Origin of the sequence: Variovorax cryoconiti (genome assembly GCF_051216395.1) — a bacterium.
Taxonomy (GTDB): Bacteria; Pseudomonadota; Gammaproteobacteria; order Burkholderiales; family Burkholderiaceae_C; genus Variovorax.
In genome coordinates, this window is record NZ_JBPJZI010000002.1 from 280,386 (window position 1) to 391,364 (window position 110,979).

The window sequence follows — 110,979 nt, forward strand, 5'->3', positions numbered from 1 at the left end:
CTCCACCGCAGCGACATGCTGTCGGACATGGTGGCTCACGGTGGTCAGCAATTCGTATTCGCCGCACACCAGGCGCCGGGTGGACCCGGGGGCGCCATCGGTCAGGTCCTGCGGGAAGGCGATGCTCCAATACGGCCAGTCGGCGGGAAGCAGGTCGATGTCATAGGCCTCCGCCAGGGCGTAGGCGGCGATGGCGGCGGCTTCGAGGAAGCCATGGTCGGGCTGCGCCGCCGGGACGTTGATGCGTTCCACGAAGGTCAGTGCGAAGACCACGCGCGCATCGAGATCCAGCCGCTGGTCGGCGATCTCCGCCTCCAGAAAGCGCGGCGCCGAGCGGTCGACGCCGGAGATGCGGTGACCGCAGATCGCATGCACCACCCCGTCCTCGCGCGCGACGAACAGTTTTTGCGGATGATGCCCGGGCGCCTTGGCATAGGCGTCCAGGACATCGCCGAGCCGACGGCGGCGGGCTGCGTCGCCGTAGAGCCGCGCCGGCGCATGGCCGAAGCGAAGCAGGGCCAGGTGCGCGGCGTCCTCGATCGACGTGGGGCCCTGATGGCGCGTGAGTTTCTTCAGGTCCGTGTCGACCGTGCGCAGCACGGCCTCGACGGCACTGAGCGGTTGCCCGGTGAGCGCCGCGAGGGCTGCGGCCACGGGGTGCGGTTCGCCGGGAACGTCACGGATGATGGGGTGAAGCGAGGGTGCGTTCATCGAGGTTTGGCAAGGGTCGGCGGCAGGTCGGCCCGCGAGTGGGAAGCACAGTCTCTTCGGTTTTCTTCTGTGCACCAAGGCTACCCCGAAGACCACCCGGTCAAACGCCCGAACAGACCGTGGATTCCGCCTGCGCAGGACCGATGGTTTGTCACCATCACGCGATGACGATCCGTCGCGCGGCCGACCCGAGCAACCGGTCCGTCCGCAAGGGCTGTCGCCGCAGCGGCTACACTCCGCGCCGCATGAGAGCCGGTCCCCGGCCCTGCCGCCATGGGCAACCTGGCGAATTCATCTCAGGAAATATTCAGTGAACCGTATCGAACTCGTCGAGAAAATCGCCTCCACCCACAACACCAGCAAGGCCGAAGCGGCTCGCATCCTGGAGACCATCACCGGCGCCATCGTCGGTGCGGTCAAGAAGGGCGACCCCGTGCAACTCGTCGGTTTCGGCACCTTCAAGCAGGTCGCACGCGCTGCACGCTCGGGCTTCAACCCACAAGCCGGCACCAAGATCAAGATCGCCGCACAGAAGGTGCCGAAGTTCGTTCCCGGTGCCGCGTTCAAGGCAGCCGTGGATCCGAAGGCCGCCAAGCGCAAGGCCGAGAAGGCCGCTGCAAAGCCGGTCGCCAAGAAGGCCGCTCCGGCCAAGAAGGCTGTGGCCAAGAAGTGAATGCGTGAATGATGCAGGCGGCAGGTCCGCCGGCATTCGAGAGACGGCCCTTCGGGGCCGTTTTTTTTGGGGTGGATGGGGTGCGAGCCGCTGTCGCATCCATGACCCGGTCTCCCAAGGGTTGCCGGCACCATCGGCCGCTTCGGATGCACGCGCGTCCCGACAAAGGAAGACCCGATGGATTTCAGCCTCACGCCTGCCCAGACCGAGCTGCAGGAGCGCACCCGCCGCTTCATCGCCGACGAGGTGATCCCGATGGAGAACGACCCGCGCCAGGACTCGCACGGGCCCAGCGAGGCGCTGCGCAACGACCTGGTGGCGCGTGCCCGGGCGCACGGCCTGCTCACGCCCCATGCATCGAAGGACCACGGCGGCCTCGGCCTGTCGCACGTCGACAAGGCGATCGTCTTCGAAGAGGCCGGCTATTCGCCGCTAGGCCCGGTGGCACTCAACATCCACGCGCCCGACGAGGGCAACATTCACCTGATGGAAGAGGTCGCCACGCCCTCGCAGAAGGCGCGCTGGCTGCAGCCGCTGATCGACGGCCACATCCGCTCCTGCTTCTGCATGACCGAGCCGCCGCCCGGCGCCGGCTCCGACCCGTCGATGATGCAGACGCTGGCGGTGCAGGACGGCGACCACTACGTCATCACCGGCCGCAAATGGTTCATCACCGGCGCCACCGGCGCGGGCTTCGCGATCGTCATGGCGCGCATGGAAGACGGCCGGGCGACGATGTTCCTGGCCGACATGGACCAGCCGGCCATCGTGGTGGAGCGCCAGATCGACGCCATGGACAGCTGCTTCACCGGCGGCCATGGCGTGGTGCGCTTCGACGGCCTGCGCGTGCCGGCCGACGCTGTGCTGGGCGCGGTCGGCGAAGGCTTCCGCTACGCGCAGGTGCGGCTCGCGCCCGCGCGCCTGACGCACTGCATGCGCTGGCTCGGCCAGGCGCGCCGCGCGCACGAGGTGGCGAGCAACTACGCCCGCCAGCGCCAGGCCTTCGGCCAGCCGCTGGTCGAGCACGAGGGCGTGGGCTTCATGCTGGCCGACAACGAGATGGACCTGCACACCGCGCGGCTCGCGATCTGGCATTGCGCGTGGGTGCTCGACCAGGGCGGCAAGGGCCGCCACGAATCGAGCATGACCAAGGTGATGTGCTCCGAGGCCGAGTGGCGCGTGGTCGACCGCTCGGTGCAGATCCTCGGTGCCAGCGGCGTGTCCGACGAGAGCATCGTCGCGCGCATCTTCAAGGACATGCGCGCCTTTCGCGTCTACGACGGTCCGTCGGAAGTGCACCGCTGGAGCATGGCGAAGCGGATCGCGCGGGGTTAGGCGACCCGTCGCGCGCCGACAATGCGTCCCATGAAAAAAACAGAGACAACCCCCGAATTCGACCCGGCCCGCCTGCGCGACTTTTTGCGCCGGGCCATCCCGGGCCTGGACGGCGAGATGCGCCTCGCGCGCATCGGCGGCGGCCAATCGAACCCCACCTTCTTCGTCGACTTCGACGCCCGCGCGCTGGTGCTGCGCAAGCAACCGCCGGGCGAACTGCTGCCCTCGGCGCACGCGGTCGACCGCGAGTTCCGCATCCTGCGCGCGCTGGCGGGCACCGACGTGCCGGTGCCCCAGGCGGTGCTGTACTGCGACGACCGCAGCGTCGTCGGCACCCCCTTCTACGTGATGGACAAGCTCGACGGCCGGGTGATGTCGCCGTACGCGCTGCCGCAGATCGCGCCGGCCGAGCGGCGCGGCTACTACTTCGCCATGGCCGAGACGCTGGCGAAGCTGCACCGGGTCGACCTGGCGGCCACCGGCCTGACCGACTACGGCAAGCCGGGCAACTTCTTCCAGCGCCAGATCACGCGCTGGATCCGCCAGTGGAACGCCTCGCGCACCCGCGAGGACACAAACATCGACCGCCTCATTGCCTGGCTGCCCGCGAACATTCCGCCGGGCGACCAGACCACCATCGCGCATGGCGACTTCCGCTTCGGCAACCTGATGTTCCACCCGACCGAGCCACGCGTGATCGCGGTGCTCGACTGGGAGTTGTCCACGCTGGGCCATCCGCTGGCCGACGTGGCCTACAGCTGTATGGCCTGGCACACCGGCGCCGACGAGTTCGAAGGTATGCGCGACATCGACCTGGCGGCCGAGGGCATCCCGACACAGGCCGAGTACGTTGCGCACTACCAGCGCAGCGGCGGCTGCGCCGAGCCGGTGATGAACTTCCACCTGGCCTTCTCGCTGTTCCGCTTCGCGGTCATCCTCGAAGGCATCGCGGCGCGTGCGAAGAGCGGCAGCGCGGCCGCCGACGATGCGGTGCAGGTCGGCGCGCAGGCGGCCGGCTTCGCGCGCCGTGCGGTCGCGCTGATCGACTGACGCATCCCGCGGGGGACGTCACGGCACCGGCCCGTCGGACGGTTCACTGACGGACGGCCTCGAACTCGATGAGGAGCTGGACGTCGTCGCCGACCCAGCCGTTGGCGACGCCGTAACGCATGCCATAGGCGCTGCGCTTGAAGCTGCCGCGCGCCGACACGCCCATCACGTACGAACCCTTGGCGATGGGGGACAGGCCGCTCTTGTTCCAGGTCGCCAGCAGCACCAGCGGCTGCGTGCGGCCCAGCAGCTCGAGCTGGCCGGCGATCTCGAAGCTGCGCTCGCCGGTGCGCCGCGCGCCCGTCGCGGTGAACACCATGCGCGGAAACTCCGCCGTGTTCAGGAACTCCGCACTCTGGAGGTGCCGGTCGCGTGCGGCGTGGTTGCTGAAGACGCTGCGCGTGTCGACCTCGATCCGTACCTCGCCCAGCGTGCCGGTGGTCTCGTCGAACTGGTAGCTGCCGCGTGCGGTGCGGAAGCTGCCCAGCACCTTCGCGTAGCCGATGTGCTCGACCAGGAAGCCAAGGCCGATGTGCTCGGGGTCGAGCATGTAGCGCGCAGGTTGTGCGGCGGCGGTCAGCGCGGCCAGCGACAGCGCGCCGAACAGCACGAGGCGCCGGCCAGCGCACGCGAAGGCGGTCATGCCGCGGCCTTCTGCGCGCTGCGATGGCGTCGCGCCAGCCCCACGATGTCAACCCCGAAGGAATAGACCAGCGCCGCCAGCCCGGCCCCGGCGATCACGCCGGCCCACCCGGGCGTGACAACCGGGCCGAGGCAGACGATGAGCGTCACGCTCTGCACCACGCACACCGTCTTGCGCCGCGCGCTCGGCGGCAGGGGCGCCGCGAGCCAGGGCCAGGCACCGGCCGCCAGCACGAAGGCATAGCGCATGGCGCCGGCCGCCAGCACCCAGGCGCCGGTCTTGTCGAGGGCCAGCACCAGCACGCTGAGCACGGCGATCAGCAGGGCATCGGTCTCCATGTCGAAGCGCGCGCCGAAATCACTGGCCTGGCCGCGTCGCCGGGCGATGGCACCGTCGGCCGCGTCGAGCAGCGCGCCGACGGTCGCCAGCACGACGAGGCACCAGGCCAGCATCGGCGTCTGCAACGCCGGCTCGCCGACGCCCGCGGCCAGGAGGGCGACGAGCGCGAGGCGCAAGAGGGTGATGCCGTTGGCGGCACCGAAGCGCCGATGCGGCCCATGCGTCGGCAGGGCGCGCCAGACGAGGGCCGATGCGACGCCGAACACGGCGATCGCCTTCGGCACGAACCACGCGCCCATCCCGGCCCACACCGTGACCCCGGCCGCCACGGCGACCAGGCCGAGGCCGGTGCATGCCAGCGAGAACGCCGCGTCACGCTGGAGCGCGTCGTGTTCGCCGGTTCGGCCCGGTCGCGGTGGGGCTGCGTGGGTGAGCATCGTCTTCACTAAGATCGGTCATCGCCGAATCGGCCAGCGTCCGGGTGCCGCCCTCGCGGCAACGAAATGAGCATGCCAGCAATTCATCCCCCTGTGGTGTCCGATGATTTCCGCGCCTGCTGGACCGAGGCGCCGGGCCGCGCCGCGGTCCGCAGCGGCACGCTCGCGCCGACCGCCGGTGACGACGTGCGGGTCCGCACCCTGCACAGCGCCGTGAGCCGCGGCACCGAGCTGCTGGTGTTCAACGGCGAGGTGCCCGAGAGCGAACACGCCCGCATGCGCGCCCCCTTCCAGGACGGCGATTTCCCCGCGCCGGTGAAGTACGGCTATGCCAGCGTCGGCGTCGTCGAAGCGGGGCCGCCCGCACTGCAGGGCCGGGCCGTGTTCTGCCTGTACCCGCACCAGACGCGCTACGTCGTGCCGCAGGGCGCCGTGCATCGGTTGCCCGACGGCCTGCCGCCCGCGCGTGCGGTGCTCGCCGCCAACATGGAAACGGCGGTCAATGCACTGTGGGACGCCGCACCGCGTGTCGGCGACCGCGTCGCGGTGGTCGGCGGCGGCGTGGTGGGCCTGCTGGTCGCCTGGCTGGCCTCGCGCATGCCGGGGGTGCAGGTGGAGCTCGTCGATGTTCGCGCCGAGCGGGCGCAGGTCGCCGCACGCCTGGGGCTGGTATTCGCCTTGCCGGCCGATGCAGCCACCGACGCCGACCTCGTCGTGCATGCCAGTGGACAGCCGGCCGGGCTGGTCACAGCGCTCGGGCTGGCGGGCTTCGAGGCCACCGTGCTCGAGCTGAGCTGGTACGGCCGCCGGGCCGTCGCGCTGCCGCTGGGCGAGGCTTTCCATGCCCGGCGGCTGACGCTGCGCAGTTCGCAGGTCGGGCATGTGGCCACCGCGCAGCGCAGCCGCTGGACGCACGCGCGGCGCATGGCGCTCGCGTTGTCGCTGCTGCGCGACCCGGTGTTCGACGCGCTGGTCACCGACGCCGCATCCTTCGACGATCTGCCGCAGGTGCTCGCGCGCCTGGCCGCCGGTGCGCCCGACACGCTGTGCCAGCGCATCGACTATTCCTGAACCTTCCTTCTCCGAAAGACCGCCGCCATGTACAGCGTCAACGTCCGCGACCATTTCATGATCGCCCACAGCTTTCGCGGCGAAGCCTTCGGTCCGGCGCAGCGGCTGCACGGCGCCACCTACGTGGTCGACGCCGAATTCCGCCGCCGCGCGCTCGATGCCGACGGCATGGTGGTCGACATCGCTCGTGCCACCGAGGTGCTGCGCCGTGTGCTGGGCGAACTGAACCTGCGCAACCTCGACGACGACCCGGCCTTCGCGGGGCAGAACACCACGACCGAGTTCATGGCGCGGGTCATCTTCGAGCGCATCGCCGCGGCGAGCGCCGCAGGGGAATTGGGCGCACACGCCGGCGGACTCGAATCGCTGCGTGTGCGGCTCAACGAATCGCACGTGGCCTGGGCGGCCTACGAAGGCCCGTTGAACGACGCACAGGCCCATTGAGTCGCACTGCACGCCGCATGTCACGCGACTGCATCTTCCTCGTGCCCGGCGACTGGGACAGCCGCACCGGCGGCTACCTGTACGACCGCCGCATCGTCGACGGCTTGCGCGCCGCCGGGTGGCGCGTCATCCGGTGCTCGCCGGGCGACGGCTTTCCGCAACCGGATGCCACCGCCCGCGAGCAGGCGCGTGGCGTGATCGACGCGTTGCCCGACGGTGCACTGGTGGTGGCCGATGGGCTCGGCTTCTCGGCCTTGCCCGAACTGGTTGAGCAGCATGCGCAGCGCCTGCGCTGGGTGGCCTTGGTACACCACCCGCTGGCCTTCGAGTCGGGGCTGTCGCCGCCCGAGCAGGCGCGGCTCTTCGACAGCGAGCGGCGTGCCCTGGCCTGCGCGCGCCATGTGGTCGTGACCAGCCCATCGACCGCGCAGGCGCTCGCCACCTTCGACGTGCCGTCCGAGGGCATCACGGTGGTGGAGCCAGGTACCGATCGCGCGCCCCAGGCGACCGGCGGCGGTGCGGGCGCCGGTGCCCTGTCGCTGCTGTGCGTGGCGACCGTCACGGCGCGCAAAGGCCACACGGTGCTCATCGAGGCGCTCGCGGGCCTGCCGGACCGGGCGTGGCAGCTGCACTGCGCCGGCAGCCTGGCGCGCGACGACGCGACGGTCGCTGCGGTGCGCGCCAGCGTCGCGCGCCATGGCCTGGCCGCGCGCGTCACCTGGCACGGTGAAGTCGATGGGCCGGCGCTCGAGGCGCTCTACGCCCAGGCCGACCTGTTCGTGCTGCCGTCCTTTCACGAGGGCTACGGCATGGCGCTGGCGGAAGCCTTGGCCCATGGCCTTCCGATCGTCAGCTGCGCGGCGGGCGCCATCGCCGACACGGTGCCGGCCAGCGCCGGCGTGCTGGTGCCGCCCGGCGATGCCGATGCCTTGCGCGATGCGCTGCGGCGCCTGATGGACGACACGGCCTGGCGCGCCACGCTGGCGGCCGGTGCCCGCGCGGCCGCCGAGCGCCTGCCCACGTGGGACGACGCCGGTGCGCGCTTCGCGGCCGTGCTCGATGCGGTGGCGCCATGACCGGCTTCAGCGCCGACTGGCTGGCGCAGCGCGAGCCCTTCGACCGCGCGGCGCGCGCGTCGGCCGCCGCCGCGTTCGACTGGAAGGCCCTCGCGACGCAGCTGCGTCGCGAACGCACCGGCGATGCCGCCATCACCGTGCTGGACCTCGGTTGCGGCACCGGCGCCAGCCTGCGCGAGGTCGCGCCGCGTCTGGGCGGGGTGCAGCGCTGGCGCCTGGTCGACCACGATGCGGCGCTGCTGGCCGCGGTGCCCGGGACGCTGACACGCTGGGCGCACACGCGAGGCTGGCGGGTCCGGGCGCACGGCGACGGGTTGCGCGTCGACGGTGATGGGCTCCAGCTCGACGTCGAATGCGTGCAGGCCGACCTGGCGGCGGATTTCGACGCCGTGCCTTTCGACGGCGCGCAGCTGGTCACCTGCGCCGCCTTGCTCGACCTCGTGTCACAGCCTTGGCTCGAGGCGCTGGTGGCGCGATGCACGGGCGTCGGCGCCGCGGTGTGCTGGGCGCTCAGTGTTGACGGCCGCCTCGCGTGGACCGAGGCGGATGCCGACGACGCACGAGTGCACGACGCCTTTCGCGCACACCAACGTCGCGACAAGGGCTTCGGCGCAGCGCTCGGCGACACTGCAGTTGGGGTGGCTCAGCGGTGCCTCACGGCCGCGGGCTATCGGCTCGACGCGACAGAGAGTGACTGGGTCATCGACGGCGCGCGCGCCGCCTCTGATGGCGCGATGCTGCGTGCCCTGATCGATGGCATGGCACAAGCCGCGATCGAGCAATCCCCGGCACACGCGGCGCACATTGACGCCTGGCGCGCGCGGCGCGTTGCCACCCGGGGCGCGACGCGCCTGCGCGTCGGCCACATCGATCTGCTGGGCTGGCGTTAAGTCCGCGCCGCGGCAACGCCGACCAGGTGCCGGTCGATGGCCTGCCGGACGGCAGCGACCAGTTCCTGTGTCCGGTTCTCGATGCGGAACATCGGCCCCGCGACCAGCACCGCGAACTGCCGGTGCGGCAGGCCCAGGGGCAGCGCCACGCCACCGAGGGCGGAGGTGAACTCCGCGTTGCCCTCGAACCAGCCCAGCTTCACCGAGCGGGCGATCTCCGCTTCGACCGCCTCGATGCTCATCAGCGTGGTGGCCGTGTAGCGCTCGAAGTCGGCCTTGCGCAGCACCACGCCGCGGTCGTCGGGGCTCATCTGCGACAGCAACGCGCGGCCGGTGGCCGTGACGTGCAGCGGCACGCGCTTGCCGGGCCGCGCGGCATAGCGGATCGCGTGCGGCGACTCGACTGCATCGACGAAGAGCGCGTGCGAGCCGCTCACGGCCGCCAGCACGGCGGTCTCGCCGGTCTCCGCCACGAGTTCTTCCAGCAAGCGATGCAGTTCCTGGGGGATGGGCTGCGCTTCCTCGATCTGCGCGATCAGGCTGGCCCAGATCGGCGCCGGGTAGTAGCCGCCGCGGGCGCGCGGCTCGTACAGGTAGCCGCGGCTCAGCAGCGTGCCCAGCAGGTTGAAGGTGCTCGAACGGGGCCAGTCGAAATGCTTGGCGATCTCCGCCAGCGTCGCCGGCCGGCGGTGGGCAGCGAAGAACTCGATCAGTTCCAGGACGTTCGCGGCTTGTTTGACGTTCACGGTGTGCGCTGACCGGTCGCGGTGCCCTGATGCGTGGGGTACCGCGACCTCCCTCGGAGGAAAAAAGTGGGCTGACTTTAACGCAGGGTCTCTGCGCGTCGACGCCTTCGGGATTTCCATGACTTGCGTAGATATTCTTGTGTGCGTACGATTTGTTCATGTATGGGAATGATTGAACAACGATCGGCCCCACAAAAACGGAGACAAGGCAAGACATGGCCGTGCTGCAAGGAATACGCGTGATCGACATGACGTCGGTGCTGATGGGGCCCTTCGCCTCGCAGGCGCTGGGCGACATGGGCGCCGACGTGGTCAAGGTCGAGGCGCCGCAGGGCGATCTGGTGCGCCAGATCGGGCCGGTGCGCCACGAGGGCATGGGCCCGGTCTTCCTCAACGCCAACCGCAACAAGCGCAGCGTGGTGCTCGACCTCAAGAACCCGGCCGGGCTGGCGGCGCTGCGGCGCCTGCTGGTCGACGCGGATGTGCTCATGTACAACGTGCGCCCCCAGGCCATGGCGCGCCTGGGCCTTGGCTACGAAGAGGTGTCGGCGATCAACCCGCGCATCGTCTACGCGGGCCTGTTCGGCTTCGGGCAGGACGGCCCGTACGCCGCCCGCCCGGCGTACGACGACCTCATCCAGGGCGCTTCGGGCCTGCCGCATTTGATCGCCCGTGCCTCGGGCGGCATCCCGCGCTACGTGCCGACCGCGATGGCCGACCGCATCGTCGGGCTCACGGCCGTCAGCGGCATCCTCGGCAGCCTGCTGGCGCGCGGGCGCACCGGGCGCGGCGATCGCGTCGACATCCCGATGTTCGAGACCATGGTGGGCTTCGTGCTGGGCGACCACCTCGGCGGCCTGACCTTCGAGCCACCGCTGGACGGCGGTGGCTACGCACGGCAGCTTTCGCCGGAGCGCCGCCCTTACCGAACGCGCGACGGCTACATCTGCGCGCTGGTCTACAACGACAAGCAGTGGCAAGGCTTCCTGCGCGAGATCGGGCGCGAGTCGCTGATGACGGACGACGACCGCTTCGCCAGCTATGGCGCGCGCTCGCGCCACATCGACCACGTGTACGGCGTGCTCGCGTCGATCTTCGAGGAGCGCACGACCGCCGAGTGGATGGCCCTGCTCGAGCGCGCCGACGTGCCCTTCATGCCGATGCACGACCTCCACAGCATCCTGGACGACCCGCACCTCGCGGCCACCGGCTTTTTCTCGCAGGTCGAGCACCCCAGCGAGGGCGCGATCCGCAGCATGCGCATGCCGATGACCTGGCAGCACAGCGCGCCGCCGCCGCAGCGCCCGGCGCCGCGCCAGGGCGAACACACCCGCGAAATCCTCCAGGACGCCGGCTATTCGAGCGCCGAGATCGACGACTTGGTCGCCGCCGGTGCGGCCGGCGAAGCGACGACCGCCGCCGCCGCGCTGTAGCCCATCGACCCTCCTGCCACCGCACGCATCACCATGATCCGCTCCCTTCTCTTCGCCCCCGCCAATCGCCCCGACCTGGTCGCCAAGCTGCATCGCTTTCGCGCCGACTGCAGCGTGATCGACCTGGAAGACGGCACGCCCGACGACGAGAAGGTCGCGGCACGCGGCGCGTTGCGCGACACCGTGCGGCAGGCCCGCGCGGCCGGGCTGAGCGGCATGCTGGCGGTGCGCGTGAACGTGCCGGCCTCGCCGCATTACCTGGCCGACCTCGAGGCCGCCTTCGCCTGCGACATCGATGCGGTCGTCATCCCGAAGCTGGAGCAGCCGCAGCAGGCCTTTCCGGCGATCCACTGGATCGAGCAGCTCGACGCGAGCCAGCCGCGCCGAGCACCGCGCACGATCATCGGCGGCATCGAGTCGGTGCGCGGCGTGCTCAACGCCGTGAAGATCTGCGACGAGACGCGCTGCCAGAGCGCGGTGTACTTCGGCGCCGAGGACTTCGCCGCTGACATCGGCGGGCGCCGCAGCCCGAAGGGCGACGAAGTCGCCACCGCCCGCGGCTGGGTCGTGATGGCGGCGCGCGCCGCCGGCCTCGTTGCCATCGACCAGGCGGTGCTCGACATCCGCGACGACGCGCTCTTCGGGCAGGACGCTTCGTTCGGCCGCGACATGGGCTACCAGGGCAAGATCTGCGTGGCGCCCGCGCAGGTCGCGCTGTCGCACGCGGCCTTCTCGCCGACACCCGAAGAGCGCGCGTATGCGCAGCGCCTGGTGGCGGCCTACGAGGCGGCCACGGCGCGCGGCATCGGCACCATCGACTTCGAAGGCCGGATGGTCGACGGCCCGCTGCTCAAGCGCTCGCAGGCGGTGCTGGCCTATCCGGTAGATGGTGCCTGACATGGCGCGCACGTCATCGCTCGCCGGCCTCGACCTGTCGGCGTACATCCGACCCGGCGACGGCATCGTCTTCAGCCAGGGCACCGGCGAACCGCTCGGCCTGACGGAGGCGCTGGTCGCGCAACGCGCCGGCTTCAGCGGTGCCGGGGTCTTCTTCGGCACCGGCTTCTCGCCGACCTTCCAGCCGGCGCATGCCGACCACCTGCGCTTCACGGGCTACGGCGCGATGGGCACGCACCGCCAGCTCGCGGCGGCGGGCGTGCTCGACTCCATTCCCTGCCACGTCTCCGCGATCGAAGGGCTGCTGACGTCCGGCCAGATCCGCGCCGATGTGGTGATGCTGCAGGTCAGCCCGGCCAACGCGCGCGGCGAGCACAGCTTCGGCCTGGTCAACGACTACCTGCGCGCCGCCATGTCGCGCGCGCGCGTGGTCATCGCCGAGGTGAACAGCCAGGTGCCCTGGACGCCCTGCGACGCGCCATTGCGCGCCGACGAGATAACGCTCGCCGTCGAGACCGATCGCGCGCCCATCGAACTGCCTGCCGCCAAGTTCGGCCCGCTCGAGCAGCAGATCGCGCAGCACGTGGCCGCGCTCATTCCCGACCGCGCGACGCTGCAGATGGGCATCGGCGCGGTGCCCGAGGCCATCGTCGCGATGCTCGGCGACCGCTGCGACCTGGGCGTGCATTCGGGCATGGTGGGCGATTCGGTGGTCGACCTGATGGAAAGCGGTGCGGTCACCAACGCGCACAAAGGCATCGACCCTGGCGTGACCGTCACCGGTGTGCTGTTCGGCACGCAGCGGCTCTACCGCTTCGCGCACGAGAACCCGCAGCTGCGGCTGTGCCACACGCGCTACACGCATGCCGCCGCCACGCTGGCCAAGGTGCGCGGGCTGGTGTCGATCAACGCCGCGCTGGAGGTCGACCTGACCGGCCAGGTCAACGCCGAAGCCATCGGCGCCGACTACATGGGCGCGGTCGGCGGTCAGGTCGACTACGTGCGCGCGGCGGTGCAGTCCGAAGGCGGGCTGTCGGTGGTCGCGCTCGGCGCGCTGGGCAAGAACGGCGCGAGCAAGCTGGTGTCGCAGCTGCACGGCCCGGTGACGACCGCGCGCAGTGACGTCGACGCGGTCGCCACCGAGTTCGGCGTGGCGCACCTGCGTGGCCGCACCATGCGCGAGCGCATCCGCGCGATGGTCGCCATCGCTGCGCCGCAACACCGCGACGAGCTGATGCGCGAAGCCCGCGCGATCTGGAAGAACGTCTGAGATGAGCGACAACACATGAGCGACGAAGTCCTCTTCGAAGTGATCGACGGCAGCATCGCCCTCGTCACCATCCACCGCCCCGCGCAGCGCAACGCCATCAACCGCGCAGTGATGGATGGCCTGCGTGACGCCTGGCAGCGCATCGAGCACGACGACGCGTTGCGCGTGGGCATCCTCACCGGCAGCGGCGACAAGGCCTTCTGCGCCGGCATGGACCTGAAGGAAGCCGCGGCCATGCAGCTCGCGGTGCCGCCGCGCGACATGCTGCCGGTGCTGGGCGATTCGGTGCAGATCTCCAAGCCGGTGATCGCCGCGGTCAACGGCGCCGCCTACGCGGGCGGCTGGCTGTTCGCGCAGATGTGCGACCTGTGCATCGCCGCCGACCATGCGGTCTTCGGCATCACCGAAGCCAAGTTCGGCCGCGGCATGCCGTGGGCCGCGCCGCTGGTGCGCATGCTGCCGCAGCGCGTGGTGATGGAGCTGCTGCTCACGGCACGGCCGATCACGGCGCAGCGCGCCTATGCGCTCGGCTACGTCAACGACGTGGTGCCGCAGGCCGAGCTGCGGGACCGCGCGCTCGACATGGCGCGCGCCATCGCCGCCAACGCGCCGCTCACCGTGAAGGCCGCACGCGAGCTGGTCTACCTGTCGTCCGAGATGGGCACCTCGGCCAGCCTGCGTGCCGCCCAGCATCTGTTCGAGCGCGTGTACCTGAGCGACGACGCGCAGGAAGGCCCGCGCGCCTTCGCCGAGAAACGCGCGCCGCGCTGGACCGGCCGCTGAGCCGGTCCGCCCCGTCATCCCTCATTCAGCCAAGGTCCATCCCATGAGTTTCGACTTGAGTCCCGAGCAGCAGTCCATCCAGGAAGCCGTGAAAGACCTGTGCAGCCACTTCCCGGAAAGCTACTGGCGCGAGCGCGACATCGACGGCGTCTTCCCGCACGACTTCTACCGCGCGATGGGCGATGCGGGCTGGCTCGGCCTGGCCATTCCGGAAGCCTATGGCGGCGCCGGGCTCGGCGTGCAGGAGGCCGCGCTGATGATGCAGACGGTGGCCGAATCGGGCGCCTGCCTCAGCGGCTGTTCGGCCATCCACATCAACATCTTCGGCCTGATGCCGATCGCCGTGTTCGGCACCGAGGAACAGAAGCGCCGCATGCTGCCGCCCATCGCCAGGGGCGAGGTCAAGGCCTGCTTCGCGGTGACCGAGCCCAACGCCGGCCTCAACACCACCAAGCTCAAGACGCGCGCGGTGCGCCAGGGCGACAAGTACGTGGTGAATGGGCAGAAGGTCTGGATCTCGACGGCGCAGGTGGCCGACAAGATGATGCTGCTGGCGCGCACCACGCCGCTGGAAGACCTGCCACCGGGCAAGTCGTCCGCGGGCCTGTCGCTGTTCTACACCGACCTCGACCGCAGCAAGGTCGACGTGCGCCTCATCGAGAAGATGGGCCGCAAGTGCGTGGACTCCAACGAGCTCTTCATCGACGGCCTGGAGATCCCGGTCGAAGACCGCATCGGCGAGGAAGGCCAGGGCTTCAAGTACATCCTGCACGGCATGAACCCGGAGCGCGTGCTGCTCGCCGCCGAGGCCGTGGGCGTGGGCCGCGTGGCGCTGGCCAAGGCGGCGGCCTATGCCCGCGAGCGGGTGGTGTTCGACCGGCCCATCGGCCAGAACCAGGCGATCCAGCATCCGCTGGCCGAGAACTGGGTCGAGCTCGAGGCGGCGCAGCTGCTCACGCGCAAGGCGGCCTGGCTCTACGACCACCAGCGCGACTGCGGCGCCGAGGCGAATGCGGCCAAGTACTTCGCGGCCGAGGCGGGCTACCGCGCCTGCGAGCGCGCCATCCTCACGCACGGCGGCATGGGCTACTCGAAGGAATTCCATGTCGAGCGCTACCTGCGCGAAATCATGATCCTGCGCATCGCACCGGTGAGCCGCGAGCTCATCCTCAGCCACATCGCCGAGCGCGTGCTCGGGTTGCCCAAGTCGTACTGAGAGACGACAGGCCCCTGACGCCGACCCCTTCAACAGGAGACAAAACCATGACCCAGAAGTTCGAATCGACACCCCCGCGGCGACCCGTTCCGCGCGGGCTTTTGCAGGGGCTTGTCGCCGCCTTGTCCATCACGGTGGTGCATTCCGTGCAGGCGCAAGCCTGGCCGTCCAAGCCGATCCGTCTGATCGTGCCCGCGGCGCCGGGCGGCAGTGCCGACCCACTGGCGCGGCTGGTGGCCGAAGAGTTGGGGCGGGTGCTGCAGCAGCCGCTCGTGGTCGAGAACCGACCCGGTGCCAACGGCAACCTCGGTTCAGCAATGGCCGTGAAGTCGCCCGCCGACGGCTACACGCTGCTCTTCGGCTGGGCCGGCACGGTGGTGTCGGCCGCCACGCTCTACGACTCCAAGCCCTACAACCCGCAGAAGGACCTGGACCCGATCGTCACGGTCGGCTCGGTGCCCAACATCATCGTGTTGAACCCGTCGATTCCGGCGCGTTCGCTGGCCGAGCTGACCGCCTACGCCAAGCAGAACCCGGGCAAGCTCAACTTCGGGTCGACCGGCAGCGGCAGCTCCTACCACCTGTCGGGTGAGCTCTACAAGAAGACGGTCGGCGTCTTCATGGTGCACGTGCCCTACAGCTCGCCCGGCGCGGTGCTGACCGATCTGGTGGGCGGGCGGCTGGAGCTCGCGTTCCCGGGTGTGACCGCTGCGGCACCCTTCGTGAAGGAGGGTCGCCTCAAGGCCGTCGCGCTGATGGCAGACAAGCGTTCCGACCTGCTGCCCGACGTGCCGACCACCGCCGAACTGGGTCAGCCCAGCCTGGTGTCGGATACCTGGTTCGGCCTGTTCGCGCCTGCGGGAACACCGCCGGAGATCAAGGCCAAGATCAACGAGACGATCAACGCCGCGCTGAAGACACCCGCCTTCCGCGCCCGCCTCGTGGCACTGGGCTACACGCCGCTCGGCGGCACGCCGCAACAGTTCGCCAAGACGCTGAGCGACGACATCCGCAAATGGGGCGAGGTGGTGAAATTCTCGGGCGCGAAGGTGGATTGAGCGCCCGCTTCCTGCACTGCGGGCACGAGCCCACCAGCACCTCTCAGGGCCGTCGCACCTCGAGCGCCTGCCGCGACCAGTACGGCCCGTTCAGCTTGTCCAGCCGCACGTCGCCCCCGCTCGACGGTGCATGCACGAACTGGCCGTTGCCGACGTAGATGCCGGCATGGGTGGGGCGCCCGCCGCCGAAGAGCACCAGGTCCCCGGTTTGCAGATCGCGGGTGTCGACGGGCTGGCCGAAGCCGGCGAGCTGCGCCACGGTGCGCGGCGGGGCCACGCCAGCGCTGCTGCGGTAGACGTAGTTGATGAGACCGCTGCAGTCGAAGCCGCCGTCGACCGTGTTGCCGCCGTAGCGGTAGGGCGTGCCGACCAGGCCGAGCGCGTGGATGGCGATGTCCTGTGCCTGTGTCGGCGTGAGGGCGCTGTAGGCGACGGGTGCGCGGCCCTTCGGTGCCGGGCCGCTCGCGCAACCCGCCAGGCAGCCCGCCAGGATGAGGCTGGCGCTGACGATGCCGACACGCAGGCGTGTGTCGAACAGGGCGTGCTTGACGTTCATGCGCGAATGGTACGGCGCCAGATCAGCCATCCGTCCCGTCACTTCCGCGGGAACTGCACCCGCGCTGCGCGCGTGATGGCGGCCACGCACGGGTGCGTGATGCGCCGCTCGACCGAGATGCCGAAGAATTCCTCCACGAGTTCGGAGGCGCGGCCCATCACCTCCACGCCGTATTGCGCACAGGTTTCGTCCTCGAGCACCGTGGGCGACATGAAGACGCCGCGGCCTTCGCCGCCGAAGGCCTTGAGCAAGGCGGCATCGTCGAATTCGCCGATCAGCCGGGGGCGCAGGGCGTGCTCGGCCAGCCACAGGTCCAGCCGTTGCCGCATGGCGGAGCCCGAGCCCTGGATGAGCATCGGCGCGCCGTCCAGGCACTCCGGGAAGGGTTGCGTCAGCGTGCGATGCAGGGTGGGCGCGGCGAAGAAGCTCATGCCGGTGATGCCCAGCGTGTGGTTGAAGGCCTTCACGCTGGTCTGCTTGCCCATCGGCTCGTTGGCGATCACCAGGTCGAGCCGCTGCACCGACAGTTGGCCGAGCAGGTCGCGGAAGTGGCCTTCGTGGCAGATGAGGCGCACGGGTTCCGACACGGAGAGCGCCGGCTCCAGCAGGCGGTAGGCCATGGCCTTGGGCACTGCGTCCGCGATGCCGACGCGAAAGTGCAGGGTGCGCCCACCGCCGCGCTTGTTGCCGACGGCCGCCTCGAGCTCGGCACCGAGCGTGAAGATCTGCTCCGCATAGCTCAGCGCGGTACGGCCCTCGGGGGTGAGTTCGACGCCGCGCCCGTGCTTCTGGAACAGGTGGCAGCCCATCGATTCCTCCAGAAGCTTGATCTGGGTCGACAGCGTCTGCGGCGTGATGTGCAACTGTTCGCCGGCGCGCACGATGCCGCCCGCCTTGGCGGCCGCCCAGAAGTAATAGAGGTGCTTGAAATTCATGGCTCGAGCCCAATACTAAGCTTTAAGCGAAGTAATGATGCCGAAAATTCGACTTTTCTCGAAGGCTCGATAGGCCTACAGTCCACCTCGACTCTTTCCCTTTTCCATCAAGGACATAACATGAACGAGACCCTCTCCAGCTACGGCGCCGCTGGCGCCCTGGCCACCCCGGCGCAGCGCAACCAGGTGCTGCGCAACACCTACTGGCTGCTCGCCCTGTCGATGGTGCCCACGGTGCTGGGCGCCTGGGTCGGCGTCGCCACCGGCATCACCCGCGCCATGTCGCCCGGCGTCGGCATGGTCGTCTTCCTGGTCGGCGCCTTCGGCCTCATGTTCGCCATCGAGAAGACGAAGAACTCGGCCGCCGGCGTGCCGGTGCTGCTGGCCTTCACCTTCTTTATGGGCCTGATGCTCTCGCGCCTGGTGGGCTCGGTGCTCGGCCTGGCCAACGGCGCCGGACTGATCATGACGGCCTTCGCCGGCACCGGCGCCGTGTTCCTGGGCATGGCCACGCTGTCGTCGGTGATCAAGCGCGACCTCTCGTCCATGGGCAAGTGGCTGTTCATCGGCGTCATCCTGCTGCTGGTCGCGGGCATCGCGAACTTCTTCATCCAGTCGAGCGCGCTGATGATCACGCTGTCGGTGCTGGCCATCGGCATCTTCTCGGCCTTCATCCTGCACGACCTCAAGCGCGTGAAGGACGGCTACGAAACCAACTACATCAGTGCCACGCTGGGCGTGTACCTGAGCCTCTACAACGTCTTCCAGTCGCTGCTGATACTGCTGGGCATCGGCGGCAGCCGCGAAGAGTAAGCCGCGCTTCCATTCATCGACCCCGCGCCAGAAAGGAACAACACCATGCGCCTCAGTACCAAGGGCCGCCTTGCGGTCGTTGCCATGATCGACGTCGCCCTGCATCGCAAGATGGGCCCGATCTCTCTGGCTGTCTTGAGCCGTCGTCAGCGCATTTCGCTGTCGTACCTCGAGCAGATGTTCGCCGACCTGCGGCGCCACGGACTGGTCGCGTCGACCCGGGGTCCGGGCGGCGGCTATGGCCTGGGCCGCGATGCGGCGTCCATCACCGTGGCCGACATCCTGTTCGCGGTCGATGGCCCGGCGGACGACGCCGGTGCCAAGAGCCGCACCAAGGCGGCGGACGACGCCCAGCGTTGCGCCACGCCCGAACTGTGGGATTCGCTCAGCCGCAAGGTGGTCGAGTTCCTGGACTCGGTGAACCTGCAGAAGCTGGTCGACGACCAGATCGCGCTCGGCGTGCAGCTGCACTCGCAGGAAGAGCCCGCGGCCAAGCGCCCCGAGCCGCTGCGCGCGGCCGTCAAGCCCTCGCGCCCCAATGCGCCCAACTCGGTGTTCGAGCTGGCGCGCTTCGGCATCGCCGGCTAGGCGCCGTTCGACACCGCGGTGCCGTGCCCGAGCAGGGCGCTGGCCGCCGCGGCTTCGCGCCGCACCGCTGCGGCGATCGGCCCGTCGGCCGACGGGTCGAAACCGCCGCTGGCCCCCAGGGCGGTGAGCACGGCGCAGACGCGGCCCGTGTAGTCGTAGACCGGCGCGGCCACCGCGCTGATGCCGCGCAGGTAGGTGTCCTGCACCGGCGCGCACCGGGCGGCCAGGATCTGCGAACGCAGCACGCCCAGCGGGTCCTCGGGATCGAGCTGGCGGCGCAGTTCGGCAGGTGCCGCCATCAGTTCCTCCTGTGCCATCGCACGCACGCGCGATTCGTCCAGGAAGCCCAGGAACGCCCGCCCCGTGGCCGACCACAGCATCGACAGCACCGACCCCACCCGCACGTTGACCGTCACCGGCAGGCCGGGCTCTTCGAAGCGCACGATGGTCGGCCCCTTGTTGCCCATCACGGCCACGAAGCAGGTCACCTCCAGCGCCTCGCGCAGGCGGATCAGCGCCGGCTCCGCCAGGCGGATCGGGTCGGCCTGTCGCATGGCGGCCAGACCGATCTGGATGGCCTCGGCGCCGAGGTGGTAGTGCTGTGAGCCACTGTCTTGCATGACGAGCGCCTCTTCCACCAGGCTCGCCAGGTAGCGGTGGACCTTGGCGGGGCTTTCGCCCACGTGGGCCGACAGCGCCGTGAGGCTGGCCCGCCCACCCAGACGCGCCAGGCCCTTGAGCACCGCCATGCCCATTTCGGCGGACTGCACCCGCTGGCGCCGTTCCCGATCACGCGTTGGTGCGGGGTCGGCGGAAAGAGGGATCGGTTTCTTGGAAGTCGGCATCGGATGAAGCGTCGGCATCAGGGTTGGCACGGAGACATGAATTACGCACTGCGTACTACGATTACGCAAGAGTTCTTCCCCCAAGACCGCACAACGCCGAAAGAGACACGATGAAGAAATACCTTGCCTGCGCCATGCTCGCCCTGCCACTGTGGGCCGCGACGAATGCCGCTGCCCAGCCTGCCACCTACCCCGCCAAACCGATCCGCTGGATCGTCCCGTACGCGGCCGGCGGCGGTTCCGACTTTCTCGCGCGCACCATCGGCCAGACGCTGTCGACGCAGGTCGGCCAGCCGGTGCTGGTGGACAACAAGCCGGGCGGCAACACGGCGCTGGCCGCGGCCGAAACGGCGCGCGCCCCGGCCGATGGCTACACCGTGCTGTCGGCCGACAACGGCACGATGGTGTTCAACCCCGCGCTCTACAAGTCGCTCAGCTACAGCCCGACGAAGGACCTCGCGCCGGTCACGCTGATGGGCCGCTTCCCGATGATCCTGGTGGTGGGCGCGAACAGCGGCATCGCCAGCGCGCAGGACTTCATCGCACAGGCGCGCGCCAAGCCCGGCAGCATGAACTACGCATCGGCCGGCGCGGGCAGCCCGCACCATCTGGCGATGGAACTGCTCAAGGTCCAGTCGAAGGTTTTCATGGTTCACGTGCCGTACCGCGGCGCAGCGCCCGCGCTGGCCGACGTAGCCGGCGGCCAGGTGCCGGCCATGATGGTCGACATGGCCGCGGGCGCCGGCTTCATCAAGGGCGGCAAGGTCAAGGCCCTCGCCGTGGCCAACGCCACGCGCCTGCCGCAGCTGCCCGACGTGCCGACCTTCGCCGAACTCGGCATCAAGAATGTCGAAGCGGCCGCGCTGGTCGGCATGGTCGTGCCGGCAGCCACGCCGCCGGACGTGATCAACGCGCTGAACAAGTCCGTGGTCGCCGCCATCAACGAGCCGGGCGTGCGCAAGCGCCTGGTCGACTTCGGCGTCGAGCCCGTGGGCAACACGCCGGCCCAGTTCGCCGAACTGCTGCGCAACGAGACGACGCGTTGGCAAAAGCTGATCACCGACCTGAAGATCACCCTGGACTGACGGAGCGAACGGCATGACGACGGCCACCGACCCGCGCGCGCCGGGGGCCACGGGCTGCCCCGTGGACCACCGCGCGCTGACCGCGCAGGCTGCGCCCAACGGTTGCCCCGTCAGCCCTCGGGCTGCCGCCTTCGACCCTTTCGAAGAGGGCTACCAGCAAGACCCGCCCGACTACGTGCGCTGGGCGCGCGAGCAGGAGCCGACCTTCTACAGCCCCAAGCTTGGCTACTGGGTCGTCACGCGGTACGAGAGCATCAAGGCGATCTTCCGCGACCACCACACCTTCAGCCCGTCGATCGCGCTGGAGAAGATCACGCCGACCGGCGCCGAAGCCAACGCGGTGCTCGCGTCGTACGGCTTCGCGCTCAACCGAACGCTGGTGAACGAGGACGAGCCGGCCCACATGCCGCGCCGCCGCGCGCTGATGGACCCGTTCACGCCCGCCGAGCTCGAGCACCACGAGCCGATGGTGCGCGCGCTGGCGCGCGAGTACGTCGACCGCTTCATCGACGACGGCCGCGCCGACCTGGTCGACCAGATGCTGTGGGAAGTGCCGCTCACCGTCGCGCTGCATTTCCTCGGCGTGCCCGAGGAAGACATGGACACGCTGCGCGAGTATTCGATCGCGCATACCGTCAACACCTGGGGCCGGCCCAAGCCGGAAGAGCAGGTCGCCGTGGCCCATGCCGTCGGCAACTTCTGGCAGTTCGCCGGGAAGGTGCTCGACAAGATGCGGAAGAACCCCGAAGCCGCAGGCTGGATGCAGTACGGCATCCGCAAGCAGCGGGAGCAACCCGAGGTGGTGACCGACTCGTACCTGCACTCGATGATGATGGCCGGCATCGTCGCCGCGCACGAGACCACCGCCAACGCCACCGCCAATGCGATGAAGCTGCTGCTGCAGCACCCGAGCGTGTGGCGCGAGATCTGCGAAGACCCGAGCCTCATTCCCAATGCGGTGGAAGAGTGCCTGCGCCACAACGGCTCGGTCGCGGCCTGGCGGCGCCTGGCGACGAAGGACGTGCAGATCGACGGCATCGACATCCCGGCCGGCTCGAAGCTGCTGATCGTCACGTCATCGGCCAACCATGACGACCGCCATTTCGCGGACGCCGACCTGTTCGACATCCGCCGCGACAACGCGAGCGACCACCTGACTTTCGGCTACGGCGCGCACCAGTGCATGGGCAAGAACCTGGCGCGCATGGAGATGCAGATCTTCCTTGAGGAGTTCACGCGCCGCCTGCCACACATGCGGCTGGCCGAGCAGCAGTTCAGCTACGTGCCGAACACGTCGTTTCGCGGGCCGGAGCATCTGTGGGTCGAGTGGGATCCGCAGCGCAACCCCGAACGGGCGCAGCCCGCATTGCGTCGGCCGGACGCGCCCCTGCCCGTGCGCATCGGCGAGCCGTCGAAGGGCGCGATCACGCGGCCGGTGGTCGTGGAAAGCGTGACCCCGGTGGCCGATGGCATCGTGAAGCTGCGCCTTGTCGCCCCCGATGGCCGCGCGCTGCCGCGCTGGGCGCCGGGCTCGCACATCGACATCGAATGCGGCTCGCCCGACCTCTCGCGCCAGTACTCGTTGTGCGGTGACCCGACCGATGCCGACGCCTTCGAGATCGCCGTGCTGCGCGAACCCGACGGCCGCGGCGGCTCGGCCTGGATCCACGCCAACGTGCGCGTCGGCGACCGGCTCAAGATCCGTGGCCCGCGCAACCACTTTCGCCTCGACGAGGAGCGCCGCCAGGTGATCTTCATCGCCGGCGGCATCGGCATCACGCCCATCAGTGCGATGGCGCGGCGCGCGCAGGCGCTGGGCATGGACTACGAACTGCACTACAGCGGCCGTCGGCGCTCGGCGATGCCCTTCGTCGACGAACTGGGCGCGGTGCACGGCGATCGGCTCCACCTGCACATCGGCGAGGAGGGCGGCCGCAACGATCTCTCCGCATTGCTCGCCACGCCGCAGGCCGGCACGCAGATCTATGCCTGCGGCCCGGTGCGCATGCTGCAGGCGCTCGAAGCGGGCTGCGCTCACTGGCCCGAAGACGCGCTGCGCGTCGAGCATTTCGAATCCACCCTCGGCGCGCTCGACCCGTCGAAGGAACATGCCTTCGAGGTCGAGCTAAAGGACTCGGGCATCGTCATCACGGTGCCGGCCGACCAGACCCTGCTGACCGCCCTGCGCGCCGCCAACATCGACGTGCAGAGCGATTGCGAAGAGGGCCTGTGCGGCTCCTGCGAAGTGCGGGTGCTGGCGGGTGAGGTCGACCACCGCGACGTGGTGCTCACGCGGGCCGAGCGCGACGCCAACCAGAAGATGATGACCTGCTGCTCGCGCGCCTGCGGCCAGCGGATCGTGCTCGAACTGTGAGCTTCGGCAACGGCGGCTGAACTTCGTGCGGCCGGGACGGTCACATCCGGCTTCGCGCTACGCTTGCCGCCCATGTTTCCGTTTCGACGTTCCTTCGCTCTCGGCGCTGCTGCGCTTTTCGTCGCTGGCGCCGTGTCCGCGCAGTCGCTGCCGCCCGGCGTGCAACTGGGCATGAGCCCCGCCGAACTGCAGGCCGCGCTGCCCGATGCGCAACGCGTGGCCCGGCCGCAGCGCCTGGCTGGTGGCCTGGCCGGCACCTGGCGCGGTGCGCCGACGGCCATTGCCGGACTCGGCTTCGAACCGACCTTCTACTTCGCCGGCGCCCAACTGCGCCGCGTCGAATGGGTGGCCGCGGCCGATGCGCAGCCGGACCGCGGTGCGGCTGCTTTCGATGAATTGCTCGCCTGGGGACGCGGCCGCTTCGGCAACGAACTGGCATCGCGCGACCCCGGCAGCCGCTATGCCGCCTGGGTCGCCGGCGACACCGATGTCTATGCGCAGCTGGTGGAGGGCGAACGCGGGGCCCTCGTGCGCCTGGTCTACAAGGCGCGCCAGCTCAAGGACGCGAGCGAACTCTGAATCGCCGCGCCGGCGCGCTCAGTCCTCTTGGAGCATCCCGCGTTCTTCGATGAAGGCCACGACCTCGGCCAGGCCGGTGTTGGTCTTCAGGTTGGTCATGACGTACGGGCGCTGCTTGCGCATGCGCTGCGTGTCGGCTTCCATCACGCCCAGGTCGGCGCCCACGTAGGGTGCGAGGTCGGTCTTGTTGATGATGAAGAGGTCGCTCTTGGTGATGCCGGGGCCGCCCTTGCGCGGGATCTTCTCGCCGGCGGCCACGTCGATCACGTAGATGGTGAGGTCGCTCAACTCGGGGCTGAAAGTCGCGGCCAGGTTGTCGCCGCCGCTTTCCACGAACACGATGTCGGCGTCGGGATATTCGACCAGCATGCGGTCGATGGCTTCGAGGTTGATCGAGCAGTCTTCGCGGATGGCGGTGTGCGGGCAACCGCCCGTCTCCACACCCATGATGCGCTCGGCCGGCAACGCGCCCGAGACGGTCAGCAGGCGCTGGTCTTCCTTGGTGTAGATGTCGTTGGTGATGGCGATCAGGTCGTATCGGTCGCGCATCGCTTTGCAGAGCATCTCCAGCAGCGTGGTCTTGCCGGAGCCGACCGGCCCGCCGATGCCCACGCGCAGGGGTGGCAGTTTCTTGGTGCGGTGGGCGATGTGGTGCAGGGGGGAGGCCATGGTGCGTCTCGTTCGAAAAAAGTCAGCTTCTGAAGAGCCGGGAATACTGGGTTTCATGTCGCGCCGAATGGATGGCGAGCATCGGTGAGAAGGCCTGGCGCTCGTCGTCGTCGAGCGCGATGGCGCAGTCGACGGCGGCTGGGATTTCGGCCGACAGGCGGCCCAGCATGCGCTGGCCCGCGCTCTGGCCGAGCGGTACCGACTTCACGGCGGCGCCGATCATGTTCTCGGCCCAGCCGAAGGCGAAGGCCAGGCAGCCGTCTCGCACGCTGGCCTGCGTGCGGCTGGCCGCGAAGGCGAAAGCCACCGGGTAGGTGATGGTGGTGGTCAGACCTTCGAACTGCGCGGCCACGTCGTCATGGTGCAGCTTCAGCCACTCGACGAAGGAGCGGCCCATCTGCTCGGTCTGCAGGAGGAATTCAGTGGACTCGCGCGTCTGCAGCACCCAGGCATTGAGCGCCGCGATGCGCTCGGCGTCGGCGCTGCGCCAGGCGGCGATCGATTGCGCCACCACCGGCAGGTCGCCGCGCGCGAGGCCCAGGTGCAGCTGGTCGACGATCCAGTCGGAGGCGCGCGGCTCGCTGTCGATCCCGCCCCACTCGACGCCGGCCTCGACGCCTTCGGAATAGGAGAAGCCGCCGATCGGCAGGGCCGGCGAGGCCAGCCAGATCAGCTGCAGAAGGCTGGCGGCGGGCATCGCGCCCGCGGTGTCGGTCATCAATGCGCGTGGTCGTGACCGTGCGAATGGTCATGGGAATGGTCGTGCGCACCGCCATAGGCGTCCGGGTGCAGCACCGGTCCGACCGGTGCGGTACCGTGTGAATGCCCATGGTCATGTGCGTGACCGTGGCCCGCGCCGTGCGCGCCATAGGCGCCGCCTTCCGGCTCGAAGGCCTCATCGGCTTCGCGCACGATCAGGTGCATCGAGCGCAGCATGGCGGCCAGCACGTGGTCGGGCTCGATCTTCAGGTGGTCGGGCTTCAACTCGATCGGTACATGCCGGTTGCCCAGGTGGTAGGCCGCGCGCGTCAGGTCGAAGGGTGTGCCGTGCTGCGTGCAGTGCGTGATGACCAGCACCGCCTGTGGCGCCGCGACGACCTTGATGAGCGAGCCGTCTTCCGCCACCAGCACGTCACCACCGCGCACGGCCGTGCCGCGCGGTAGGAACACGCCGATGCGGCGGCCCTGCGAATCGACGGTGTCGAAGCGGCTCTTCTGACGCACGTCCCAGTCGAGTTCGACGGTGGCGGCGCGCTTGAGCAGCACGGCGGCGAGGCCGCCGCCCTGGGGCATGAGTTTGTTGGCGTTGAGCATGGAAAATTTCAGATGGATGGTCGATCGTACGGTTCGCACCCGACCTGCGGTGCGCCGTCGGTCGCAGACCTTCAAAGCGCACGCGTCATGAAGCGGCTGTTCGGATCTTCGGTGTAGGCGCCAAAAGGCGCGCAGGCCTCGAAGCCATGTTTTTCGTACAGCGCATGCGCCGGTGCGAAGAAGGGTTGGCTGCCTGTTTCGAGGCTCAGCTGCGCATAGCCCAGCGCCCGCGCCTCGGCGACCACGTACGCCAACATCCGGCCCGCGATGCCCTGGCCACGCACCGAAGCCGCCGTGCGCATCGACTTGAGTTCGGCATGGCCGTCGTCGAGTCGCTTCAACGCTGCCGTTCCCACCAGCGATTCGCTGGCAGGTAGATCGATCCATGCGGTCCAGAACCGGATGTCTGGCCGGCGCAAACCGTCCAGGTCCAGCGCATGCACGCTCTCCGGTGGAGAAACCCGACGCATGTCTGTCAGGTGTTCCTCGAGAAACGCAGCGATGCGCGGGTCTTCCAGGTCGTCGAGGCGAATGCGCAGGTCTTTTGCCATTGTCAGAACAGGAAATACCGCTGCGTCATCGGCAGCGACGTCGCCGGCTCGCACACCAGCAGATGCCCGTCGGCGCGCACCGCGTAGGTCTGCGCATCGATCTCCATCTTGGGCGTGTAGCCGTTGTGCACCATGTGCTGCTTGCGCACGCCGCGGATGTTCTTCACCGCCGACAGCGTCTTGTGCAGGCCATAACGCTCGCCGATGCCGGCGTTCAGGCCCGCCTGCGAGACGAAGGTGAGCGAGCTGCGATGCAGCGAGCCGCCGTACGAACCGAACATCGGCCGGTAGTGCACCGGTTGCGGTGTGGGGATCGATGCGTTCGGGTCACCCATCGCGGCCATCGCGATGCTGCCGCCCTTGATGATGGTGAAGGGCTTCACGCCGAAGAAGGCCGGCTTCCACACCACCAGGTCGGCCCACTTGCCGACCTCGATGCTGCCCACGTCATGTGCGATGCCGTGCGCGATGGCCGGATTGATCGTGTACTTGGCGATGTAGCGCTTGGCGCGGAAGTTGTCGTTGCGCGCGCTGTCTTCGGGCAAGGTGCCACGCTGGCCCTTCATCTTGTGCGCCGTCTGCCAGGTGCGGATGATGACTTCGCCGACGCGGCCCATGGCCTGCGAGTCGGAGCTGAACATGCTGATCGCGCCCAGGTCGTGCAGGATGTCCTCGGCCGCGATGGTTTCCTTGCGGATGCGCGATTCGGCGAAGGCCAGGTCTTCCGCGATGCCGGCGTCCAGGTGGTGGCACACCATCAGCATGTCGACGTGCTCGTCGAGCGTGTTCACGGTGTAGGGCATCGTCGGGTTGGTCGACGAGGGCAGGAAGTTGTCCTCGCCCACCACGCGCAGGATGTCCGGTGCATGGCCGCCACCGGCGCCTTCAGTGTGGAAAGCGCAGATGCCACGTCCCTTGACGGCCGCGATGGTGTTCTCGACGAAGCCTGATTCGTTGAGCGTGTCGGAGTGGATCGCCACCTGCGTGTCGGTGGCGTCGGCCACGTCCAGGCAGTTGCTGATGGCCGCGGGCGTGGTGCCCCAGTCTTCATGCAGCTTGAGGCCGATCACGCCGGCGTCGATCTGTTCGTGCAGCGCAGCCGGCAGGCTGGCATTGCCTTTGCCGAGAAAGCCGAGGTTCATCGGAAAGGCGTCGGCCGCCTGCAGCATGCGCTCGATGTGCCAGGGGCCGGGCGTGCAGGTCGTGGCGAAGGTGCCGGTGGCGGGGCCCGTGCCGCCGCCCAGCATGGTCGTGATGCCGGAGGTCAGGGCCTCTTCGATCTGCTGCGGTGCGATGAAGTGGATGTGGCTGTCGATGCCCCCGGCCGTGACGATGTTGCCTTCACAGCTGATCACCTCGGTGCCCGGGCCGATGACGATGTCGACGCCCGGCTGCACGTCGGGGTTGCCGGCCTTGCCGATCGCGACGATGCGCCCGCCCTTCAAGCCGATGTCGGCCTTCACGATGCCCCAGTGGTCGAGGATCAGTGCGTTGGTCATCACCGTGTCGACGGCGCCTTCGGCGCGCATCCGCTGCGACTGCGCCATGCCGTCGCGGATCGTCTTGCCGCCGCCGAACTTCACCTCTTCACCATAGCCGCCGGCGCGCAGCGTGTAGTCGGCCTCGACCTCGATCAATAGGTCCGTGTCGGCCAGGCGCACACGGTCGCCCACGGTCGGGCCGAAGATTTCGGCGTAGGCACGCCTTCCGATGGTCGCCATGTCAGAGCTTTCCTTGAACGAGACCGCGGAAGCCGTACACCACGCGCTCGCCCGCGAAGTCGCAAAGTTCGACCGTGCGTTGCTGGCCGGGCTCGAAGCGTACGGCCGTGCCCGACGCGATGTTCAGCCGCATGCCGCGTGCCGCTTCGCGGTCGAAGCCGAGCGCGCCGTTGGTCTCGGCGAAGTGGTAGTGGGAGCCGACCTGGATCGGCCGGTCGGCGGTGTTCTGCACGACCAGCGTGAGCGTGCGGCGGCCGGGGTTGAGGGTGTGTTCGCCCTCGTCGGTGAAGAGTTCGCCGGGGATCATGGCGACGGCCTCAGGCCAGTGGCGCGAGCAAGGCTGCACCGAACAGCGCGACGGCCGCACCGGCCACGCGCGGCAGCCAGACGGTCCGCTGGCGCAGCGCCCAGCCGATCGCGATGCCACCCGCGTGCAGCAGTGCCGTCGCCAGCACCATGCCGGCGATGGCCAGCGGGGCGCCGTGGCCGCTGGCCAGTTCGTGGCCATGGGCCACGCCATGGAAGACGGCGAACACGCCGACCAGCGCCGCAGCGGCCGGGCCCGGCAGGCGCAGGCGCGTGACGACCAGCAGGCCGATCACCAGCAGCGACGCCGCGATCATCGGTTCGACAGCCGGCACCTGCACGCCCGCCAGGCCGACGAGCGCGCCGGCCAACAGCATCGCCGCGAACCCGACGGGTGCCCACAGCACGTCACGGTCGCTGCGCGCGATCAAGGCGCTCCACAGGCCGACCGCGACCATCGCGGCCAGGTGGTCCATTCCGGTGAACGGGTGCAGGAAACCCTGCGCGAAACCGATGTCGTGGTGTGCCGCGCCGTCCGCGCCGACATGGGCCGAGGCCAGCAGCGGCAGGGCGCCGAGGGCGGCAGCCGCCAGGGAGGGCAGCAGGGCTGCGAAAGAGGAACGCGTCAGGCGCATGGAGGTCTCCGCTCGGGAACAATGAAGAAGGGAATCAGACGATCGGCTGGTGCACCGTGACCAGCTTCGTGCCGTCGGGGAAGGTGGCCTCGATCTGGATGTCCGGGATCATCTCGGCCACGCCGTCCATCACGTCGGCGCGCGTGAGCACGCTGCGGCCTTCGCTCATCAGCGCGGCCACGCTCTTGCCGTCGCGCGCACCTTCCATCACGGCGGCGGAAATGAGCGCGATGGCTTCGGGGTAGTTGAGCTTCAGGCCACGCGCCTGGCGGCGTTCGGCCAGCAGGGCTGCCGTGAAGATCAGCAGCTTGTCTTTTTCGCGCGGTGTGAGTTCCATGGGCAGTCGGGTGTGCAGGCGGAATGACGATGAGGGGCCCGATTATGGGCAGCCGTCCCGCCGATGCAACACTCGTGCCGTGGCACAGAACCTGCACCGAAACGGTGTGAACGACGCCGCCATGCCCCCCCCGACCGATGACGCGCCGCAGCGCATCGTCAAGGTCCGGCGCGACTACAACAGCTGGGTGGCGCGCGAGACGCTGGAGGACTACGCCCTGCGCTACACGCCGCAGCGCTTCCGCAAGATGTCGGAATGGCGGGTGGCCAACACGGCCTTCGGCGGCGCGGCGTCCTTCCTCATCCTCGAGGCGGTGGGCGCCACGCTGCTGGTGCAGTACGGCTTCATCAACGCCTTCTGGGCAGTCCTGGTCACCGGCCTGATCATCTTCCTGGCCGGTCTGCCGATCAGCACCTACGCCGCGCGCTACGGCGTCGACATGGACCTGCTCACCCGCGGCGCGGGTTTCGGCTACATCGGCTCGACGCTCACCTCGCTGATCTACGCGTCCTTCACCTTCATCTTCTTCGCGCTCGAGGCGGCCGTGATGGCCTATGCGCTGGAGCTGGCGTTAGGCATTCCGCCGGCCTGGGGCTACCTCATCTGCGCGCTGGTGGTGATCCCGCTGGTGACGCATGGCGTGTCGGCCATCAGCCGGCTTCAGATGTGGACCCAGCCCATCTGGCTGCTGATGCTGGTCGTGCCCTTCGGCTATGTCTTGGTGCGCGACCCTGGTGCATTCGCGGGTCTGACGCACTACGACGGCGCCTCGGCGCGGTCGACCGGCTTCAATCTGCACCTGTTCGGTGCCGCGCTGACCGTTGGCATCGCGCTCATCACGCAGTTGGGCGAACAAGCCGACTACCTGCGCTTCATGCCCGCGCTCACCCCGGCAAACCGCAAGCGCTGGTGGGGCGGGGTGCTGATGGGCGGCCCGGGCTGGGTCGTGATGGGCGTGCTCAAGATGCTCGGCGGGATGATGCTGGCCTACCTCGCCATTGGCCACATGGTGCCGCCGGAGCGCGCGGTCGACCCGAACCAGATGTACCTGGCGGCCTTCGAGTACGTCTTTCCGGACTACGGCTGGGCGGTCGCGGCCACGGCGATCTTCGTCGTCATCTCGCAGCTGAAGATCAACGTCACCAACGCCTACGCCGGCTCGCTGGCCTGGAGCAATTTCTTCTCGCGCGTCACGCACAGCCACCCGGGCCGGGTGGTGTGGGTGGTGTTCAACGCCCTCATCGCCTTCATGCTGATGGAGATGAACGTGTTCGAGGCGCTGGGCGACGTGCTGGGCCTCTACGCCAACATCGCCATCGCCTGGATGATGGCCGTGGTGGCCGACCTGGTCATCAACAAGCCGCTGGGCCTGTCGCCGCCGGGCATCGAGTTCAAGCGCGCGCACCTGTGGGACATCAACCCGGTCGGCGTCGGCGCGATGGCGCTGGCGTCGGTGCTGTCGATCACGGCGCACCTGGGCGTGTTCGGGCCGCTGGCGCAGGCCTTCTCCGCGCTCATCGCCATGGGCACCGCATTGGTGGCTGCGCCGATCATCGCCTGGGCCACGCGCGGCAAGTACTACCTGGCGCGCGGCCCGGTGCAGCGCACGGCAGACGCGGGTGCGAAGGGCATCCACTGGATCCAGTTCGAACCCGACGCCGGCCCCTACCAGCGCCTGCAGGTGCAGCGCTGCGTGATCTGCGAGCGCGAGTACGAAGGCCCGGACATGGCGCACTGCCCCGCCTACCAGGGCGCGATCTGCTCGCTGTGCTGCACGCTCGACGCGCGCTGCGGCGACCTCTGCAAGCCACAGGCGAGCCTGTCGGTGCAATGGTCGGGCGCGCTGCGCTGGCTGCTGCCGCGCCGCGTATGGCCCTACCTCGACACGGGGCTGGGCCACTTCCTGCTGCTCACACTGGTCATCGTGCCGCTGCTGGCCACGGTGTTCGGCGTGCTCTACCAGCAAGAGCTGCGCGCGCTCGGCGAAAGCGCGCTGGGCCTGATGCCGGCTGGCGATGCCGCCACCGCGGTGATGAAGGCGCAGCACGCCTCGCTCAAATCCAGCTTCCTCAAGAGCTACATGGCGCTGCTGCTCATCGCCGGCATCGTGGCCTGGTGGCTGGTGCTGGCGCACCAGAGCCGCAAGGTGGCGCAGGAAGAATCGAACCGCCAGACGCGCCTGCTCATGCGCGAGATCGAGCTGCACAAAGAAACCGACCGCGCGCTGCAGGCCGCCAAGCAGAGCGCCGACATCGCGCGCGAGCAGGCCGACCATGCCAACCAGGCCAAGAGCCGCTACATCAGCGCCATCAGCCACGAGCTGCGCACGCCGCTCAATTCCATCCTCGGCTACGCGCAGCTGATGGGCGAGGACGCCACCGTGCCGCCGCACCGCCAGCAGGCGGTGGCGGTGATCAAGCGCGGCGGCGAGCACCTGCTGTCGCTGATCGAAGGCACGCTCGACATTGCGCACATCGAAGCCGGCAAGCTCACACTGCATGCGCGGCCGATGCACTTCGCCGAGGCCATGCGCGAGTTGGCCGACATGTTCGAACTGCAGGCGGCCGAGAAAGGGCTGGCGTTCCGCTTCGACGCGGCGGGCACCGTGCCCGAGGTGGTGCGGGCCGACGAGAAGCGGGTGCGGCAGATCCTCATCAACTTGCTGGGCAACGCCATCAAGTTCACCCGCGAAGGCGAGGTCACGCTGCGGCTGCGCTACGCGCGCGAGTTCGCCACGCTCGAGGTCGAGGACACCGGCCCCGGCATGTCGGCCGACGAGATCGACCGCATCTTCGAGCCCTTCGCGCGGGGCGATGCGGCGGGCGTGAGCGCGCGCGCAGCCACGCCGGGCGCAGGGCTGGGCCTGACCATCGCGAAGATGCTGACCGACCTGATGGGCGGCGAGATGTCGGTGCAGAGCACGCCCGGCGCGGGCTCGGTGTTCCGCGTTCGTCTGTTCCTGCCGCGCGTGCACGAGGCTGCGCTCGCGAACCGTGCGGTGGTGGTGCCCGCGGTGGTAGCGCGCCCGCGCCGCGGCTACCAGGGGCCGCGCCTGCGCGTGCTGGTGGTCGACAACGAAGAGGCAGACCGCGACCTGCTGGTCGACGTGCTGGCGCCGCTGGGCTTCGAGTTGCGCACGGCAGCCAGCGGCCACGATGCGCTGGACCTGGTCGCGGCCGGCTTCCGGCCCGACGCGATGTTCGTCGACCTGGCCATGCCGGGCATCGACGGCTGGGAGACCATCCGCCGTGCCCGCGGGTTCGACACGGCCCTGGCGCCGCGCTGCGTGGCGATCGTCTCGGCCAACGCCTTCGACAAGCGGCTGGAAAACGACGTGGGCATCGCACCGGAGGACTTCTTCGTCAAGCCGGTGCGGCACAGCGAACTGCTCGACTGGCTGGAGCGCCAACTGGCCATCCGCTGGACCGACACCGCCGCCGCGCCGGCCGAAGCGCCCGCGGCGCCCGCCACGCTCGTTCGCCCGTCGCCCGCGCATCTGCGCGCGCTGGAAGAAGCCGTCGGACTGGGTTACTTTCGCGGCATCATGAATCAGCTCGATGTCATCGACGCCGCCCAACCCGAATGCGCCGCCTGGACCGCCGCCCAGCGCGCGCTGGCGCGGCAGTTCCGCTTCGAGGCGATGGATTGCTCGGCATGAATGCTTCCACGCCGCCACCGACCCGCGAATTCGCCCGCAACGCCGACCTGGTGCTGATCGTCGACGACGTGCCCGACAACCTCGCGGTGCTGCACGATGCGCTCGATGAATCCGGCTACACCGTGCTGGTCGCGACCAGCGGCGAGGCCGCGCTGGCCCGTGCCGCGCAGGCCCGGCCCGACATCGTGCTGCTCGACGCGATGATGCCGGGCATGGACGGCTTCGAGGTCGCGCGCCGGCTGAAGGCCGATGCCGCCACCGCGCACATCCCGATCGTCTTCATGACCGGCCTGACCGAGACCGAGCACCTGGTCGCGGCGCTGGAGGCCGGCGGCGTCGACTACGTCACCAAGCCCATCAAGCCGAAGGAAGTGCTGGCGCGCATGAACGTGCACCTGCAGGGCGCCCGCCGCGCGCGGCAGGAGGCGCAGCAGGCCGGCCAGGCGCGCAATGCGCTCGACGCCTTCGGCTACGCCAGCATCACCGTGCGCCTGCCCGAGGGCCGCATCATCTGGCAGACCGCGCTGGCGCGCGAGATGCTGCAGCGCTACTGCGACACCGTCGCACCGGCCACGCCGCCGGCCGTGCTCGACTGGCTGCAGCGCCACCTGCCCGACGTGCAGCGCGCACAGACCGAGCCGCCGGCGCTGTCGATCGTGCAGGGCGCGCGCACGCTCACGCTGCGGCTGCACCAGCAGACCGGGCACGACGATGCGGGGGACGACTGGCTGATCATCATGCGCGAGGTGTCCGACACCTCCGTCATCGAGGCAATGAGCCTGAGCCTGAAGCTCACCGCGCGCGAGGCCGAGGTGCTGTACTGGGTGGTCAAGGGCAAGACCAACCGCGACATCGGCGAGATCCTCGGCAGCAGCCCGGCCACCGTGAAGAAGCACCTCGAGCGGGTCTACGTGAAGTTGGGCGTCGAGACCCGCACGGCGGCCGCCGGCGTCGCGACCAAGCGTATCCGGGAGCTGCAGCCGCAGTTCGAGATCTGAGTGCGGTGTCATCGGCCCGGCATGCCGCGGCCCTAAAGTCGGGGCATCCACGACCGATAACCCTGTATGAACTTCCGCTGCCGGGCCCCGCGATGGCCTGCTTTCGTCTGCGGCCTGCTCCTCGCCGCGGAGGCGGGCGCCGCTGGCCATTTCGACGTCGACGACCCCGGCACGCTCGACCCCGGTCAGTGTCAAATCGAGGCGTGGGCCGGCCGCCTGCGAAGCCCGGCGGGCCTGAACTTCCAGCATGTGGGCGGGGCCTGCGGCGTCGGCCCGGTAGAGCTGGGTTTCAACACCGACCGCGCCTCGCAGCCGGGCGCGGGCGCTGCCGTGTCGTCCGGTCCGCAGATCAAATGGAATTTCTGGGGCCGCGAGCCCGATGCGAGATGGAGCGCCGCCGCGTTGCTGGCCGCGAGCGTCGACCTGCGCCATGGCGGCCGCGCCGGAGGGCAGCTCCTCGTGCCGCTCGGCTGGCGTGCGAGCGATCACGTGAACGTGCTGGTCAATGCCGGCGTCGACTGGACCACCGGAACCGGTGCGGCCACGGCCCGCGGCGGTGCTGCGCTGGAGTGGGCTTTGACCGATCAGCTCACGCTGATCGTGGAGCGCAACCGCGCCTTCGATCTGTGGACATCGCGCCTGGGCGCGCGCCTCACGGTGGCGCCGTCGACGACGATCGAGCTCAGCGCCTCGCGCAGCGGTCGCACGGGCGACGGCCGCCTGCGGGGCGTGGTGATCGGGCTGAACCGCGAGTTCTCGCGGCACTGAGGCCTACTCGACCTTCACGCCCGCGTCGTTGACCACCTTGGTCCACTTCGGCACTTCCTTCTGCAGCAGCTGGCCGAAGGCCTCGGGCGTGCTGGCCACCACTTCCACACCCTGGTCGCGGAATTGCTTGACGACGTCCGGGTCCTTGAGGATCGCGACGATGTCCTGGTTGGCCCGGTCGACGATCGGCTTGGGCACGCCGGCCGGCATCTGCATGCCGAACCACACCACCACCTCGTAGCCTGGCACGCCGGCTTCCTGCACCGTCGGGGTGTCCGGCAGCAGGCCGGCGCGGCTGGTGCCGGTCACGGCGATGGGCTTGAGCTTGCCCGCCTTGACCTGCTGCATCAGGTTGGGCACGTTGTCGAACAGCACGTCGATCTCGCCGCCGAGCATCGCCATCACCGCCGGCGCGCTGCCCTTGTAGGGCACGTGCGTCATCTTCGTGCCGGTCATGCTCATGAAGAGCTCCATCGACAGGTGGTTGGACGAGCCCGAGCCGGTCGAGCCGTAGTTCAGCTTGCCCGGGTTCTTCTTGGCGTAGTCGATCAGTTCCTTCAGGTTGGTCACGCCCGGCAGGTCGGGGCGGATCACCAAGGCGTTCTGCGTGTAGCCGGCCCACACCAGCGGCTGGAAATCGGTCAGCGCGCTGTACGGCAGCTTGGCGCCGTAGAGGGCCGGCAGCGCCGAGAAGGGCAGCGGCGTGATCAGGATGGTGTAGCCGTCGGCCGGCGCCTTGGCCGCGATGTTGTTGCCCAGCACGGTGTTGCCGCCGGGGCGGTTGTCGACCACCACCGACTGCTTCCAGAGCTTGCCGAGCCGGTCGCCGACCGTGCGCGCCAGCGTGTCGTTGAAGCCGCCCGGGGTGTACGGCACGATGATGCGCACCGACTTGCTCGGGTAGTCGTCGGCCGCAGCCGACGTGGCGCCCAAGGCCAGGCCGAGGCACAGCGGCGCTGCGAGGCGGATGAGAGTTCGTTTCGTGAAAGGCATGTCTTGTCTCCGTTGGTTTTGTGGGGCGCCCGTCGGGGTGGGCTTTAGAACTTCACGACATAGCCGGGGCCGTCGACCATCGGGTATTTCTCGAAGATGGATTCGTCCACCTCGATGCCGAGGCCGTGGCCCTTCGGCGGTTCGACGCAGCCGTCCGCACCGATCTGGAAGGTGCTGCCGAACATGTCGCGGAAGGGGTTGAACTTCGACACGCAGGCCTCGAAGTAGCCGGCGTTCTCGGTGGCCGCCAGGAAGTGGAGCGTGGCCGCATGGTTGAGCCCGGTGGCCGAGCTGTGCGCATGCACGGGAATGCGGAAGGCCGAGGCCATGGCCGCGATGCGCACGCCCTCGGTGATGCCGCCGCTCTTGGACAGGTCGGGCTGCCACACCTGCACCGCGCCTGCGTCCAGCATCTGGCCGAATTCGAAGCGGGTGAAGTGGTTTTCGCCGGCGGCGATCGGCACCAGCGGCGTGATCTTCGCGGCCTCGCGGTACGACGCGAAGTCGTTGCAGGCGAAGGGCTCTTCCAGCCAGCCGGCGTGGATGTCGGCCAGCGCCGGCAGCACGCGGCGTACGTCGGCGATGGTGTAGGCGGTGTTGGCGTCGGTCAGGATGTCGATGTCCTCGCCCAGCACCTCACGCACCTTGCGCACGCGGGCGATGTCGTTCTTCACCGTGTCGCCGATGCGCAGCTTGACGGCCTTGTAGCCCTGCTCGACGTAGGACTGCGCTTCTTCGGCCATCGCCTCGGCCGGCTGGTAGCCCAATGCGATACCGCCCGCGTAGGCCGGGATGCGGCGGTGCGAGCCGCCCAGCAGTTCGTACAGCGGCATCTTGGCCGCCTTGCCGCGGATGTCCCACAGCGCCATGTCGATGCCCGACAGCGCCAGGCAGGTGCCGGCCCCCAGGCCGTGGCTTGACAGCTGCATGCGGTGCACGCGCTGCCACGCACCCACCACGTCGGTCGCGTTCATGCCGATCAGCAGCGGCTGCAGGGTGTTGTGCACCAGCGCCGTGATGGCGCCAGGGCTGCGACCGGGGTGTGCTTCACCGTAGCCGGTGATGCCTTCGGAGGTCTCGACGCGGATGATGATGCAGTCGCGCTTGAGCGTGCTGCCGATGCCCATGGTCACGGTCTTGCCTTCGGGCAGGCGGTAGGACAGCGGCACGGCGGTGATGCGGGTGATCTTCAAGGGATGTCTCCTGTGCGTTGAAAGAGAAAGCGGTCAGCCGCGCGGCGCGGGTGGCTTGGCGAAGACCTCGGGATTGACGATGTTGGGCGGCCGCTCGCCCCGCAGCAGCAGGGCTGCCAGCGTGTCGACGGCCAGCAGGCCCATGGCGCGCTCGGCCTCCTGCGTGAGGCCGGCCAGGTGCGGCGTGAGCAGCACGCCGGGGTGGCGTCGCAAGGCGCTGTCGTCCGGCAGCGGCTGGGTCTCGAACACGTCGAGCACCGCGCCAGCCAGGCGCCCCGCATCGAGAGCGGCCGCGAGGTCGTCCTCGCGCAGCACCGGTCCACGGCCGACGTTGACCAGCACCGCCGTCGGCTTCGCCTGCGCGAGCACGTCGGCATTGACCATGCCGCGCGTTCGCTCGGTGAGCGGGCAGGCGATCACGAGGAAGTCGCTGGCGGCGAACAACGCCTTGAGCGACAGCGTCGCGATGCCCGCCGGCACCTTCGACGGCGTGCCGGTGCACACGGCCAGCGTCATGCCGAAGCCGCGCTGCGCGATGCTGCCGATGCGCTGGCCGATGGCGCCGAAGCCGACCAGCCCCAGCGTGCGGCCGCGCAGCTCGAAGGTACGGGCGCCGGCCTGCGTGCGCGCCGCCCAGTCGCCGGTGCGCACGCTCATGTCGAAGGCGGCCAGCTGGCGGCTGTGCGCCAGCAGCGCCGCGAACACGTACTCGGCCACCGCATTGGCATTGACCGCCGGCGTGTTGCCCACCGGGATGCCGTTGGCCGTGGCGCGGTCCACCGGGATGAAGTCGAGCCCGACCCCTTGGCGCATCACCCCGCGCAGCGCGTGCTGGCGGTCGAACAGGTCGGGCGGCAGCAGGCGCCGCACGACCAGGCCCTCCGTGCGCGCCATGGCGTCGCGCAGCGCCGCGTCGCTCTCCGGGCGCGTGAGCCCGCCGGGCAGTTGCGACACGGCAGCCCATTCGGCGAGGCGCGCATGCGCATCGGGGTGCAGGGGGTCTGTCAGCAGAACACGAGGAAGGCGCATGGCGATGGATCGGTGGCCCGGCGACCCTGGACGCGAGCCCATGCGACGGCGGCAGGTGCCCGCCTGCCGTCGCTTGTCTCAGTCGTTCAAGGGTGCGTTGCCGATGAAGTTGTGTGATGAATCTATCACACAACTTTCGAAATGACGACCGGGTTTCTGCCGAGCGTCAGCGCTTGGGCGTTGCCGTGCCGCCGAGCTTGGCGCGCGCCACGCGCTGCGCCGCCGCGCGGCTGTCGCCGGTCCAGAAGTCCTTGCCGGCCTGTTCGATGCGCTGGCCGGTGTTGTGCATGTGCAGGAAGGCGGCGGTGCGCGCGGCGGCGGGGTCGCGTGCCTTGATGGCGGCGCAGATCGCTTCGTGCTCGGCCAGCACCTGGGCGGCGAGGTCGGCGCGCCGCGCCTCGTTGGCGCGCGTCAGGCGGATCGCGTCGTGCAGCGCCCGCGTGAGCATGCCCAGCAGCTCGGTGTAGTGCGGGTTGTGCGCGGCGCGCGAGATGGCGATGTGGAAAGCCAGGTCTTCGGCCACGCCGTCGCCGCCGTCTTTCACGGCGCGGGCGATGGCGCGCAGCGACTGCTGGATCAGGGTCATCTCGGCACCGGTGCGGCGCTCGGCCGCCAGCGCCGCCATCTCGGCCTCGATGCCGCGTCGCAGCTCGAGGATGCGCAGCACCCCCTCGGCCGGGTTCTCGTGCGGCTGGCCGAGGCGGAAGGCGTCCGACGCCTTCGGGTCGCGCACCACGGTGCCGCTGCCCTGGCGCGTCTCGACCAGCCCTTCGGACTTGAGCCGCGAGATGGCCTCGCGCACCACCGTGCGGCTCACGCCGTACTGCTCGGTCATCGATTGTTCCGTCGGCAGGCGCGTGTTCACCGGATAGACGCGGGCCCGGATGTCGGCCGCGATGAGCCCCGTCACCCGATCGGCCAGCGTGCCTTCCGTGGCGATGCGGGCGTTCGGTTCGTCGGTGGTGGAGAAGGCCATGGCGGTCGGTGGTGCGGGCGGTTCGGAAGGATCGAAGAATACCACCGACGCTCGCGCGCTTGACAAATTGATATGACGTATTTGTAATACGACCAGAGACAACGCGGCGCTTTCGGGCTGCGTGAAAACCCTGATCCCTCCGTCATGACCCTTTCGCCACGGCCCCGCGCCTTCCTGTGCCGCCGCTTCACGCCCGCCGTCGAATCCGCGCTGCGGGAACGCTTTGCACTGCAGGTGAACGACGACGACGCGATCCTGCCTTCAGCCGAGATCGCGCGCCGTGCCGAGGGTTGCGAACTGCTCTTCGTCAGCGCCACCGAAGCCGTCGACGCCGCCACCATCGCGCGGCTCGGGCCCACGCTGCGCGTGATCGCCACCCTGTCGGTCGGCTACGACCACATCGACATGGCCGCAGCGCGCGCTGCCGGCGTGCAGGTGCTGCACACGCCCGACGTCCTGAGCGATGCCTGCGCCGAGATCGCGATGATGCTGCTGCTCAACGCCTGTCGCCGTGGCTTCGAAGCCGATCGCCTGGTGCGTAGCGGCGCCTGGGCTGGCTGGGCGCCGACGCAGCTGCTGGGCACGGGGCTGGTCGGCCGCCGGCTCGGCATCTTCGGCATGGGCCGCATCGGCCGTGCCATCGCCGTGCGCGCCCGCGCCTTCGGCCTGGCCATCCACTATCACAACCGGTCACGGCTCGACGCGGCGCTGGAAGAGGGCGCGACCTACCACGACACGCTCGACGGCCTGCTCGCCGCAAGCGACATCCTGATGATCGCGGCGCCCGGTGCGCCGTCGCTGCGCGGCACCTTCGACGCCGAGCGGCTGGCGATGCTCCCCGCAGGCGCCGTCGTGGTGAACATCTCGCGCGGCGATCTGGTCGACGACGAGGCGCTGCTCGCTGCGCTCAAGAGCGGCCAGGTGCGTGGCGCCGGGCTCGACGTGTTCGCGAACGAGCCGCACCTGAACCCGGGCTATCGAACGATGGACAACGTCTTCCTCTCGCCCCACATCGGCAGCGCCACGCACGAGACGCGCGATGCGATGGGCTGGCTGCTGATCCACGGCGTCGAGGCCCTGGCGCGCGGCGAGACGCCCGACAACCTGCTTTCCTGATCCCCCTTGACTGATACACCAACGTCCTTTCCCATGAAACTCCAACATCCCGATCTGTTCCGTCAGCAATGCCACATCGACGGCCGCTGGGTCGATGCGTCCGACGGCGCGACCCTCGCCGTCACCAACCCGGCCGACGACAGCGTGCTCGGCACCGTGCCGCGCCTCACCGCGGGCGATGTGCGCAGCGCCATCGACGCGGCGAACAAGGCGCTGCCGGGCTGGCGCGACACCAGCGCCAAGGAGCGCTCGCGCCTGATGCGCCGCTGGTACGACCTCTGCATGGCGCACCAGGACGACCTCGGGATGCTGCTCACGCTCGAGCAGGGCAAGCCGCTGGCCGAGGCCAAGGGCGAGATCGCCTACGGATCGAGCTTCATCGAATGGTTCGCCGAAGAGGCCAAGCGCGTGTATGGCGACGTGATTCCGGCTGCGACGATGGACCGCCGCATCGTGGTGCTCAAGCAGCCGGTCGGCGTGGTCGCGGCGATCACGCCGTGGAACTTCCCCAACGCGATGATCACGCGCAAGGCGGGCGCCGCGCTGGCGGCCGGCTGCACCATCGTCATCAAGCCGGCGTCGGCCACGCCGTACTCGGCGCTGGCGCTGGCGCAGCTCGCGGCCGAGGCGGGCATCCCGGCCGGCGTGCTCAACGTGGTGACCGGCGCGGCATCGACCGTCGGCGGCGAACTCACCGGCAGCCCGATCGTGCGCAAGCTCTCGTTCACCGGCTCCACCGAGGTGGGCAAGAAGCTCATGGAACAGTGCGCCGGCACCGTGAAGAAGGTGTCGATGGAGCTCGGCGGCAACGCACCCTTCATCGTGTTCGACGACGCCGACCTCGACGCCGCCGTGGCCGGCGTGATGGCCTCGAAGTTCCGCAACGCGGGCCAGACCTGCGTGTGCGCCAACCGCATCTTCGTGCAGGCCGGCATCTACGACCGCTTCACCGAAAAGCTCAAGACCACGGTGGAGGCGCAGGTGGTCGGCAACGGCCTGGAGACCGGCGTCAACCTCGGCCCGCTGATCGACGACGCGGCCGTGGCCAAGGTGCGCGAGCACATCGCCGACGCCGTGTCGCTGGGCGCGCAGATCGTGACCGGCGGCAAGTCGCATGCGCTGGGCGGCCGCTTCTTCACGCCCACCATCCTGGCGGACGTGTCGCCCAAGTCGAAGCTGATGCAGGAAGAAACTTTCGGCCCGGTGGCGCCGCTGATCCGCTTCGACACCGACGAGCAGGCGGTGGCGATGGCCAACGACACGCCTTTCGGCCTGGCCGCGTATTTCTACACGCAGGACTACGCGCGGGCCTGGCGCGTGGCCGAGGCGCTGGAGGTTGGTATCGTCGGGCTCAACGAAGGGCTGATCTCGACCGAGCTCGCCCCCTTCGGCGGTATCAAGGAATCGGGTGTCGGGCGCGAAGGCTCCAAATACGGCATCGACGACTACCTCGAGATCAAGTATGTCTGCGCTGGCGGCCTTGGCCGTCCGATGCGGGTGTAGCCACAGCAGCTTTAGCAGGAGATAACGAATGGAAAATATCGGACTGGTCGGCGTCGGCCTCATGGGCCATGGCATCGCGAGCAACATCGTCAAGCACGGCCACCCGCTGTCGGTGCTCGAGCACCCGGGCAACCAGCCGCTCGACACGCTGAAGGCGGCGGGCGTGAAGACCTTCGCCACCGCGAGCGACCTTGCCGCCGCGGTCGACGTGGTGATCCTGTGTGTCACCGGCACGCCGCAGGTCGAGGCGGTGCTGCTCGGCGACACCGGCGTGCTCAAGGGCCTGCGGCCCGGCACGGTCGTCATCGACTGCTCGACCGCGCTACCCGATTCAACCGAGCGCCTGGCCAAGACCGTTGCCGACGCCGGCGGCCGCTTCATGGATGCCGCGATGACGCGCACGCCCAAGGAAGCCGCCGAAGGGCGCCTCAACCTGCTGGTCGGCGGTGACGCCGAGCTGTTTCGCGACTGCCGGCCGCTCCTGGCCTGCTTCGCCGAGAACATCACGCACGCCGGCCCGGTCGGTGCCGGCCACCGGATGAAGCTGCTGCACAACTACGTGTCGCTCGGCTCCGTCGCGCTGATCGCCGAGGCCGCCGCCTGCGCCGAGCGCGCCGGTGTCGACCCCGAAGTGTTTATCGACGTGCTGGTCAAGGGTGGCGGCGGCGGCACCGCGCTGGAGCGGCTGCGGCCCTTCCTGATGAACAAGGACCCGAGCGGCCTGCGCTTCGCGATGTCGAACGCGCAGAAGGACCTGGGCTACTACACGGCCATGGCCGAGGCCAGCCACTCGGCCCGCAGCATCGCCGAGGGCGTGCGCCGGACCTTCGACGAGGCGGTGCAGGCCGGCAACGGCGACGCGCTGCTGCCGGAACTGGTGGCCGTGCTGGCGAAGCGCGGCGACGCCTGAGCGCAGCAGCGGCCCTCCGCGGCCTCTACGCGCCTTCCGCCCCCTCGATCAGAAAGCGCACCCGCCGCACGCCCTGCCACTCGTCGGCGTCGAGCCGGAAGGCCAGCACCACCTTCGGCGGCAGCGGCTCGGTGTGGCCGAACCAGATGCCGTCGACCGGCTTGCCCTGGTGCTTGAGCCGCAGCGCCAGGTGCTTTTCGCCGACCAGGCGTTGCGAGATGACCTCGACCTCTTCGCTGAAGGTCGGCGGCGCGAAGCCCTGGCCCCACACCTCGCGGTGCAGGGTGTCGACCAGGTCGACGCGCATGTACTCGGCGGCGATCGGGCCGTCGGTGTCGATGCGGCGCGTGAGCGAGGCGGCGTCGAGCCATTCGAGTGCGACCTGCGCGAGGGCGCGCTCGAAGGTCGGGAACTGCTCGCGCGCCACCGTGCAGCCGGCCGCCATCGCATGGCCGCCGAAGCGCAGCAGCACGCCGGGGTGCCGCTTGGCGACCAGGTCGAGCGCATCGCGCAGGTGGAAGCCGGCAATCGATCGGCCGGAGCCCTTCAGCTCCTGTTCCTTGCCCGGCGCGCCGCTGGCGGCGAAGACAAAGGTGGGGCGGTGGAAGCGGTCTTTCAGCCGCGACGCGACGATGCCGACCACGCCTTCGTGGAAGGCCGCGTCGAACACGCTGATGGCCGCTGGCACCGATTCGCCGCCGGCGCTGTCGACGTCGAACAGCGACTCGGCCAGCAGCAGCGCCTGGTCACGCATGCCGCCCTCGATGTCGCGCCGCTCGCGGTTGATGCCGTCGAGCATTCGCGCCAGTTCGTCGGCGCGGCCCGCGTCGTCGGTCAGCAGGCATTCGATGCCCAGCGTCATGTCAGCGAGCCGGCCGGCCGCGTTGATGCGCGGGCCGAGGGCGAAGCCGAAGTCGAAGGTGGTGGCGACCGGTGCCTTGCGGCCGGCCGCGCTGAAGAGTGCCGCGATGCCCGCGGGCAGCGCGCCCGCGCGGATGCGGCGCAGGCCCTGGGCGACGAGGCGGCGGTTGTTGGCGTCAAGCTTGACGACGTCGGCCACGGTGCCCAAGGCGACCAGCGGCAGCAGTACATCCAATTTGGGTTGCGTCGCTGCATCGAACACGCCGCGCGCCCGCAGTTCGGACCGCAGCGCCAGCAGCACATAGAACATCACACCCACACCGGCGATGCTCTTGCTCTGGAACTCGCAGCCGGGCTGGTTCGGGTTCACCAGCACGTCGGCGTCGGGCAGTTGCGGGCCGGGCAGGTGGTGGTCGGTCACCAGCACCTGCAGGCCACGCGCCTTGGCGGCAGCGACGCCGTCGACGCTGGCGATGCCGTTGTCGACGGTGACGAGCACGTCGGCACCGCCATCGGCCACGCGCTCGGCGATCGGCGGCGTGAGGCCGTAGCCGTCGACCACGCGGTCGGGCACCAGGTAGGCGACCTGTTTCGCACCGAGCAGCTTCAGCCCGCGCACGGCCACCGCGCAGGCCGTGGCGCCGTCGCAGTCGTAGTCGGCCACGATGCACAGGCGCTTGTCGTCGCGGATCGCGTCGGCCAGCAGCACGGCGGCGTCGCGCGTGCCCTTGAGCGTGTCGGGCGGCAGCAGGCGTGCCAGGCCGTCGTCCAGCTCTTCCTTGCCGAGCACGCCGCGCGCCGCGTACAGCCTTGCCAGCAGCGGGTGCACGCCGGCCTGTTCCAGCGCCCAGACGCTGCGCGGCGGGATGTCGCGGGCGACGATCTTCACAGCGCGGCCAGCACCGTCGTGGCTTGCGTGCGGGTGAAGAGGTTCTTCACCCAGCCCAGGGCGCCGCGCGGCTGCGGCGCGAAGCGGCGCGCGGCGCGGTCGCCGCAGAGCGTGAGCTGCACCGCTTCGCCGCGGCGGTAGGCGGCCAGCAGTTCGGCGATCGGGCCGGCATCGAGCGCCTGCCAGGCCGCGGTCCAGGCGGCGGCATCGTCGTGCAGGGCCGGGGCGCGCAGCGTGTCGAGCACCGTCGGGGCCTCGGTGGCCGGAGGCGTCGTGGTCGACAGCACGCCCGTGCCGCTCAGCCAGAAGGAGTTGATCGGCTGCAGGCCGCGCGCGATGCGCTCGTCGTTCACCCGCTGCGTGTAGAGCAGCATCTGCATCTCGTTCTGCAGCTTGCGCACCGGCTTGAGCGCATCGGTCAGTGGTGCCCAGGCCGAGATCGGCCCGCCGGCGGCGCGGTCGAGCGATGCGGTGGCGAGGCCGCGGAACAATTCGCCGCGCGCCAGCCAGCGGCCGGGTGCGGTCGATCGGCGCAGCACGATGCCGTCCTCCTGGAAGAAGGGGCGGGCGGCTTCGAGCAGCGCCTGCGATTCGGCCGTATCGATCGCCATGCCGCTCGGGTCGTCGAGCACCACCTCGTCGATGGCGACTTCCCAGTGGCACAGCGTGAGCACCGCCCAGGGCTCGTCGGAGCCGGCACGCGAGAGGCCGGTCTGCTGCGCCTCGCACGCGCCCCAGGCGATGCAGCCGTCGGCCGCCTCGATGCCGAGGGCGCGGGCCAGCGCGCGCTCGTGCGGCGGCGTGAGGGTGGTGTCGGCCTGCGTGTCGTCATGGGCCACGGCCAATCGGGTGAGCAGGGTGTCGAGATTCGGAAGTTGCAGCGCGGCCAGCGCGGCGGAACAAGCGGAAGACCCGCGGCCGGCAAAGGGGATCAGGAGATGTGTCGGGGAGGGGGGAAGGGCCATGGGGCCTATTGTCGGGTCATGCCCGGCGCCCTCCGGCGGGATGCCACAATTCCGCTCCTATGCCCCTTCCCTACGAACTGCAACTCGGCTGGCGCTACACGCGTGCGGGCCGGGCGACGCGGCGCAACGGCTTCATCTCCTTCATCTCAGGTGTCTCGATGCTCGGCATCGCGCTGGGCGTGGCGGCGCTGATCATCGTGCTCTCGGTCATGAACGGCTTCCAGAAAGAGGTGCGCGACCGCATGCTCGGCGTGGTGTCGCACATCGAGATCTTCTCGCGCGACGGCCAGGCACTGCAGGACATCGGCCCGATCATGGATGCGGCGCGCAAGAACCCGGCGGTGATCGGCGTGGCCCCCTTCATCACCACCCAGGCGCTCATCGCGCGCGGCGAGGACATGAAGGGCGCGCTGGTGCGCGGCATCGAGCCCCAACTCGAACCCCAGGTGACCGACTTCGCCAGCACCGCGCAGAAGGGCGCGCTCGACAAGCTGGTGCCCGGCGAATTCGGCATCGTGCTCGGCGGCGAACTGGCGCGTTCGCTCTTCGTGCGGGTCGGTGACCAGGTCACGCTGGTGGCGCCCGGCGGCCAGGTGACGCCGGCCGGCGTGGTGCCGCGGCTCAAGCAGTTCACCGTGGTCGGCACCTTCGATTCCGGGCACTACGAATACGACTCGGCGCTGGCCATGATCCACGAGCAGGACGCGGCCCGCGTGTTCCGCCTCGAAGGGCCGAGCGGCGTTCGTCTGAAGCTCAAGGACCTGAATCAGGCGCGCCAGGTGGCCGACGAGCTGGCGGTGACGCTGCCCGGCTCTTTCCTCATCCGCGACTGGACCCGGCAGAACAAGACCTGGTTCGCCGCGGTGCAGGTCGAGAAACGCATGATGTTCATCATCCTCACGCTGATCGTCGCGGTGGCCGCCTTTAACCTGGTGTCGACGCTGGTCATGACCGTGACCGACAAGCGCGCCGACATCGCCATCCTGCGCACGCTGGGCGCCAGCCCGAAAAGCATCATGGGCATCTTCGTCGTGCAGGGCGCCATGGTCGGCGTGATCGGCACGCTCGGCGGGCTGCTGCTGGGGCTGGGCATCGCCTACAACATCGACGTGATCGTGCCGGCGCTGGAGCGGCTCTTCCACGCGAGCTTCCTGCCCAAGGACATCTACCTCATCAGCCGGATGCCGAGCGATCCGCAGCAGTCGGACATCATGCCCATCACCCTGATCTCGCTGGCCCTGGCCTTTGTCGCCACGCTGTACCCGAGCTGGCGCGCAAGCCGCGTCAACCCCGCGGAGGCCTTGCGATATGAATGAAGTCACTTCCGGCAAGGTCGTTCTCAAGGTCCGAGGCCTCACCAAGCGCTTCCACGAAGGCCGCATCGACCTCACCGTGCTGCACGGCGTCGATCTCGACGTGCATGCGGGCGAGACGCTGGCCATCGTCGGCGCCTCCGGTTCGGGCAAGAGCACCATGCTGCACCTGATGGGCGGGCTCGATGCGCCGACCGCGGGCAGCGTCGAACTGCACGGCAAGAACATCGCGCACGCCGATGCGGCCGCGCAGGGCCGGCTGCGCAACCGGCACCTCGGCTTCGTCTACCAGTTCCATCACCTCCTGCCGGAATTCAGCGCGCTCGACAACGTCGCGATGCCGCTGAAGATCCGGCGCGCGCCGCCCGCGGAACAGACCGAGGCCGCGACGCAGATGCTCAAGGCGGTCGGCCTCGGCGAGCGGCTGCAGCACCGCCCGGCCGAACTCTCGGGCGGAGAGCGCCAGCGCGTCGCCATCGCGCGCGCACTGGTCACGCAGCCCGATTGCGTGCTGGCCGACGAGCCCACCGGCAACCTCGATCGCAGCACGGCCGACGGCGTGTTCGCGCTGATGCTCGAACTGGCCCGCAAGCGCGGCACGGCTTTCGTCATGGTCACCCACGACGAGACCCTGGCGAGCCGCTGCGACCGCGTGTTGCGGCTGGTGGCCGGGCGCCTGGCCGACTGACGCGGCTACAGGGTCTTGACGTCGCCCGACACGGGCGGCCGCCCTTGACCCAGCAGGCGCGCGACCCATGTCTTCAGCGCGATGCGCAACGCCACGGCAACAGGCAGTTCGGCGTACTGGACGATCTCGGTGGGCGCCAGCGCCGCGATCTCGACCCAGCCGGTGCGGCTCACGCCGTGGGCCTGCCCGTCGGTGAGCGTGGCACGCGTCGTGAACAGGGTCTCGCCCAGCCAAGCCGGCGACTCGACCAGCATCACCTGGCCGTGGGCCACGACGATCTGCGTGCCGGCACGCAGGCGCGCGTGCAGTGTCTGACCCTCGCGCAGAGCGATGCGGGTGGTGGTGGGTGTGTGCGATGCGGTCATGCGGGTGCTCCTCTTCCGTGCGTTGGATGTCGTCATGCCGGGGCGGTGCCTCGACGGTGTTGCACGGTTGTCCCCGGTCGATGCAGGTGTCGCATCGCGCTCTTCGTTCGTGCGGGGCGGATTGTTCTGCGGCGCTGCAAACGGGTCTGTAGCTATCGCTAGCTACACCACTACGCCGAATGGCGCTACGCGATTTGTTCACAATCGCTCACAATCGCGGCCTCCGTCACTGCACGCGCCTCCGGGCGTCTCGCGCCCGCACGCCATGCCGCAGTCCCTGCTGTCCCCGGTGATCCAGGTGGCCCTGGTGGAGGACGATCCGTCCTTCGAACAGGCCTTTGCGACGGCGATCGAAGCGGCGCCCGACATGAGGCTGGCCGGTGTCGCCCGCAACTGCCGCCAGGCGCGTGAACTGCTGGAACGGCCGTCGGCGCAGGTGCTGCTGGTCGACCTCGGCCTGCCCGACGGGCCGGGCATCGACCTCATCCGCATGGCGCAGTACCGCTGGCCGACCTGCCACGTGATGGTCAGCACGGTCTTTGGCGACGAGGCGCACGTGATGCAGAGCCTGGAGGCCGGCGCCACCGGCTACCTGCTCAAGGACAGCGCACCCGAGCGCATCACCGACGGCATCCGCATCGTGCACGCCGGCGGCAGCCCGATCAGCCCGCTGATCGCCCGCCAGTTGCTCACGCGCTTTCGCCATGTACTGACGCGCGAGAACGAGGTGGCGCCGCCCTCACAGGCCGTGCAGGCTGCCCAGTCGCTGCTCTCGCCACGCGAGCGCCAGGTGCTCGAATACATCGCCAAGGGCTTCAGCTACGAAGAGATCGGCGGGCTGATGGGCGTGTCGCGCAACACGGTGCTGAGCTTCGTTCGCCGCATCTACGCCAAGCTCGAAGTGCGTTCGCAGCTCGAGGCGATCCATGAAGCCCGCAGCCAGGGCCTGCTGGCGCGCTAGCCTCGCGTTGGCCGCAGCGGCCGTGTTGGCCTGCGGCTGCGCGGCGTCCCGTGACGGCGAGGAAGCGTCGTCGCTGCACCTGGCCGAAGCCCGCGTGCTGGTGCAGCCCGGCGGCTCGCTCACGGTGCCGCAGCCGTCGCAGCTCGACGCCGACGTGCCGGTCGGCGACTGGCGGTCCGTGACGCTGCCGCACACCTGGCCGCGGGCGGTGATCCCGCAAGGCGGCGAGGCCGACCAGGCCACGCAGACGACCTGGGTCGCCTTCGACCTCGACCGGCATCTCGACCGTCACCTCGGCAGTGCCGGCACCGTGCCGCGCGGCGCCTACTTCTACCTGCCGCGCTGGCAGACCATCGGCCGCATCGCCGTGTACGCCGACGATCGCCTGATCTACCGCTCGACCGGCGACCTGGTGTGGAACGGCTTCAACCACCCGCTGTGGCTGCCGATCGATGCCGATGGTGGTGCGCCGCCGCACACGCTGCTGCTGCGCATCGACAGCGTGGCGAGCGCCGGCGGTGCGGTGTCGAGCGCCTGGGTTGGCCCGGCGGCCGCGCTGGAACCGCAGTTCCAGCTGCGGCGCCTGCTGCAGGCGCGCATTTCCGAGGTCATGAGCGTCGCCGTGATGGGCCTGGGCCTGTTCGCACTGGTGGTGTGGCTGCGGCGGCGGCACGAGCGCGTGTACCTGCTGTTCGCGCTCTACACGCTGTTCATGGTGCTGCGCGGGCTGCACTACCACATGGGCCTCGAGCCGCTGCCCATTCCCACCGCCTGGTTCGGCTGGATGACGGTCAACGCGGTCAACGCGCTGCTCGTGACCTGGTACTTCTTCGTTGCCACGCTGGTGCCGCAGGCGCCGCGCTGGCCGGGCCGCGCGCTGCTGGGCCTGATGCTGCTGGCCTGCCTCGTCACCTTGCCGGTGCTGTCGGCCTATCCGTGGATCGACGCGCTGGCGCCGCTGTCGTACCTCGTCACCATCCTGTCGGCGGTGCCGGCCGTGCTGATGATGGCGTGGGCCGCTTGGCGGAACGGCTCGCGCGAAGGTGTCCTCGCGTCCTGCGTCGGCGTGATCGACCTGCCGGTGGCGGTGCACGACTGGCTCATGCAGAACTACTGGGCCAGCCCGGAGGACCTGTACCTCTGGCCGGTCTCGACGACGGCGCGGCTGCTGGTCTTCATCTACATCATCCTGCAGCGCTATGTCGGCGCGGTCGAAGAGGTGGAGCGGGCCAATGTGCGGCTGGCGCACCGCCTGCGCGAGCGCGAAGCCGAGCTGGCCGTGAGCTATGGCCAGCTGCGCGAGGTACAGCAGCGCGAGACGCTCACGCGCGAGCGCCAGCGCCTGATGCAGGACATCCACGACGGCATGGGCTCGCAGCTGATGAGCGCGCTGAAGGTGGCGGAGTCGGGCCGCCTGAGCGAGTCGCAGATGACGGGGGTGCTGCGCGAGTGCATCGACGACCTGCGGCTGACCGTCGATTCGCTCGAACCGGTGGAGGCCGACCTGCTGCTCCTGCTGGCGACCCTGCGCTATCGCCTGACGCCGCGGCTCGAAGGCTCCGGCCTGGCCCTGCGCTGGGAGGTGGCCGACGTGCCGCCGCTCGAATGGCTCGACCCGCGCAGCGCGCTGCATGTGCTGCGCATCCTGCAGGAAGGCATCGCGAACGTGATCCGGCATGCGCGCGCGACCGAGTTGCGCGTGGGCACCGGCCTGGCGGAGGGCGGTGTGGTCGTGCATCTGCAGGACAACGGCCAGGGCTTCGCGTCGCCCCCCGACGGCGAGGCGGGCAAGGGGCTGTCGAACATGCGGCGCCGCGCGCGTGCGATCGGCGGCGAGGTGACATGGGAGGCGCTCGCCGGCGGCACGCGCTTCGTCCTGTGGCTCCCGCTGGTGCAGGGTGCGAGCCGGGAGGCACCTCGACCTCTTCAGGCCGCCGTCGATTAGCCACCGTCCCGTTCAGGCGCGTCAGAGGATCCGGTTGAACCAGAACAGCGACAGACCCGCGGACAGCAAGGCCAGCAGCGCGGCGCCCAGGGCGAAGAGCGCGGAGACCTCGGTCTCCTTCTTCTCGACCGTGAGGCGCGAGCTCAGCGTGTCATAGACCTTCTTCAGGTCGGCCGCGGTGCCGGCGTAGAAGTACTCGCCGGAGGTCTTGTTGGCCACGGCCTTCAACGTTTCTTCGTCGAGCCGCACGCGCATCGACCAGCCCTCGAAGCCGATGGTCTCGCCGTCGACCGTGCCGATGCCCACCGTGTACACGCGCACGCCGCGGTCGGCCGCCACCTTGGCCGCGTCGAGCGGGTCGACGCCGGTGGTGCGCTGGCCGTCGGTCAGCATGATGATCGCGGCCGAGGTGTACGAGCCCGGCGCCACCGGCGTGAACTCGGGCGCGGGCGCCTTGCCGGCCTGCTCGATCGGCACGCCGCGCTGGCGGCTCTGCGGGCCGAAGTTGGAGATGTCGATGCCGGCCTGCGGGAACAGCGTGGCGAGCGACACCACGATCGCGTTGCCCGTCGCCGTGGCGCGCTGCAGCTGGAAGGCGTCGATCGCGGTGACCAGGTCGTCGCGGTTGACGGTGGGCAATTGCGCCACCTGCGCGCTGCCGGCGAAGGCCACGATGCCGACCTTCACGGTGCGCGGCAGGTCCTTGATGAAGGCCTTGGCGGCCTCCTGCGCCGCGACCAGGCGGTTGGGCAGCACGTCGGTGGCGCGCATGCTGCCGGACACGTCCATCGCCAGGATGATGGTCTGCTGGTTCGACGGCAGCACCACCACCGCCATCGGCCGCGCGGCGGCGACGAGCATCGCCACCATCGCCAGCAGGAAGAGCAGGGGCGGGATGTGCCGCTTCATGCTTTGCCCGGCGCCCATCGCTTCGCGCACGATCGAGAGGCTCGCGTAGCGCAGCGCCAGCTTCTTCTTGCGCCGCATCAGCCACACGTACAGCAGCACCAGCAGGGGCACGGCGGTCAGCAGCCAGAGGAACTGGGGCCACAGGAAATTCATGGGGCGCTCCCGGATGTCGTCGCTGAGGTCATGCGGCCACCGCCTTTCGCTGCGCACCGCCGGTGCGGAACCGGCGCTTGCGCAGGTCGGCGAAGCGCAGGATGGCCGCGGCCAGGTCGTCGTCGGTGGAAAGTTCGAGCGTGTCGACGCCGGCCTTGGACAGCGTGGCGCGCAGCGTGGCTTCGCGCTCGGCGGCGATGCGCGCGAAGCGTTTGCGGAAGCCCGCGTCGTGCGTGTCGACCCACAGCTGCTCGCCGGTCTCGGCGTCGCGCAGCGGCACCAGGCCGAGGTCGGGCAGTTCGATCTCGAGCGGGTCGAACAGCCGCACCGCGATCACCTCGTGGCGCTGCGTCAACTGCGCCAGTGGTTTCTCCCAACCTGGCTCGGTGAGGAAGTCGGACACCACGAAGACGGTCGAGCGGCGCGGCATCAGCACCGCGGCGGACTTCAGCAGGTCGGACAGCCGGGTCATGCCCTGCGTCGGCTTGCCCTCGACCGACCGCTTGTCCATGGCGTGCAGCAGGCGCAGCACATGGGGCCGGCCGCTGCGCGGCGGGATCACCGCCTCGAGGTCGTTGCCGTAGACCAGCGCGCCGACACGGTTGCCGTGCCGCGTGAGCAGCCGTGCCAGCACGCCAACGAAGCCCTGGGAAATCTCGCGCTTGGCCTTCAGGCCCGAGCCGAAGTCCACCGAGCGGCTCAGGTCGAGCACGAACCAGGCGGCCATCTCGCGGTCTTCGGTGTAGACGCGCACGTGCGGCACCTGCAACCGTGCGGTCACGTTCCAGTCGATGTGGCGCACGTCGTCGTGGTGCTGGTACTCGCGCAGGTCGGCCAGGTCGAGCCCGGTGCCGCGCATCAGCGTGCGGTAGTCGCCCTGCAGCAGGCCGTCGAGCCGGCGGATGACGGTCCATTCGAGCCGGCGCAGCACGCGCTCGGCGGCACCCGCGGCCGTCTCCGCCACGGCAGCGACCTGCGCGTCGTTGGCGGCGCGCGCGCGCTTGCTAGGCCACCAGCTTTTCATGCTCGAGAGGTTTCGGAGGGGCGGGTATGGCCTTCATGATCTTCTCGATCAAGCCGTCGGCGGTGAGCCCTTCGGACAGGCCTTCGTACGACAGCGTCACGCGGTGGCGCAACACGTCGGGCACCAGCGCCGTCATGTCCTCCGGCAGCGCGTAGCTGCGGCCGCGCAGCAGAGCCAGTGCGCGGGCGCCTTCTGTCAGGTTGATGCTGGCGCGCGGGCTGGCGCCGAAGGTGATGAAGCGGCGCATGTCCTTCAGGCCGTGCTTCTCGGGCGTGCGCGTGGCCGACACCAGCTTCACCGCATACTGGATGAGGGAAGGGTCGACGTACACGCGCCGGGCCTCGGCCTGCAGCGCGGCGAGCTGGTCGGTGGTGGCCACCGTCGCCGCCTGCACTGGCGGGCCGATCACGCGCTGGACGATGACGAATTCCTCTTCGTCGGTCGGGTAGTCGACCAGCACCTTCATCATGAAGCGGTCGACCTGCGCCTCGGGCAGCGGGTAAGTGCCCTCGGTCTCGATCGGGTTCTGCGTCGCCATCACGAGGAAGGGGCGCGGCACCTTGTGCGTCTCGCCGGCGATGGTCACCTGGCGTTCCTGCATCACCTCGAGCAGCGCGCTCTGCACCTTGGCCGGCGCGCGGTTGATTTCGTCGGCCAGCAGCAGGTTGGCGAACACCGGACCGAGTGCGGTGGAGAAGTCGCCGGTTTTCTGGTTGTAGATGCGCGTGCCCACCAGGTCGGCCGGCACCAGGTCGGGCGTGAACTGGATGCGCTTGAACTGCCCGCTCACGGTGTCGGCCAGCGTCTTGATGGTGAGCGTCTTCGCGAGACCCGGCACGCCTTCGACCAGCAGGTGACCGCCGGCCAGCATGGCGACCATCACGCGTTCGAGGAAGCGGTCCTGGCCGACCACGACGCGCTTGACCTCATAGAGGATCTGCTCCATCAGCTCGGCCGTGGCGGGCGAATTCGTCGGCGGTGTCTCGAAGCTCATGGGCGTGCTTTCGTGAAGGAGGAGGAAGGGCCGTTGGTCGAAGGTCAGAACGGTGGCGAGCCCAGTGCCGAGGCGGCGTTCTCGATGGGCACGGCGAAGCCGATGCCGATGAAGGTGCGCTGTTGCGTGGGGTTGAGGATGGCCGTGACGATGCCGAGCACCTCGCCGTTCATGTTGACGAGCGGGCCGCCCGAATTGCCCGGGTTGGCTGCCGCGTCGAACTGGATCAGGTTGCCCAGCTCCTGCTTGCCTTCCGGCGAGCGGAACGAGCGCTTGAGGCCCGACACGACACCGGCCGACACGGAAGGGCCGATGCCGAAGGGGAAGCCGACCGCGGCGACCTGGTCGCCCGACTGCAGGTCGGCGGTGGAGGTCATGGTCGCGGCGATCAGGTCGTCTGGAATCTTCTTCGCCTGCAGCACGGCCAAGTCGTTCTCGGGCTGCACGCCGGTGATGGTGGCCACCGCCTCCAGCCCGTCGGAGAAGGTGACTCGGATGGTTTCCGAGCCGGCGACGACATGCAGGTTGGTGAGGATCACGCCCTTGTCGACGATCACCACGCCGGTGCCCACGCCGCGCTCCACCTCGGTGCCGGGCGGCGGATCCGCTTCGGGTGCCTTGCCGCGCGCCATGTTTCGCCCGCGCTTCTCGGTCTTGGCCTCGGGCGTCGCGCGCTCGGTACCATAGCCCACCACGCGCACCACGGAGGGCCGGATGATGGCGGCGGCCCGCGTGGCCTGGGAGGGAAGGACGTTGGTCTGCAGCGTGCGCAGCACGGCGGCGTCGATGTCCTTCTGGGTAAGTGCATGCCCGGCCTGCCGAGGCCAGAGCGCAGCGCCCCCACCGGCCAGGGCGAGCACCAGCACCAGCAGCCCCGCGAAGGACTTCCGACCAGGCTGCCACTTCGCTGGTGCGGTGCTTGGCACGTCCGGCGGCGCACCGGCGGCGGGCGCATCCCCCTCTCGGGGCTCGTCGGCGTCTTTCGACGCTTGCGGCGAGCGGCTGTAAATACCAGTCCTGCGCATCGGCACCTCCGGGCAAAGAGTGACGTGTCAAAGAATTCACGGTAGCACGCTTTGTGCCGCCTTGCATGGCTTCGGGCATCATGGCCCGATGACCGGTTTCATCGATACACACTGTCACCTGGATGCCCCGGAATTCGGCGATGAAAGGGCGGCCGTCCGATTGCGCGCAGACGCTGCCGGCGTCGCGCTCTGCGTGATCCCCGCAGTCGCTGTCTTCAACTTCGCGACGGTTCGCACGTTGGCGCAGGCGCAGGGCGACGCCTATGCGCTGGGCATTCATCCGCTGTGCACGGGCGAAGCGCAGGAGGAAGACCTGCAGACGCTCGATGCCGAGCTGACAGCGCGCCGCGACGACCCGCGCCTGGTGGCCGTGGGCGAGATCGGGCTGGACTACTTCGTGCCCGATCTCGACGGGCCGAAGCAGGCGCATTTCTTCCACACGCAGTTGCAGCTCGCCCGCGCGCACGACCTGCCGGTGATCATCCATGTGCGTCGTTCGGTCGACCAGGTGCTCAAGCACCTGCGCCAGGTCGGTGCGGGGCGTCCATGGCGGGGCATCGCGCACGCCTTCAACGGCAGCGAGCAACAGGCCAAGGCCTGCATCGACCTCGGGCTCAAGCTGGGCTTCGGCGGCACCGTGACCTTCGACCGAGCGCTGCAGGTGCGCCGGCTGGCCACGTCGCTGCCGCTCGATGCGATCGTCATGGAAACCGATGCGCCGGACATCCAGCCGCACTGGCTCTACCGCACGCAGGAGGAGCGCCAGGCGGGCGCGGCACAGGGCCGCAATGAGCCGGCCGAGCTGCCGCGCATCGCCGCCGTGCTGGCGAAATTGCGCGGCATCACGACGGAAGAACTGGCGCTCGCCAGCACCTGCAACGCACGGGAAGCACTGCCTCGCTTGTCGTCGTTGTTGTCGCCGTCAGGTCGTGGTCAGGCCGGCGTGTAGGCCGACATCCCGTCGTCGAAAAAAGCTGCGCACCCACGTGATCGCTGTCATCCGCGCCGTCGCATCAGCCGTTGTCCGATCAGTGCGGCATAACCGTAACTACAACGCAACAAGGAGCTTTCCATGACCTCGTCCCTCTTCCGTTCCATCCCCGCCGTTCTGGCGTTGGGCATCGCCTCCATCGGTTTCTCCGCCGCCGCGCAAACGCCGGCACCGGCTCCGGCCGTGGCCCCTGCCACCGCACCTGCGCCGACCGCGACCGAGAAGGTCAAGACCGGCACCAAGAAGGCGTACAACGCCACCAAGCGCACCGCCAAGAAGGCCGGTCACGCCACGGCCAATGGTGCTAAGAAGGCGGGCGGCGCGGTCGCCGGCGTTGGCCACAAGACGGCCGATGGCATGCGCAGCGCCGGCCACAAGATCGGTGAGAAGATCCCCGGCACCGCCGAGAATGAAGCCGCCAAGAAGCCCTGATCCTGCGACCGGCATCGACCGGGACGCACCCTCGAAGAACCCGCCGCGGCGGGTTTTTTCTCGTGTGCCTTCCGGTGCCGCGCTCCTCGAGGGCCTGGTGCCCATCGTTTCGACGCAGACGGTGGTGCTGGTGCTGGGCAGCTTCCCGAGCGAGCGCTCGCTGGCGGAGGGGCGCTACTATGCCCATCCGCAGAACCATTTCTGGAAGATCTTGCAAGCTCTCTGGCCCGCCCATCCCCTGCCGCCGGGCACCGCATCCGCCGAACGCGCCGACTGGTTGACGCAACGGGGCCTCGGCCTGTGGGACGTCTATGGCAGCTGCCAGCGCGAGGGCAGCCTCGACACGTCGATCCGCGACGCGGCGCTCAACGATTTCGCAACCCTCGATGTGCCGAGGCTCGCGGCCATCGCGCACAACGGCGCCGAGAGCTTCCGCCATGCGCCCCAGGTGATCGACGCCCTGCGCGACAGCGGCCACGGCGTGCTGCCGGCCTACAAGCTGCCGTCCACCAGCCCCGCGCATGCGGCGATGTCGTTCGATCGCAAGTGCGAGGCCTGGCATGACGTGTTCGCACGGCACGGGCTGGTCGCGTGATGGCGGCGCGCACGCCGGCCCTGCCCGAGGTCAACTTCTCCGACTGGGGCGACATCCGCTACCTGCACCTCGGCACGGAGTGGGTGCAGGGCTCGATGAAGCTCGACGCGCCCTTCGAGATCGAGCTGGAATACGTGCAGCGCATGATGGCCTGGCTGCTCTTCGTCGAGCCGTCGAGCGTCATGAACCGGCATGCGATGCAGCTGGGCCTGGGTGCGGCCACGCTCACCAAGTTCAGCCGCAAGCAACTGCGCATGCGCACGACGGCCGTCGAGCTCAACCCGCAGGTCGTCGTGGCCTGTCGCGGCTGGTTCAAGCTGCCGGCCGACGACGCCAAGCTGCGCGTGGTGCTGGCCGATGCCGGCACCGAGATCCGCAAAGCCGAGTGGCAAGCCACGGTCGATGCGCTGCAGGTTGACCTGTACGACCACGAGGCCGCCGCGCCGGTGCTCGACAGCGAGTCTTTCTACGCCGATTGCCGCGGGCTGCTGACCGAGGACGGCTGCATGACGGTCAACCTGTTCGGCCGCTCGTCGAGCTACGAACGCAGCTTGGAGAAGATCGCCGCCGCCTTCGGCACCGAGGCCGTCTGGGCCTTCAAGCCGACGCGCGAGGGCAACACCGTCGTGCTGGCGCAGCGCACGCCGACGAGGCCGAAGCGCGACGCACTTGCCGAGCGCGCGCAGACCATCCAGACTCGCTGGGGTCTGCCGGCCCCCAAATGGCTGCGCGTCTTCAAACCCCTGTCATGAGCGTCGTTTCGCCACCCGCTGCTGCGTCCCGCTACGAAGGCCCGCTCGATCTGCGCCTGCTGATCGAGTGGCTCGCCGCCGACGGCGTCATCTCGCCGCACGAGGCCAAGCGCACCATCGCGCGCTGCGCGCAGGCCGAGAGCCGGCAGGCGCCGCTGATCCGGCTGGCCAATGTGGCGATGACGCGCGAGCGGGACGGCAAGCCGCTCGACCTGGAGATGCTGACCGAATGGCTGGCCGGGCGCGCCGCGCTGCAGTACCTGCGCATCGACCCGCTGAAGGTCGACGTGGGCAAGGTGGCCGACACCATGAGCGCGGCCTACGCCGAGCGCCACAAGGTGCTGCCGGTGCAGGTGACGCCCAGCGAAGTGGTGGTGGCCACGGCCGAACCCTTCCTCACCGACTGGATCTCGGAGGTCGAGCGCCAGTCGCGCCGCGCGGTGCGCCGCGTGGTGGCCAACCCGGCCGACATTCAGCGCTACACGGCGGAGTTCTTCGCGCTGGCCAAGTCGGTGCGGGCGGCGCAGAAGGCCGGCGGCAACGCGGGCGGCGCGAGTTTCGAGCAGCTGGTCGAACTCGGCAAGAGCAACAAGCAGCTCGACGCCAACGACCAGAGCGTGGTGCAGGTGGTCGACTGGCTGTGGCAGTACGCCTTCGACCAGCGTGCCAGCGACATCCACCTCGAGCCGCGGCGTGAGCAGGGCGTGGTGCGTTTTCGCATCGACGGCGTGCTGCACCCGGCCTACCAGATGCCCATGGGCGTGATGAACGCGATGGTCGCGCGCATCAAGCTCTTGGGCCGCATGGACGTGGTCGAGAAGCGCCGGCCGCTCGACGGCCGCATCAAGACCCGCAACATGCGCGGCGACGAGGTCGAGATGCGCCTGTCGACGCTGCCCACCGCCTTCGGCGAGAAGATGGTGATGCGGATCTTCGACCCCGACACGGCGGTGAAGGACCTCGACGCGCTGGGCTTCGCGCAGCACGATGCCACGCGCTGGGAGCAGCTCGTCACACGGCCGCACGGCATCATTCTGGTGACCGGGCCGACCGGCTCGGGCAAGACAACGACGCTGTACTCCACGCTCAAGCGGGTGGCGACCGAGGAAGTCAACGTCAGCACCATCGAGGACCCGATCGAGATGATCGAGCCGTCCTTCAACCAGACGCAGGTGCAGCCGCAGCTGGACTTCGGCTTCACCGAGGGCCTGCGCGCGTTGATGCGGCAGGACCCGGACATCATCATGGTCGGCGAAATCCGCGACCTCGCCACCGCCGACATGGCGGTGCAGGCGGCGCTCACCGGCCACCTGGTGTTCAGCACGCTGCACACCAACGACGCACCCAGCGCCATCACGCGGCTGATGGAATTGGGCGTGCCGTCGTACCTGATCAACGCCGTGATGCTGGGCGTGCTGGCGCAGCGGCTGGTGCGCACGCTGTGCCCGCTGTGCAAGCAGCCCGACGAATCGGTCACGCGCGAGAAGCTCGCCGAATTCGTCGCGCCCTGGCAGATCACCGGCTCGGTGCGCGCCTACCGGCCGGTGGGTTGCGTGGACTGCCGCATGACCGGCTACATGGGGCGCATGGGCCTTTACGAACTGCTCAGCATCAGCGAGGAGTTCAAGGCGCGCGTGAACAAGGAGCCCAACCTCAGCGCCCTGCGCCGCCAGGCCGTCACCGACGGCATGCGCCCGCTGCGGCTCGCCGGCGCGCTGCGCGTGGCCGAAGGCGTGACGACCATCGAGGAAGTCCTGAGCGCCACGCCCCCTCTGGAGTAGTCGACCCGGGGGTAACCCTAAGCCTCCGCTAGGTGGAATCCACATCGACCTGACGGGACCCTGACCACACAATCGGCCGTTCGAATTTTTTCGAGGAGATTGTTCGTGAAAATCAAAAGTCAGAAGGACTTCTTTGCCGGGCTGATGTTCGCCATCGTCGGCATCGCCTTCGCATGGGGTGCGACGACCTACAACGTGGGCTCCGGTGCGCGCATGGGACCGGGCTACTTCCCGATGATGCTGGGCATCGTGCTGGCCGTCCTCGGCCTCGTGGTGATCTTCAGCGCGCTCACCATCGAGACGGTCGACGGCGACCCGATCGGCAAGATCGCCTGGAAGCCCCTGGGCTTCATCATCGGCGCCAACCTGATCTTCGGTGTGCTGCTCGGCGGCGTCGTGTCGTGGGGCCTGCCCGCCATGGGCCTGATCGCCGCGATCTACGCACTGGTGCTCATCGCCGGTCTGGCCGGGGAGCAGTACAGCTTCAAGGCCAGCCTGATCCTTGCCACGATCCTCGCGATCGGCAGCTACCTCGCCTTCGTGGTCGCACTCAAGCTGCAGTTCCAGGTCTGGCCCACCTTCATTTCGGGCTGAGACACACACATGGACCTGATCAACAACCTCTCCATCGGCTTCACCGCGGCGTTCACGCTGCAGAACCTGATCTACTGCTTCGTCGGCTGCCTCCTGGGCACGCTGATCGGCGTGCTGCCGGGCATCGGCCCGGTCGCGACCATCGCGATGCTGCTGCCCGCCACCTACGCGCTGCCACCGGTGGCCGCGCTCATCATGCTGGCCGGCATCTACTACGGCTCACAGTACGGTGGCTCGACCACCGCCATCCTGGTGAACCTGCCCGGGGAATCGTCCTCGGTGGTGACCGTGATCGACGGGCACCAGATGGCCAAACAGGGGAGAGCGGGCCCCGCGCTCGCTGCCGCCGGCCTGGGCTCCTTCTTCGCCGGTTGCGTCGGCACGCTGATCCTGGCCGCCTTCGCGCCGCCGCTGACGGAACTCGCGTTCAAGTTCGGCCCGGCCGAGTACTTCTCGCTCATGATCCTGGGCCTGATCGGCGCCGTGGTGCTGGCCTCGGGCTCGCTGCTCAAGGCCATCGCGATGATCGTGCTGGGCCTGCTCATCGGCCTGGTCGGCACCGACGTGAACTCGGGCGTCGCGCGCTTCAGCTTCGACATCCCCGAACTCACCGACGGCATCGGCTTCATCGTGATCGCCATGGGTGTGTTCGGCTACGGTGAAATCATCGCCAACCTGTCGCGCCCGGAAGAAGAACGCCAGGTCTTCACCGCCAAGGTGCACGGCCTGTGGCCCACCAAGGACGACTTCAAGAACATGCTGCCGGCCGTGCTGCGCGGCACGGCGCTCGGTTCTTCGCTGGGCATCCTGCCCGGTGGCGGCGCGCTGCTGTCGGCCTTCGCGGCCTACACGCTCGAGAAGAAGATGAAGCTCAAGCCCGGGGAAATTGCCTTCGGCAAGGGCAACATCCGCGGCGTGGCCGGCCCCGAGGCCGCCAACAACGCCGGTGCGCAGACCTCCTTCATCCCGCTGCTGACCTTGGGCATTCCGCCGAACCCGGTGATGGCGCTGATGGTGGGTGCGATGACCATCCACAACATCCAGCCCGGCCCGCAGGTGATGACCAGCAATCCGGAACTGTTCTGGGGCCTGATCGCCTCGATGTGGATCGGCAATGCGATGCTGATCGTGCTGAACCTGCCGCTCATCGGCATCTGGATCAAGCTGCTGTCGATCCCGTACCGCTGGCTGTTCCCGGCCATCGTGCTGTTCTGCGCGATCGGCGTGTACTCGACGAACAACAACGTGTTCGACATCTGGATGGTCGCCATCTTCGGCGTGGTGGGCTACACCTTCATCAAGCTCGGCTGCGAACCCGCGCCGCTGCTGCTGGGGCTGATCCTCGGGCCGATGATGGAAGAGAACCTGCGGCGCGCGCTGCTGCTGTCGCGCGGCGACTGGAGCGTCTTCCTCACGCGCCCGATCTCGGCCGGTCTGCTGGCGGCCGCGGTGCTGCTGCTGGTGATCGTGTTGCTGCCCTCGGTCAAGTCCAAACGCGAAGAAGCCTTCGTCGAGGACTGACGGGCTTCATCCGCCCTGCAACGGCGCCTTCGGGCGCCGTTTTTCATGGCAGCAAGGCCTTTGCCGAACCGTCAGAATCGACCCCCTATGAAAAGAAGCCGCTTCCTCCAGACCCTGGCGCTCGCGTTGGGCGCAGTCGCTCTGCCCACGGCGTGGGCCCAGAGCTATCCCACCAAGCCGATCCGGCTGGTCGTGCCTTTCCCGGCCGCCGGTGCCACCGATCTCTTCGCGCGCACGCTGTCGCAGAAGATGGGTGAGAAGCTCGGCACCACCATCGTCATCGACAACAAGCCCGGTGCCGGTGGCGCGATCGGCTCCGACCTGGCGGCGAAGGCGCCGGCCGATGGCTACACGCTGCTGCTGGCGACCACGAGCACGCACTCGATCGGCCCGGCCATCAACCCGCGCCTGCCTTACGACACGGTGCGCGACTTCACGCCGATCGCCCATGTCGGTGACGCGCCCAGCATCATGCTGGTGCCCAACAGCTCGCCCGCGAAAACGGTGCGCGAGTGGATCGAGCTGGCCAAGAAGAACCCCGGCAAGCTCAACTACGCATCGAGCGGCAACGGCACCATCGTCCAACTCACGGCGGAGCTCTTCAAGTCGCAGGCCGGCGTGTTCGTGACGCACATCCCGTACAAGGGCACCGCGCTGGCGATCCCCGATCTGATCAGTGCCAAGGTCGACGTGCTGTTCGACTCGCTGCCGACCGGCATGCCGCATGTGCGCGAAGGGCGTCTGCGCGCGCTCGGCGTGACCTCGCTCAAGCGAAGCCCGCTGGCGCCCGATGTGCCGCCGATCGCGGACGTGCTGCCCGGCTTCGAATCGAACACCTGGTTCGGCCTCTATGGCCCCAAGGGCCTGCCGCCGGAACTGGTGGCGCGCGTGAACACCGCGGCCAACCAGGCACTGACCGACCCTGAGGTCAAGGACAAGCTGTCGCGCCTGGGCATCGAGCCCACGACCAGCACGCCGGCGCAGTTCGCCAGCATGGTGGCGCAGGACGCCGGCAAGTGGAAAAAGATCATCACCGAACGCAAGATCATTGGCGACTGAACATGAACTTCGACTATTCCAACCCCTACCGCTCGACCCGGATTCCAGTCTTTGCGCGCAACGTCGTCTCGACCTCGCACCCGCTCGCCGCACAGGCCGGCGTGCGCATCCTGCAGCAGGGCGGCAATGCGGTCGATGCGGCGGTCGCGACGGCTGCGGTGATGACGCTGGTGGAGCCCGTCAGCAACGGCCTGGGCAGCGATGCCTTCTGCATCCTGTGGGACGGCAAGGAACTGCACGGCCTCAATGCCTCCGGCTGCGCGCCACAGGCCTGGACGCCCGACTACTTTCGCCGCAAGCACGGTGACGGTGCCGCCACGCCGCCGCAGCGCGGCATGGATTCGGTGACGGTGCCGGGTGCCGTTGGCGGCTGGATGGCGCTCTCGGAGCGCTTCGGCAAGCTGGCCTTCGAGGCGTTGATGGCGCCGGCCATCGAGATCGCCGAGCGCGGCTACCTGGTGCCGCCGGTGGTGCAGCAGAAGTGGGCCGCCGCGACACCGATCCTGCAGGGCCAGCCCGGCTTTGCGGAGAGCTTTCTGCCCTGGGGCCGCGCGCCGAACGTCGGCGAGCTGTTCCGCTTCCCGGCGGCGGCACGTGCGCTCAAGGCCATCGCCGCCACGCACGGCCAGGCCTTCTACAGCGGCGAGATCGCCGAGGTGCTGGAGGCCTTTTCCGACGCGAACGGCGGCAAGCTCAAGGTGCGCGACCTCGCCAACTGGAAGCCGGAGTGGGTCACGCCGACCGCGCAGGACTACCGCGGCCACACGCTGCACGAGATCCCGCCCAATGGCCAGGGCATCGCTGCGCAGATCGCGCTGGGCATCCTGCAGCACTTCGACATGGCGGGCATGCCGGTCGACAGCGTGGCGTTCCAGCATGTGCAGATCGAGGCGATGAAGCTGGCCTTCGCCGACACCTACCGCTACGTGTCGGAGCCGTCGTCGATGACGGTGACCCCGCTGCAAATGCTCGATGCCGACTACCTCGCATCGCGTGCCAAACTCATCGACATGACGAAGGCGCAGGATTTCAAGGCGGGCAACCCGGTCAAGGGCGGCACCATCTACCTCACGGCCGCGGACGAGAGCGGCATGATGGTGAGCTTCATCCAGAGCAACTACATGGGCTTCGGCTCGGGCTGCGTGGAGCCGAGCTTCGGCATCAGCCTGCAGAACCGCGGCCACGGCTTCAGCCTCGATGCCGCCAGCCCCAACGTGGTGGCGCCAGGTAAGCGGCCGTTCCACACCATCATCCCGGCCTTCCTCACGAAGGATGGCCAGCCGGTCATGAGCTTCGGCGTGATGGGCGGCAACATGCAGCCGCAGGGCCACATGCAGACGCTGGTGCGCATGCTCGACCACGGCCAGAACCCGCAGGCCGCCTGCGACGCGCCGCGCTGGCGCTTCAACAAGGGGCTGGAGATCAACGTCGAAGGCGCCATGGACCCGAAGACGGTCGAAGGCCTCGGCGCGCTCGGCCACCAGGTCGACGTCATCGAGGATTCGTACCAGGACTTCGGCGCCGGCCAGTTCATTTGGCGCGCGGGTGATCCGGCCGTCGAGGGCTACATCGCCGCCAGCGACCCGCGCCGCGACGGGTTGGCAGCAGGGTACTGACGCGTCCATGCCTTCAGAGTCAACTGCGCCGGCTCGAGCGGCGCATGAGAAGCCGCTCGCCGCTGGCCTGGCTTTGGCCACCTTCGGCGCCATCGCCTTCAGCGGCAAGGCGATCATCGTCAAGCTGGCCTACCGCTACGGCGTCGATGCGGTCACGCTCATCATGCTGCGCATGCTGTTCGCGCTGCCGCTCTTCGTGGGCATGGCGTGGTGGGCCGGGCGCGGCAAGCCGCCGCTGACGCGGCGCGACTGGATCGGCGTGCTGGGGCTGGGCTTCTCGGGCTATTACCTCGCGAGCTTTCTCGACTTCGCGGGGCTGGCGTACATCACCGCCAGCCTGGAGCGGCTCATCCTGTACCTCAACCCGACGCTGGTGCTGCTGTTCGGCTGGATCGTCTACCGCCGCCGCATCACGCGCTGGCAGTCGCTCGGCATGGCGATCAGCTATGCCGGCGTGCTGCTGGTGTTCGGGCACGAGGTGCAGCTGGGGCAGAGCGCCGCAGCGGCCTGGGGCACGCTCCTGGTCTTTCTGAGCGCGGTGAGCTATGCGGTGTACCTGGTCGCCAGCGGTGAGTTCGTCAAGCGCCTGGGCTCGCTGCGGCTGGTCGGCCTGGCCACCAGCGTGGCCTGCCTGCTGTGCATCGCGCAGTTCCTGGTGCTGCGGCCGGTGAATGGGGTGTTCGACCTGGCGCCGCAGGTCATCTGGTTGTCGGTGCTGAATGCGACCCTTTGCACCGCCGTGCCGGTGCTCTCGGTCATGATGGCGATCGAACGCATCGGCGCCCCCATGGCCGCACAGACCGGTATGGTCGGCCCGATGTCGACCATCCTGATGGGGGTGGTCATCCTCGGCGAGCCGTTCACCGCGTGGACCGCGGCCGGCACGGTGCTGGTGATCGCCGGAATTTTTGTCTTCACACGAACAGGGCGCTAGGCCCGAAGGAAACGCACATGGATCTCGGAATCGCGGGCCGCACGGCCCTGGTATGCGGTGGCAGCAAGGGCCTGGGCCTGGGCTGCGCCGAAGCGCTGGTGCGCGAAGGCGTGAACGTGGTGGTGGTCGCGCGCGGCGCCGACGCACTCAAGGCCGCGGCCCAACGGCTCGAAGCTGCCGCGGCCGGTTCGCCCAAGCCCTTCGTGAAGACGGTCGCCGCCGACATCACGACGCCCGAAGGCCGCGCCGCGGCCTTCGCCGCGCATGCCGATTACGACATCGTGGTGACCAACGCCGGCGGCCCGCCGCCCGGCGACTTCCGCGACTGGGACCGCGACGCCTGGATCAAGGCGGTCGACGCCAACATGCTCACGCCCATCGAACTCATCAAGGCCACGGTCGACGGCATGGCCGCGCGCGGCTACGGCCGCATCGTGAACATCACCTCGAGCTCGGTGAAGTCGCCGATCGACATCCTGGGCCTGTCCAACGGCGCGCGCAGCGGCCTCACGGGCTTCGTGGCCGGCGTGGCGCGCACGGCCATTGCGGCCAAGGGCGTGACCATCAACAACCTGCTGCCGGGCTCCTTCGACACCGATCGCCTGAAGGGCAACATGGCGGGCGCGGCGCAGAAGTCGGGCCTGGACGTCGACACCGTGCGCGCCAACCGCCAGAAGACGATTCCAGCCGGCCGCTTCGGCAACCCCGAGGAGTTCGGCGCCGTCTGCGCCTTCCTCTGCAGCCTGCAGGCGGGCTACATGACCGGCCAGAACGTGCTGACCGACGGCGGCGCCTACCCCGGCACCTACTGACCCCTGCGCTGACGACGCAAGGCTCAGTTGATCGCGAAGGCGAGCGCCACGGCGCCGATCGCCAGGCCAGCCAGCCCGAACAGGAACAGCAGCTCGGCCCGGCGTTCATGGCGGACGCCGGGCGGTCCCGCGCGGATCGACATGAACGACAGCACGGCGCTCGCCAGAAAGACCAGCGCGTCGACGGCCAGCAGCTTGTCGACCGCCAGCCGGGCGCTCGTCGTGTGGCCCAGATGGCCGATCGTCAGGACCGTCATGCAGGCCCCGATCATCGTGGCCGAGGTCGGCAGGATGTGCGCCGACAGGCCACGGGTGGGCGGGGTGTCCTGCATGGGCGTCGTCATGTGGGCGCGTGCATGGTCGATCGCGCGGTCGAGCCCGTGGAGGCTGCCATGTCGGTGTTCGCCGGCCACAGCAGCACGGCCTTGGCGGGCGCGCCCGGCAGCACCGTCAGGTCCTGCTTGAGCGTCTGCGCCGACAGGGTCGCTTCGACCTGGTAGCGGCCGGGCGCCAGGCGGGCCACCAGGAAGGGGCCGGCGGCCAGCACGTTGTCGAGCACGGCGTGCCCGTCCTGGGTGCGCACCGTGACGCGAACGTCGGCGGCGAAGTCGGCGCGCGTGTGGTCCTTGACGGCGAACTCGAGCGTCGCCGGCCAGCGCGGCGACACCGTCTCCATGAATTGCGCCTCGTCGCTGCCGATGCCGCCGCTCATGTACTCGACGCCGTGCGTCATGTGGATCGGCGGATTGGCGACCGCGTGGGCCGAGAGGGCGGCGAACAGCGCGCCGCTGCACAGAACGGCCGTCAGCGGCCGCAGCTTTCGAGAGACGTTCATCGGATGCTCCTTGCGTGGGTTGTTCCACGGGCGCACTGTGGTCGGCGGGACTTAAGCCGGTCTTAAGAAGCCGGCGCGGCCGTCAGCGCACCGACGTTCGGCGCGACGACAGCACGATGCCGCCCACGATCAGCGCGAAGGCCGCGCCGTGGTACCCGTGCGGCACGTCGCCCAGGAACAGGGCCGACAGCAGCGCCGCGAACAACGGCGTCAGGTTGAGGAAGAAGGCGGCCATCTTCGGGCCGGCGCGCTGCGCACCGGCACCCCAGCAGCGAAAGGCCAGGAGGGCAGGGCCCACCGCGATGAAGACCAGCGCGGCGGCCAGCCACCAGCTCCAGTGCACATACATCGCGCCTGCTGCCCATTCGCCGGCGGCGAACAGGCCCGACCACCCCAGGCCGAACACCATCTGCGCCATGAGGAAGGCCGACCAGTCCTGGCGCAGGCCCGCGGGCTCGGTGGTGCCCACGAGCATCCAGCTGTACACCGACCAGGCGAGCACGGCCAGCAGGATGTAGAGGTCACCCGGCACCAGCCGCAGCGCGGCCAGATGACGCCAGTCGCCCTGGCTCAGCACCAGCAGCACGCCGAGCATCGACACCACCGCGCCAGCGATCTCGAAACGCGTGGCGCGCTGGCCGAAGAAGAGCGTGCCCATCAGCAGCATCCAGAACGGTGCGCTGGAGGTGACCAGCGTCACGTTCAGCGGCGTCGAGGTCTGCAGCGCCAGGTACTGGAAGGCGTTGTAGATGCCCACGCCCAAGAGGCCGAGCACGCTGTAGCGCCGCCAGTGTCGCCACATCGGGTGGTCGCGCCGCAGCACCCCGTGTGCCAGCGGCAGCAGCACGGCGAAGGCCAGCACCCAGCGGATGAAGTTCAGCGTGAGCGGGGAGGCCACGTCCTTCAGCAGGCGGCCGAGCACCGCGTTGGCAGCCCACAGCAGCGGTGGCGTGGCGAGGAGGAGGATGGTGGCGGGGGTGAGGCGGGACGGCTGCATGGCGCGAGGAAAGGCGGACCGCCCGATTGTCCCCTCTGCACGCAACGCGCCTCACCGTGGCAGGATCGAGGGCTGTCGACCCCGACCTTTCTGCAGGAGACTTTTCCCATGAGCAAAGCCGTTCGCATCGACCGCCCCGGCGGTCCCGAAGAACTCAAGATCGTCGACGTCGAGGTCGGCGAGCCCGGCCCTGGCGAGATCCGCATCCGCCACAAGGCCGTCGGCCTCAACTTCATCGACACCTACCAGCGCAGCGGGCTCTATCCGTTCGCGATGCCGTTGCAGCTGGGCATGGAGGCCTCGGGCGTGGTCGAGGCGGTGGGTGAGGGCGTGGTGCACCTGCAACCCGGCGACCGTGCCGCCTATGCCAGCGGACCGCCCGGTGCCTACAGCGAGCTGCGCGTGATGCCGGCCAAGAACGTGTGCAAGCTGCCCGACGCCATCTCCTTCGAGACCGGCGCGGCGATGATGCTCAAGGGCCTGACGACGCAGTACTTGTTGAAGAAGACGCTGCCGGCCGAAGGCCTGCAAGCGGGCGACTTCATCGTGTTCCATGCCGCGGCCGGCGGCGTCGGCCTGATCGCCTGCCAGTGGGCCAAGGCGCTCGGCCTGCAGCTCATCGGCACGGCCGGTTCGGACGCCAAATGCCAACTCGCGCTCGAACACGGCGCGGCGCATGCGATCAACTACAGCACCGAGAACTTCGCCGAGCGCGTGAAGGCGATCACCGGCGGCAAGGGCGTGAAGGTGGTGTACGACTCGGTCGGCAAGGACACCTACGAAGGCTCGATCGACTGCCTGCGCCCATTCGGCCTGCTCGCGGTCTTCGGCAACGGTTCGGGCCCCACGCCGCCGATCAACCTCGGCCTGCTGGCCTCGAAAGGCTCGCTCTACGTCACGCGCCCGACGCTGTTCACCCACATCGCCACGCGCGAGGCCACGCAGGCCATGGCCGACGATCTGTTCGCGGTGGTCGCCAGTGGTGCGGTCAAGATTCCGATCGCGCAGCGCTATGCGCTGGAAGACGTGCAGCAGGCGCACCGCGACCTGGAAGCGCGCAAGACCACCGGCTGCACCATCCTCACGCTGTAGCCGCAGCCGTCTCGCGCACCAGCCGCCACACGCGCTGCGCCAGCGGCGACGGCGCGCGGTTGCGGCGATGCACCAGCATCACGCGGCGCTCGATGCGCGGCACCAGCGGCAGCGACACCAGCGTGCCGAGCCCGCCGGGCGGCACCGCCAGCGCCGGCATCACGCTGATGCCGATGCCCGCCTCGACCATGCGAAACACCGTGGTCGGGTGGCCCAGTTGCTGCGCCACCTCGGCCTGCACGCCATGGCTGGCCAGCGCGTCGTCGATCAGCCGGCGGCTGCCCGACGCATGATCGAGCAGCACCAGCGGATGGCCGGCCAGCGCCGACCAGCGCACCGTCTTGCGCGCGGCCAGCGCATGGCCCGCGGGCACCACCAGCACGAAGGGGTCGCTCAGGATCGTCTCGGCCGTGAGGTCTTCGGTCGACGAGGGCTCGATCACCACGCCAAAGTCGACCTCGCCGGTGCGCACGCTGTCGAGCGCGTCCTGCTGGATTCGGTCGAGCAGCACCAGCTGGATGTCGGGCTCCTGGCGCGCGCAGGCCGCGATGCAGGCCGGCATGAGCTGCGCAGACAGCGTCGGGCTGCTGGCCACGCGCACCTTGCCGCGGCGTGCGCTGGCCATGCCGCGCACATCGAGCAGCGTCTGGTCGAGCTCGTCGAGCACGCGCTCGAGCCGGGCCGCCAACGACTGGCCGGCGTCGGTCAGCACCACCTCGCGCGTGGTGCGGTCGAGCAGCTTCAGGCCGACCTGCGATTCGAGTTCGAGGATCGCGCGGCTCACGGCCGGCTGGGTCAACGCCACCGCGTCGCCCGCGCGGCTGAAGTTGCGCTCGGCCGCCACCGCAAGGAAGACCCGGAGCTGGCGCAGCGTGACATTCATGCGTTGGAATCATATATCTATCAGATAAATCCATTTCTCTTCTGGTCACGTCGAGAGCCCAATGCGCGCATGGCCCGTTCACGCTACCTCCCCGACAACTTCACCCTGGCCCTCGTCACGACGGTGGCGCTCGCCAGCCTGCTGCCCGCCTCGGGCAGCACGGCGCATTTCTTCGAGCGCCTCACCACCGTGGCGATCGGCCTGCTCTTCTTCCTGCATGGCGCCAAGCTTTCGCGCGAAGCGATCGTCCAGGGCGTCGGCCACTGGCGCCTGCACCTGCTGGTGCTGGCCTGCACCTTCGTGCTGTTCCCGGCGCTCGGGCTGGCGCTGCGACCGGTGCTGGAGCCCCTGGTGACGCCCGCGCTCTACACCGGCGTGCTCTACCTCTGCGTGCTGCCGGCCACGGTGCAATCGGCCATCGCCTTCACCTCGCTGGCCCGCGGCAACGTGCCGGCCGCCATCTGCAGCGCGTCGGCCTCGACGCTGCTCGGCGTGTTCGTCACGCCGCTGCTGGTGGGCCTGGTCGTGACGAGCGGCGGCGCCGCCTCGGCCTCGTTCGACGCCATCGGCCGCATCCTGCTGCAGCTGATGGCGCCCTTCGTGGTCGGCCACCTGCTCCGGCCGTGGATCGGCGCCTGGGTCAAGCGGCACGCGTCGACGCTCACGCTGGTCGACCGTGGCTCGATCCTGCTGGTGGTCTACACGGCGTTCAGCGCGGCGGTGATCGAAGGCCTGTGGAAGCAGGTCTCGCCCACCGCGCTGGCGGGCCTGCTGGTGGTGCTGGCCGTGCTGCTGGCGATCGCGCTGACCTCGACCACCTGGCTGGCCCGCAAGTTCGGCTTCGACAAGGCCGACGAGGTGACGATCGTGTTCTGCGGCTCCAAGAAGAGCCTAGCCAGCGGCGTGCCGATGGCGCATGTGCTGTTCGCCGCCAGCGCGGTGGGCACCGTCGTGCTGCCCGTCATGCTCTTCCACCAGATGCAGCTGATGGTCTGCGCGGTGCTGGCCCAGCGCTATGCGCGCCGCCCGTTGGACGCGGCACCTGCGGCCGTCGCCAAGCCGGCCTGACCGCCTGAGCGGTGCAGCTCCTCAGTCGCTCAGGGGTTGTCGAGCGGGTGCAGGCGTGATTCGCGCAGCCGGCTCGGGGCCAGCGCGCCGGCCGAGTCGAGGATCGGGTAGGCGATCGAGCAGATGTGCGAGTTGATGCGCTTCAGGTCGCTGATCAGGTCGATGTGCAGCGAGCTGGTCTCCATGCTCGGCGCGGTGCGGTCCATCAGCCGGCTCAGGTGGGTGGTGGCGTAGGCACGCTCCAGGTCGCGGAAACGCGCCTTTTCCTCCAGCAGCTTCTGCGCGTCGCGCACGTTGCCGTTGAGGAAGACGCTCATGCCCAGCCGCAGGTTGGCCACCAGCCGTTCGTGCAGTTCGACGATCTCGGCCATGCCAGCCGGCGAGAAGTTGCGCTGCGGCTTGATCTTCTTGTCCTCGATGTCGATGATCACGCGCTCGATGATGTCGCCCACCTGCTCCATGTTGATGGTGAAGCTGATGATGTCGGTCCAGCGCTTGCTCTCTTCCTCGCCCAGCGCCTCGCGCGAGATCTTCGTCAGGTAGTACTTGATGTCCGAGTAGAGCCGGTCGACCTGGTCGTCGAGCTTGCGCAGTTCCTCGGCCAGCTTCAGGTCGTTGTGGCGGATCACGTTGAGCATGCCGATCAGCATGGTCTCCACGATGTCGGCCTGGTGCAACGCCTCGCGCGCGGCGTTCGAGATGGCCAGCGTCGGCGTCGAGAGCGCCGACGGGTCCAGGTGCTGCGGTCGGGCCGTCGACGAGCCTTCCTTGGGCACCGGCAGCAGGCGCTTCACCAGCTCGGCCACCCAGCCGGTGAGGAAGATGAAGCCGATGCTCACCACCACGTTGAAGGCCAGGTGGTAGAGCACGACCAGCTGCGTCGCGTCCGTCACGTAGGGCCGCACGTAGCGCAGGTACATGCCGATGAAGGGCGCCGCCACTGCCACGCCGAGCAGCTTGAAGAGCAGGTTGCCGACCGTCACCTGCCGTACCGCAATGTCGGACTTGGCGGTCGTCAGCACCGCCAGTACGCCACTGCCCAGGTTGGCGCCCAGCACCAGGCCCAGTGCCACGTCGAGCGGCACGACCGCCGAGGTCGCCATGGCGGCCACCAGCAGCACCACGGCGAGGCTCGAGTACGCCACCACGGCCAGGGCGGCGCCGATGGTGATCTCCAGCAGCACGTCGCTGCTGATGGACACCAGCACCGCGCGCATGGCCGGCGAATCGAACAACGGGCCGGTGGCCTGAACCACCAGCTGTAGCGCCAGCAGCATCAGGCCCAGGCCGATCAGGATCCGGCCGAAACGCCCGGCGGGCGTGGCCGGCCGGGTGATCGACAGCACCACGCCGGTGAAGATGAAGAGCGGCGACAGCCACGACAGGTCGGTCGAGAACAGCACCGACATCAGCGCCGTGCCCACGTCGGCGCCGCGCATCACGGCCAGCGCCGCGGGCAGCGTGATGAGCCCCTGGCCGACGAAGGACGAGGTCATGAGGGAGGTCGCGGTGCTCGACTGCACCAGCGCCGTCACGCCGATGCCCGACAGCGCCGCGGTGAATCGGTTGCGCATGCTGCGCGCCAGAAACTTGCGCAGGTTGCCGCCGAACACGCGCAGGACGCCGGTGCGGACGAGGTGGGTACCCCAGACGAGGAGTGCGACTGCTGCCAGCAGGTTCAGCAGATGTTTCATCGGCGGCGAATGGCTTTCTCTTTTTTGTTATCCGGGCAGGCGCCGGACTCAGTCGATCAGAGCCCCATTCTCGTGGAAAGGATAAGGCCCCTCGAAATGGCCCGAGGCGACCAGGTGCGTGACCAGGCGCTGGCCGTCCCAGGCGTGCACCCGGAAGCCGGGCGGCTCGAGCATCCAGGCCGAGGGCGCCTGGGGGTCGAGGTCGAGCGCCACCTGGTGGCCCGGCGCTGGCGAGGTCGACGCGATGGTGCCGCCGAAGCGCACGTCGATGGCGCGGTGCAGGTGGCCGCAGATCACGCGCTCGACGTTCGGGTGGCGCGCGACCAGCACTTCGAGTTGGGGACCGCCTTCGCGCAGGCCGATGTCGTCCATGTGGCCGATCAGCGTGCGGAACGGCGGGTGGTGCATGGCGATGACGACCGGCTCGTGGCTGCACGCATCGAGCTGCGCGGCGAGCCAGTCGAGGCGTTCGGCATCGAGCGTGCCGTGGCTGTGGCCGGGCACGCAGGTGTCGAGCGTGAGCAGCCGGATCGCGCCGACCTTCACGCTGTATTGCACGAAGCTGCCGCTGTCGCCCAGGTAGGTGTGCGCAGGGAAGCTGCGGCGCAGCTGGTCGCGGTCGTCGTGGTTGCCGGGCATCAGGTAGATCGGCATCGTGAGCGGCGCCAGCAGCTCGGCCATGTGGGCGTATTCGGCGGCGCGGCCGAAGTCGCTCAGGTCGCCGGTGATCACGACCGCGTCGGGTGCCTGCCGCAGGCGCAGCACGCTCTGCACCGCGCGCTTCAGGTACGGCGCGGTGTCGATGCGGCCGTAGGCCAGGCGGCCCGGCTCGCGGATGTGGAGGTCGGTGAGTTGAACGAGAAAGCTAGTGGTCATGCGGCGACCTCCTCCTGCGAGGTCATGAAGCGGTCGGGTTCGGCGCGGATGCCGATGGTGTCGCCGGCCTGGAAGGGCGTGTCGCGCACGGCGTCGGCCAGCAGGCCGGCTTGGTCGGCCAGGCTCAGGCGCAGCTGCACGCGGTCGCCGAGGAAGGTGCGCTGTTCGACCCGGGCCGTCCCCCAGCCCGGCTCGCCCGCAGGGCCGATCCGGACGTCTTCGGGGCGCAGCAGCAGGGTCGGGTGGTTCATCCAGTCCGGTGGGCATGCAATGGCCATGCCGCCGAAGGGCACCACGCCCTGGGCGATGGCTTCCGGCGTGCGTTCGAGCCGGTTCACCCGGCCCAGGAACTCGGCCACGAAGGGATGGCTCGGCGCGCGGTACAGGTCTTCGCCGCGGCCGATCTGCACGATGCGGCCGGCCCGCATCACGGCCAGCCGGTCGGCGATGGCCATGGCTTCCTGCTGGTCGTGCGTGACGTGCACGGCCGTGATGTGCAGGCGGCGCAGCAGCTCGGCGAGCTCGTCGCGCAGCGACTCCTTGAGCTTGGCGTCGAGCGCGGCCAGCGGCTCGTCCAGCAGCAGCACGCGCGGGCGCACCGCCACGGCGCGCGCCAGGGCCACGCGCTGGCGCTGGCCACCGGAGAGCTCGCTGGGCCGCTTGTTCTCCAGCCCGGTGAGGCGCGTGAGGTCGACCAGCTCGCCGACCACGCGTTTCTCTTCGGACGCCGCGACACCGCGGATGCGCAGGCCGTAGCCGATGTTGGCCGCCACGCTCATCTGCGGGAACAGCGCGTAGCTCTGGAACACCATGCCCACGCCGCGCTGCTCGACCGGCTTGTGCGTCACGTCCTGGTCGCCGAAGCGGATGGTGCCGCCGTCGTCGAGCGTCTCCAGCCCGGCGATCAGCCGCAGCAGCGTGGTCTTGCCGCAGCCCGAGGGGCCGAGCAGTGCGAGCACTTCGCCCGGCTCCACGTGCAGGCTGGTCGGTTGCAGGCCGCGGGTGCCGTCGGCGTAGGTCTTGGCGACGTTGTGAATGTCGACCGGGATGCGTTCAAGTTCCATGGCGTTTCTGCAGGAGATGGGCGAGGGACTGCAAGCCCCACAGCACCGGGAGGATGACGATGAAGAAGACCAGCGTGTAGGCCGAGCCCACTTCCAGCCGCATCGAGGCGTAGCTGTCGGCCAGGCCGACGGGCAGCGTGCGGGTGAGCGGCGTGTGCAGCATCCAGGTCAGGTTGAATTCGCCGACCGAGAGCGTGAAGACCATCAGGCTGCCCGCCACGATGGCCGGGAACACGGCCGGCACCAGGATGCCCATGAAGCGCTGGCGGAAGCTCGCGCCCAGCGTGCGCGCTGCTTCTTCGAGCGCGATGAGGTCGTGGCGCTGGAAGGCCGAGGCCACGGTGCGCACCATGAAGGGCAGCGTGAAGATGATGTGCCCGACCAGGATGAAGGCGAAGCTCTGGCGGAAGGCGCTGATCTGCCCGTAGGCCAGGATCAGCGCCAGCGCGGTGGCCAGGCCCGGTACCGCGACCGGCAGCGTCAGCAGCTCTTCGAAGATGCGCGCGGCGCGCGAACGGCTGCGCGCCAGCGCATAGGCGCAGGGCACGCCGAGCACGATGGTGGCCGCGACGCAGATGAATGCCAGCGCCAGCGACCAGCCGACCGTACCGCCGTAGACCTCCCAGACTTCGCCGAGCCAGCGCGTCGTCAGGCCGCTTTTCAAGCCCACGCTGTAGTTGTTGACCAGGCCAGCCATCACCGACAGCAGCATCGGCGAGATCATGAAGAAGCTGACGAGCGCGGTCACTGCGAAGAGGAAGGGCGCCCGAGTGGTTATTTGTGTTCGCATGCGGCCTCCGTTCAGCGCACCGCGGGGCTACCGCCGAAGTGGCGAGCCAGGAACAGCACCAGCCACGTGACCACGCCCAGCGCGATCGACAGCGACGCGGCCAGCGCGAAGTTGGCGTAGTTGGTGAACTCGTTGTAGATGGTGATCGGGATCACCTCGAACTTGCTGGCCAAAGTGAAGGCCGTGCCGAACGCGCCCATCGAGGTCGCGAACAGGATCGCGCCGCAAGCCAGCGTGGTCGGCGCCAGCTCAGGCAGCCACACGTCGCGCACCACCCGCAGCCGCGAAGCGCCGAGCGAACGCGCAGCTTCCTCCAGCTGCAGGTTCATCGATTCGGCCGCCGCCGCATAGGTCGCGATGGCGCGCGGCAGCGAGAAGTACAGGTAGGCCAGGAACAGGCCGAGCAGGCCGTACGCGAAGGTGATGCGCTCGCCCACCAGCGCGTCGGACAGGTCGGCCACCAGGCCCTGGCGTCCGCCCAGCAGGATCACGAAGAAGCCGATGATCACGCCGGGGAAGGACAGCGGCAGCGTCAGCAGCGACAGCAGCACGCGCTTGCCGACGAAGTCGCGCCGCGCCAGGTACACGCCGACCGCACCGCCGAGGACCAGCGTGGTCAGTGTCACGCCCAGCGACAGCAGCACCGTGTTGAGCATGCTCTGCAGGTAGCGGCCGTCGGTGAGCACCGCGAAGTAGGTGGCCCAGCCTTTCTCTGCCGGCAGCGCCAGCAGGCGCAGCACCGGCAGCAGCCAGAACATCAGGAAGAAGGCGGCGGCCGGCGCTGCGCAGCCGAGCAGCAGCCAGCGCTGGCCGGATTTCAACGCACGTCCTTCAGGTAGCTGTCGGAGAAGGCGCGTTGCGCGGCGGCCATGCGGCCGTAGTCGACCGTCTTGGCGCGCTGGTACTCGGCAGCGGGCAGGAACTGCGCTTCGACGTCCTTGGGCATCGCGCCGGCGCGGACCGGGCGCAGGTAGGCCTTGGCCCAGATCGCCTGGCCTTCGTCGGACAGCACGAAGTCGAGCACCTTCTTGGCATCGGCCGCATGCGGCGCGTTGGCCACCATGCTCATCACGTAGGGCACGACGACCGTGCCTTCGGTCGGGATCACGAAGGCGACGTTGGCCTTGTCCTTGTACTTGGCGCGGTAGGCATTGAAGTCGTAGTCCAGCAGGATCGCGATCTCACCCGACAGCACGCGCGCGTACGAGGTCTGCTTGGGCACGATAGGTTCGTTCTTCTGCAGCGCCTTGAAGTAGTCGATGGCCGGGCCGAAGTTGTCGAGCGTGCCGCCGCGCGCTTCGTTGATGGCGACCGCGCCGACATAGCCGACGAAGGCCGAGGCCGGGTCGAGGTAGCCGATCAGGCCCTTGTATTCGGGCTTGAGCAGGTCGGCCCACGACTTCGGGATCGGCTTGCCCTTGAGCGCGTCGACGTTGACCATGAAGCCGAGCGTGCCCGAGTGGATGCTGAACCAGTGGCCGGCCGGGTCCTTCAGGCCATCGGGGATGTCCTTCCAGTTGGCGGGCTGGTAGGGGGCGACCACGCCGTCCTTCTGCGCCTGGATGGCGAAGGTGACGCCCAGGTAGGTCATGTCGGCGACGGGGCTGGCCTTCTCGGCGATGAGCTGGGCCAGCGACTGGCCGGAGTTCTTGTTGTCGGGCGGCACGGTGACGCCGGTCTTGGCCTTGATGGCGCGCAGCTGCGTGCCCCAGTCGGCCCATTCGGTCGGGCAGTTGTAGCAGATGGCGGTCTGCGCCATGGTGACGCTGGCGGCGGCGAGGCCGGCGGCCAGCACGCCGAGACGGGCGATGCGTTTCAGGGTGGGGGACATGGGAAAGCTCCTGGGTTGGAAGAGATCGTGGGGGAGAAAGGGACGGGGAAATTAGATGGGCGCCGCAGCGCACGACTCGCCTTCGCGGAAGGCATGCGGCAGCAGCAGGCTGGCATTGGCGCTGGGGACGACACCGTCGGCGAGCGCCTTCACCAGCAGCTCGACGCTGTGGCGGCCGATGTGGTGGTTGGGCTGCATCACGGTGCTCAGCGCGGGCGTCAGGTCCTGGCCGAGCGCGATGCCATCGAAGCCGACCACCGCCAGGTCCTGCGGCACGCGCAGGCCCTCGAGCGACGCGGCGCGGATGCTGCGGATGGCCAGCAGGTCGTTCGAGCAGAACAGGGCGGTCGGCCGCGGTGCCTGCGCGAGATAGTGGCGAAGCGCGTCGACCGCGGTCTCGACGAAGGGCACCTCGAGCACCGGCGGCGCGGCGAGGCTGGCGGCGTCCATACCCTGCAGGTAACCGCGGTAGCGCTGCTGTGCCCGGTCGGACGCGGCCATGGTGCCGGTGACCATCGCGATGCGCCGATGGCCCAGCCGCACCAGCCGCGCCACGACGTCGGCCGACGCGCCTTCGCTGTCGACCGACACGCAGGGGTGCGACGCGTGCTTGTTGTAGGCCAGCACATAGGGCACGGCGTTGGCACGCAGCCGCTCGAGTGCCTGCGAGGTCGTCGGGTTCGACACCACCAGGATCATCCCGTCGACGTTGCCGGCGAGCAGCTGGCTCACCGCACGCTCTTCCTCGGCGAGCTGGTAGTCGGTGGTCACCGGGATGATCGCGTAGCCGCCGGCCGCCGCGGCCTGGGCGATGCCCTGCAGGCATTCGGCGAAGGTCGGGTTCAGCAGCGTCGGCAGCACGACCCCCAACACGCGGCTGCGCTGGGTGCGCAGCGTGCGGGCGCTGGCGTTGGCGACATAGCCCAGTTCCGTGGCCACGCGCTCGACCAGCGCACGGGTGGCGGGCGCCACCTTGTCGGGAAAGTTGAAGGCGCGCGACACCGTGGCGACGGACACGCCGGCGCGTTGGGCAACGATCTGGATGTTCATCGAGGGCATCGGGGCGGCTTCATGTAATCGATTACATTGAAGCGCGCCAGTGTGACGCCGTGATGACCAACAAAAAACCGCACTAACCCGAGGTCAGTGCGGTTTCAGCGGCGAGAAACGAAGGGTGTCGCAGGCTCAGCGGCCGCGCCGCACGCGGCGCAACTCGTCGAGGATCAGGCAGATCGCGCCGATGGTGATGGCGCTGTCGGCCACGTTGAAGGCCGGGAAGTGGCTGTTGCCGAGATGGAAGTCGAGGAAGTCGACCACGTAGCCATGCATCATGCGGTCGACCACGTTGCCGACGGCGCCGCCCAGGATGCAGGCCATGGCGAAGCTGAACAGCTTCTGCCCCGGGTGCGACCTGAGCATCCAGACGATGAAGACCGCCGCCCCCACGCCGATGGCGGTGAACAGCCAGCGCTGCCAGCCCGAGTGGTCGGCCAGGAAGGAGAAGGCCGCGCCGGTGTTGTGGGCCCGCACGATGTTGAAAAAGCTCGTGACGTAGGTCGCGTCGCCGAGCCGGTAGTAGCCGAGGATCAGCGTCTTGGTGAACTGGTCGAGGATGAACAGCACCAGCGCCAGGCCCAGCCAGGGCCAGATGCCGGTGTTCGCCGACGACAGCTTGCGGGTGGTGGCGGTGCGGGCCATCAGGCGACGCTCCGCGCTTCGCCGGCGCCAAAAAGGTTGCTGGTGCAGCGGCCGCAGATCGTCGGGTGCGCCGGGTCGTGGCCGACATCGGCGCGGTAGTGCCAGCAGCGATCGCACTTGGTGACGGTGCTGGGTGTGACCACCGTGGCGACAGCATCGCCGGCCAGCAGCTCGATCGCCGAGGTGATGAAGACGAACTTCAGGTCGTCGCCCAGCGACGCCAGCAGCGCATGGTCTTCCGGCATCACGGTGAGCGCCACGTTGGCCTGCAGCGACGAGCCGACCTGGCCGGTGCCGCGCACCGCCTCGATCTCCTTGTTCACGCCGTCGCGGATCTCGCGGATGCGCGTCCACTTGGCCAGCAGGCCGTCGTCCGGCGTGCCGAGGTCGCTGTAGACCTGCGTGAAGATCGACTCGCCCTGCTGGCCGGTGCCCACCAGCGTCCACGCCTCTTCGGCCGTGAAGCTGAGGAAGGGTGCCATCCAGCGCAGCATCGCCTGCGTGATGTGCCACAGCGCGGTCTGGGCGCTGCGGCGCGCTTGAGAGCCGGGCGCGGTCGTGTAGAGCCGGTCCTTGAGCACGTCGAGGTAGAAGCCGCCCAGGTCTTCCGAGCAATAGATCTGCAGCTTGGCCACCACCGGGTGGAACTCGTACACCTTGTAGTGCGCCAGCACCTCGGCCTGAAATTGCGCGGCGCGGCTGAGCGCGTAGCGGTCGATTTCGAGCATCTGGTCGAGCGGCACGGCGTCCTTCGCGATGTCGAAGTCGCTGGTGTTGGCCAGCAGGAAGCGCAGCGTGTTGCGAATGCGCCGGTAGGCATCGACCACACGCGCGAGGATCTTGTCGTCGCCCGCGATGTCGCCCGAGTAGTCGCTGGCGGCCACCCACAGGCGGATGATTTCCGCGCCCAGCTTCTTGCTGATCTCCTGCGGGTCGATGCCGTTGCCGAGCGACTTGCTCATCTTGCGGCCCTGGCTGTCGACCGTGAAGCCGTGCGTCAGCAGGCCGCGGTAGGGCGCGCGGCCTTCGAGCGCCGAGGCGAGCAGCAGCGACGAATGGAACCAGCCGCGGTGCTGGTCGTGGCCTTCGAGGTACAGGTCGGCCTCGGGGCCGGCGTCGTGGTGCACCGTGGGGTGCGTGCCGCGCAGCACGTGCCAGAAGGTCGAGCCGGAGTCGAACCACACCTCCAGGATGTCGGTGCTCTTGGTGTAGCTCGGCGCGTCTTCGGCGCCGAGAATCTCTTCGGCGGTCACGCGGCTCCAGGCCTCGATGCCGCCCTGCTCGACGATGGCCGCGGCCTGGTCGAGGATCTCCATCGTGCGCGGATGCAGCTCGCCCGAATCCTTGTGCAGGAAGAAGGGGATCGGCACGCCCCAGCTGCGCTGGCGCGAGATGCACCAGTCGGGCCGGTTGGCGATCATGTCGTGCAGGCGCGCCTTGCCGTTCTCCGGGTAGAAGTGCGTCTTCTCGATGGCTTCGAGCGCGGTCTGGCGCAGCGTCTGGGGCGCCTTGTCCTTGGTGAACACGCCTTCGCCCTCGTCCATGCGGATGAACCACTGCGCGGCGGCGCGGTAGATCACCGGTGTCTTGTGGCGCCAGCAGTGCGGGTAGCTGTGGGTGATGCCCTCGGTGGCCACCAGGCGGTGCGCGTCGCGCAGCGCGGCGATGATCTCCGGCACGGCCTTCCAGATGTGCTGCCCGCCGAACAACGGGAAGTCGGGCGCATACGTGCCGTTGCCCTGCACCGGGTTCAGGATGTCGTCGTAGGCCATGCCATGGGCGACGCAGGAGTTGAAGTCGTCCACGCCGTAGGCGGGCGACGAGTGAACCAGGCCGGTGCCGTCGGTGGCGGTCGCGTAGTCGGCCAGGTAGATCGGCGCCAGGCGCTTGTAGCCCTGCGCTCCGTTCTCGTCCGCGACGTCGTACAGCGGGTGCTCGAACTCGAGCCCGCCCAGCACCTCGCCCTTGACGGTGGCCAGTACCTTGCCGTCGAGCGCGTAGCGGTTCATGCACATCTCGACCAGCGAGGTGGCGAGGATCAGCAGGCCGCGCTCGGTGTCGACCAGCGAATATTCCAGTTCGGGGTTCAGGTTGATCGCCTGGTTCGCCGGGATGGTCCACGCCGTGGTGGTCCAGATGACCGCGAAGACGTCGCCCAGCACGTCGGGCCGGCCGAAGGCGGCCAGCACCTTCTCGCGCTCGTGCGCCTTGAAGGCCACGTCGAGGGTCTGCGACTTCTTGTCGGCGTACTCGATCTCGAACTCGGCCAGCGACGAGCCGCAGTCGAAGCACCAGTACACCGGCTTCAGGCCGCGGTAGACGAAGCCGCGCTCGATCACGCGCTTGAAGGCGCGCAGCTCGCCGGCCTCGTTGGCGAAGTCCATCGTCTTGTACGGGTGGTCCCACTCGCCCAGCACGCCCAGGCGCTGGAAGTCGACCATCTGCTGGGTGATCTGCTCGGTCGCGAAGGCGCGGCTCTTGGCCTGCATGTCGTCGCGGCTCAGGTTGCGGCCGTACTTCTTCTCGATGGCGTTCTCGATCGGCAGGCCGTGGCAATCCCAGCCCGGCACGTAGAGCGCGTCGAAGCCCTCCAGCTGCCGCGCCTTGGTGATCATGTCCTTCAGAATCTTGTTGACGGCATGACCCATGTGGATCTGGCCGTTGGCGTAGGGCGGTCCGTCGTGCAGGATGAACTTCGGCGCGCCGACGCGGGCCGCGCGCAGCCGCTTGTAGAGGCCCTGGTCTTCCCATTCCTTGACCCAGCCCGGTTCGCGCTTGGCCATGTCGCCGCGCATCGGGAAGGGGGTGTCGGGCAGGTTGAGGGTGGCGCGGTAGTCGCGGGTGTCGCTACTGCCTTCGGGTTTTTTGTCAGACATGGGGTTTCCGGAAGTCTGCGCTGCCCTGGCAGCGCGCGAGGAATCGAAGGGTGCGTGCGGCGCTGGTGATGGCGACGCGGGACGCGAGGAAGTGGCGAAGGAGCGGGATCGGCTTCCCGCCCTAAATTCGGTCGCGCGTGGTCTGACGGTGCGTGGAAGCGAAGAACGCACGTGCGTCGTGGCCATCCTTGGCGATCCCTGCGGTGAGGGCTTCGAGGCTGGTGTAGCGCAATTCGTCGTGCAGTTTGTGCAGCAGTTCCACGCGGACGATTTTACCGTAGGCCCCCTCCGGCCCCAGTTCGGCGGGCCAATCCAGGCAGTGCGTCTCCAGCAGCACGCGCCCGGCGTTCACGTCGTTGGCGTCCAGCGAAGGCCGCACGCCCAGGTTGGCCACGCCCTTGAGCGGCTGCGGCGCCAGCCCGTGCACCAGCACGGCGAAGATGCCACTGGCGGCCGGCTTCCAGTGCTTGAAGCGCAGGTTGAGGGTGCGGAAGCCGTCGTCCTTGCCCGGTGCCGAGGCGCCCAGCGCGCGGCCGAGCTTGCGGCCATGCACCACGTGACCCGAGATCGCGTAGGGCCGGCCCAGCAAGGTGTGGGCGTCGGCCATGCGGCCTTCGGCCAGCGCGTCGCGCACCGCCGAGCTGGAAACGCGAAGCCCCTTCACCTCGTAGCTGTTCATGCGGGCCACGTCGAAACCGTGTCGGTCGCCCGCGGCATCGAGCATGGCGTAGTCGCCGGCACGCTTGGCGCCGAATCGGAAGTCGTCGCCCACCAGCACGTAGCGCGCACCCAGGCCATCGCGCAGCACATGCTGGATGAATTCGTCGGGCGTCTGGGCGGCCAGCCGGGCGTCGAAAGGCAGCACGATGGTCTGCGCCACGCCGCAGTCGGCCAGTTCGCTGAGCTTGTCGCGCAGGGTGCCGATGCGCGCCGGGGCCAATTCCGGCCGCTTGTTCACTGCCGCGAAGTAGTCGCGCGGATGCGGCTCGAAGGTGAGCACGCAGCTTGGCAGGCTGCGCTGGCGCGCCTCGGTCTGCAGCAACGCGAGCATGGCCTGGTGGCCACGGTGCACGCCGTCGAAATTGCCGATGGTGAGGGCGCAGGCCGGAGCCACGCCGGGATGCCGAAACCCGCGAAAAACCTGCATGGAACGATCTGTTTTTGATAGCGCTGCAAGCCCGTGGAATGGGCAGGACAGGCCGGTTTGTCACAAAGCCGGTATATTGTGACGCAGTGCGTTGTTGCGCGCGGCCTCCGAGTCGCGCGGCGGTGCACAGGTCTCTGCGTGTTCTTCCCTTGTTGTCGAGGAGGCGTGTGTGAAGGTCTTGAAGCTGTCGGCCCAAGGGCTGCCCCAGTCGTGGATTTCGCTGGAAGAGGCGGTGCTCCACTATGCGGCGGACGAAGTGCGCTGGGAAGTCGGCGCGCAGGTGGCGGTGTTCCGCGGCGGGCACAACGCGCTGACGGGGGTGCAGTCGCAGATCGCGATCAACAGCATCATCGGCACCAAGGGCGTGCCCCGCATCAACCCCTTCACGCAGCGGCCCGGCTTGACCAACGGCAAGCTGTTCGCCCGCGACCGCAACATCTGCGCCTACTGCGGCTGCCATTTCCACGAAGACGAGCTGACCCGCGAGCACATCATTCCGTTTGCCCAGAAGGGCATCGACGTGTGGATGAACGTCGTGACCGCCTGCAAGCCCTGCAACCACCGCAAGAGCAGCCGCACGCCCGAGCAGGCCGGCATGCCGCTGCTGTACACGCCCTACGTGCCCAGCCTGTGGGAAGACTTCATCCTGCGCAATCGCCGCATCCTGGCGGATCAGATGGAGTTCCTGATGGCGCATCTGCCGCACAGCTCGCGCCTGCACGGCTGAGACAGCGGCGCTTTCAATACGTCAGTTCGAGCACGCTGACGTGGCCTTGCGCCAGCGGCCAGCTCAGGCCGGTGAGTCGTTCGCCGTTGAATTCGGCGGTGACGCTGCGTTGCGCATCGGCCGGCAATTTCAGCTTCGAACTCGAGACGCCCGCGCCACGTGGTGGCACGCCGGGCAGGGTGCTCTGGCCGTCGAAGCGCATCGTGTCGCGTTGTGCATCGAAGTAGCCACGCGGCCGCGTGAAGATCACGAGCGCCTTGGCATCCTGATCGGCGGCGGCGACGCGTTCGGGCCTCAGGGTCACGACAGTGCTCGAACGCGGGAAGGGCGAGCGGTAGATGTGTGTCGTCGCATAGCCCGGCGCGCTCACGACGAATTCGTAGCCCGTGCCGGCCTCGGCGATGAACGGCCCCCAGCGTCCGTCGCTGCCAACGGCACGGTCCCACACCGCCGCACCGCGTCGCGCGCCGGTGTCGCGTTCGACGGCGAACACGGTGACGCGTGCCCCGGCGATCGGCAGGTTGTTGGCGAAGTTGCCGCTCGTCGGCATCAATGGGTCGAGGCCCATGCCGGTGACGCGGCCGGACAGCGCGATCACCGATTCGGCGGCTGGCTGCAGCGTGCGTGGCGCCGCGTCGGTGAGAAAGCGCCACATGGCGTCGAAGGCGGCCGGCGAGAAGGCGGTCTCGCGATGGTCGACGCGCGGCAGCAAGAGGTTGGTCGCCCCCTTGAGCGCGGGGCCATCGGCGCTGACGTTCGTCGGCTTGCCCGGTGCACCGATCCAGGTACCTTCGGGCTGGGCGTACTTGTCGTTGTTGTCGGAGCGCAGCGTGAGCCAGCGCACGCCCGGCGTCACCTCGTCGCCGTTCGGCCCCTTCGGCGCATTGAGCTGTTTGAGGAAGGGCGACAGCGCCGAGAACTCGCTGCCTTCATTGAAGCCGGGGATCGCGAAGATGCCATGCGCCGGATTGCCGCCCAGCACGACGTCGCTCACGACGCGGTCGCCGCCGCCGTTTTGCACATAACTGCGTATCGCGTTACCACCGCGCGAGTTGCCCACGAGGATCACCTTCTCGGCGCCGGTGCTCTTCAGCACGCGTTCGACTTCGGCCCGGAGGAACGCCATCGATTCGGCGGTGGAACTGCGGCCGGGCTGCGCGACCGCGTCGCTGTCGCGCGCGAGCGGCATCGGCTGGTCGAAGGCGAAGAGGCGCTCGCGCGGCCAGCCGTTCGATTCGAAGCGCCAGATCGTCGTCTGCCAGAGTGCAGCCGAATCGCCGTTGCCGTGCACGAAGACGATCGGCGGTCGCTGGGTGGTCGTCGGCGTCACGGCACAGGCGGCAAGCAGGGGGGTGGACAGGCCGGCAGCCAGGAGGGGGCGTCGGGTGATCATCGTGCGGAAATCCTATCCATGAAAAACGCCCGCCGACGCAAGGCGGGCGGGCGTGGTGCTCCGGGGCGTGACGCTCAGGCGAAGACGCCGGCCGTCTCTTCCATGCGCGCGGACACCTCGCCCAGGTGATGCAGCGTGTCCCCGAAGGTCATCTCCATCTGCGTCAGGCGCTTGAAGTAGTGGCTCACGATGTACTCGTCGGTCACGCCGATGCCGCCGTGCAACTGCACCGCGTGCTGCCCGACGAAGCGCATCGAGACGCCGAGCTGGTACTTGGCGCGCGCCATGGCCTGGCGGCGTTCGGCGGCCGGGGCGTTGAGCTTGAGGCTGGCGTAGTAGCTCATCGAACGCGCGAGCTCGAGCTGCATCTTCATGTCGGCCACGCGATGGCGCAGCGCCTGGAAGGTCGCGATGGTCACGCCGAACTGCTTGCGCGTGTTCATGTAATCGACGGTGACAGCCAGGGTCTTGTCCATCACGCCCACGGCTTCGGCGCAGACGGCGGCGATGCCGATGTCGACCGCGTGCTCGAGTGCCGTGAGGCCGTCGAGCGTGACCAGCGCGGCGGCCGCCCTGTCGAACACGACCTCGGCTGCACGGCCGCCGTCCTGCGTGCCATAGCCGCGCGCCGCGACGCCGTCGGCGCTGCGCTCGACCAGGAAGAGGGCGATCTTGCCGTCGACCGTGGCGGGCACGAGGTAGGCGTCGGCCTGGTCGCCCGCAGGCACGACGCCCTTGGTGCCCGAGACGCTCCAGCCGTCGCCGGCCTTCGCGGCCTGGGCCTCGCACACGTCGGTGCGGTAGCGCGCCTTGCGCTCCTGATGGGCCAGCACGACCAGCGCCTGCCCGCCGGCGATACGCGGCAGCCAGGCTTCCTTGAGGTCCGCGCCCGCATAGCCGCTGAGCACGCCACCGGCGATCAGCGTCTGCGCGAAGGGCTCGAGCACGATGCCGCGCCCGAGTTCTTCCATGACGACCATGCCGGCCACCGGCCCCATGCCGAGACCGCCGTCGTCTTCCGAGATGTAGAGGCCGCCCAGACCCAGCTCCGAGAGCTCGTCCCACGCCTCGCGCGAGAAGCCGCCAGCGGCCTCGATGCCGCGGCGGCGCTCGAAGTCGTAGCCCTTGTCGACCCATTTGCGGACGGCGTCGCGCAGCTGTTCCTGATCGTCGGAAAAATCGAAATCCATGTCTTGTCTCCTCAGCCGAGCACCGTCTGGGCGACGATGTTGCGTTGCACTTCGTTGGAACCACCGTAGATGGTGGTCTTGCGCATGTTGAAGTAGTTGGATGCGAGCGGCGCCAGGCCGACGTGGCCGCCGGGGTAGTCGCCTTGCCAGCCGGCGTGCATCGCCTCGCGGATCAGCGGCAGCGCGTAGGCGCCGCCGGCCAGCATCATCAGCTCGGTGTAGCGCTGCTGGATCTCGCTGCCCTTGATCTTGAGCAGGCCGGCGATGTCGAGCGAGTTCTTGCCCGAGCTGGCGGCCGACAGCACCCGCAGCACCAGCATCTCCAGCGCGACCACGTCGACTTCGAGCTTGGCGATCTCGTCGCGGAAGCGCGTGTCGTCCCACAGGCCCTCGGTCTTGGCGATGCGCTTGAGGCGTTCGAGCTCGCGCTTGGCGCGGTTCACGTCGGCGATGTTGGTGCGCTCGTGCGAGAGCAGGTGCTTGGCGTAGGTCCAGCCCTTGTTCTCCTCGCCGATCAGGTTCTCGGCGGGCACCTCGACGTTGTCGAACCAGACTTCGTTGACCTCGACGCTGCCGTCGAGCAGCTTGATCGGGCGCACGGTGACGCCGGGCGATTTCATGTCGAGCAGCAGGAAGCTGATGCCGGTCTGCGGCTTGCCTTCGCTGCTGGTGCGTACGAGGTTGAACATCCAGTCGCCGTACTGGCCGAGCGTGGTCCAGGTCTTCTGGCCATTGACGATGTACTTGTCGCCGCGGCGCTCGGCCTTGGTCTTGAGCGACGCCAGGTCGGAGCCCGAGCCCGGCTCGCTGTAGCCCTGGCTCCACCACACTTCACCGCTGGCGATGCCGGGGAGGAAGCGCTGGTGCTGCTCGGGTGAGCCGAAGGCCTGGATCACCGGCGCGACCATCACCGGCCCGAAGGGCACGATGCGCGGGGCGCCGGCGAGAGCGGTTTCTTCCTCGAAGAGATGGCGCTGCACGGCGGTCCAGCCGGGGCCGCCGAATTCCTTGGGCCAGCCATAGCCCAGCCAGCCCTTCTTGCCGAGGATCTTGGCCCAGTTCTGCAGATCGTCGCGCGTCAGTTCGAGCGCGTTGTGCACCTTGTGGGAAATCTCGGTGGGGAGGTTGTCCTTGACCCAGGCGCGAATCTCTTCGCGGAAGGTCTGTTCCTCGGGTGTGAAGCTCAAATCCATGCGTGCCTCGCTGTGTTGGTCCGTCGCCGCGACGAAAAAGAAAAGGAGCGACGTGTCTCCGGAGACCGACTTTTTAGCACGGTCGTGCGCGACAGAGGTGTCTGCGCTGCGACATGGCGCCGACCTTGCCGGGGCGAATTCGGGGCGTCGCGGCCCGCGGATAATCCCGCCTCCCATGAAGAACATCGTCATCCTGATCTCCGGCGAAGGCTCCAACATGGCGGCCATCGTGCGCGCCGCGGAACAGGGGCGGTGGGCCCAGCGTTTCGATGCGCGTGTCGCCGCCGTGCTGAGCAACCGCCCCGAGGCGGCCGGCCTGGCCTTCGCGCGCGAGCACGGCATCGCCACCGCGGCCATCTCGCACAAGGACTTCGCGACCCGCGAGGCCTTCGATGCGGCGCTGGCCGCGGCCATCGAGCCGCATGCGCCGGCGCTGGTCGTGCTGGCCGGCTTCATGCGCATCCTGACGCCCGGCTTCGTCGAACGCTATGCGGGGCGCCTGATCAACATCCACCCCTCGCTGTTGCCGGCCTTTCCTGGGTTGAACACGCACCAGCGGGCGATCGAGGCGGGCTGCCGCATCGCCGGCGCCACGGTGCACCAGGTCACGGTCGCGCTCGACCACGGGCCGATCCTCGACCAGGCGGTGGTGCCGGTGCTGGCCGGCGATACGCCGGCCACGCTGGCCGAGCGCGTGCTGACGCAGGAGCACCGGCTCTATCCCCGGGCGATCGAAGGCTGGCTGCGCCGCGGCTGATCGAGCGATTCCGGTCGCGTCAGATCTTGCGAAAACGCGGCTGCACCACGCCGTCGATGTCGACCGTTTCCAGAAACATGGCGGCCGGGCGCACCCACAGGCCGCGCTGGCCGTAGAGCGCGCGGTAGAGCGTCATTGGCTCCAGCGTCTCGCTGTGCCGCACGGTGCCGACGACTTCGTACTCGCCGCCCTTGTAGTGGCGGTACAGGCCGGGCGGGGTGTCGATGAGGGGAGGCAGGTCGTCGTCGTTCATGGGCCGGGTGCGAGGAAAAGCTGGGAAAAAGGTGATCGGCATTCTCGCGCCGGGCATCGCGGGCGCGGCTGAGACAATCGGGGCATGCACCCCAAAGTTTTGTTGGAGGCCTGCGCCGATCTGGTCGGCCTCGTCTTGAAGTTCGATCACCCGGCCGATCAGGTCGTTTCCCGTTTCTTTCGCGACCACCGCGAGCTCGGCCCGCGCGAGCGCGCAACCCTGGCCGAGACCGTCTACACCGTGCTGCGCAAGAAGCTGCTGTTCGACCACCTGTCGCCCTCGGGCACGGGCTCGAAGGAGCGGCGCATGGCGATCCTGGGCTTTTACGGCCCGCGCGATTTCCTCAAGAGCGCCCTCAACGACGTGGAAAAGCGCTGGCTCGACAACTGCGACGCCGTGCGGCCGGACGACTTGCTGGAGCGCCACCGCCACAACCTGCCCGAGTGGCTCGTGGCGCCGCTGAAGGCGCAATTGGGCGACGAATTCTGGGCGCTGGCCGAGAGCCTGCAGCAGCCGGCGCCGCTGGACCTGCGAGTGAACGCACTGCACGACAAGCGCGCCGACGTCCAGAAGGAACTCGGAAAGGTGTCGATCAAGGCGGTGCCGACGCCGTTTTCGCCCTGGGGGCTGCGCATCGACGGCAAGCCGGCGCTGACCAAGCTCGACGCCTTCACGCGCGGCGCCATCGAGGTGCAGGACGAAGGCTCCCAACTGCTGGCCCTGCTGCTGGACGCCAAGCGCGGCGAGATGGTGGTCGACTTCTGCGCCGGCGCGGGCGGCAAGACGCTGGCCATCGGCGCCACGATGCGCAGCACCGGGCGGCTCTACGCCTTCGACACCTCGGCGCACCGGCTCGATGCGCTCAAGCCGCGGCTGGCGCGCAGCAAGCTGTCGAACGTGCACCCGGCGGCGATCGCCCATGAGCGCGACGACCGCGTCAAGCGGCTGGCCGGCAAGATCGACCGGGTGCTCGTCGACGCGCCGTGCTCGGGCCTGGGCACGCTGCGGCGCAACCCCGACTTGAAATGGCGCCAGTCGCCGAAGTCGGTCGAGGAACTGACCGCGAAGCAGACGGCCATCCTGCAGAGCGCGGCGCGGCTGGTGAAAAGCGGCGGTCGGCTGGTCTACGCCACCTGCAGCGTGCTGCCGGAGGAAAACGAGGCGATCGCTGAAGCTTTCTCGGCAGCGAACCCCGACTTCGAATTGCAGGATGCCGGCCTCTTGCTGACGGGCCTGAAAGTGGAGGGCGCCGAGGGGCTGTGCGCCGGCGGTGAAGGGGCGCGCTATCTGCGCCTCTGGCCGCACCGGCATGCCACGGATGGTTTCTTCGCCGCTGTGTGGAACCGGAAGTAGGCGGAGGACTCCAATCTCAGGGAAAACGCCTGTCTCATCAAGGATTTAGCCCTCTTTCGAAGGGGGCGGCCTTAAAATTGCGGGTTACCTGAAGGCTGCACCTTCGTGCGGCCATGGAGTACCGAACTCAATGTTGCTTCCTGACTCGGCCGTTCTGAGCGCGGCCATCGACTGGCTCGGACACGGCTTGTGGAACATCGCATGGTGGGAAATCGTGCTGTACACGCTCGTCACCACGCACATCACGATCGCTGCGGTCACGATCTTCCTGCACCGCACGCAGACGCACCGGGCCATGGACCTGGGCCCGATCCCGTCGCATTTCTTCCGCTTCTGGCTGTGGCTGGGCACGGGCATGGTGACCAAGGAATGGGTCGCCATCCACCGCAAGCACCACGCCAAGTGCGAGACCGAAGAGGACCCGCACAGCCCGCAGGTCAAGGGCATCGACGAAGTCATGTGGCGCGGCGCCGAGCTGTACCGCAAGGAGTCGAAGAACAAGGACACGATCGATCGCTTCGGTCACGGCACACCGAACGACTGGATCGAGCGCAATCTGTATTCGCGCTTCAGCTGGCAGGGCGTGGGCCTGATGCTGGTGATCAACCTGGCGCTGTTCGGCGCTGCGGGTGCCGCCGTGTGGGCCGTGCAGATGCTCTGGATCCCGTTCTGGGCGGCCGGCGTGGTCAATGGCATCGGTCACTTCTGGGGTTACCGCAACTTCGAGGCGACCGACGCCAGCACCAACCTGATCCCCTGGGGCATCATCATTGGCGGTGAGGAGTTGCACAACAACCACCACACGTACCCGACCTCGGCCAAGTTCTCGGTCAAGAAGTACGAGTTCGACATCGGCTGGGTCTACATCAGCCTGATGCAGAGAATCGGCTGGGCCAAGGTCAAGAAGCTGCCGCCGAAGCTGCTGATGGGCGACGTGAAGCCCGTGGCAGACGAAAAGACGCTCGAGGCGTTGATCGCCAACCGCTACGAAGTGATGGCCGGCTACGCTCGCGAAATGCGTCGGACCACCCGCCACGAACTGGACATGTTGAAGGCCAAGGGCGCCGACCTGTCGGTTCTGAAGGCGGCCAAGCGCTGGCTGCACCGCGACGACGACAAGGTGCCTGCCGCGGTGCGCACCGACCTCGTGAAAGCGCGCGAGGCGCATCCGGTGCTCGACAAGATGGTGACCATGCGCGAAGAGTTGCGTCAGCTGTGGCTCAACACCTCGCATTCCCGCGAGCAGCTGGCATCCGACCTGGCGGCCTGGTGTCGTCGCGCCGAAGAGAGCGGCATCGCCGGTCTGCGCGAATTCTCGACGCGCCTCCGGGCGGCCCGCGCCTGATACGTTGTATCGGCTTCAGCCGGCGCCCAAAAAAACCGACCCAAGGGTCGGTTTTTTTATGGACGTAGCCTTTGCAAACTTCAGGACCACAGGTGCCGCTCCCATCCGCGCAATAAAAAAGCCTGCTGAACCAGCAGGCTTTTTCGGGGCATCGCGCTGAATTACTTCAGCTTGATTTCCTTGTATTCGACGTGCTTGCGCGCCTTCGGGTCGAACTTCATGATCGACATCTTTTCAGGCATCGTCTTCTTGTTCTTGCTGGTCGTGTAGAAATGGCCGGTACCCGCGGTGGATTCCAGCTTGATCTTCTCGCGTCCGCCTTTGCTCGTTGCCATGATGGTGTTCCTTAAGCTTGGCCGCGTGCGCGCAGGTCTGCGAGCACGGCATCGATGCCGTTCTTGTCGATCAGGCGCAGTGCAGCGCTCGAAACACGCAGGCGAACCCAGCGGTTTTCGGTCTCGACCCAGAAACGACGGTATTGCAGGTTCGGCAGGAACCGGCGCTTGGTTTTGTTGTTGGCGTGGGAAACATTGTTCCCGACCATCGGGCCCTTGCCCGTGACGTCACATACGCGTGCCATGTGGACACTCTTTCATAAACAGCTGGCATCCGTTGAGCCCATCGGCATTCCTCGAGGGCTTCTGCGACAGGGCGTCGCGGGATGTTTTGCAGCTTGACCTCGCCAGAAACGGGTGGCGGTACCCCGGCTGCCGGTCGGCCTCGAAAAGGCGGCGATTTCGGCAAAGCCTTGGATTATAGCCTCAACGCCTCTCGCGCCACCGCTTGGCGGAGGGTGGCACGACGGACGGCCGACGGACGGCGTTATTCCTGCTCGAGGAAGCGTTGGGCGTCGAGGGCGGCCATGCAGCCGGTACCGGCGCTCGTGATGGCTTGGCGGTAGATGTTGTCCTGCACGTCGCCTGCCGCGAAAACGCCTGGGACGCTCGTCATCGTCGCGAAGCCCTGGAGCCCCGATTTCGTCAAGATGTAGCCGCCCTTCATCTCCAGCTGACCCTGGAAGATGTCCGTGTTCGGATGGTGCCCGATGGCGATGAAGCAGCCCTTCAGATCGATCTGCTCGGTGGCATCGCCTTCCGTGCTTTTCAGGCGGATGCCGGTCACGCCCGAGTCGTCGCCCAGCACTTCGTCCAGCACCTTGTGCGTCTTCAGCACGATCTTGCCTTCGGCCACCTTCTCGTTGAGCTTGTCCACGAGGATCGGCTCGGCCTTGAACTTGTCGCGCCGATGCACCAGCGTGACCTTGCTGGCGATGTTGGACAGGTAGAGGGCTTCTTCGACCGCCGTGTTGCCGCCGCCGATGACGCAGACTTCCTGCTCCCGGTAGAAGAAGCCGTCGCAGGTGGCGCAGCCCGAGACCCCGCGGCCCATGAAATGCTGCTCGGAGTCGAGCCCGAGGTACTTGGCCGAGGCGCCGGTGGCGATGATGAGCGCGTCGCAGGTGTAGGTGCCGCTGTCGCCCTTGAGCGTGAAGGGGCGCTTGCTGAAGTCGACCTCGCTGATGTGGTCGAACACGATCTGCGTCTTGAAGCGCTCGGCGTGCTCCAGAAAGCGCTGCATCAGTTCCGGGCCCTGGACACCATGCACGTCGGCGGGCCAGTTGTCGACCTCGGTGGTCGTCATGAGCTGTCCCCCTTGTGCCATGCCGGTGATCAACAGGGGCTGCAAATTGGCGCGCGCCGCATAGACTGCAGCCGTGTAGCCGGCGGGGCCTGAGCCCAAAATCAGGACCTTTGCGTGTTGTGTTGACGTCATAGATGGAAAACCTGTCGTTTTTCGTGTATCAGGGTGTACATTTTCAGGGGTGATTGCCTCTGAGTATCACCGTTCGGGTCCGCTCCGGGAGGGGACGTTTTCAATACGTGCGATTGTATGAATCCATGAAGGATCGACTCGTGCGTTATCGGGGATTGATGAATGTCGATGCTGTCCAACCTTGAATTGCTGCGCCGAGTGCCCTTGTTCGCCGCACTGACACCCACCCAGTCCGCGAGCATTGCCGACGCAATTGTCAAAAAGCGTTTCAAGCGCGCGGAGGTCATCGTGGAGCAGGGCAAGAAGACCGACGCCCTCTACATCATCCTCACGGGCCGCGCCCGGGTGATGAGCACCGACAGCCGCGGTCGCGAGGTGATCCTTGCGACGCTCCAGCCCGGCGACTACATCGGCGAGATGAGCCTGATCGACGACGAGCCGCACTCGGCCACCGTCCGCACCGAAATCCAGACCGACGTCCTCATGCTCGACCGTGACGCGTTCTCGCGCTGCCTGCCCGAGAACTCGTCGATGTCGTACAACATCATGCGCGGCCTGGTACAGCGCCTGCGCCACGCCGACCGCAAGATCGAATCGCTGGCGCTGATGGACGTCTACGGCCGTGTCGCACGCTCGCTCATCGAGTTCGCGGTCGACGACGGCCAGGGCAACCTGAAGATCCGCGACAAGATCTCCCGCCAGGACCTGGCCAAGATGGTCGGTGCGTCGCGCGAGATGGTCAGCCGCGTGATGAAGGACCTGGAAGAGCGCGGTTTCGTTCAGACACAAGCCGATGGCTCGATGCTGGTCAAGGATCGGCTCTCCTCGCTGGCCTGACGCCGCGGTGGGCAACCAGCCCCGCCGACCTTTGCGCAAACGCCACGCCCGGCGCCTGTCTGCGCCGTTTTCCGTTGTAGTCTCCATGCGCCCGCGGTCTTTTTCGGCCGTCGGGGCATTGCGCTGCCCATGACCTATTCCTTGAACACTCTCCAGTCCTCGACCGCAGGCGATCCGCCGGTGCGCACGCGCGCCCTGCGCTTCGCACATGAAATCACCCTCATCGCCGGCTTCGTCGCCCTGATGTTCTGGCTGATCGCGATGCTCAGCTTCACGCCGTCGGATGCGGCCTGGTCGACCTCGGGCACGGGCGGCGAGGTGAAGAACTGGGGCGGTCGCATCGGGGCGTGGATCGCCGATGGCAGTTACTTCCTCGGCGGTTACTCGATCTGGTGGGCATTGGCGGCCGGTCTGCGCGTGTGGCTGTCGTCGCTTGCCGGATGGCTGCGCGGCGGCGAAGCGAGCGGCGCACCGGCGCCTGCACCTCTGGGGCGCTTCAACCGGAGTCGGCTTGCCTTCTGGTTCGGTCTCGTGCTGCTGTTGTGCGCCAGCGCGATGCTCGAATGGTCCCGCCTTTATCGCCTCGAATTCCGGCTGCCCGGTCACGGTGGTGGCATCCTTGGCTATGTCGTCGGCCCGCTGAGTGTCAAGTGGATGGGCTTCACCGGCTCGGCGCTGATCGCGATCGCGGGGGGCGTCATCGGTTCGGCGTTGGTGTTCCGCTTCTCCTGGAGCCATATCGCCGAGCGCATCGGCGCTCGCGTCTACTCGCTGTTCGAATCGCGCCGTGAAAAGCGCGAGATTGCCGAGGACCTTGCGCTGGGCCGACAGGCCGCACGTGAGCGCGAAGAGGTCGTGTTCCCGGAGGAGCGCGACAGCGAGCCGATGCTCGTCGACGACACGCTGCCGCCCGAACCGCGGCCCAAGCGCCGGGCGCCAGCGCCGCCGCCGGTGCAGATCGAGCCAGCGCTGGCCGAGGTGCCCAAGAGCGACCGCGTCGCCAAGGAGCGCCAGAAGCCGCTGTTCCGTGAGCTGCCGGACAGCAAGCTGCCACAGGTCGACCTGCTCGACGCCGCGCAGCTGCGCCAGGAAACCGTCTCCAGCGACACGCTGGAGATGACCTCGCGCATGATCGAGAAGAAGTTGAAGGACTTTGGCGTGCAGGTGCGTGTGGTGCTGGCGTCGCCAGGCCCGGTGATCACCCGCTACGAAATCGAGCCTGCGACCGGTGTGAAGGGCTCGCAGATCGTCGGCCTGGCCAAGGACCTCGCGCGCTCGCTGTCGCTGGTGTCGATCCGCGTGGTCGAGACGATTCCCGGCAAGAACTTCATGGCGCTCGAGCTGCCCAATGCCAAGCGGCAGTCGATCAAGCTCAGTGAAATCCTGGGCTCGCAGGTCTACAACGAAGGCAAGTCCTTCCTCACGATGGGCCTGGGCAAGGACATCATCGGCAACCCGGTGGTGGCCGACCTGGCCAAGATGCCCCACGTGCTGGTGGCCGGCACCACGGGCTCGGGCAAGTCGGTCGGTATCAACGCGATGATCCTGAGCCTGCTCTACAAGGCCGAGGCGCGCGACGTGCGCCTGCTGATGATCGACCCAAAGATGCTCGAAATGTCGGTCTACGAGGGCATCCCGCACCTCTTGGCGCCGGTGGTCACCGACATGCGGCAGGCGGCGCACGGCCTGAACTGGTGCGTGGCCGAAATGGAGCGCCGCTACAAGCTCATGAGCAAGCTGGGCGTGCGCAACCTGGCCGGCTACAACGTCAAGATCGACGAAGCCAAGGCGCGCGAGGAGTTCATCTACAACCCCTTCAGCCTGACGCCGGACGACCCCGAGCCGCTGCGCCGCGAACCGCACATCGTGGTGGTCATCGACGAGCTGGCCGACCTGATGATGGTCGTCGGCAAGAAGATCGAAGAGCTCATCGCCCGCCTCGCGCAGAAGGCGCGCGCCGCCGGCATCCACCTGATCCTGGCCACGCAGCGGCCCAGCGTCGACGTGATCACCGGCCTGATCAAGGCCAACATCCCGACCCGCATCGCCTTCCAGGTGTCCAGCAAGATCGACTCGCGGACCATCCTCGACCAGATGGGCGCCGAAGCCTTGCTGGGCATGGGTGACATGCTTTACATGCCGAGTGGTACGGGCTTGCCGATTCGGGTACATGGTGCGTTCGTGAGCGACGAGGAAGTGCACCGCGTGGTGGCCTACCTCAAGAGCCAGGGCGCGCCGGACTACATCGAAGGCGTGCTGGAAGGCGGAACCGTCGATGGCGACGGCGATCTACTGGGGGACGGTGGTGGCGATGCCGAGAAGGACCCGATGTACGACCAGGCGGTCGAGGTCGTGCTCAAGAACCGCAAGGCCAGCATCTCGCTGGTGCAACGCCACCTGAAGATCGGCTACAACCGCGCGGCGCGGCTGGTCGAGGACATGGAAAAAGCCGGGCTGGTCAGCGCCATGAGCGGTGCGGGCCAGCGCGAAATTTTGGTGCCTGCGCGCACCGAATGAACGGAACAGGATGCAGTCGTTGAAGAAATCGTTGGTGGGTCTTTGCATGGCAGGTGCCGCGATGAGTGCCTGGGCGACGGGCATGGAAAGCCTCGAGGCCTTCGTGAAGAACGTGAAGTCCGGCCGCGCCGAGTTCACGCAGACGGTCACGGCCCCCGCCAAGGAAGGCCAGCCCGCGCGCGCGAAGGTGTCGACCGGCACCTTCGAATTCCAGCGCCCGGGCCAGTTCAAGTTCGACTACAAGAAACCCTTCGCGCAGACCATCGTGGCCGACGGCAAGACGCTGTGGCTCTACGACGCCGACCTGAACCAGGTCACGCAGCGCGCGCAGGCGCAGGCCCTGGGCTCGACACCCGCGGCCCTCATCGCGGCTGCGCCCGACCTGCGCGCGCTGCAGGCCGACTTCGCGCTCGAATCGGCACCGGAACGCGACGGCCTGCAATGGGTCAAGGCGACGCCGAAGGCCAAGGACGGGCAGTTGCAGGGCATCCAGGTCGGCTTCCAGGGCGAAGCGCTGGCGGCACTGGAGATCCAGGACAGCTTCGGCCAGCGTTCGGTGCTCAAGTTCAGCAAGGTCGAGGTCAACCCCGCGCTGGGCGCCGGTGCCTTCGCCTTCAAGGCGCCGGCAGGCGCAGACGTGCTCAAGCAATAGCCGCCACGCCGCAGGCCTGCGCGGGCCGCGGCGAGAATGGTCCTCGCTCATGGCCATTTCCACCCTGCCTCCTCTCGCCGAACGCCTTCGTCCGAAAACCCTGGGCGAGGTGATCGGCCAGCAGCAGCTCCTCGGCCCGGGCATGCCCCTGCGCATCGCCTTCGAATCCGGCCAGCCGCACTCCTGCATCCTCTGGGGACCGCCCGGCACCGGCAAGACCACCATCGCCCGCCTGATGGCCGATGCCTTCGACGCGCAGTTTCTGAGCATCAGCGCCGTCCTCGGCGGCGTGAAGGACATCCGCGAAGCCGTCGAGCGCGCGACCGTGGCGCGCGATGGCCTGGAGCAGCGCCGCACCATCGTCTTCGTCGACGAGGTGCACCGTTTCAACAAGAGTCAGCAGGACGCCTTCCTGCCGCACGTGGAGTCGGGTCTCTTCACCTTCATCGGCGCGACCACCGAAAACCCTTCCTTCGAAGTCAACTCGGCGCTGCTGTCGCGCGCGGCGGTCTATGTGCTGCAGCCGCTTACCGAAGCCGACCTCCAGCAGATCGTCGCCAAGGCACAGGCGATCGACGCGGTGCCGGGGATCGACGATGCGGCGGTCGACCGCCTGGTGGCCTACGCCGACGGCGATGCGCGCCGCCTGCTCAACACGCTTGAAACGCTGTCCGTGGCCGCCCGCGCCGAGAAGCTCGATCGCATCGGCGACGACTGGCTGCTGCGCGTGCTGGGCGAGCGCATGCGGCGCTACGACAAGGGCGGCGAGCAGTTCTACGACACCATCAGCGCGCTGCACAAGTCGGTGCGCGGCAGCGACCCCGACGCCGCGCTCTACTGGTTCGTGCGCATGCTCGACGGCGGCGCCGACCCGCGCTACATGGCGCGCCGGCTGGTGCGCATGGCCAGCGAGGACATCGGCCTGGCCGACCCGCGAGCGCTGCGGCTCGCCCTCGACGCCGCCGAGGTCTACGAGCGCCTGGGCACGCCAGAGGGCGAACTCGCCCTGGCCGAATGCGTGGTCTACCTGGCCATCGCGCCCAAGTCCAACGCCGTCTACAAGGCCTACAACGAGGTCAAGGCCTTCATCAAGAAGGACGGCACGCGCCCCGTCCCCATGCACCTGCGCAATGCCCCGACGAAGCTCATGAAGGAGCTCGACTACGGCAAGGGCTACCGCTATGCGCACGACGAAGAGGGCGGCTTCGCCGCCGGCGAAAGCTACCTGCCCGACGGGATGGCCGCGCCCGGCTTCTACCAGCCCGTCGAGCGCGGCCTGGAAATTCGCATTGCCGAGAAGATGCGCGAACTGCAGCGCCGCAACGGCGACGCCAAGTAGGGCAAGGGCATCGCCCCGAGCCGGCATCGAAGCGGCTCCGCGTCAAGGGGTAAATCCCCCGGCTGGGCTGCACCATGACAGCGCATGCTCCTGACTACAATCCCGCCCACAAATCCGCCAGCGCCACATGCTGGCGGGTTTTTTGCTAGATGGGCTCTGCAGCGTCAACCCGGCGTTGCAGGGGAGCGAAAGCACCTCGCAAAGGTGCCATCACATTAGGGACTCTTTATGGAAATCTTGCTGCAGCAGATCATCAACGGTCTGGTTCTCGGCAGCATGTACGCCTTGATAGCCTTGGGCTACACCATGGTGTACGGCATCATCAACCTCATCAACTTCGCGCACGGCGAAGTCCTGATGGTCGGCGCGCTGACCAGCTGGACGGTCATCGGCCTGATGCGCGACGCCATGCCCGGCGCACCCGGCTGGCTGATCCTGTTGCTGGCCTTGATCATCGCGTGCGTGGTCGCGGCCACGCTCAATTTCGTGATCGAGAAGGTGGCCTACCGGCCGCTGCGCAACAGCCCCAAGCTGGCGCCGCTCATCACGGCGATCGGCATGTCGATCCTGTTGCAGACGCTGGCCATGATCATCTGGCGGCCGACCAACAAGGCGTACCCCACGCTGCTGCCGAGCGAATCGATCGTGGTCGGCGGCGCCTCGATCTCGCCCACGCAGATCATGATCCTCGTGGTCACGGCGATCTCGCTGGCCGTTCTGACCTGGCTGGTCAACTACACCAAGCTCGGCCGCGCGATGCGCGCCACCGCCGAGAACCCGCGGGTCGCCTCGCTCATGGGCATCCGGCCCGACATGGTGATCTCGGCGACCTTCATCATCGGTGCCGTGCTCGCGGCCATTGCCGGCGTGATGTACGCGTCAAACTACGGCATCGCGCAACACGCCATGGGCTTCGGGCCCGGCCTCAAGGCCTTCACGGCCGCCGTGTTCGGCGGCATCGGCAACCTGGCCGGTGCGGTGGTCGGCGGCATCCTGCTGGGCCTCATCGAGGCCATCGGTGCCGGCTACCTGGGCACCGTCACCGGCGGTGTGCTGGGCAGCCAGCACAGCGACATCTTCGCTTTTGTCATCCTGATCCTGACGCTCACGGTGCGGCCTTCCGGCCTGCTGGGTGAGCGCGTGGCAGACCGAGCCTGAAGGGAACGACGCCATGAAAAGCAAGAACCTCATCGTCTTCCTGATCGCCGCCGTCGCGCTGCTGGCCCTGCCACTGCTGCTGCAGACCCAGGGCAATGCCTGGGTGCGTATCGTCGACATCGCGCTGCTCTACGTGCTGCTGGCCCTGGGCCTGAACATCGTGGTTGGCTACGCCGGCCTGCTGGACCTGGGCTACGTGGCCTTCTTCGCCATCGGTGCGTATCTGTACGCGCTGCTCGGTTCGCCGCACCTGACCGACACCTTCCCGGCCATCAAGGCCATGTTCCCGAACGGGCTGCATGCGCCGCTCTTGATCGTGATTCCACTGGCGCTGGTGCTGGCCGGCATGTTCGGCGTGCTGCTGGGCGCGCCCACCCTGCGCCTGCGTGGCGACTACCTGGCGATCGTGACGCTGGGCTTCGGCGAGATCATCCGTGTGTTCCTGAACACGCTCGACCATCCGTACAACGTGACCAACGGCCCCAAGGGGCTGGATGCCATCGATCCGGTGCACTTCTGGGGCCTCAATCTCGGCAAGCCCTACAAGATCGGCGACTACACCATCTCCTCGGTGTCGCTCTACTACTACCTGTTTCTGGCGCTGGTGATCTTCACCGTGATCATCTCGCACCGTCTGCAGCTGTCGCGCGTCGGCCGGGCCTGGATGGCCATCCGCGAGGACGAGATCGCCGCCAAGGCGATGGGCATCAACACCCGCAACATGAAGCTCCTGGCCTTCGGCATGGGTGCCAGCTTCGGCGGCGTGTCGGGTGCGATGTTCGCGTCCTTCCAGAGCTTCGTGTCGCCCGAATCCTTCAGCCTGATGGAGTCGGTGATGATCGTCGCGATGGTGGTGCTGGGCGGCATCGGCCACTTGCCGGGCGTGATCCTGGGCGCCGTGCTGCTGGCCGCGCTGCCCGAAGTGCTGCGCTACATCGCCGGCCCGCTGCAGTCGATGACCGACGGCCGGCTCGATGCGTCCATCCTGCGCCAGCTCTTCATCGCGCTCGCGATGATCGTGATCATGCTGGTGCGCCCGCGCGGCCTGTGGCCGTCGCCGGAACATGGCAAGTCGCTCAAGCGCAAGCGCGGCGACGCCACGCCTGTCGACGCCGCGGGCGTCGGCGGCCCGGCCGACGAAGTGCCGCACAAGCCTTCGCGTTCGATGTCGATCAACCCCTGAACGGATGGACCCCCAGACCATGACTGACACCATCCTCGAAGTCCGCGGCATCTCCAAACGTTTCGGCGGGCTGCAAGCCCTGTCGGACGTCGGCATCAAGATCCAGCGCGGCCAGGTCTACGGCCTGATCGGCCCCAACGGCGCTGGCAAGACCACCTTCTTCAACGTGATCACCGGGCTCTACACGCCCGACAGCGGCAGCTTCGAGCTGGCCGGCAAGCCCTACCAGCCGACGGCGGTGCACGAAGTGGCCAAGGCTGGCATCGCGCGCACCTTCCAGAATATCCGGCTCTTTGCGGACATGACCGCGCTGGAGAACGTGATGGTCGGGCGCCACGTGCGTACGCATTCCGGCGTGATCGGGGCCATCCTGCGCACCGGCAGCTTCAAGGCCGAAGAGGCCGCGATCGCCGATCGCGCGCACGAACTGCTCGACTACGTCGGCATCGGCAAGTTCGCCGACTACAAGGCGCGCACGCTGAGCTACGGCGACCAGCGCCGGCTCGAAATCGCGCGCGCCCTGGCCACCGACCCGCAGCTCATCGCGCTCGACGAGCCGGCCGCCGGCATGAATGCGACCGAGAAGGTGATGCTGCGCGAGCTCATCAGCCAGATCCGCAAGGACAACCGCACCATCCTCTTGATCGAGCATGACGTGAAGCTGGTGATGGGCCTGTGCGACCGCCTCACGGTGCTCGACTACGGCAAGCAGATCGCCGAGGGCACGCCCGCGGAAGTGCAGAAGAACGAAAAGGTGATCGAGGCTTACCTCGGCACCGGAGGACACTGAGATGAGCGAAACGATCACTGCCACGGCACCCGCATCCACCGGCGCGACCGGCAAGACCCTGCTCAAAGTCACCGGCCTGAAGGTCGCCTACGGCGGTATCCAGGCTGTGAAGGGCGTGGACTTCGAGGTGCGCGAGGGCGAACTGGTGTCGCTCATCGGCTCCAACGGCGCCGGCAAGACGACCACGATGAAGGCCATCACCGGCACGCTGCCCTTCGTCGACGGCGACATCCAGTTCCTCGGCCGCAGCATCAAGGGCCGTGGCGCGTGGGACCTGGTGGGCGAAGGCCTGGTGATGGTGCCCGAAGGCCGCGGCGTCTTCACGCGCATGACCATCACCGAGAACCTGCAGATCGGCGCCTACATCCGCAACGACAAGGGCGGCATCGCGGCGGACATCGAACGCATGTTCGCGATCTTCCCGCGCCTGAAGGAACGCAAGGACCAGCTCGCTGGCACCATGTCGGGCGGCGAGCAGCAGATGCTCGCCATGGGCCGCGCGCTGATGGCGCAGCCCAAGGTGCTGCTGCTCGATGAACCCTCGATGGGCCTGTCGCCGATCATGGTCGACAAGATCTTCGAGGTGGTGAAGAACGTCTACGACCAGGGCGTGACCGTGCTGCTGGTCGAGCAGAACGCCAGCCGCGCGCTGCAGATCGCCGACCGTGGCTACGTCATGGAGTCGGGGTTGATCACCATGGCGGGCGACGCGAAGGTCATGCTCAACGACCCGAAGGTGCGTGCCGCCTATCTGGGCGAATGAAAAAACCGCCCTCGGGCGGCTTTATTTTCCAGAGACACCGCGGAACCGGCTTTGCCGGGCCGCTGGTGTCGCCCCCTGAAAGGGGGAAGGGCGCTGCGACACGAAGTGCGCGAGCCCCTCGGGGGTCAGTCGACCTTCGCGCCGGTGGCCTTCACCACCTTCTCGTACTTCGCCAGTTCGCTCTTCATGAACGCGCCGAACTGCTCGGGCGTGTTGGATACCGGCTCCGCCAGCAGGGTGGCGAAGCGCGTCTTCGTCTCCGGCGCATTCAGCGCCGCGACGAAGGCCTGGTTCAGCTTGGCGATCACGTCGGGCGGCGTGCCAGCCGGCGCCACCAGGCCCCACCAGGTGTCGATGGCGAAGCCCTTGAGCGTCGCGGCCACGGCCGGCACGCCGGGCAGGGCGCTGCTGGGCTGCGCGGTCGTCACGGCAATGGCCTTGAGCTTGCCCGAGCGGATGTTCGGTGCCGCGGTGGCCAGGTTGTCGAAGTTGAAGTCGACCTGGCCCGACAGCAGCGCGAGCTGGGCCGGGTTGCCGCCGTTGTAGGGGATGTGCACCGCGAAGATGCCGGCCTGCTGCTTGAACATCTCGCCGGCCAGGTGTCCGGCACTGCCGTTGCCGCCGCTGCCGTAGTTCAGCTTGCCGGGGTTGGCCTTGGCGTAGGCGATGAGTTGGGGCAGCGTGTCGATCTTCAGTCGTTGGGCGCTCTCGGCGTTCATCACCAGCACGTTCGGCACGCGGACCATCTGCGTGATGGGCGCGAAGTCGGTGGCCGCGTTGAAGGGCATCTTGCTGTAGAGCCACGGGTTGACCGCGTTCGTGGCCGTGGCCGCGATGCCGATGGTCAGCCCGTCCGGTGCGGCCTTGGCCACCGCGTCGGCGCCGATGTTGCCGCCGGCCCCCGGCTTGTTGTCGATGATCACCGTGCCCAGCGAATCCTTGACCCGCTCGGCCACGATGCGCGCCGTGACGTCGATCGGGCCGCCGGCGGCGTAGGGGACGATCAGTCGGATCGGGCGATGCTGTGCCTGTGCCGGGACCATGGCGATCAGGGCGGTGGCGGCCAGGGTGCCCAGGAGGAAGTGTCTCGTCTTCATTGTTCGTTGTCGTCCGTCGTTCAGGAAAAGAGGGTGGTCAGGGAAGGGCCTTGTCGGCTTCCGTCGTGAAGGCGTCCGCGTAGAACTCGTCTTCCGGCAGGCCGGCCTCGGCCACGTAGTCGCGCTTGGCCGAGTCGACCACGATCGGCGCGCCGCAGGCGTACACCTGGTAGCCCGACAGGTCGGCGAAGTCCTCGAGCACGGCACGGTGGACGAAGCCGGTGCGGCCGGTCCAGTTGTCGTCGGGCACGGCGTTCGACACCACCGGCACGTAGGTCAGATTCGGCATCTCGGCCATCTGCGTGCGCAGCCAGTCGTCCATGTACAGGTCTTCGGGCCGGCGGCCGCCCCAGTACACGGTGGCGGGCCGGTCGATGCCTTTGAACTTCATGTGCTCGATGAGCGCCTTGATCGGCGCGAAGCCGGTGCCCGAGGCAAGCATCACGATCGGCTTGTCGGAGTCCTCGCGCAGGAAGAAGCTGCCGTACGGCCCTTCGATGCGCAGGATTTCCTTCTCCTTCATCGCGCCGAAGACGTGATCGGTGAACTTGCCGCCGGGCAGGTGGCGGATGTGCAGTTCGATGCCGGTGCCGGGCTCGCTCAGCGTGTGGGGTGCATTGGCCATCGAGTAGCTGCGGCGTGCGCCGTCGCGCAGGAGGAATTCGACGTACTGGCCGGCATGGAACTGCAGCGGCTCGCCGGCCGGCAGCTGCAGCCGCACCATCATCACGTCGTGCGAGAGCTTGGACAGCGCCAGCACGCGCGAGGGCATCTTGCGGATCGGGAAGGCGCCGGCTTCGGTCACCTGGCGCGATTCGAGCATCACGTCGCTGGTCGGCTTCGCGCAGCAGGTCAGCACGAAGCCGGCGAGTTCTTCCTCGGCGCTCAGCGCCTTGCTCTGGTGCGGCCCGTGGGCGACTTCGCCCGAGAGCTTGCGGCACTTGCAGGAGCCGCAGGCGCCGTCCTTGCAGCCGTAGGGCAGGCCGATGCCCTGGCGGATGCCGGCAGCGAGGATGGTTTCGTCGCCCTGGGCGGTGAACTGTCGTCCACTGGGCTCGACAGTGATCTGGAAGCCGGCCTCGTGCGGGGGTGCGCTCGTCATGGGTATTCTTCGGGTTCGTCTCAGCGGGAAGCCCTCGATTTTGCCCTCAATCCACAACCCTTCCGGCGCGCTGCCCGCGCGCTTCCGACGGCAACGCGTGCTGATCGTCGGTTGCGGCGACATCGGCCTGCGTGCGGCGTCGTTGCTGCGGGGCCGGGTGCAGGTGCTGGCGGTGACCTCGTCGCCCGAGCGCGTGGCCGCCCTGCGCGCGGCCGGCGTGCGGCCGCTGGTGGCCGATCTGGATGCGCCTGCGAGCCTGCGCCGGCTGGCCGGCCTGGCCGACCGGGTGCTACATCTGGCGCCGCCGGCCAACGTCGAAGGTGCCGGCTGGTGGCGCGACGCGCGCACCACGGCGCTGGTGCGGGCGCTGCACCAGCGCTCGCTGCCGGCCGCACTGGTCTACGGTTCGACCAGCGGCGTCTACGGCGACTGCGGCGGCGCCCGCATCGACGAGACGCGCGCCGTGCGCCCGCACACGCCGCGGGCGCACCGGCGCGTCGACGCCGAGCGCGCCGTGCGCTGGCTGGGGCGGTCCGGCGTGGCGACGCGCATCCTGCGCATCCCCGGCATCTACGCACCCGACCGCGCGGGCGGCACGCCGCGCGAGCGCCTGCGCAAGGGCACGCCGGTGCTGCGCAGCGAGGACGACGTCTACACCAACCACATCCATGCCGACGACCTGGCGCGCATCTGCGTGGCGGCGCTCTGGCGCGGCGGCACGCAGCGTGTCTTCCACGCCAGCGACGACACCGAGCTCAAGATGGGCGACTACATCGACCTGGCCGCCGATCTGTACGGCGTGCCACGGCCGCCACGCATCGCGCGCGACGCCGCGCAGGCACAGCTGCCCGTGTCGCTGCTGAGCTTCATGGGCGAATCGCGGCGCCTCGACAACGGGCGCCTCAAAAAGGAGCTCCGCGTGCGCTTGCGCCATCCGACCGTCGCTTCCGGATTGCGGCGCGCTTCTTGAATGCGGCGACGGACATAATCCCTCTCGGATGTTTGTGAACGAATGTCAGAGATTCCCCCGCCCACCGTATGCCCACGACGCAACTTTCCGTCTACTTCTTCCTGCAGATCGCCGTGATCATCACGGTCTGCCAGCTTGTCGGCCGCCTGGCACAGAAGCTCGGGCAGCCGCAGGTGGTGGGCGAGATGATCGCCGGCGTCGCGCTGGGCCCATCGCTGCTGGGCCTGGCTTTCCCGGAGCTCCAGCGTGCGCTGTTCCCGAAGGAGACGCTGGGCATGCTCTATGTCGGCGGGCAGCTGGGCGTGGGCATGTACATGTTCCTCGTGGGCACCGAATTCCGCGCCGACCATTTCAAGAGCCGCTTCCGCAGCGCGGTTGCGGTGTCGGCGGCCGGCATCTTCGTGCCTTTCGTGCTGGCCTTCGCGCTGATCCCCTGGCTGCTCACCATCCCCGGCCTGTTCTCGGCCAAGGCCAAGCCGCTCGAAGCGGCGCTGTTTCTGGGCGCAGCCATTGCCATCACGGCCTTCCCGATGCTGGCGCGCATCATCCATGAGCGCGGCCTGGCCGGCACCTCGCTGGGCACGCTGGCGCTCACCGCCGGTGCGGTCGACGACGCGGCCGCCTGGTGCATCCTGGCCATCGTGCTGGCGAGCTTCGGCGGCCAGTGGGGCGGTGCCTATGCCGCGATCGGCGGCGGCATCGTCTATGCGCTCTTCATGATCTTCATCGGTTCGCGCTTGCTCAAGCGGCTGGCCGCCTACGTACGGCCCGACGCGCCCCTGAGCTCCACCATGCTGGCCACCGCGCTGGTCCTGTTCGCGCTGAGCGCCTTCGCCATGGACGCCATCGGCATCCACGCCGTGTTCGGCGGCTTCCTGCTCGGTGCGGTGCTGCCGCGCGGCGCGCTCACCGAAAAGCTGCGCGCGCAGCTGCAGCCCTTCGTCGTGGTCTTCCTGCTGCCGATGTTCTTCACCTATTCCGGCCTCAACACCCGCCTGGGCGTGCTGCTGGACCCGGGCATCCTGCTGGCGGCGGTCGCGATCCTGGCGGCCTCGTTCTGCGGCAAGGGCATCGCCTGCTGGGCCGCGGCACGCGCGTCCGGCGAGAGCAACCGCGACGCGATGGCGATCGGTTCGCTGATGAACGCCCGCGGGTTGATGGAGTTGATCATCATCAACATCGGCCTGCAGGCCGGTGTGATCGAGCCGGGTCTTTTCTCGATCCTGGTCCTGATGGCGATCCTGACCACACTGATGGCCACGCCGTTGTTCAACTGGGTGACGCGTGCGCCCAAGGCCCCCGCTGTGCGGGCGCCTGTCTGAGCCGAAGAAAAGCAACCATGTCCCAGCTGACCGATTTCGAGTCCATGTTCGATCTGGCGCCGGTGTCGCTGTGGGTGGAGGACTTCAGTGCGGTGCGACGGATCTTCGAGCGCTGGCGCGCCGAAGGCGTCGAAGACCTGATCGCCCATCTGCGGGCCGACCCGGCGCGCGTGGGCGAGTGCATGTCGTCGATCCAGGTGCTGAAGGTCAACCAGACCACGCTCGACCTCTTCGGCGCGGCCGACCACGCGGCGCTGGTCGCCGGCCTCGGCCAGATCTTCAGTGGCGACATGGCCGAGCTGATGACCCACGAACTCGACCAGCTCTGGCAGGGCAAGCTGCTCTACGAGAACACCACGGTCAACTACACGCTCGACGGCCGCCGGCTCGACGTGCAGCTGCGTGTGCGCATCCTGCCGGGCCATGAAGCGACTTGGGAGCGCGTGCTGGTGTCGCTCGACGACATCACGGCGCGCATGAAGGCCGTGCGCGAACGCGAGGCCAGTGCGCAGTACGCGCACGGCCTGTTCGAGCATTCGCCGGTGTCGCTGTGGGTGGAAGACTTCAGCGCGGTCAAGAAGCTGTTGGACGACATCCGCCAACGCGGCATCACCGACTTCAACACCTTCCTCAAGGTGCATCCGGAATTCGTCACCCGCTGCATCGAGGAGATCCGGGTGATCGACGTCAACCGCGAAACGCTGCGCATGTTCGCGGCCGACGACCGGCGCATGCTGCTCGAGAACATCCCGCGCATCTTCCGCGACGAGATGCGCGACTCCTTCGCCGAACAGCTGCAGGACCTGTGGGCCGGCAAGACGCTGCAGCACCGCGAGGTGATCAACTATTCGCTCAGCGGCGAGCTGGTCAACATCCACATGCAGTTCGCGGTGCTCGAGGCGCATCTGCACGACTGGAGCATGGTGCTGGTGTCGCTGATGGACATCACGGCGCGCAAGAAGGCCGAGGCCTACCTCGAGTACCTGGGCAAGCACGACGTGCTGACGCAGCTGCGCAACCGCACCTTCTACACCGAGGAGCTCAACCGCCTGAACCGCAAGGGGCCGTGGCCGGTGTCGGTGCTGCTGATCGATCTCAACGGCTTGAAGCAGGTGAACGACGAGGATGGCCATGCGGCCGGCGACGCGCTGCTGCGCCGTGTCGGCGAGGTGCTCGGCCAGGCGGTCGAGAGCCCGGCCTGGCCGGCGCGGGTCGGCGGCGACGAATTCGCCGTGCTGATGCCCGCCACCGACGAGCGTGGCGCCGAGACGGTGCGCGAGCGCATCCTGTCGATGGTCGACCTCAACAACCAGTTCTACGCCGGCCGCAGCGGCCACGTGCTGAGCCTGGCGATCGGTATCGCGAGCTGCGAAGTGGGCGAGCCGCTGGAGAACGCCCTGATGCGTGCCGACAAGGCGATGTACCGCGACAAGGCGCTGCACTACGAGACCCATGTGAAACGTCGCAACGGCGACGTGCCGTCCCCGACGCCGCCGGTCTGAGTCGACAATCCCACCGTGTCGACCCCCTCCATGCTCGCCCGCACCCTGTCCGGCCACCTCACGATCTGCGAGGGCCAGATCCTGTGGGCCGACGAGGATGCCCATCAACTGCTGGGCTATCCCGTGGGAGCGCTGATCGATCTGCCGTTCTCCGACGTGTGCACCAATGCCTCCGGCATCCCGGTGCCGGCCCGCGGCGGCGTCGATGGCCCCGACCTGCTGCTCAAGGCGCATGACGGCAGCACCGTGCGCGTCGATGCGCGGGCCGAGCGCATGGACGACTTCTGCGTGCTCTGGTCGTTCAGCCCGGTCGCCCGCGGCGCACGGGCCGGCCGGATCGACTTCCTGGCGCGCCACGATGCGCTCACCCGGCTGCCCAACCGTATCCCGGCGGTCGAGGAACTGCGCGAGCGACTGAACCTGCGCGACGGGCGTCTGCTGGCCGTCTGCTACCTGGACATCGACCGCTTCCGCGACGTCAACGACCGCTTCGGCCCGATGGGCGGCGACACCGTGCTGCGGGAGGTGGCGCGCCGCCTGAAGGCCGGCCTGCCGCACGAGGCCGTGGTCGCGCGCGTCGGCGGCGACGAATTCGCGCTGGCGGTGTCCGTCGGCAGCCGGCAGCAGTGCGAGAACCTGGTGGCCCAGCTGCTCGCGCGGCTGGCGCACCCGTTCCGGCTGAAGGACGACACCGCCCGCTTGCGCGCCAGCGTGGGTGTGGCGCTGATGGCCGACGCCGAGCAGCCGACCGAAGTGATGCTGCAGCACGCCCAGCACGCGGTCTTCTTCGCCAAGCGCGCCGGCGGCAGCCAGCTGCATTTCTTCGATGCCAGCCAGGCACTGGAAGAACAGGAATCGCTGGAGCTTCGGCGTGCCATGGCCGAAGGCATGGCGCGCGGCGAGTTCTGGCTGGCCTACCAGCCCAAGGTGGACATGCGCTGCGGCCGTGTCATCGGCGCCGAGGCGCTGATCCGCTGGCGGCATCCGGCCTACGGCCAGCTGCAGCCGGGCGACTTCATCCCGCACATCGAGAACCACGAACTGGTGGAGCAGCTGGGCGACTGGGCCATCGGCGAGGCCCTGCGCCAGGCCGCGGCCTGGCAGGCCGCCGGCACCGGCACCGGCACCTCGGTGAGCGTGAACATCAACCCGCGCCAGATGCAGCGGACCGACTTCATCGAGCGGCTCGGCGAACACCTGGCGCGCTACCCGGGGCTGCCGGCCGGCACGCTCGAGCTCGAGATCCTCGAGACCAGCGCGATCAAGGACTTCGCCACCGTCACCCGCTTCATCGAGGCGTGCAAGTCCTTCGGCGTGCCGGTGGCGATGGACGACTTCGGCACCGGCTATTCGTCGCTGACGTACCTGCGCCGGCTGCCGGTGGCGGCGCTCAAGCTCGACCAGTCCTTCGTCAACGGCGTGATCGACAACGCCGAGGACCAGGCGATCGTCAAGGGCATCCTGCTGCTGGCCCAGGGACTCGGCCTGAAGGCCATCGCCGAAGGCGTGGAGTCGGTGGCGCACGGCGCCGCGCTGATGGCGCTGGGCTGCACCTTGGGCCAGGGCTACGGCATCGCACGGCCCATGGAGCCCGATGCCTTGCCGGGCTGGATCGCCGACTACGAGCGCGACCCGCTCTGGGGCCGCGCCGGGGACTGCAGCTGAGCCGGGCCCGCGCGGCGGGCGGTCGGATCAGAGCAGCGGCGTGTAGGGCGAACTCAGCGGACTGAACCCCGGCGTCGCCGCCGCATTGCCCAGGATGCTGGAGCCGCCGAACAGGTAGCGCAGGTAGATGCTGCCGGTCAGCTGCCGGTAGTTCTGCGCGTTGTTCAGGCCCAGCGCACCGCCCAGGTAGAGCTGCGGCGCGAGCTGGTATTCGAGAACGCCCGCGAAGTTGTAGGCCAGGCCCGTTTCGGTGCTGCCGGCGTACATGCCGTTGTAGCCCGGGCCCGTGAGGTTCAGGCCGCTGGCCAGTCCGGCCATCGTGTAGCTCACGTTCTGCCGCACCGCGTCGGTCGGGAAGTAGGGCGAATCGTTCTGCGTGAACGACTGCACGCCGAGCGATGCATTGACGCGCCACGACAGCCGGTTGGCGCGCCCGCTCCAGTCCACCGGGAAGGCCACGCTCACGTAGCGCTGCGGGCTGAAGTAGCCGCCGTGCCCGAAGGTGAAGTAGCTCAGGTTCTTGTCGTAGTGCATCAACCCGATGTTCATGCCGGCGGTGAGGTTCGAGCCGGTGCCGCGCAGGATGTGCATGTACATGCCGCCGCCGACTTCGGCGCGGTTGTTGTCCGCCACGTTCAGACCGGTGAGCACGCCATAGGACCCGTAGCCATACAGGCCATACGTGCCGTCGTCGCGCGTCACGTCCATGCGTGCGCCGCTGGCGACCACGCCGCCCCATTTCTGACCGGTCAGCGGGTCCTTGGTGCCCGCGAAGGACAGCAGGCTGTCGGTGATCGGGCGGCGAGAGAGTTCTCCCTTGAGCGACAGGGTGTCGGTGACGGCGCCGCCGTAGCTCACGCTGCCGATCACGTTGGTCTCCTGGAAGCCCAGCGGCGTGGTGCCCACGCTGGCGTTCAGGTTCTTGCCTTCGTAGCCGACCGCCAGGCCGACGCCGCTGGCGTTCTGCGAGCCCGGCGCGGTCGTGTTCAGCACCGAGTCCGCGAGTCCGCCGAGGGGTCCTTCGCCGAAGCGGCTGCGCGTGGCGTAATCGCCCGACAGCTTGCCGGCATCGATCACGGTCGGCGTGGCGCTCACGACCATCTTGCCTTCGCCGACCGGCATGCGCGCCTGCACCGGCACCTGCAGGTCGGTCAGGCGGCTGAGACCGCCCTCACCGGCGCGGTTGCGGTAGACGGTGCCCGCGGTGATCGTCGGGCTGCGGTCGACTTCCAGCGCCTGCAGTTCGGATTGCAACGGGCTGACCGGCTGCGATGCGTTGCGCAGGCCGCCGCTCCAGTTGCTGTCGCCTGAAATGCTCGACGTGGCCGAGCCCGGAAATGGCTCGCTGTTGCTGCCAGGGACCGGCAGCGGATAACCGCCAGCCAGCGTGCCGGGTGCGGCCGACGGTTGCGGTGAGAAGGGCGTTGCAGCCAAAGCCGGAGGGGCTGCTGCCGGGGTGCTGCGGTTCGTCGTGGCAGCGTTGCGTCGCGCCGCCGTGCCGCCGGCGACCGGCGCCGGTGCGCGCGTCGACGTGTCGGCCCATG

Annotated in this window: 107 protein-coding genes (2 of these 107 running past the window's edge); 57 read left to right on the plus strand and 50 right to left on the minus strand. The window is 68.5% G+C overall.

Translation table 11 applies throughout. The features are described 5' to 3' along the window. Positions 1-654: the 5' portion of a hypothetical protein gene (locus ACSFA2_RS06060; protein WP_435454417.1), read on the minus strand. 45 nt of this gene lie to the left of the window's left edge; the window shows 654 of its 699 coding nt (coding positions 1-654); its start codon is at positions 652-654; its stop codon lies beyond the left edge, outside the window. Positions 655-1,021: 367 nt separating this feature from the next. On the opposite strand from ACSFA2_RS06060, the gene ACSFA2_RS06065 reads away from it, so the two are divergent. The 3 genes from ACSFA2_RS06065 to ACSFA2_RS06075 all read left to right on the plus strand — a co-directional run bounded on the left by ACSFA2_RS06065 (position 1,022) and on the right by ACSFA2_RS06075 (position 3,769). Then, complete coding sequence (locus ACSFA2_RS06065) at positions 1,022-1,384, plus strand: HU family DNA-binding protein (protein ID WP_286649053.1); 363 nt, start codon at positions 1,022-1,024, stop codon at positions 1,382-1,384. A 177-nt stretch (positions 1,385-1,561) separates the two neighbouring features. Further along, positions 1,562-2,719 (plus strand): acyl-CoA dehydrogenase family protein, encoded by a 1,158-nt coding sequence (locus ACSFA2_RS06070; RefSeq protein WP_435454418.1) that lies wholly within the window; start codon positions 1,562-1,564, stop codon positions 2,717-2,719. Positions 2,720-2,749: 30 nt separating this feature from the next. Then, positions 2,750-3,769, plus strand: coding sequence for a phosphotransferase family protein (locus ACSFA2_RS06075; RefSeq protein WP_435454419.1), 1,020 nt, complete (start codon positions 2,750-2,752; stop codon positions 3,767-3,769). A 43-nt stretch (positions 3,770-3,812) separates the two neighbouring features. Here ACSFA2_RS06075 and ACSFA2_RS06080 read toward each other — a convergent pair whose 3' ends face one another. Continuing rightward, positions 3,813-4,412, minus strand: a complete 600-nt coding sequence (locus ACSFA2_RS06080; protein WP_435454420.1) for a YceI family protein — start codon at positions 4,410-4,412, stop codon at positions 3,813-3,815. Further along, on the minus strand, positions 4,409-5,188 hold the full coding sequence (locus ACSFA2_RS06085; protein ID WP_435454421.1) for a CDP-alcohol phosphatidyltransferase family protein: 780 nt from the start codon (positions 5,186-5,188) through the stop codon (positions 4,409-4,411). The genes ACSFA2_RS06080 and ACSFA2_RS06085 overlap by 4 nt, the downstream gene beginning before the upstream one ends. Before the next feature lie 72 nt (positions 5,189-5,260). Here ACSFA2_RS06085 and ACSFA2_RS06090 point away from each other — a divergent pair, with 72 nt between their 5' ends. Genes ACSFA2_RS06090 through ACSFA2_RS06105 form a run of 4 tightly spaced genes read left to right on the plus strand, consistent with a single transcriptional unit; the run spans position 5,261 to position 8,669 of the window. Further along, positions 5,261-6,259 carry a zinc-dependent alcohol dehydrogenase gene (locus tag ACSFA2_RS06090; RefSeq protein WP_435454422.1) on the plus strand — a complete coding sequence of 333 codons (999 nt, stop codon included), beginning with the start codon at positions 5,261-5,263 and terminating at the stop codon, positions 6,257-6,259. Positions 6,260-6,286: 27 nt separating this feature from the next. After that, positions 6,287-6,703 (plus strand): 6-pyruvoyl trahydropterin synthase family protein, encoded by a 417-nt coding sequence (locus ACSFA2_RS06095; protein ID WP_435454423.1) that lies wholly within the window; start codon positions 6,287-6,289, stop codon positions 6,701-6,703. Positions 6,704-6,720: 17 nt separating this feature from the next. Further along, positions 6,721-7,779 (plus strand): glycosyltransferase family 4 protein, encoded by a 1,059-nt coding sequence (locus ACSFA2_RS06100; protein WP_435454424.1) that lies wholly within the window; start codon positions 6,721-6,723, stop codon positions 7,777-7,779. Further along, complete coding sequence (locus ACSFA2_RS06105; protein ID WP_435454425.1) at positions 7,776-8,669, plus strand: class I SAM-dependent methyltransferase; 894 nt, start codon at positions 7,776-7,778, stop codon at positions 8,667-8,669. Before ACSFA2_RS06100 ends, ACSFA2_RS06105 begins: the two co-directional genes overlap by 4 nt. On the opposite strand, the gene ACSFA2_RS06110 is transcribed toward ACSFA2_RS06105, so the two are convergent. Next, entirely contained in the window at positions 8,666-9,415 is a 750-nt protein-coding gene (locus tag ACSFA2_RS06110; protein WP_435454426.1) for an IclR family transcriptional regulator, read from the minus strand. The genes ACSFA2_RS06105 and ACSFA2_RS06110 overlap by 4 nt on opposite strands. Before the next feature lie 215 nt (positions 9,416-9,630). On the opposite strand from ACSFA2_RS06110, the gene ACSFA2_RS06115 reads away from it, so the two are divergent. The 6 genes from ACSFA2_RS06115 to ACSFA2_RS06140 are packed head-to-tail and all read left to right on the plus strand — an operon-like array spanning position 9,631 to position 16,072. Next, entirely contained in the window at positions 9,631-10,848 is a 1,218-nt protein-coding gene (locus ACSFA2_RS06115; protein WP_435454427.1) for a CaiB/BaiF CoA transferase family protein, read from the plus strand. A 33-nt stretch (positions 10,849-10,881) separates the two neighbouring features. Further along, entirely contained in the window at positions 10,882-11,745 is an 864-nt protein-coding gene (locus ACSFA2_RS06120) for an HpcH/HpaI aldolase/citrate lyase family protein (protein ID WP_435454428.1), read from the plus strand. Between the two features lies 1 nt (position 11,746). Then, a complete protein-coding gene (locus ACSFA2_RS06125) occupies positions 11,747-13,015 on the plus strand; it encodes an acetyl-CoA hydrolase/transferase family protein (RefSeq protein WP_435454429.1) in 1,269 nt (422 codons plus the stop codon). A 15-nt stretch (positions 13,016-13,030) separates the two neighbouring features. Continuing rightward, positions 13,031-13,798: an enoyl-CoA hydratase/isomerase family protein gene (locus tag ACSFA2_RS06130; RefSeq protein WP_435454430.1), complete on the plus strand. Its 768-nt coding sequence runs from the start codon at positions 13,031-13,033 to the stop codon at positions 13,796-13,798. Between the two features lie 43 nt (positions 13,799-13,841). Then, positions 13,842-15,014, plus strand: a complete 1,173-nt coding sequence (locus ACSFA2_RS06135; protein WP_435454431.1) for an acyl-CoA dehydrogenase family protein — start codon at positions 13,842-13,844, stop codon at positions 15,012-15,014. Positions 15,015-15,061: 47 nt separating this feature from the next. After that, on the plus strand, positions 15,062-16,072 hold the full coding sequence (locus tag ACSFA2_RS06140; RefSeq protein WP_435454432.1) for a Bug family tripartite tricarboxylate transporter substrate binding protein: 1,011 nt from the start codon (positions 15,062-15,064) through the stop codon (positions 16,070-16,072). Between the two features lie 43 nt (positions 16,073-16,115). Here ACSFA2_RS06140 and ACSFA2_RS06145 read toward each other — a convergent pair whose 3' ends face one another. Beyond that, positions 16,116-16,628 carry a C40 family peptidase gene (locus ACSFA2_RS06145; protein ID WP_435454433.1) on the minus strand — a complete coding sequence of 171 codons (513 nt, stop codon included), beginning with the start codon at positions 16,626-16,628 and terminating at the stop codon, positions 16,116-16,118. 38 nt (positions 16,629-16,666) lie between these two features. Further along, a complete protein-coding gene (nhaR, locus tag ACSFA2_RS06150; RefSeq protein WP_435454434.1) occupies positions 16,667-17,563 on the minus strand; it encodes a transcriptional activator NhaR in 897 nt (298 codons plus the stop codon). 120 nt (positions 17,564-17,683) lie between these two features. Between nhaR and ACSFA2_RS06155 the strand changes: the two genes are divergently transcribed. Beyond that, positions 17,684-18,376 carry a Bax inhibitor-1/YccA family protein gene (locus ACSFA2_RS06155; protein ID WP_435454435.1) on the plus strand — a complete coding sequence of 231 codons (693 nt, stop codon included), beginning with the start codon at positions 17,684-17,686 and terminating at the stop codon, positions 18,374-18,376. Between the two features lie 45 nt (positions 18,377-18,421). Next, the gene (locus ACSFA2_RS06160; protein WP_435454436.1) at positions 18,422-18,964 is read left to right on the plus strand and encodes an Rrf2 family transcriptional regulator; all 543 of its coding nucleotides are present in this window, start codon (positions 18,422-18,424) and stop codon (positions 18,962-18,964) included. Here the strand turns inward: ACSFA2_RS06160 and ACSFA2_RS06165 are convergent. Next, a complete protein-coding gene (locus ACSFA2_RS06165) occupies positions 18,961-19,809 on the minus strand; it encodes an IclR family transcriptional regulator (protein WP_435454437.1) in 849 nt (282 codons plus the stop codon). The genes ACSFA2_RS06160 and ACSFA2_RS06165 overlap by 4 nt on opposite strands. 110 nt (positions 19,810-19,919) lie before the next feature. Between ACSFA2_RS06165 and ACSFA2_RS06170 the strand changes: the two genes are divergently transcribed. From ACSFA2_RS06170 to ACSFA2_RS06180, 3 genes are all read left to right on the plus strand, one after another. Next, positions 19,920-20,894 carry a Bug family tripartite tricarboxylate transporter substrate binding protein gene (locus ACSFA2_RS06170; RefSeq protein WP_435454438.1) on the plus strand — a complete coding sequence of 325 codons (975 nt, stop codon included), beginning with the start codon at positions 19,920-19,922 and terminating at the stop codon, positions 20,892-20,894. 13 nt (positions 20,895-20,907) lie between these two features. Further along, positions 20,908-23,268: a cytochrome P450/oxidoreductase gene (locus tag ACSFA2_RS06175; protein WP_435454439.1), complete on the plus strand. Its 2,361-nt coding sequence runs from the start codon at positions 20,908-20,910 to the stop codon at positions 23,266-23,268. A gap of 72 nt (positions 23,269-23,340) precedes the next feature. Further along, positions 23,341-23,847 (plus strand): hypothetical protein, encoded by a 507-nt coding sequence (locus ACSFA2_RS06180; protein ID WP_435454440.1) that lies wholly within the window; start codon positions 23,341-23,343, stop codon positions 23,845-23,847. A gap of 18 nt (positions 23,848-23,865) precedes the next feature. Here the strand turns inward: ACSFA2_RS06180 and ureG are convergent, their stop codons facing one another. The 8 genes from ureG to ACSFA2_RS06220 all read right to left on the minus strand — a co-directional run bounded on the left by ureG (position 23,866) and on the right by ACSFA2_RS06220 (position 29,380). Then, positions 23,866-24,516, minus strand: a complete 651-nt coding sequence (gene ureG / locus ACSFA2_RS06185) for an urease accessory protein UreG (RefSeq protein ID WP_435454441.1) — start codon at positions 24,514-24,516, stop codon at positions 23,866-23,868. 22 nt (positions 24,517-24,538) lie between these two features. Further along, on the minus strand, positions 24,539-25,234 hold the full coding sequence (locus ACSFA2_RS06190) for an urease accessory protein UreF (protein WP_435454442.1): 696 nt from the start codon (positions 25,232-25,234) through the stop codon (positions 24,539-24,541). Further along, entirely contained in the window at positions 25,234-25,830 is a 597-nt protein-coding gene (gene ureE, locus ACSFA2_RS06195; RefSeq protein ID WP_435454443.1) for an urease accessory protein UreE, read from the minus strand. Before ureE ends, ACSFA2_RS06190 begins: the two co-directional genes overlap by 1 nt. Before the next feature lie 71 nt (positions 25,831-25,901). Continuing rightward, positions 25,902-26,381: a GNAT family N-acetyltransferase gene (locus ACSFA2_RS06200; RefSeq protein ID WP_435454444.1), complete on the minus strand. Its 480-nt coding sequence runs from the start codon at positions 26,379-26,381 to the stop codon at positions 25,902-25,904. A 2-nt stretch (positions 26,382-26,383) separates the two neighbouring features. Then, entirely contained in the window at positions 26,384-28,102 is a 1,719-nt protein-coding gene (gene ureC, locus ACSFA2_RS06205) for an urease subunit alpha (protein WP_435454445.1), read from the minus strand. A 1-nt stretch (position 28,103) separates the two neighbouring features. Next, positions 28,104-28,409: an urease subunit beta gene (locus ACSFA2_RS06210; RefSeq protein WP_435454446.1), complete on the minus strand. Its 306-nt coding sequence runs from the start codon at positions 28,407-28,409 to the stop codon at positions 28,104-28,106. A 10-nt stretch (positions 28,410-28,419) separates the two neighbouring features. After that, on the minus strand, positions 28,420-29,043 hold the full coding sequence (locus tag ACSFA2_RS06215) for a HupE/UreJ family protein (protein ID WP_435454447.1): 624 nt from the start codon (positions 29,041-29,043) through the stop codon (positions 28,420-28,422). Between the two features lie 34 nt (positions 29,044-29,077). Then, positions 29,078-29,380: an urease subunit gamma gene (locus ACSFA2_RS06220; protein WP_435454448.1), complete on the minus strand. Its 303-nt coding sequence runs from the start codon at positions 29,378-29,380 to the stop codon at positions 29,078-29,080. 121 nt (positions 29,381-29,501) lie between these two features. Between ACSFA2_RS06220 and ACSFA2_RS06225 the strand changes: the two genes are divergently transcribed. The 3 genes from ACSFA2_RS06225 to ACSFA2_RS06235 all read left to right on the plus strand — a co-directional run bounded on the left by ACSFA2_RS06225 (position 29,502) and on the right by ACSFA2_RS06235 (position 34,804). After that, positions 29,502-33,038, plus strand: coding sequence for a hybrid sensor histidine kinase/response regulator (locus tag ACSFA2_RS06225; protein ID WP_435454449.1), 3,537 nt, complete (start codon positions 29,502-29,504; stop codon positions 33,036-33,038). Beyond that, entirely contained in the window at positions 33,035-34,036 is a 1,002-nt protein-coding gene (locus ACSFA2_RS06230) for a response regulator (RefSeq protein WP_435454450.1), read from the plus strand. Before ACSFA2_RS06225 ends, ACSFA2_RS06230 begins: the two co-directional genes overlap by 4 nt. Positions 34,037-34,102: 66 nt before the next feature. Then, the gene (locus ACSFA2_RS06235) at positions 34,103-34,804 is read left to right on the plus strand and encodes a hypothetical protein (protein WP_435454451.1); all 702 of its coding nucleotides are present in this window, start codon (positions 34,103-34,105) and stop codon (positions 34,802-34,804) included. 3 nt (positions 34,805-34,807) lie between these two features. Here ACSFA2_RS06235 and ACSFA2_RS06240 read toward each other — a convergent pair whose 3' ends face one another. The 4 genes from ACSFA2_RS06240 to ACSFA2_RS06255 form a co-directional block, all read right to left on the minus strand. Beyond that, positions 34,808-35,797: a Bug family tripartite tricarboxylate transporter substrate binding protein gene (locus ACSFA2_RS06240; RefSeq protein ID WP_435454452.1), complete on the minus strand. Its 990-nt coding sequence runs from the start codon at positions 35,795-35,797 to the stop codon at positions 34,808-34,810. Positions 35,798-35,841: 44 nt separating this feature from the next. Further along, positions 35,842-36,990 carry a mandelate racemase/muconate lactonizing enzyme family protein gene (locus ACSFA2_RS06245; RefSeq protein WP_435454453.1) on the minus strand — a complete coding sequence of 383 codons (1,149 nt, stop codon included), beginning with the start codon at positions 36,988-36,990 and terminating at the stop codon, positions 35,842-35,844. Positions 36,991-37,023: 33 nt separating this feature from the next. Next, on the minus strand, positions 37,024-38,019 hold the full coding sequence (locus ACSFA2_RS06250; protein ID WP_435454454.1) for an NAD(P)-dependent oxidoreductase: 996 nt from the start codon (positions 38,017-38,019) through the stop codon (positions 37,024-37,026). Between the two features lie 166 nt (positions 38,020-38,185). After that, the gene (locus tag ACSFA2_RS06255) at positions 38,186-38,995 is read right to left on the minus strand and encodes a FadR/GntR family transcriptional regulator (protein ID WP_435454455.1); all 810 of its coding nucleotides are present in this window, start codon (positions 38,993-38,995) and stop codon (positions 38,186-38,188) included. 144 nt (positions 38,996-39,139) lie between these two features. Between ACSFA2_RS06255 and ACSFA2_RS06260 the strand changes: the two genes are divergently transcribed. Genes ACSFA2_RS06260 through ACSFA2_RS06270 form a run of 3 tightly spaced genes read left to right on the plus strand, consistent with a single transcriptional unit; the run spans position 39,140 to position 42,524 of the window. Beyond that, positions 39,140-40,111, plus strand: a complete 972-nt coding sequence (locus tag ACSFA2_RS06260; protein WP_435454456.1) for a 2-hydroxyacid dehydrogenase — start codon at positions 39,140-39,142, stop codon at positions 40,109-40,111. A 33-nt stretch (positions 40,112-40,144) separates the two neighbouring features. Then, positions 40,145-41,614 carry an NAD-dependent succinate-semialdehyde dehydrogenase gene (locus ACSFA2_RS06265; protein ID WP_435454457.1) on the plus strand — a complete coding sequence of 490 codons (1,470 nt, stop codon included), beginning with the start codon at positions 40,145-40,147 and terminating at the stop codon, positions 41,612-41,614. A 28-nt stretch (positions 41,615-41,642) separates the two neighbouring features. After that, positions 41,643-42,524 carry an NAD(P)-dependent oxidoreductase gene (locus ACSFA2_RS06270; protein WP_435454458.1) on the plus strand — a complete coding sequence of 294 codons (882 nt, stop codon included), beginning with the start codon at positions 41,643-41,645 and terminating at the stop codon, positions 42,522-42,524. 25 nt (positions 42,525-42,549) lie between these two features. Here ACSFA2_RS06270 and recJ read toward each other — a convergent pair whose 3' ends face one another. Then, the gene (gene recJ / locus ACSFA2_RS06275; protein ID WP_435454459.1) at positions 42,550-44,274 is read right to left on the minus strand and encodes a single-stranded-DNA-specific exonuclease RecJ; all 1,725 of its coding nucleotides are present in this window, start codon (positions 44,272-44,274) and stop codon (positions 42,550-42,552) included. Then, a complete protein-coding gene (locus tag ACSFA2_RS06280; RefSeq protein WP_435454460.1) occupies positions 44,271-45,239 on the minus strand; it encodes a hypothetical protein in 969 nt (322 codons plus the stop codon). Before ACSFA2_RS06280 ends, recJ begins: the two co-directional genes overlap by 4 nt. A 59-nt stretch (positions 45,240-45,298) precedes the next feature. On the opposite strand from ACSFA2_RS06280, the gene ACSFA2_RS06285 reads away from it, so the two are divergent. Next, the gene (locus ACSFA2_RS06285; RefSeq protein WP_435454461.1) at positions 45,299-46,555 is read left to right on the plus strand and encodes a lipoprotein-releasing ABC transporter permease subunit; all 1,257 of its coding nucleotides are present in this window, start codon (positions 45,299-45,301) and stop codon (positions 46,553-46,555) included. Beyond that, the gene (lolD, locus tag ACSFA2_RS06290; RefSeq protein ID WP_435454462.1) at positions 46,548-47,240 is read left to right on the plus strand and encodes a lipoprotein-releasing ABC transporter ATP-binding protein LolD; all 693 of its coding nucleotides are present in this window, start codon (positions 46,548-46,550) and stop codon (positions 47,238-47,240) included. Before ACSFA2_RS06285 ends, lolD begins: the two co-directional genes overlap by 8 nt. A gap of 5 nt (positions 47,241-47,245) precedes the next feature. Here the strand turns inward: lolD and ACSFA2_RS06295 are convergent, their stop codons facing one another. Beyond that, positions 47,246-47,605: a hypothetical protein gene (locus ACSFA2_RS06295; RefSeq protein WP_435454463.1), complete on the minus strand. Its 360-nt coding sequence runs from the start codon at positions 47,603-47,605 to the stop codon at positions 47,246-47,248. 265 nt (positions 47,606-47,870) lie between these two features. Between ACSFA2_RS06295 and ACSFA2_RS06300 the strand changes: the two genes are divergently transcribed. Then, positions 47,871-48,566 (plus strand): response regulator, encoded by a 696-nt coding sequence (locus ACSFA2_RS06300; RefSeq protein ID WP_435454464.1) that lies wholly within the window; start codon positions 47,871-47,873, stop codon positions 48,564-48,566. Beyond that, a complete protein-coding gene (locus ACSFA2_RS06305) occupies positions 48,532-50,511 on the plus strand; it encodes a sensor histidine kinase (RefSeq protein ID WP_435454465.1) in 1,980 nt (659 codons plus the stop codon). The genes ACSFA2_RS06300 and ACSFA2_RS06305 overlap by 35 nt, the downstream gene beginning before the upstream one ends. A gap of 21 nt (positions 50,512-50,532) precedes the next feature. Here the strand turns inward: ACSFA2_RS06305 and ACSFA2_RS06310 are convergent, their stop codons facing one another. Genes ACSFA2_RS06310 through ACSFA2_RS06325 form a run of 4 tightly spaced genes read right to left on the minus strand, consistent with a single transcriptional unit; the run spans position 50,533 to position 54,616 of the window. Beyond that, a complete protein-coding gene (locus tag ACSFA2_RS06310) occupies positions 50,533-51,573 on the minus strand; it encodes a VWA domain-containing protein (protein WP_435454466.1) in 1,041 nt (346 codons plus the stop codon). 28 nt (positions 51,574-51,601) lie between these two features. After that, positions 51,602-52,597 carry a DUF58 domain-containing protein gene (locus tag ACSFA2_RS06315; RefSeq protein WP_435454467.1) on the minus strand — a complete coding sequence of 332 codons (996 nt, stop codon included), beginning with the start codon at positions 52,595-52,597 and terminating at the stop codon, positions 51,602-51,604. Continuing rightward, positions 52,578-53,591 carry an AAA family ATPase gene (locus tag ACSFA2_RS06320; protein ID WP_435454468.1) on the minus strand — a complete coding sequence of 338 codons (1,014 nt, stop codon included), beginning with the start codon at positions 53,589-53,591 and terminating at the stop codon, positions 52,578-52,580. Before ACSFA2_RS06320 ends, ACSFA2_RS06315 begins: the two co-directional genes overlap by 20 nt. A 44-nt stretch (positions 53,592-53,635) precedes the next feature. Beyond that, positions 53,636-54,616, minus strand: coding sequence for a S1C family serine protease (locus ACSFA2_RS06325; protein ID WP_435454469.1), 981 nt, complete (start codon positions 54,614-54,616; stop codon positions 53,636-53,638). A gap of 88 nt (positions 54,617-54,704) precedes the next feature. Here ACSFA2_RS06325 and ACSFA2_RS06330 point away from each other — a divergent pair, with 88 nt between their 5' ends. The 11 genes from ACSFA2_RS06330 (at position 54,705) to ACSFA2_RS06380 (ending at position 65,703) form a co-directional block, all read left to right on the plus strand. Beyond that, positions 54,705-55,565 (plus strand): TatD family hydrolase, encoded by an 861-nt coding sequence (locus tag ACSFA2_RS06330; RefSeq protein WP_435454470.1) that lies wholly within the window; start codon positions 54,705-54,707, stop codon positions 55,563-55,565. 123 nt (positions 55,566-55,688) lie between these two features. Continuing rightward, a complete protein-coding gene (locus ACSFA2_RS06335; protein ID WP_435454471.1) occupies positions 55,689-56,039 on the plus strand; it encodes a hypothetical protein in 351 nt (116 codons plus the stop codon). Between the two features lie 97 nt (positions 56,040-56,136). Continuing rightward, complete coding sequence (locus ACSFA2_RS06340) at positions 56,137-56,634, plus strand: DNA-deoxyinosine glycosylase (RefSeq protein ID WP_435454472.1); 498 nt, start codon at positions 56,137-56,139, stop codon at positions 56,632-56,634. Continuing rightward, entirely contained in the window at positions 56,634-57,386 is a 753-nt protein-coding gene (locus ACSFA2_RS06345; protein WP_435454473.1) for a class I SAM-dependent methyltransferase, read from the plus strand. Before ACSFA2_RS06340 ends, ACSFA2_RS06345 begins: the two co-directional genes overlap by 1 nt. Next, entirely contained in the window at positions 57,383-59,167 is a 1,785-nt protein-coding gene (tfpB, locus tag ACSFA2_RS06350) for a type IV pilus assembly ATPase TfpB (RefSeq protein WP_435454474.1), read from the plus strand. Before ACSFA2_RS06345 ends, tfpB begins: the two co-directional genes overlap by 4 nt. A 105-nt stretch (positions 59,168-59,272) precedes the next feature. Continuing rightward, complete coding sequence (locus ACSFA2_RS06355; RefSeq protein ID WP_435454475.1) at positions 59,273-59,761, plus strand: tripartite tricarboxylate transporter TctB family protein; 489 nt, start codon at positions 59,273-59,275, stop codon at positions 59,759-59,761. A gap of 9 nt (positions 59,762-59,770) precedes the next feature. Further along, positions 59,771-61,282: a tripartite tricarboxylate transporter permease gene (locus ACSFA2_RS06360; protein WP_435454476.1), complete on the plus strand. Its 1,512-nt coding sequence runs from the start codon at positions 59,771-59,773 to the stop codon at positions 61,280-61,282. 87 nt (positions 61,283-61,369) lie between these two features. Then, on the plus strand, positions 61,370-62,341 hold the full coding sequence (locus ACSFA2_RS06365; protein ID WP_435454477.1) for a Bug family tripartite tricarboxylate transporter substrate binding protein: 972 nt from the start codon (positions 61,370-61,372) through the stop codon (positions 62,339-62,341). Positions 62,342-62,343: 2 nt separating this feature from the next. Further along, a complete protein-coding gene (locus tag ACSFA2_RS06370; RefSeq protein WP_435454478.1) occupies positions 62,344-63,957 on the plus strand; it encodes a gamma-glutamyltransferase family protein in 1,614 nt (537 codons plus the stop codon). A gap of 7 nt (positions 63,958-63,964) precedes the next feature. Continuing rightward, positions 63,965-64,891, plus strand: a complete 927-nt coding sequence (locus ACSFA2_RS06375) for a DMT family transporter (RefSeq protein ID WP_435454479.1) — start codon at positions 63,965-63,967, stop codon at positions 64,889-64,891. A gap of 17 nt (positions 64,892-64,908) precedes the next feature. After that, entirely contained in the window at positions 64,909-65,703 is a 795-nt protein-coding gene (locus tag ACSFA2_RS06380; protein ID WP_435454480.1) for an SDR family oxidoreductase, read from the plus strand. Between the two features lie 23 nt (positions 65,704-65,726). Here ACSFA2_RS06380 and ACSFA2_RS06385 read toward each other — a convergent pair whose 3' ends face one another. The 3 genes from ACSFA2_RS06385 to ACSFA2_RS06395 form a co-directional block, all read right to left on the minus strand. Beyond that, the gene (locus tag ACSFA2_RS06385) at positions 65,727-66,035 is read right to left on the minus strand and encodes a hypothetical protein (RefSeq protein WP_435454481.1); all 309 of its coding nucleotides are present in this window, start codon (positions 66,033-66,035) and stop codon (positions 65,727-65,729) included. A gap of 8 nt (positions 66,036-66,043) precedes the next feature. After that, positions 66,044-66,538, minus strand: a complete 495-nt coding sequence (locus ACSFA2_RS06390; RefSeq protein WP_435454482.1) for a hypothetical protein — start codon at positions 66,536-66,538, stop codon at positions 66,044-66,046. 82 nt (positions 66,539-66,620) lie between these two features. Next, the gene (locus tag ACSFA2_RS06395) at positions 66,621-67,535 is read right to left on the minus strand and encodes a DMT family transporter (RefSeq protein WP_435454483.1); all 915 of its coding nucleotides are present in this window, start codon (positions 67,533-67,535) and stop codon (positions 66,621-66,623) included. A gap of 108 nt (positions 67,536-67,643) precedes the next feature. On the opposite strand from ACSFA2_RS06395, the gene ACSFA2_RS06400 reads away from it, so the two are divergent. Beyond that, positions 67,644-68,627, plus strand: a complete 984-nt coding sequence (locus ACSFA2_RS06400; protein WP_435454484.1) for a quinone oxidoreductase family protein — start codon at positions 67,644-67,646, stop codon at positions 68,625-68,627. Here ACSFA2_RS06400 and ACSFA2_RS06405 read toward each other — a convergent pair. Beyond that, complete coding sequence (locus ACSFA2_RS06405; protein ID WP_435454485.1) at positions 68,617-69,510, minus strand: LysR family transcriptional regulator; 894 nt, start codon at positions 69,508-69,510, stop codon at positions 68,617-68,619. The two genes, ACSFA2_RS06400 and ACSFA2_RS06405, sit on opposite strands and share 11 nt — an antisense overlap. Positions 69,511-69,579: 69 nt before the next feature. Here ACSFA2_RS06405 and ACSFA2_RS06410 point away from each other — a divergent pair, with 69 nt between their 5' ends. Beyond that, entirely contained in the window at positions 69,580-70,578 is a 999-nt protein-coding gene (locus ACSFA2_RS06410) for a bile acid:sodium symporter family protein (protein ID WP_435454486.1), read from the plus strand. Positions 70,579-70,607: 29 nt separating this feature from the next. Here the strand turns inward: ACSFA2_RS06410 and ACSFA2_RS06415 are convergent, their stop codons facing one another. From ACSFA2_RS06415 to ACSFA2_RS06460, 10 genes are all read right to left on the minus strand, one after another. After that, positions 70,608-72,272 carry a Na/Pi cotransporter family protein gene (locus ACSFA2_RS06415; RefSeq protein ID WP_435454487.1) on the minus strand — a complete coding sequence of 555 codons (1,665 nt, stop codon included), beginning with the start codon at positions 72,270-72,272 and terminating at the stop codon, positions 70,608-70,610. A gap of 48 nt (positions 72,273-72,320) precedes the next feature. Next, a complete protein-coding gene (locus ACSFA2_RS06420) occupies positions 72,321-73,148 on the minus strand; it encodes a phosphodiesterase (protein ID WP_435454488.1) in 828 nt (275 codons plus the stop codon). Then, positions 73,145-74,212 carry an ABC transporter ATP-binding protein gene (locus tag ACSFA2_RS06425; RefSeq protein WP_435454489.1) on the minus strand — a complete coding sequence of 356 codons (1,068 nt, stop codon included), beginning with the start codon at positions 74,210-74,212 and terminating at the stop codon, positions 73,145-73,147. The genes ACSFA2_RS06420 and ACSFA2_RS06425 overlap by 4 nt, the downstream gene beginning before the upstream one ends. Next, complete coding sequence (locus tag ACSFA2_RS06430; RefSeq protein WP_435454490.1) at positions 74,202-75,002, minus strand: ABC transporter permease; 801 nt, start codon at positions 75,000-75,002, stop codon at positions 74,202-74,204. The genes ACSFA2_RS06425 and ACSFA2_RS06430 overlap by 11 nt, the downstream gene beginning before the upstream one ends. 11 nt (positions 75,003-75,013) lie before the next feature. Continuing rightward, on the minus strand, positions 75,014-75,823 hold the full coding sequence (locus ACSFA2_RS06435; RefSeq protein ID WP_435454491.1) for an ABC transporter permease: 810 nt from the start codon (positions 75,821-75,823) through the stop codon (positions 75,014-75,016). Beyond that, positions 75,820-76,833 carry an ABC transporter substrate-binding protein gene (locus ACSFA2_RS06440; RefSeq protein WP_435454492.1) on the minus strand — a complete coding sequence of 338 codons (1,014 nt, stop codon included), beginning with the start codon at positions 76,831-76,833 and terminating at the stop codon, positions 75,820-75,822. Before ACSFA2_RS06440 ends, ACSFA2_RS06435 begins: the two co-directional genes overlap by 4 nt. A 51-nt stretch (positions 76,834-76,884) precedes the next feature. Continuing rightward, on the minus strand, positions 76,885-77,883 hold the full coding sequence (locus ACSFA2_RS06445; RefSeq protein ID WP_435454993.1) for a LacI family DNA-binding transcriptional regulator: 999 nt from the start codon (positions 77,881-77,883) through the stop codon (positions 76,885-76,887). A 135-nt stretch (positions 77,884-78,018) separates the two neighbouring features. Next, the gene (gene lspA / locus ACSFA2_RS06450; protein ID WP_435454493.1) at positions 78,019-78,531 is read right to left on the minus strand and encodes a signal peptidase II; all 513 of its coding nucleotides are present in this window, start codon (positions 78,529-78,531) and stop codon (positions 78,019-78,021) included. Continuing rightward, positions 78,531-81,407 carry an isoleucine--tRNA ligase gene (gene ileS, locus ACSFA2_RS06455; protein ID WP_435454494.1) on the minus strand — a complete coding sequence of 959 codons (2,877 nt, stop codon included), beginning with the start codon at positions 81,405-81,407 and terminating at the stop codon, positions 78,531-78,533. The genes lspA and ileS overlap by 1 nt, the downstream gene beginning before the upstream one ends. Positions 81,408-81,528: 121 nt before the next feature. Then, on the minus strand, positions 81,529-82,554 hold the full coding sequence (locus ACSFA2_RS06460; protein WP_435454495.1) for a bifunctional riboflavin kinase/FAD synthetase: 1,026 nt from the start codon (positions 82,552-82,554) through the stop codon (positions 81,529-81,531). A 169-nt stretch (positions 82,555-82,723) separates the two neighbouring features. Here ACSFA2_RS06460 and ACSFA2_RS06465 point away from each other — a divergent pair, with 169 nt between their 5' ends. Beyond that, entirely contained in the window at positions 82,724-83,281 is a 558-nt protein-coding gene (locus ACSFA2_RS06465; RefSeq protein WP_435454496.1) for an HNH endonuclease, read from the plus strand. 13 nt (positions 83,282-83,294) lie between these two features. On the opposite strand, the gene ACSFA2_RS06470 is transcribed toward ACSFA2_RS06465, so the two are convergent. The 3 genes from ACSFA2_RS06470 to ACSFA2_RS06480 form a co-directional block, all read right to left on the minus strand. Beyond that, a complete protein-coding gene (locus ACSFA2_RS06470) occupies positions 83,295-84,674 on the minus strand; it encodes an alpha/beta fold hydrolase (RefSeq protein WP_435454497.1) in 1,380 nt (459 codons plus the stop codon). 74 nt (positions 84,675-84,748) lie between these two features. After that, positions 84,749-85,864: an acyl-CoA dehydrogenase family protein gene (locus ACSFA2_RS06475; protein ID WP_435454498.1), complete on the minus strand. Its 1,116-nt coding sequence runs from the start codon at positions 85,862-85,864 to the stop codon at positions 84,749-84,751. Positions 85,865-85,875: 11 nt separating this feature from the next. Then, entirely contained in the window at positions 85,876-87,057 is a 1,182-nt protein-coding gene (locus ACSFA2_RS06480; RefSeq protein WP_435454499.1) for an acyl-CoA dehydrogenase family protein, read from the minus strand. Positions 87,058-87,232: 175 nt separating this feature from the next. Here ACSFA2_RS06480 and purN point away from each other — a divergent pair, with 175 nt between their 5' ends. Continuing rightward, positions 87,233-87,814 carry a phosphoribosylglycinamide formyltransferase gene (gene purN / locus ACSFA2_RS06485; RefSeq protein ID WP_435454500.1) on the plus strand — a complete coding sequence of 194 codons (582 nt, stop codon included), beginning with the start codon at positions 87,233-87,235 and terminating at the stop codon, positions 87,812-87,814. Between the two features lie 19 nt (positions 87,815-87,833). Here purN and ACSFA2_RS06490 read toward each other — a convergent pair whose 3' ends face one another. Next, positions 87,834-88,067: a DUF1653 domain-containing protein gene (locus ACSFA2_RS06490; protein ID WP_435454501.1), complete on the minus strand. Its 234-nt coding sequence runs from the start codon at positions 88,065-88,067 to the stop codon at positions 87,834-87,836. 84 nt (positions 88,068-88,151) lie between these two features. On the opposite strand from ACSFA2_RS06490, the gene ACSFA2_RS06495 reads away from it, so the two are divergent. Both ACSFA2_RS06495 and ACSFA2_RS06500 read left to right on the plus strand, forming a co-directional pair. Beyond that, entirely contained in the window at positions 88,152-89,420 is a 1,269-nt protein-coding gene (locus tag ACSFA2_RS06495; RefSeq protein WP_435454502.1) for an RsmB/NOP family class I SAM-dependent RNA methyltransferase, read from the plus strand. Between the two features lie 130 nt (positions 89,421-89,550). Beyond that, positions 89,551-90,765: a DesA family fatty acid desaturase gene (locus tag ACSFA2_RS06500; protein WP_435454503.1), complete on the plus strand. Its 1,215-nt coding sequence runs from the start codon at positions 89,551-89,553 to the stop codon at positions 90,763-90,765. Positions 90,766-90,926: 161 nt separating this feature from the next. Here ACSFA2_RS06500 and rpmG read toward each other — a convergent pair whose 3' ends face one another. The 3 genes from rpmG to trxB form a co-directional block, all read right to left on the minus strand. Next, positions 90,927-91,100, minus strand: coding sequence for a 50S ribosomal protein L33 (rpmG, locus tag ACSFA2_RS06505; RefSeq protein WP_007830291.1), 174 nt, complete (start codon positions 91,098-91,100; stop codon positions 90,927-90,929). Positions 91,101-91,111: 11 nt separating this feature from the next. Next, positions 91,112-91,345, minus strand: coding sequence for a 50S ribosomal protein L28 (rpmB, locus tag ACSFA2_RS06510; protein ID WP_007830293.1), 234 nt, complete (start codon positions 91,343-91,345; stop codon positions 91,112-91,114). Between the two features lie 242 nt (positions 91,346-91,587). Next, positions 91,588-92,538 (minus strand): thioredoxin-disulfide reductase, encoded by a 951-nt coding sequence (trxB, locus tag ACSFA2_RS06515; protein WP_435454504.1) that lies wholly within the window; start codon positions 92,536-92,538, stop codon positions 91,588-91,590. Positions 92,539-92,700: 162 nt separating this feature from the next. Here trxB and ACSFA2_RS06520 point away from each other — a divergent pair, with 162 nt between their 5' ends. The 8 genes from ACSFA2_RS06520 (at position 92,701) to ACSFA2_RS06555 (ending at position 101,777) form a co-directional block, all read left to right on the plus strand. Then, positions 92,701-93,375, plus strand: a complete 675-nt coding sequence (locus ACSFA2_RS06520; protein ID WP_435454505.1) for a Crp/Fnr family transcriptional regulator — start codon at positions 92,701-92,703, stop codon at positions 93,373-93,375. A 129-nt stretch (positions 93,376-93,504) separates the two neighbouring features. Continuing rightward, on the plus strand, positions 93,505-95,892 hold the full coding sequence (locus ACSFA2_RS06525) for a DNA translocase FtsK (protein WP_435454506.1): 2,388 nt from the start codon (positions 93,505-93,507) through the stop codon (positions 95,890-95,892). A 10-nt stretch (positions 95,893-95,902) separates the two neighbouring features. Then, positions 95,903-96,544, plus strand: coding sequence for an outer membrane lipoprotein periplasmic chaperone LolA (lolA, locus tag ACSFA2_RS06530; protein WP_475545392.1), 642 nt, complete (start codon positions 95,903-95,905; stop codon positions 96,542-96,544). Positions 96,545-96,593: 49 nt separating this feature from the next. Further along, on the plus strand, positions 96,594-97,883 hold the full coding sequence (locus ACSFA2_RS06535; RefSeq protein WP_435454507.1) for a replication-associated recombination protein A: 1,290 nt from the start codon (positions 96,594-96,596) through the stop codon (positions 97,881-97,883). A gap of 228 nt (positions 97,884-98,111) precedes the next feature. Beyond that, entirely contained in the window at positions 98,112-99,041 is a 930-nt protein-coding gene (locus ACSFA2_RS06540; RefSeq protein WP_435454508.1) for a branched-chain amino acid ABC transporter permease, read from the plus strand. Between the two features lie 13 nt (positions 99,042-99,054). Next, positions 99,055-100,224 (plus strand): branched-chain amino acid ABC transporter permease, encoded by a 1,170-nt coding sequence (locus tag ACSFA2_RS06545; RefSeq protein WP_435454509.1) that lies wholly within the window; start codon positions 99,055-99,057, stop codon positions 100,222-100,224. A 19-nt stretch (positions 100,225-100,243) separates the two neighbouring features. Further along, positions 100,244-101,014, plus strand: coding sequence for an ABC transporter ATP-binding protein (locus ACSFA2_RS06550; protein ID WP_286648974.1), 771 nt, complete (start codon positions 100,244-100,246; stop codon positions 101,012-101,014). Position 101,015: 1 nt separating this feature from the next. After that, positions 101,016-101,777: an ABC transporter ATP-binding protein gene (locus tag ACSFA2_RS06555; RefSeq protein ID WP_435454510.1), complete on the plus strand. Its 762-nt coding sequence runs from the start codon at positions 101,016-101,018 to the stop codon at positions 101,775-101,777. Positions 101,778-101,902: 125 nt separating this feature from the next. On the opposite strand, the gene ACSFA2_RS06560 is transcribed toward ACSFA2_RS06555, so the two are convergent. Beyond that, on the minus strand, positions 101,903-102,874 hold the full coding sequence (locus tag ACSFA2_RS06560; protein WP_435454511.1) for a Bug family tripartite tricarboxylate transporter substrate binding protein: 972 nt from the start codon (positions 102,872-102,874) through the stop codon (positions 101,903-101,905). Between the two features lie 37 nt (positions 102,875-102,911). Beyond that, positions 102,912-103,976: a CDP-6-deoxy-delta-3,4-glucoseen reductase gene (locus ACSFA2_RS06565; RefSeq protein ID WP_435454512.1), complete on the minus strand. Its 1,065-nt coding sequence runs from the start codon at positions 103,974-103,976 to the stop codon at positions 102,912-102,914. Positions 103,977-104,016: 40 nt separating this feature from the next. Between ACSFA2_RS06565 and ACSFA2_RS06570 the strand changes: the two genes are divergently transcribed. From ACSFA2_RS06570 to ACSFA2_RS06585, 4 genes are all read left to right on the plus strand, one after another. After that, complete coding sequence (locus tag ACSFA2_RS06570) at positions 104,017-104,946, plus strand: SDR family oxidoreductase (RefSeq protein ID WP_435454513.1); 930 nt, start codon at positions 104,017-104,019, stop codon at positions 104,944-104,946. Positions 104,947-105,014: 68 nt separating this feature from the next. Continuing rightward, positions 105,015-106,268 carry a cation:proton antiporter gene (locus ACSFA2_RS06575; protein ID WP_435454514.1) on the plus strand — a complete coding sequence of 418 codons (1,254 nt, stop codon included), beginning with the start codon at positions 105,015-105,017 and terminating at the stop codon, positions 106,266-106,268. Between the two features lie 17 nt (positions 106,269-106,285). Continuing rightward, positions 106,286-107,770: a sensor domain-containing diguanylate cyclase gene (locus tag ACSFA2_RS06580; protein WP_435454515.1), complete on the plus strand. Its 1,485-nt coding sequence runs from the start codon at positions 106,286-106,288 to the stop codon at positions 107,768-107,770. 15 nt (positions 107,771-107,785) lie between these two features. Next, complete coding sequence (locus ACSFA2_RS06585) at positions 107,786-109,435, plus strand: putative bifunctional diguanylate cyclase/phosphodiesterase (RefSeq protein ID WP_435454516.1); 1,650 nt, start codon at positions 107,786-107,788, stop codon at positions 109,433-109,435. A 27-nt stretch (positions 109,436-109,462) separates the two neighbouring features. Here the strand turns inward: ACSFA2_RS06585 and ACSFA2_RS06590 are convergent, their stop codons facing one another. Beyond that, positions 109,463-110,979: the final stretch of a cellulose biosynthesis protein BcsC gene (locus tag ACSFA2_RS06590; RefSeq protein WP_435454517.1), read on the minus strand. Its footprint extends 2,764 nt past the window's final position; the window shows 1,517 of its 4,281 coding nt (coding positions 2,765-4,281); its start codon lies off the right edge, out of view; it ends in the stop codon at positions 109,463-109,465.

Excerpts from the sequence above, each read along its gene's own strand:
- ACSFA2_RS06335 (WP_435454471.1), top strand. The coding sequence starts at position 55,689 with ATGACCTCGTCCCTCTTCCGTTCCATCCCCGCCGTTCTGGCGTTGGGC.
- ACSFA2_RS06240 (WP_435454452.1), bottom strand. The coding sequence starts at position 35,797 with ATGCCTTTCACGAAACGAACTCTCATCCGCCTCGCAGCGCCGCTGTGC.
- ACSFA2_RS06430 (WP_435454490.1), bottom strand. The coding sequence starts at position 75,002 with ATGCGAACACAAATAACCACTCGGGCGCCCTTCCTCTTCGCAGTGACC.
- ACSFA2_RS06540 (WP_435454508.1), top strand. The coding sequence starts at position 98,112 with ATGGAAATCTTGCTGCAGCAGATCATCAACGGTCTGGTTCTCGGCAGC.
- ACSFA2_RS06145 (WP_435454433.1), bottom strand. The coding sequence starts at position 16,628 with ATGAACGTCAAGCACGCCCTGTTCGACACACGCCTGCGTGTCGGCATC.
- ACSFA2_RS06420 (WP_435454488.1), bottom strand. The coding sequence starts at position 73,148 with ATGACCACTAGCTTTCTCGTTCAACTCACCGACCTCCACATCCGCGAG.
- tfpB (WP_435454474.1), top strand. The coding sequence starts at position 57,383 with ATGAGCGTCGTTTCGCCACCCGCTGCTGCGTCCCGCTACGAAGGCCCG.
- ACSFA2_RS06380 (WP_435454480.1), top strand. The coding sequence starts at position 64,909 with ATGGATCTCGGAATCGCGGGCCGCACGGCCCTGGTATGCGGTGGCAGC.
- ACSFA2_RS06265 (WP_435454457.1), top strand. The coding sequence starts at position 40,145 with ATGAAACTCCAACATCCCGATCTGTTCCGTCAGCAATGCCACATCGAC.
- ACSFA2_RS06385 (WP_435454481.1), bottom strand. The coding sequence starts at position 66,035 with ATGCAGGACACCCCGCCCACCCGTGGCCTGTCGGCGCACATCCTGCCG.
- ACSFA2_RS06575 (WP_435454514.1), top strand. The coding sequence starts at position 105,015 with ATGCCCACGACGCAACTTTCCGTCTACTTCTTCCTGCAGATCGCCGTG.
- ureE (WP_435454443.1), bottom strand. The coding sequence starts at position 25,830 with ATGCTCAACGCCAACAAACTCATGCCCCAGGGCGGCGGCCTCGCCGCC.
- ACSFA2_RS06155 (WP_435454435.1), top strand. The coding sequence starts at position 17,684 with ATGAACGAGACCCTCTCCAGCTACGGCGCCGCTGGCGCCCTGGCCACC.
- ACSFA2_RS06320 (WP_435454468.1), bottom strand. The coding sequence starts at position 53,591 with ATGAGCTTCGAGACACCGCCGACGAATTCGCCCGCCACGGCCGAGCTG.
- ACSFA2_RS06555 (WP_435454510.1), top strand. The coding sequence starts at position 101,016 with ATGAGCGAAACGATCACTGCCACGGCACCCGCATCCACCGGCGCGACC.
- ACSFA2_RS06115 (WP_435454427.1), top strand. The coding sequence starts at position 9,631 with ATGGCCGTGCTGCAAGGAATACGCGTGATCGACATGACGTCGGTGCTG.
- ACSFA2_RS06270 (WP_435454458.1), top strand. The coding sequence starts at position 41,643 with ATGGAAAATATCGGACTGGTCGGCGTCGGCCTCATGGGCCATGGCATC.
- ACSFA2_RS06140 (WP_435454432.1), top strand. The coding sequence starts at position 15,062 with ATGACCCAGAAGTTCGAATCGACACCCCCGCGGCGACCCGTTCCGCGC.
- ACSFA2_RS06225 (WP_435454449.1), top strand. The coding sequence starts at position 29,502 with ATGCCCCCCCCGACCGATGACGCGCCGCAGCGCATCGTCAAGGTCCGG.
- ACSFA2_RS06190 (WP_435454442.1), bottom strand. The coding sequence starts at position 25,234 with ATGACCGACACCGCGGGCGCGATGCCCGCCGCCAGCCTTCTGCAGCTG.
- ACSFA2_RS06215 (WP_435454447.1), bottom strand. The coding sequence starts at position 29,043 with ATGCGCCTGACGCGTTCCTCTTTCGCAGCCCTGCTGCCCTCCCTGGCG.
- ACSFA2_RS06085 (WP_435454421.1), bottom strand. The coding sequence starts at position 5,188 with ATGCTCACCCACGCAGCCCCACCGCGACCGGGCCGAACCGGCGAACAC.
- ACSFA2_RS06390 (WP_435454482.1), bottom strand. The coding sequence starts at position 66,538 with ATGAACGTCTCTCGAAAGCTGCGGCCGCTGACGGCCGTTCTGTGCAGC.
- ACSFA2_RS06260 (WP_435454456.1), top strand. The coding sequence starts at position 39,140 with ATGACCCTTTCGCCACGGCCCCGCGCCTTCCTGTGCCGCCGCTTCACG.
- ACSFA2_RS06460 (WP_435454495.1), bottom strand. The coding sequence starts at position 82,554 with ATGCAGGTTTTTCGCGGGTTTCGGCATCCCGGCGTGGCTCCGGCCTGC.
- ACSFA2_RS06090 (WP_435454422.1), top strand. The coding sequence starts at position 5,261 with ATGCCAGCAATTCATCCCCCTGTGGTGTCCGATGATTTCCGCGCCTGC.
- ACSFA2_RS06565 (WP_435454512.1), bottom strand. The coding sequence starts at position 103,976 with ATGACGAGCGCACCCCCGCACGAGGCCGGCTTCCAGATCACTGTCGAG.
- ACSFA2_RS06280 (WP_435454460.1), bottom strand. The coding sequence starts at position 45,239 with ATGGCCCTTCCCCCCTCCCCGACACATCTCCTGATCCCCTTTGCCGGC.
- ACSFA2_RS06230 (WP_435454450.1), top strand. The coding sequence starts at position 33,035 with ATGAATGCTTCCACGCCGCCACCGACCCGCGAATTCGCCCGCAACGCC.
- ACSFA2_RS06160 (WP_435454436.1), top strand. The coding sequence starts at position 18,422 with ATGCGCCTCAGTACCAAGGGCCGCCTTGCGGTCGTTGCCATGATCGAC.
- ureC (WP_435454445.1), bottom strand. The coding sequence starts at position 28,102 with ATGGCGACCATCGGAAGGCGTGCCTACGCCGAAATCTTCGGCCCGACC.
- ACSFA2_RS06210 (WP_435454446.1), bottom strand. The coding sequence starts at position 28,409 with ATGATCCCCGGCGAACTCTTCACCGACGAGGGCGAACACACCCTCAAC.
- ACSFA2_RS06400 (WP_435454484.1), top strand. The coding sequence starts at position 67,644 with ATGAGCAAAGCCGTTCGCATCGACCGCCCCGGCGGTCCCGAAGAACTC.
- rpmB (WP_007830293.1), bottom strand. The coding sequence starts at position 91,345 with ATGGCACGCGTATGTGACGTCACGGGCAAGGGCCCGATGGTCGGGAAC.
- ACSFA2_RS06445 (WP_435454993.1), bottom strand. The coding sequence starts at position 77,883 with ATGAACATCCAGATCGTTGCCCAACGCGCCGGCGTGTCCGTCGCCACG.
- ACSFA2_RS06550 (WP_286648974.1), top strand. The coding sequence starts at position 100,244 with ATGACTGACACCATCCTCGAAGTCCGCGGCATCTCCAAACGTTTCGGC.
- ACSFA2_RS06415 (WP_435454487.1), bottom strand. The coding sequence starts at position 72,272 with ATGAAACATCTGCTGAACCTGCTGGCAGCAGTCGCACTCCTCGTCTGG.
- ACSFA2_RS06135 (WP_435454431.1), top strand. The coding sequence starts at position 13,842 with ATGAGTTTCGACTTGAGTCCCGAGCAGCAGTCCATCCAGGAAGCCGTG.
- ACSFA2_RS06125 (WP_435454429.1), top strand. The coding sequence starts at position 11,747 with ATGGCGCGCACGTCATCGCTCGCCGGCCTCGACCTGTCGGCGTACATC.
- lolD (WP_435454462.1), top strand. The coding sequence starts at position 46,548 with ATGAATGAAGTCACTTCCGGCAAGGTCGTTCTCAAGGTCCGAGGCCTC.
- purN (WP_435454500.1), top strand. The coding sequence starts at position 87,233 with ATGAAGAACATCGTCATCCTGATCTCCGGCGAAGGCTCCAACATGGCG.
- ACSFA2_RS06250 (WP_435454454.1), bottom strand. The coding sequence starts at position 38,019 with ATGCGCCTTCCTCGTGTTCTGCTGACAGACCCCCTGCACCCCGATGCG.
- ACSFA2_RS06255 (WP_435454455.1), bottom strand. The coding sequence starts at position 38,995 with ATGGCCTTCTCCACCACCGACGAACCGAACGCCCGCATCGCCACGGAA.
- ACSFA2_RS06165 (WP_435454437.1), bottom strand. The coding sequence starts at position 19,809 with ATGCCGACTTCCAAGAAACCGATCCCTCTTTCCGCCGACCCCGCACCA.
- ACSFA2_RS06175 (WP_435454439.1), top strand. The coding sequence starts at position 20,908 with ATGACGACGGCCACCGACCCGCGCGCGCCGGGGGCCACGGGCTGCCCC.
- ACSFA2_RS06370 (WP_435454478.1), top strand. The coding sequence starts at position 62,344 with ATGAACTTCGACTATTCCAACCCCTACCGCTCGACCCGGATTCCAGTC.
- ACSFA2_RS06560 (WP_435454511.1), bottom strand. The coding sequence starts at position 102,874 with ATGAAGACGAGACACTTCCTCCTGGGCACCCTGGCCGCCACCGCCCTG.
- ACSFA2_RS06235 (WP_435454451.1), top strand. The coding sequence starts at position 34,103 with ATGAACTTCCGCTGCCGGGCCCCGCGATGGCCTGCTTTCGTCTGCGGC.
- ACSFA2_RS06325 (WP_435454469.1), bottom strand. The coding sequence starts at position 54,616 with ATGCGCAGGACTGGTATTTACAGCCGCTCGCCGCAAGCGTCGAAAGAC.
- ACSFA2_RS06480 (WP_435454499.1), bottom strand. The coding sequence starts at position 87,057 with ATGGATTTGAGCTTCACACCCGAGGAACAGACCTTCCGCGAAGAGATT.
- ACSFA2_RS06395 (WP_435454483.1), bottom strand. The coding sequence starts at position 67,535 with ATGCAGCCGTCCCGCCTCACCCCCGCCACCATCCTCCTCCTCGCCACG.
- ACSFA2_RS06470 (WP_435454497.1), bottom strand. The coding sequence starts at position 84,674 with ATGATCACCCGACGCCCCCTCCTGGCTGCCGGCCTGTCCACCCCCCTG.
- ureG (WP_435454441.1), bottom strand. The coding sequence starts at position 24,516 with ATGGCCTCCCCCCTGCACCACATCGCCCACCGCACCAAGAAACTGCCA.
- ACSFA2_RS06220 (WP_435454448.1), bottom strand. The coding sequence starts at position 29,380 with ATGGAACTCACACCGCGCGAAAAAGACAAGCTGCTGATCTTCACGGCA.
- nhaR (WP_435454434.1), bottom strand. The coding sequence starts at position 17,563 with ATGAATTTCAAGCACCTCTATTACTTCTGGGCGGCCGCCAAGGCGGGC.
- ACSFA2_RS06075 (WP_435454419.1), top strand. The coding sequence starts at position 2,750 with ATGAAAAAAACAGAGACAACCCCCGAATTCGACCCGGCCCGCCTGCGC.
- ACSFA2_RS06180 (WP_435454440.1), top strand. The coding sequence starts at position 23,341 with ATGTTTCCGTTTCGACGTTCCTTCGCTCTCGGCGCTGCTGCGCTTTTC.
- ACSFA2_RS06500 (WP_435454503.1), top strand. The coding sequence starts at position 89,551 with ATGTTGCTTCCTGACTCGGCCGTTCTGAGCGCGGCCATCGACTGGCTC.
- ACSFA2_RS06080 (WP_435454420.1), bottom strand. The coding sequence starts at position 4,412 with ATGACCGCCTTCGCGTGCGCTGGCCGGCGCCTCGTGCTGTTCGGCGCG.
- ACSFA2_RS06295 (WP_435454463.1), bottom strand. The coding sequence starts at position 47,605 with ATGACCGCATCGCACACACCCACCACCACCCGCATCGCTCTGCGCGAG.
- trxB (WP_435454504.1), bottom strand. The coding sequence starts at position 92,538 with ATGACGTCAACACAACACGCAAAGGTCCTGATTTTGGGCTCAGGCCCC.
- ACSFA2_RS06105 (WP_435454425.1), top strand. The coding sequence starts at position 7,776 with ATGACCGGCTTCAGCGCCGACTGGCTGGCGCAGCGCGAGCCCTTCGAC.
- ACSFA2_RS06440 (WP_435454492.1), bottom strand. The coding sequence starts at position 76,833 with ATGTCCCCCACCCTGAAACGCATCGCCCGTCTCGGCGTGCTGGCCGCC.
- ACSFA2_RS06405 (WP_435454485.1), bottom strand. The coding sequence starts at position 69,510 with ATGAATGTCACGCTGCGCCAGCTCCGGGTCTTCCTTGCGGTGGCGGCC.
- ACSFA2_RS06545 (WP_435454509.1), top strand. The coding sequence starts at position 99,055 with ATGAAAAGCAAGAACCTCATCGTCTTCCTGATCGCCGCCGTCGCGCTG.
- lspA (WP_435454493.1), bottom strand. The coding sequence starts at position 78,531 with ATGGCCCGCACCGCCACCACCCGCAAGCTGTCGTCGGCGAACACCGGC.
- ACSFA2_RS06520 (WP_435454505.1), top strand. The coding sequence starts at position 92,701 with ATGTCGATGCTGTCCAACCTTGAATTGCTGCGCCGAGTGCCCTTGTTC.
- ACSFA2_RS06305 (WP_435454465.1), top strand. The coding sequence starts at position 48,532 with ATGAAGCCCGCAGCCAGGGCCTGCTGGCGCGCTAGCCTCGCGTTGGCC.
- ACSFA2_RS06410 (WP_435454486.1), top strand. The coding sequence starts at position 69,580 with ATGGCCCGTTCACGCTACCTCCCCGACAACTTCACCCTGGCCCTCGTC.
- ACSFA2_RS06490 (WP_435454501.1), bottom strand. The coding sequence starts at position 88,067 with ATGAACGACGACGACCTGCCTCCCCTCATCGACACCCCGCCCGGCCTG.
- ACSFA2_RS06315 (WP_435454467.1), bottom strand. The coding sequence starts at position 52,597 with ATGAAAAGCTGGTGGCCTAGCAAGCGCGCGCGCGCCGCCAACGACGCG.
- ACSFA2_RS06360 (WP_435454476.1), top strand. The coding sequence starts at position 59,771 with ATGGACCTGATCAACAACCTCTCCATCGGCTTCACCGCGGCGTTCACG.
- ACSFA2_RS06425 (WP_435454489.1), bottom strand. The coding sequence starts at position 74,212 with ATGGAACTTGAACGCATCCCGGTCGACATTCACAACGTCGCCAAGACC.
- ACSFA2_RS06580 (WP_435454515.1), top strand. The coding sequence starts at position 106,286 with ATGTCCCAGCTGACCGATTTCGAGTCCATGTTCGATCTGGCGCCGGTG.
- ACSFA2_RS06300 (WP_435454464.1), top strand. The coding sequence starts at position 47,871 with ATGCCGCAGTCCCTGCTGTCCCCGGTGATCCAGGTGGCCCTGGTGGAG.
- ACSFA2_RS06525 (WP_435454506.1), top strand. The coding sequence starts at position 93,505 with ATGACCTATTCCTTGAACACTCTCCAGTCCTCGACCGCAGGCGATCCG.
- ACSFA2_RS06365 (WP_435454477.1), top strand. The coding sequence starts at position 61,370 with ATGAAAAGAAGCCGCTTCCTCCAGACCCTGGCGCTCGCGTTGGGCGCA.
- ileS (WP_435454494.1), bottom strand. The coding sequence starts at position 81,407 with ATGTCTGACAAAAAACCCGAAGGCAGTAGCGACACCCGCGACTACCGC.
- ACSFA2_RS06330 (WP_435454470.1), top strand. The coding sequence starts at position 54,705 with ATGACCGGTTTCATCGATACACACTGTCACCTGGATGCCCCGGAATTC.
- ACSFA2_RS06070 (WP_435454418.1), top strand. The coding sequence starts at position 1,562 with ATGGATTTCAGCCTCACGCCTGCCCAGACCGAGCTGCAGGAGCGCACC.
- ACSFA2_RS06375 (WP_435454479.1), top strand. The coding sequence starts at position 63,965 with ATGCCTTCAGAGTCAACTGCGCCGGCTCGAGCGGCGCATGAGAAGCCG.
- ACSFA2_RS06095 (WP_435454423.1), top strand. The coding sequence starts at position 6,287 with ATGTACAGCGTCAACGTCCGCGACCATTTCATGATCGCCCACAGCTTT.
- ACSFA2_RS06535 (WP_435454507.1), top strand. The coding sequence starts at position 96,594 with ATGGCCATTTCCACCCTGCCTCCTCTCGCCGAACGCCTTCGTCCGAAA.
- ACSFA2_RS06310 (WP_435454466.1), bottom strand. The coding sequence starts at position 51,573 with ATGAATTTCCTGTGGCCCCAGTTCCTCTGGCTGCTGACCGCCGTGCCC.
- rpmG (WP_007830291.1), bottom strand. The coding sequence starts at position 91,100 with ATGGCAACGAGCAAAGGCGGACGCGAGAAGATCAAGCTGGAATCCACC.
- ACSFA2_RS06495 (WP_435454502.1), top strand. The coding sequence starts at position 88,152 with ATGCACCCCAAAGTTTTGTTGGAGGCCTGCGCCGATCTGGTCGGCCTC.
- ACSFA2_RS06120 (WP_435454428.1), top strand. The coding sequence starts at position 10,882 with ATGATCCGCTCCCTTCTCTTCGCCCCCGCCAATCGCCCCGACCTGGTC.
- lolA (WP_475545392.1), top strand. The coding sequence starts at position 95,903 with ATGCAGTCGTTGAAGAAATCGTTGGTGGGTCTTTGCATGGCAGGTGCC.
- ACSFA2_RS06345 (WP_435454473.1), top strand. The coding sequence starts at position 56,634 with ATGGCGGCGCGCACGCCGGCCCTGCCCGAGGTCAACTTCTCCGACTGG.
- ACSFA2_RS06170 (WP_435454438.1), top strand. The coding sequence starts at position 19,920 with ATGAAGAAATACCTTGCCTGCGCCATGCTCGCCCTGCCACTGTGGGCC.
- ACSFA2_RS06200 (WP_435454444.1), bottom strand. The coding sequence starts at position 26,381 with ATGGCAAAAGACCTGCGCATTCGCCTCGACGACCTGGAAGACCCGCGC.
- ACSFA2_RS06475 (WP_435454498.1), bottom strand. The coding sequence starts at position 85,864 with ATGGATTTCGATTTTTCCGACGATCAGGAACAGCTGCGCGACGCCGTC.
- ACSFA2_RS06130 (WP_435454430.1), top strand. The coding sequence starts at position 13,031 with ATGAGCGACGAAGTCCTCTTCGAAGTGATCGACGGCAGCATCGCCCTC.
- ACSFA2_RS06100 (WP_435454424.1), top strand. The coding sequence starts at position 6,721 with ATGTCACGCGACTGCATCTTCCTCGTGCCCGGCGACTGGGACAGCCGC.
- ACSFA2_RS06285 (WP_435454461.1), top strand. The coding sequence starts at position 45,299 with ATGCCCCTTCCCTACGAACTGCAACTCGGCTGGCGCTACACGCGTGCG.